Annotated in this window: 87 protein-coding genes, 1 tRNA gene and 1 pseudogene (1 of these 89 running past the window's edge); 26 read left to right on the forward strand and 63 right to left on the reverse strand. The window is 43.4% G+C overall.

Translation table 11 applies throughout. The features are described from left to right. The first annotated feature begins 85 nt into the window (after positions 1-85). Complete coding sequence (locus tag ACMFL8_RS12330) at positions 86-547, forward strand: universal stress protein (protein WP_010201658.1); 462 nt, start codon at positions 86-88, stop codon at positions 545-547. Positions 548-701: 154 nt separating this feature from the next. Here the strand turns inward: ACMFL8_RS12330 and ACMFL8_RS12335 are convergent, their stop codons facing one another. Continuing rightward, complete coding sequence (locus tag ACMFL8_RS12335) at positions 702-1,637, reverse strand: LysR substrate-binding domain-containing protein (RefSeq protein ID WP_413191145.1); 936 nt, start codon at positions 1,635-1,637, stop codon at positions 702-704. 192 nt (positions 1,638-1,829) lie between these two features. Here ACMFL8_RS12335 and ACMFL8_RS12340 point away from each other — a divergent pair, with 192 nt between their 5' ends. Then, on the forward strand, positions 1,830-2,915 hold the full coding sequence (locus tag ACMFL8_RS12340; protein ID WP_413191146.1) for a YeiH family protein: 1,086 nt from the start codon (positions 1,830-1,832) through the stop codon (positions 2,913-2,915). Between the two features lie 293 nt (positions 2,916-3,208). Here ACMFL8_RS12340 and ACMFL8_RS12345 read toward each other — a convergent pair whose 3' ends face one another. The 4 genes from ACMFL8_RS12345 to ACMFL8_RS12360 form a co-directional block, all read right to left on the reverse strand. Next, positions 3,209-3,418: a cold-shock protein gene (locus ACMFL8_RS12345; protein ID WP_010201661.1), complete on the reverse strand. Its 210-nt coding sequence runs from the start codon at positions 3,416-3,418 to the stop codon at positions 3,209-3,211. 244 nt (positions 3,419-3,662) lie between these two features. Further along, positions 3,663-4,085 carry a YbaN family protein gene (locus tag ACMFL8_RS12350; RefSeq protein WP_201591952.1) on the reverse strand — a complete coding sequence of 141 codons (423 nt, stop codon included), beginning with the start codon at positions 4,083-4,085 and terminating at the stop codon, positions 3,663-3,665. Positions 4,086-4,350: 265 nt separating this feature from the next. Continuing rightward, the gene (locus tag ACMFL8_RS12355) at positions 4,351-4,692 is read right to left on the reverse strand and encodes a VWA domain-containing protein (RefSeq protein WP_413191147.1); all 342 of its coding nucleotides are present in this window, start codon (positions 4,690-4,692) and stop codon (positions 4,351-4,353) included. Positions 4,693-4,871: 179 nt separating this feature from the next. Then, positions 4,872-6,689, reverse strand: coding sequence for a hypothetical protein (locus ACMFL8_RS12360; RefSeq protein ID WP_413191148.1), 1,818 nt, complete (start codon positions 6,687-6,689; stop codon positions 4,872-4,874). 299 nt (positions 6,690-6,988) lie between these two features. Between ACMFL8_RS12360 and ACMFL8_RS12365 the strand changes: the two genes are divergently transcribed. Beyond that, on the forward strand, positions 6,989-8,119 hold the full coding sequence (locus ACMFL8_RS12365) for a sterol desaturase family protein (RefSeq protein WP_413191149.1): 1,131 nt from the start codon (positions 6,989-6,991) through the stop codon (positions 8,117-8,119). 255 nt (positions 8,120-8,374) lie between these two features. On the opposite strand, the gene ACMFL8_RS12370 is transcribed toward ACMFL8_RS12365, so the two are convergent. The 3 genes from ACMFL8_RS12370 to ACMFL8_RS12380 form a co-directional block, all read right to left on the reverse strand. Then, positions 8,375-8,551 (reverse strand): hypothetical protein, encoded by a 177-nt coding sequence (locus ACMFL8_RS12370; RefSeq protein WP_413191150.1) that lies wholly within the window; start codon positions 8,549-8,551, stop codon positions 8,375-8,377. Positions 8,552-8,683: 132 nt separating this feature from the next. Further along, positions 8,684-10,645 carry an ATP-binding protein gene (locus tag ACMFL8_RS12375; protein WP_413191151.1) on the reverse strand — a complete coding sequence of 654 codons (1,962 nt, stop codon included), beginning with the start codon at positions 10,643-10,645 and terminating at the stop codon, positions 8,684-8,686. A gap of 294 nt (positions 10,646-10,939) precedes the next feature. Next, a complete protein-coding gene (locus ACMFL8_RS12380) occupies positions 10,940-13,897 on the reverse strand; it encodes a valine--tRNA ligase (protein ID WP_413191152.1) in 2,958 nt (985 codons plus the stop codon). A 356-nt stretch (positions 13,898-14,253) separates the two neighbouring features. Here ACMFL8_RS12380 and ACMFL8_RS12385 point away from each other — a divergent pair, with 356 nt between their 5' ends. After that, positions 14,254-15,381, forward strand: coding sequence for a formate/nitrite transporter family protein (locus ACMFL8_RS12385; RefSeq protein WP_413191153.1), 1,128 nt, complete (start codon positions 14,254-14,256; stop codon positions 15,379-15,381). Between the two features lie 179 nt (positions 15,382-15,560). Here ACMFL8_RS12385 and ACMFL8_RS12390 read toward each other — a convergent pair whose 3' ends face one another. The 6 genes from ACMFL8_RS12390 to ACMFL8_RS12415 form a co-directional block, all read right to left on the reverse strand. Further along, the gene (locus ACMFL8_RS12390; protein ID WP_189585690.1) at positions 15,561-16,484 is read right to left on the reverse strand and encodes a bile acid:sodium symporter family protein; all 924 of its coding nucleotides are present in this window, start codon (positions 16,482-16,484) and stop codon (positions 15,561-15,563) included. Positions 16,485-16,878: 394 nt separating this feature from the next. Then, positions 16,879-17,364 (reverse strand): YbjQ family protein, encoded by a 486-nt coding sequence (locus ACMFL8_RS12395; RefSeq protein ID WP_413191154.1) that lies wholly within the window; start codon positions 17,362-17,364, stop codon positions 16,879-16,881. 49 nt (positions 17,365-17,413) lie between these two features. Next, positions 17,414-17,866: a YbjQ family protein gene (locus tag ACMFL8_RS12400; protein ID WP_413191155.1), complete on the reverse strand. Its 453-nt coding sequence runs from the start codon at positions 17,864-17,866 to the stop codon at positions 17,414-17,416. 154 nt (positions 17,867-18,020) lie between these two features. Continuing rightward, the gene (locus ACMFL8_RS12405; RefSeq protein ID WP_010201673.1) at positions 18,021-18,578 is read right to left on the reverse strand and encodes a YecA family protein; all 558 of its coding nucleotides are present in this window, start codon (positions 18,576-18,578) and stop codon (positions 18,021-18,023) included. Positions 18,579-19,098: 520 nt separating this feature from the next. Beyond that, on the reverse strand, positions 19,099-19,332 hold the full coding sequence (locus ACMFL8_RS12410) for a PA3496 family putative envelope integrity protein (protein WP_010201674.1): 234 nt from the start codon (positions 19,330-19,332) through the stop codon (positions 19,099-19,101). Positions 19,333-19,526: 194 nt separating this feature from the next. Beyond that, positions 19,527-21,092: a hypothetical protein gene (locus ACMFL8_RS12415; protein WP_413191156.1), complete on the reverse strand. Its 1,566-nt coding sequence runs from the start codon at positions 21,090-21,092 to the stop codon at positions 19,527-19,529. 565 nt (positions 21,093-21,657) lie between these two features. Here ACMFL8_RS12415 and serB point away from each other — a divergent pair. The 6 genes from serB to hemJ all read left to right on the forward strand — a co-directional run bounded on the left by serB (position 21,658) and on the right by hemJ (position 27,634). Continuing rightward, on the forward strand, positions 21,658-22,848 hold the full coding sequence (gene serB / locus ACMFL8_RS12420; RefSeq protein WP_413191157.1) for a phosphoserine phosphatase SerB: 1,191 nt from the start codon (positions 21,658-21,660) through the stop codon (positions 22,846-22,848). 492 nt (positions 22,849-23,340) lie between these two features. Beyond that, on the forward strand, positions 23,341-24,330 hold the full coding sequence (locus tag ACMFL8_RS12425; RefSeq protein WP_413191158.1) for a DUF368 domain-containing protein: 990 nt from the start codon (positions 23,341-23,343) through the stop codon (positions 24,328-24,330). 238 nt (positions 24,331-24,568) lie between these two features. Next, positions 24,569-24,970: an AciT family ciprofloxacin tolerance protein gene (gene aciT, locus ACMFL8_RS12430; RefSeq protein ID WP_413191159.1), complete on the forward strand. Its 402-nt coding sequence runs from the start codon at positions 24,569-24,571 to the stop codon at positions 24,968-24,970. A 240-nt stretch (positions 24,971-25,210) separates the two neighbouring features. Continuing rightward, the gene (locus tag ACMFL8_RS12435; RefSeq protein ID WP_413191160.1) at positions 25,211-25,717 is read left to right on the forward strand and encodes an SCP2 sterol-binding domain-containing protein; all 507 of its coding nucleotides are present in this window, start codon (positions 25,211-25,213) and stop codon (positions 25,715-25,717) included. 335 nt (positions 25,718-26,052) lie between these two features. Then, entirely contained in the window at positions 26,053-27,123 is a 1,071-nt protein-coding gene (bioB, locus tag ACMFL8_RS12440; RefSeq protein ID WP_189585824.1) for a biotin synthase BioB, read from the forward strand. Positions 27,124-27,199: 76 nt separating this feature from the next. Continuing rightward, positions 27,200-27,634, forward strand: coding sequence for a protoporphyrinogen oxidase HemJ (hemJ, locus tag ACMFL8_RS12445; protein ID WP_413191161.1), 435 nt, complete (start codon positions 27,200-27,202; stop codon positions 27,632-27,634). A 152-nt stretch (positions 27,635-27,786) separates the two neighbouring features. Here hemJ and ACMFL8_RS12450 read toward each other — a convergent pair whose 3' ends face one another. The 6 genes from ACMFL8_RS12450 to ACMFL8_RS12475 all read right to left on the reverse strand — a co-directional run bounded on the left by ACMFL8_RS12450 (position 27,787) and on the right by ACMFL8_RS12475 (position 36,972). After that, the gene (locus ACMFL8_RS12450; protein WP_413191162.1) at positions 27,787-28,623 is read right to left on the reverse strand and encodes a hypothetical protein; all 837 of its coding nucleotides are present in this window, start codon (positions 28,621-28,623) and stop codon (positions 27,787-27,789) included. A 304-nt stretch (positions 28,624-28,927) separates the two neighbouring features. Continuing rightward, positions 28,928-29,419: a hypothetical protein gene (locus tag ACMFL8_RS12455; protein ID WP_201591880.1), complete on the reverse strand. Its 492-nt coding sequence runs from the start codon at positions 29,417-29,419 to the stop codon at positions 28,928-28,930. Between the two features lie 163 nt (positions 29,420-29,582). Continuing rightward, positions 29,583-30,299: a ribonuclease PH gene (gene rph / locus ACMFL8_RS12460; protein ID WP_025652276.1), complete on the reverse strand. Its 717-nt coding sequence runs from the start codon at positions 30,297-30,299 to the stop codon at positions 29,583-29,585. Between the two features lie 259 nt (positions 30,300-30,558). After that, positions 30,559-32,343: an AMP-binding protein gene (locus ACMFL8_RS12465; protein ID WP_413191163.1), complete on the reverse strand. Its 1,785-nt coding sequence runs from the start codon at positions 32,341-32,343 to the stop codon at positions 30,559-30,561. Between the two features lie 738 nt (positions 32,344-33,081). Further along, complete coding sequence (locus ACMFL8_RS12470) at positions 33,082-34,809, reverse strand: AMP-binding protein (protein ID WP_201591871.1); 1,728 nt, start codon at positions 34,807-34,809, stop codon at positions 33,082-33,084. A 360-nt stretch (positions 34,810-35,169) separates the two neighbouring features. After that, positions 35,170-36,972: a vWA domain-containing protein gene (locus ACMFL8_RS12475; protein WP_413191164.1), complete on the reverse strand. Its 1,803-nt coding sequence runs from the start codon at positions 36,970-36,972 to the stop codon at positions 35,170-35,172. A 350-nt stretch (positions 36,973-37,322) separates the two neighbouring features. Here ACMFL8_RS12475 and parC point away from each other — a divergent pair, with 350 nt between their 5' ends. Both parC and ACMFL8_RS12485 read left to right on the forward strand, forming a co-directional pair. Continuing rightward, complete coding sequence (gene parC / locus ACMFL8_RS12480) at positions 37,323-39,629, forward strand: DNA topoisomerase IV subunit A (protein ID WP_413191165.1); 2,307 nt, start codon at positions 37,323-37,325, stop codon at positions 39,627-39,629. Positions 39,630-39,697: 68 nt separating this feature from the next. After that, a complete protein-coding gene (locus ACMFL8_RS12485; RefSeq protein ID WP_194619526.1) occupies positions 39,698-40,744 on the forward strand; it encodes a TIR domain-containing protein in 1,047 nt (348 codons plus the stop codon). A 98-nt stretch (positions 40,745-40,842) separates the two neighbouring features. Here ACMFL8_RS12485 and ACMFL8_RS12490 read toward each other — a convergent pair whose 3' ends face one another. Beyond that, on the reverse strand, positions 40,843-41,322 hold the full coding sequence (locus ACMFL8_RS12490; protein ID WP_194619528.1) for a BLUF domain-containing protein: 480 nt from the start codon (positions 41,320-41,322) through the stop codon (positions 40,843-40,845). A gap of 293 nt (positions 41,323-41,615) precedes the next feature. Further along, positions 41,616-42,122 (reverse strand): hypothetical protein, encoded by a 507-nt coding sequence (locus tag ACMFL8_RS12495; RefSeq protein WP_413191166.1) that lies wholly within the window; start codon positions 42,120-42,122, stop codon positions 41,616-41,618. Positions 42,123-42,413: 291 nt separating this feature from the next. On the opposite strand from ACMFL8_RS12495, the gene ACMFL8_RS12500 reads away from it, so the two are divergent. Then, complete coding sequence (locus tag ACMFL8_RS12500; protein WP_413191167.1) at positions 42,414-43,244, forward strand: Cof-type HAD-IIB family hydrolase; 831 nt, start codon at positions 42,414-42,416, stop codon at positions 43,242-43,244. Between the two features lie 100 nt (positions 43,245-43,344). On the opposite strand, the gene ACMFL8_RS12505 is transcribed toward ACMFL8_RS12500, so the two are convergent. Together ACMFL8_RS12505 and ACMFL8_RS12510 are read right to left on the reverse strand one after the other, a co-directional pair. Further along, on the reverse strand, positions 43,345-43,605 hold the full coding sequence (locus ACMFL8_RS12505; protein WP_413191168.1) for a hypothetical protein: 261 nt from the start codon (positions 43,603-43,605) through the stop codon (positions 43,345-43,347). A gap of 51 nt (positions 43,606-43,656) precedes the next feature. Next, complete coding sequence (locus ACMFL8_RS12510; RefSeq protein ID WP_210540511.1) at positions 43,657-44,469, reverse strand: 3-oxoacyl-ACP reductase; 813 nt, start codon at positions 44,467-44,469, stop codon at positions 43,657-43,659. A 358-nt stretch (positions 44,470-44,827) separates the two neighbouring features. Between ACMFL8_RS12510 and ACMFL8_RS12515 the strand changes: the two genes are divergently transcribed. Beyond that, complete coding sequence (locus tag ACMFL8_RS12515; protein WP_413191169.1) at positions 44,828-45,961, forward strand: ABC transporter substrate-binding protein; 1,134 nt, start codon at positions 44,828-44,830, stop codon at positions 45,959-45,961. 85 nt (positions 45,962-46,046) lie between these two features. Here the strand turns inward: ACMFL8_RS12515 and ACMFL8_RS12520 are convergent, their stop codons facing one another. From ACMFL8_RS12520 to pilM, 11 genes are all read right to left on the reverse strand, one after another. Continuing rightward, positions 46,047-47,270, reverse strand: a complete 1,224-nt coding sequence (locus ACMFL8_RS12520; protein WP_010201700.1) for an FUSC family protein — start codon at positions 47,268-47,270, stop codon at positions 46,047-46,049. Between the two features lie 205 nt (positions 47,271-47,475). Then, positions 47,476-48,897: an FAD-dependent oxidoreductase gene (locus ACMFL8_RS12525; protein ID WP_413191170.1), complete on the reverse strand. Its 1,422-nt coding sequence runs from the start codon at positions 48,895-48,897 to the stop codon at positions 47,476-47,478. Positions 48,898-49,089: 192 nt separating this feature from the next. After that, positions 49,090-53,553, reverse strand: coding sequence for a glutamate synthase large subunit (gltB, locus tag ACMFL8_RS12530; RefSeq protein WP_413191171.1), 4,464 nt, complete (start codon positions 53,551-53,553; stop codon positions 49,090-49,092). A gap of 898 nt (positions 53,554-54,451) precedes the next feature. Then, positions 54,452-55,558: a hypothetical protein gene (locus ACMFL8_RS12535; RefSeq protein ID WP_413191172.1), complete on the reverse strand. Its 1,107-nt coding sequence runs from the start codon at positions 55,556-55,558 to the stop codon at positions 54,452-54,454. Between the two features lie 83 nt (positions 55,559-55,641). Continuing rightward, entirely contained in the window at positions 55,642-56,751 is a 1,110-nt protein-coding gene (gene aroB, locus ACMFL8_RS12540; RefSeq protein ID WP_189585762.1) for a 3-dehydroquinate synthase, read from the reverse strand. Positions 56,752-56,889: 138 nt separating this feature from the next. Continuing rightward, a complete protein-coding gene (gene aroK, locus ACMFL8_RS12545; protein WP_026037374.1) occupies positions 56,890-57,450 on the reverse strand; it encodes a shikimate kinase AroK in 561 nt (186 codons plus the stop codon). Positions 57,451-57,615: 165 nt separating this feature from the next. Continuing rightward, entirely contained in the window at positions 57,616-59,976 is a 2,361-nt protein-coding gene (gene pilQ / locus ACMFL8_RS12550) for a type IV pilus secretin PilQ (RefSeq protein ID WP_413191173.1), read from the reverse strand. A 27-nt stretch (positions 59,977-60,003) separates the two neighbouring features. Next, the gene (locus ACMFL8_RS12555; protein WP_010201706.1) at positions 60,004-60,537 is read right to left on the reverse strand and encodes a pilus assembly protein PilP; all 534 of its coding nucleotides are present in this window, start codon (positions 60,535-60,537) and stop codon (positions 60,004-60,006) included. Further along, positions 60,537-61,268 (reverse strand): type 4a pilus biogenesis protein PilO, encoded by a 732-nt coding sequence (locus tag ACMFL8_RS12560; protein ID WP_010201707.1) that lies wholly within the window; start codon positions 61,266-61,268, stop codon positions 60,537-60,539. Before ACMFL8_RS12560 ends, ACMFL8_RS12555 begins: the two co-directional genes overlap by 1 nt. Beyond that, positions 61,265-61,924 carry a PilN domain-containing protein gene (locus ACMFL8_RS12565; RefSeq protein ID WP_189585774.1) on the reverse strand — a complete coding sequence of 220 codons (660 nt, stop codon included), beginning with the start codon at positions 61,922-61,924 and terminating at the stop codon, positions 61,265-61,267. Before ACMFL8_RS12565 ends, ACMFL8_RS12560 begins: the two co-directional genes overlap by 4 nt. Continuing rightward, on the reverse strand, positions 61,924-62,979 hold the full coding sequence (gene pilM, locus ACMFL8_RS12570; protein WP_210540517.1) for a type IV pilus assembly protein PilM: 1,056 nt from the start codon (positions 62,977-62,979) through the stop codon (positions 61,924-61,926). The genes ACMFL8_RS12565 and pilM overlap by 1 nt, the downstream gene beginning before the upstream one ends. 193 nt (positions 62,980-63,172) lie before the next feature. Between pilM and ACMFL8_RS12575 the strand changes: the two genes are divergently transcribed. After that, complete coding sequence (locus tag ACMFL8_RS12575) at positions 63,173-65,845, forward strand: penicillin-binding protein 1A (protein ID WP_413191174.1); 2,673 nt, start codon at positions 63,173-63,175, stop codon at positions 65,843-65,845. Positions 65,846-65,972: 127 nt separating this feature from the next. Here ACMFL8_RS12575 and ACMFL8_RS12580 read toward each other — a convergent pair whose 3' ends face one another. The 15 genes from ACMFL8_RS12580 to ACMFL8_RS12650 form a co-directional block, all read right to left on the reverse strand. After that, positions 65,973-66,500 carry a DUF6586 family protein gene (locus tag ACMFL8_RS12580; protein WP_413191175.1) on the reverse strand — a complete coding sequence of 176 codons (528 nt, stop codon included), beginning with the start codon at positions 66,498-66,500 and terminating at the stop codon, positions 65,973-65,975. Positions 66,501-66,715: 215 nt separating this feature from the next. Further along, a complete protein-coding gene (gene rpoC / locus ACMFL8_RS12585; protein ID WP_010201712.1) occupies positions 66,716-70,933 on the reverse strand; it encodes a DNA-directed RNA polymerase subunit beta' in 4,218 nt (1,405 codons plus the stop codon). A gap of 185 nt (positions 70,934-71,118) precedes the next feature. After that, complete coding sequence (gene rpoB / locus ACMFL8_RS12590; protein ID WP_189585786.1) at positions 71,119-75,237, reverse strand: DNA-directed RNA polymerase subunit beta; 4,119 nt, start codon at positions 75,235-75,237, stop codon at positions 71,119-71,121. 830 nt (positions 75,238-76,067) lie between these two features. Next, positions 76,068-76,439, reverse strand: a complete 372-nt coding sequence (gene rplL, locus ACMFL8_RS12595; protein ID WP_010201714.1) for a 50S ribosomal protein L7/L12 — start codon at positions 76,437-76,439, stop codon at positions 76,068-76,070. Between the two features lie 126 nt (positions 76,440-76,565). Continuing rightward, on the reverse strand, positions 76,566-77,093 hold the full coding sequence (gene rplJ / locus ACMFL8_RS12600; RefSeq protein WP_010201715.1) for a 50S ribosomal protein L10: 528 nt from the start codon (positions 77,091-77,093) through the stop codon (positions 76,566-76,568). Positions 77,094-77,525: 432 nt separating this feature from the next. Further along, positions 77,526-78,227 (reverse strand): 50S ribosomal protein L1, encoded by a 702-nt coding sequence (gene rplA / locus ACMFL8_RS12605; protein ID WP_010201716.1) that lies wholly within the window; start codon positions 78,225-78,227, stop codon positions 77,526-77,528. Continuing rightward, positions 78,228-78,659, reverse strand: a complete 432-nt coding sequence (gene rplK / locus ACMFL8_RS12610; protein WP_010201717.1) for a 50S ribosomal protein L11 — start codon at positions 78,657-78,659, stop codon at positions 78,228-78,230. Between the two features lie 89 nt (positions 78,660-78,748). Then, the gene (gene nusG / locus ACMFL8_RS12615) at positions 78,749-79,279 is read right to left on the reverse strand and encodes a transcription termination/antitermination protein NusG (protein ID WP_010201718.1); all 531 of its coding nucleotides are present in this window, start codon (positions 79,277-79,279) and stop codon (positions 78,749-78,751) included. 57 nt (positions 79,280-79,336) lie between these two features. Continuing rightward, positions 79,337-79,825 carry a preprotein translocase subunit SecE gene (gene secE, locus ACMFL8_RS12620; RefSeq protein ID WP_194619557.1) on the reverse strand — a complete coding sequence of 163 codons (489 nt, stop codon included), beginning with the start codon at positions 79,823-79,825 and terminating at the stop codon, positions 79,337-79,339. A gap of 51 nt (positions 79,826-79,876) precedes the next feature. Next, positions 79,877-79,952: transfer RNA gene (locus tag ACMFL8_RS12625), tRNA-Trp, on the reverse strand. 314 nt (positions 79,953-80,266) lie between these two features. Then, on the reverse strand, positions 80,267-81,457 hold the full coding sequence (gene tuf, locus ACMFL8_RS12630) for an elongation factor Tu (protein ID WP_352309428.1): 1,191 nt from the start codon (positions 81,455-81,457) through the stop codon (positions 80,267-80,269). A gap of 223 nt (positions 81,458-81,680) precedes the next feature. Continuing rightward, the gene (gene fusA / locus ACMFL8_RS12635; RefSeq protein WP_010200606.1) at positions 81,681-83,807 is read right to left on the reverse strand and encodes an elongation factor G; all 2,127 of its coding nucleotides are present in this window, start codon (positions 83,805-83,807) and stop codon (positions 81,681-81,683) included. A 363-nt stretch (positions 83,808-84,170) separates the two neighbouring features. Beyond that, a complete protein-coding gene (rpsG, locus tag ACMFL8_RS12640; RefSeq protein WP_010200608.1) occupies positions 84,171-84,644 on the reverse strand; it encodes a 30S ribosomal protein S7 in 474 nt (157 codons plus the stop codon). 210 nt (positions 84,645-84,854) lie between these two features. Beyond that, positions 84,855-85,229 carry a 30S ribosomal protein S12 gene (rpsL, locus tag ACMFL8_RS12645; protein WP_010200611.1) on the reverse strand — a complete coding sequence of 125 codons (375 nt, stop codon included), beginning with the start codon at positions 85,227-85,229 and terminating at the stop codon, positions 84,855-84,857. Positions 85,230-85,639: 410 nt separating this feature from the next. Beyond that, entirely contained in the window at positions 85,640-86,791 is a 1,152-nt protein-coding gene (locus ACMFL8_RS12650; protein WP_413191176.1) for an EcsC family protein, read from the reverse strand. Between the two features lie 594 nt (positions 86,792-87,385). Here ACMFL8_RS12650 and ACMFL8_RS12655 point away from each other — a divergent pair. Continuing rightward, positions 87,386-88,621, forward strand: coding sequence for a beta-ketoacyl-ACP synthase II (locus ACMFL8_RS12655; RefSeq protein WP_210541465.1), 1,236 nt, complete (start codon positions 87,386-87,388; stop codon positions 88,619-88,621). Positions 88,622-88,624: 3 nt separating this feature from the next. Then, positions 88,625-90,286, forward strand: a complete 1,662-nt coding sequence (locus tag ACMFL8_RS12660; RefSeq protein WP_413191177.1) for an anthranilate synthase component I family protein — start codon at positions 88,625-88,627, stop codon at positions 90,284-90,286. Between the two features lie 100 nt (positions 90,287-90,386). On the opposite strand, the gene hisC is transcribed toward ACMFL8_RS12660, so the two are convergent. From hisC to ACMFL8_RS12700, 8 genes are all read right to left on the reverse strand, one after another. Next, positions 90,387-91,520, reverse strand: coding sequence for a histidinol-phosphate transaminase (hisC, locus tag ACMFL8_RS12665; RefSeq protein WP_413191178.1), 1,134 nt, complete (start codon positions 91,518-91,520; stop codon positions 90,387-90,389). 87 nt (positions 91,521-91,607) lie between these two features. Next, on the reverse strand, positions 91,608-92,903 hold the full coding sequence (gene hisD, locus ACMFL8_RS12670; protein ID WP_413191179.1) for a histidinol dehydrogenase: 1,296 nt from the start codon (positions 92,901-92,903) through the stop codon (positions 91,608-91,610). A gap of 285 nt (positions 92,904-93,188) precedes the next feature. Then, complete coding sequence (hisG, locus tag ACMFL8_RS12675) at positions 93,189-93,884, reverse strand: ATP phosphoribosyltransferase (protein ID WP_189586767.1); 696 nt, start codon at positions 93,882-93,884, stop codon at positions 93,189-93,191. Positions 93,885-94,030: 146 nt separating this feature from the next. Next, on the reverse strand, positions 94,031-95,299 hold the full coding sequence (gene murA / locus ACMFL8_RS12680; protein ID WP_201593214.1) for a UDP-N-acetylglucosamine 1-carboxyvinyltransferase: 1,269 nt from the start codon (positions 95,297-95,299) through the stop codon (positions 94,031-94,033). A 117-nt stretch (positions 95,300-95,416) separates the two neighbouring features. After that, positions 95,417-95,668, reverse strand: a complete 252-nt coding sequence (locus ACMFL8_RS12685; RefSeq protein WP_010200621.1) for a BolA family protein — start codon at positions 95,666-95,668, stop codon at positions 95,417-95,419. 176 nt (positions 95,669-95,844) lie between these two features. Next, a complete protein-coding gene (locus ACMFL8_RS12690; RefSeq protein WP_413191180.1) occupies positions 95,845-96,825 on the reverse strand; it encodes an alpha/beta hydrolase in 981 nt (326 codons plus the stop codon). A gap of 243 nt (positions 96,826-97,068) precedes the next feature. Further along, positions 97,069-97,923, reverse strand: coding sequence for a BON domain-containing protein (locus ACMFL8_RS12695; protein WP_413191181.1), 855 nt, complete (start codon positions 97,921-97,923; stop codon positions 97,069-97,071). A 250-nt stretch (positions 97,924-98,173) separates the two neighbouring features. After that, positions 98,174-98,698 carry a YraN family protein gene (locus tag ACMFL8_RS12700; RefSeq protein ID WP_413191182.1) on the reverse strand — a complete coding sequence of 175 codons (525 nt, stop codon included), beginning with the start codon at positions 98,696-98,698 and terminating at the stop codon, positions 98,174-98,176. A 124-nt stretch (positions 98,699-98,822) separates the two neighbouring features. On the opposite strand from ACMFL8_RS12700, the gene rsmI reads away from it, so the two are divergent. Continuing rightward, the gene (rsmI, locus tag ACMFL8_RS12705) at positions 98,823-99,779 is read left to right on the forward strand and encodes a 16S rRNA (cytidine(1402)-2'-O)-methyltransferase (RefSeq protein WP_413191183.1); all 957 of its coding nucleotides are present in this window, start codon (positions 98,823-98,825) and stop codon (positions 99,777-99,779) included. A gap of 52 nt (positions 99,780-99,831) precedes the next feature. Then, the gene (locus ACMFL8_RS12710) at positions 99,832-100,851 is read left to right on the forward strand and encodes an adenosine kinase (protein WP_010200631.1); all 1,020 of its coding nucleotides are present in this window, start codon (positions 99,832-99,834) and stop codon (positions 100,849-100,851) included. A gap of 125 nt (positions 100,852-100,976) precedes the next feature. Here the strand turns inward: ACMFL8_RS12710 and ACMFL8_RS12715 are convergent, their stop codons facing one another. Continuing rightward, positions 100,977-102,251, reverse strand: coding sequence for an O-acetylhomoserine aminocarboxypropyltransferase/cysteine synthase family protein (locus tag ACMFL8_RS12715; RefSeq protein WP_413191401.1), 1,275 nt, complete (start codon positions 102,249-102,251; stop codon positions 100,977-100,979). A 285-nt stretch (positions 102,252-102,536) separates the two neighbouring features. Continuing rightward, the gene (nfuA, locus tag ACMFL8_RS12720; RefSeq protein WP_010200634.1) at positions 102,537-103,217 is read right to left on the reverse strand and encodes a Fe-S biogenesis protein NfuA; all 681 of its coding nucleotides are present in this window, start codon (positions 103,215-103,217) and stop codon (positions 102,537-102,539) included. 471 nt (positions 103,218-103,688) lie between these two features. Here nfuA and ACMFL8_RS12725 point away from each other — a divergent pair, with 471 nt between their 5' ends. The 4 genes from ACMFL8_RS12725 (at position 103,689) to ACMFL8_RS12740 (ending at position 108,405) form a co-directional block, all read left to right on the forward strand. Then, a complete protein-coding gene (locus ACMFL8_RS12725) occupies positions 103,689-104,663 on the forward strand; it encodes an alpha/beta fold hydrolase (RefSeq protein WP_413191184.1) in 975 nt (324 codons plus the stop codon). 112 nt (positions 104,664-104,775) lie between these two features. Then, a complete protein-coding gene (locus ACMFL8_RS12730; RefSeq protein ID WP_010200636.1) occupies positions 104,776-105,843 on the forward strand; it encodes a bifunctional nicotinamide-nucleotide adenylyltransferase/Nudix hydroxylase in 1,068 nt (355 codons plus the stop codon). 299 nt (positions 105,844-106,142) lie between these two features. After that, entirely contained in the window at positions 106,143-107,540 is a 1,398-nt protein-coding gene (locus ACMFL8_RS12735) for a nicotinate phosphoribosyltransferase (protein WP_413191185.1), read from the forward strand. Between the two features lie 4 nt (positions 107,541-107,544). Beyond that, positions 107,545-108,405, forward strand: coding sequence for an SGNH/GDSL hydrolase family protein (locus tag ACMFL8_RS12740; protein ID WP_413191186.1), 861 nt, complete (start codon positions 107,545-107,547; stop codon positions 108,403-108,405). 164 nt (positions 108,406-108,569) lie between these two features. Here ACMFL8_RS12740 and ACMFL8_RS12745 read toward each other — a convergent pair whose 3' ends face one another. Then, entirely contained in the window at positions 108,570-108,911 is a 342-nt protein-coding gene (locus ACMFL8_RS12745) for a type B 50S ribosomal protein L31 (protein ID WP_413191187.1), read from the reverse strand. 859 nt (positions 108,912-109,770) lie between these two features. Here ACMFL8_RS12745 and ACMFL8_RS12750 point away from each other — a divergent pair. Then, positions 109,771-110,307, forward strand: a pseudogene (locus tag ACMFL8_RS12750) (YceI family protein). An 84-nt stretch (positions 110,308-110,391) separates the two neighbouring features. On the opposite strand, the gene ACMFL8_RS12755 reads toward ACMFL8_RS12750, so the two are convergent. Further along, positions 110,392-110,826 carry a hypothetical protein gene (locus ACMFL8_RS12755; protein WP_413191188.1) on the reverse strand — a complete coding sequence of 145 codons (435 nt, stop codon included), beginning with the start codon at positions 110,824-110,826 and terminating at the stop codon, positions 110,392-110,394. A gap of 714 nt (positions 110,827-111,540) precedes the next feature. On the opposite strand from ACMFL8_RS12755, the gene ACMFL8_RS12760 reads away from it, so the two are divergent. After that, the gene (locus tag ACMFL8_RS12760; RefSeq protein ID WP_413191189.1) at positions 111,541-113,208 is read left to right on the forward strand and encodes an FAD-dependent oxidoreductase; all 1,668 of its coding nucleotides are present in this window, start codon (positions 111,541-111,543) and stop codon (positions 113,206-113,208) included. A 156-nt stretch (positions 113,209-113,364) separates the two neighbouring features. Here ACMFL8_RS12760 and ACMFL8_RS12765 read toward each other — a convergent pair whose 3' ends face one another. Continuing rightward, positions 113,365-114,042 (reverse strand): TIGR00730 family Rossman fold protein, encoded by a 678-nt coding sequence (locus ACMFL8_RS12765; RefSeq protein WP_201593202.1) that lies wholly within the window; start codon positions 114,040-114,042, stop codon positions 113,365-113,367. Positions 114,043-114,547: 505 nt separating this feature from the next. On the opposite strand from ACMFL8_RS12765, the gene ACMFL8_RS12770 reads away from it, so the two are divergent. Then, positions 114,548-115,343 carry the 5' portion of an alpha/beta fold hydrolase gene (locus tag ACMFL8_RS12770; RefSeq protein ID WP_413191190.1) on the forward strand. The gene runs 158 nt beyond the window's last position, so the window shows 796 of its 954 coding nt (coding positions 1-796); the start codon lies at positions 114,548-114,550; the stop codon falls past the right edge of the window.

A 115,343-nucleotide genomic window follows, 5' to 3' on the forward strand; every position in this document is an offset into this window, starting at 1 on the left:
TAGTGGTTTAAAAGTATGCCGACATTACTTAACAGCAGTCATTAGTAGTGCTATAGTTAAGACTACTTGCTACGAGGAGCACCTCATGAGTTACCAACATATTTTACTGGTTACCGATTTGTTATCTGATGCTGACACAGTGGCGCAAAAAGCCAAACAAATCGTCGATAACCGTCCGGGTTCTAAGCTGTCTGTACTGCATATTGTCAAAGATACGATGGTTGGTTTTGGCTATGAGCTGGTGCCCGCCTCTAGCTTATATGATCAGATTGACGATGAGCGTTGCCAAGAAGCACGAGCCAAGCTAGCACAATTTTTAGAGCGTAACGGCTTAACCGCCGTCAATGCCGAGGTGACCACCGCCATCTCTAGTAGCGAAGGTATCGTCAATTATTGTCATAAGCATGACGTTGATTTACTGGTTATCGGTCGTCATGAGCGCCATGGTATCGTGGCATGGCTTAGTGGGGCAACAGCAGATAATATTTTGCCAAATGTCCCCTGCGATAGCTTAGTCGTGAGACTGGATAAGCCAGTTAATAAATAAGCGCTCACCTTTCAATAAACAATGCTTAAGTGTAAAGGTGGCTTAGCTTTGATGAGTTGACTTGAGCCGCTTATATTACAAGCTGAACATAACATTTTATAAAACGTCCTATAGTCATGGCTATGGGACGTTTTTTATTATCTGTCTCTAACTATCATTCTGATGTCAAAATATCAATAAAGCTTTGCCAAATTGGGCTTTGATGGCGGGCTTTATGCCACACTAGCCACCAAGTTCGCGACAAATCAATGCCTGCCACTTTTACTTGTACTAACTTACCGCTGGCCAATTCTGCCTCAATCACGTGCTGTGATAGACAACCCAGCCCAATATCGGCACTGACCATATGCTTGATCGCCTCCGATTGCTGAATGGCCATGATAACTTCGGCATCGGGCATATGCTGTAATAATTGCTCGTCGATAATTTGCCGAGTACCCGAACCTGCTTCTCGCACCAATAATGGTAATCGTGCCAGTTGTTCAATACTAAGCTCGTAGCAATTATCCACATCGTTATATGCTGCCATATCTGTCAGCCATTTGCTATCGCGTTTGGCAAAGACTATCAAGGTGTCCGTTCGCCATGCATGCTGCTCAATGACTTTAGTATCCGCAGGTCGCGGCATCCCTTCTACTAGCGCAATATCTATATTTAACTGCTCGACCTCCGCGACTACCTCTTGGGTATTGGCGATATAAGTGTTCACATTTGCATCTGGCAAGGCTTTATATAACTCAGCCAACAGCGGTGGCAATACATAGTTGCCTATGGTCGTACTCGCGCCAATATGAATCTGTCCTGCTTGATGCTTGTGATAATGTTCAAGCGTCAGTGACTGCCCCAAAATTGCTTGCGCTTGCACATAAATAGGATGGGCATTGGAATGCTGATTGAGCCGACGCCCAACGCGCTCAAACAACGGCATTTGCAATCTGGATTCGAGCTCAGTCAGCGCGCTACTGACTGCTGACTGTGATAAATGCAGCGCTTCACTGGCACGGCTGGTGCTGCCTGTCTGATAAATACTCACAAATACCGCCAATTGTTTTAGCGTAATCTTCGGTAGCGTCTGCATCGCTTTTTTCATTAATTAATGACACCTTATGCCCGTCTTTTAGGACTAATCTTTTAATATCAAACGGTCAATACAATCCTATTAACCCAAATTTTCGATAGTTTGTATCTTATTAATCTGTTTTTATTATAAATCAGCTTATCTTATACTGTCTATTCATAAGTTTATGCTTATGTCGATTAGCAATAATAGGATAGGTCTATCATGCATGCTTTTGCCCACTCAGTGAATCGTTACTTTCCAAACAGTCGGCACTTAGCAGGATTGGTCGTGGTGCTGGTCGGTAGCTTATTTTGTTTATGGCTCAATACTGGTCTAGACACTTGGTCGAACGGGCGCATCGTCGGACTGTCCTCTTTAACATTGGCAATTTTGCTCGGTATGGTCTTAGGCAATACGGTATACCCTAATTTCGCCGAGCAGCTAAATGCTGGTGTATGCTTTGCCAAAGGTCAAATCTTGCGTTTAGCGATTATGTTTTATGGGTTTAAGCTAACGATGACCCAAGTTGCTAGCGTGGGTATGCCAGCGATTATGACGGATGCACTGGTACTGACATCGACTTTTTTATTGACCTATTGGCTGGGTACGAGATGGCTAAAAGTCGATAAAAAAACGACTATATTGATTGGCTCAGGCGCTAGTATTTGCGGGGCAGCCGCAGTGATTGCCGCAGAGCCAGTGGTAAAAGGAGAAGCGCATAAAGTTACTATCGCTGTGGCAACCGTCGTCGTCTTTGGCACTATTGCGATGCTACTCTATCCATTCCTATATCATCTTGGTTGGTTGCAGCCTTGGTTAAATGCTCAGCAATATGGCATCTATACTGGCTCGACCATACACGAAGTCGCGCAAGTCGTGGTCGCAGGTAACGCGATCAATCCTGAAGTTGGCAATACAGCCGTCGTGACTAAAATGATACGCGTCATGATGCTCGCCCCTTTTCTACTGATTTTATCCTTTGCTTTGACCAAGGGTGATAATGATGGTCATGGCGAAAAAATATCATTTGTAGACCGTGTTAAACAAGTCAATGTGCCATGGTTTGCCTTTATTTTTATTCTTATCGTCATACTGCACACATGGATACCGATGTCTGACAGCTTTGAGCAAAGTATGGTCATGTTTGATGATGTTTTGCTAACGATGGCGATGTTTGCACTGGGTTTGACGACTCATCTGAGCGCGATTAAGCAAGCTGGCGTGAAGCCACTGATCTTGGGTGCTATTATGTTTGCTTGGTTAATCATTGGTGGCGGTCTGATTAATATTGGTATTAGCTCTATCTAATAGATTCACCACACTCTTTAAAAAAAGGCCTTCAACTATTTATAGTTGAAGGCCTTTTTAATATATAGTCAAAATACCCTAAAAACGCTACGATACTGCCGATATCAATTTTTTGTAGCCTCTGTCTGCACAGGCACAGCAAGCAAGAAAAATTGATATCAGCAGTGCGTGATGGTTCGATATTACTTTTCACTGACTATATTGTTTTATCTAATACTAAATGACAGACGAAAAAAAACGAACCCGAAGGTTCGCTTTTTTTTCATCTTGCTCTAAGTGTCTATAAAGACAGATTAGATAGCAACGATGTTATGGGCTTGTGGGCCTTTTTGACCTTGAGTTACAGTGAACTCAACTTCTTGGCCTTCAGCTAAAGTTTTGAAGCCTGAACCAGTGATTTCGCTGTAATGAGCAAAAACGTCTGCGCCAGTTTCTGGAGCGATAAAACCAAAGCCTTTAGCTTCGTTGAACCACTTAACTGTACCTTTTTGAGTATCTGACATATTGATAATCCTACTTTTTAATTTATTAATGGCCTAGTGACCGGTAACGCTTGCAAATAGCTACTGAACGATAAATATTAAAACGAAGGATTATAACTAATACTACGAGGTAATGATTTGGTGCAGAACTGCTCTTAAGCTTGGGCGTATTATAAGGGGTACATCCTAGTATCGCAAGTCTTATCTGACATTTCGTGTAACAAAGCCGTTTTATTAGTCATTTTTAGTTCAAATTGCAACGATTTTAGGCATTTGGCAAGCGGAACAAATACACCGCAACCCCACTACAAACAGTGGCTACCGCCCATGCCACCCACATCGTATCGGCTGGCAAGCGATAAAATAACATTGCCGTCGATATAGTCATCATTATCGTGGCTAACCACTTGGCATAGAGGGGTACGGCATGATTATTTTCCCAATCACGGACAAATTTCCCAAAGTATTTGTGATTGATCAGCCAAAAATGGAAGCGTCGTGAGCTGCGTGCCCAGCACCCTGCTGCCAGTAGTATAAAAGGCGCAGTTGGCATCACGGGTAACAGCACTCCTATAATACCCAATATAAAAAATACCCAACCCAGTATGACAAACGTCCAACGCACTGCGGGGCTTCTCGATTGATTGGTATTAGGTCTATAGTAAAATGTTTTTTTATGATTGGTCATATAAGTAGTGTCATTCAACGATGCATCAGTTGGGGTAAGTAGCTACTGATTTATAAAATAGCTACCTATATAGGTAGCTAAGCATGCGATATTGCTCAAAACGGTACAAGGCTATTTTTACGAGGTTTTTGCTATCAATAAGTATGTTTGGTTAGTGGTTGGGTAAGTGAGTTCACAACTTTTGACTGAATTTTTAGCAAAAAAACCCGCTCACAGTATAAACTATGAGCGGTTTTTTAGTTTTAGTGACAAGTGTCTGATTGATTTATTTCGTGACGATACCAAGTTGCTTGGCTTCTTTTAGCCACATTGGAAACTCTTCTAACATGTTTTCATACAAGGCTTCTTCACTGATATCATCCAAACCGTCTAATTCAAAAAAGTCGCAATTATCAATCGCGCGCCCTGCCATGTCGTCGAGTTTTTTTAGGATGCCATAACCACGACCACCCAAGCCCACGAACTGCCAAAATATCGGCAGCTTCGCGGCTTTAGTCATAATCTTACTAATGCCACGAGTGTAGCGTACGCCGCCATCACTAATAAACAAAATATAAACGGGTATGTTAAGTCCATCGTTTTTATAAAACTGGGTGACCGCTTCCATCACTCCAGCTTTATATAAGCTGTATGTTGCAAATCTATCTAAGACACCTGCGTTATCTTCGATTTGCGCCTAGTCTGGAATCCGCTTTGATAAGCTAGCAACAATTAGCAGTGCCTATTTGTGAAAGATCAAACACGCCCTATTTATCAGCAGTCTTAATATCTAAACCATTAGATATTCTATTCCATACCTATCAAATCACGCTTACGCACCCACCCTGATTTTAAGCCACCTTTATAGCTTACTTTAACCCAATCTTGATTTTGTCCGTAAAAAATGTCGGGTTGTTGGATGATATCGCCTTTTATAAAATAGCTTTTTGGTTTATTGAGCATAAAATCCTTATCTAGAATTTCTGCTTTATCACTGATTACCTTATAGCGGGTAGGCGGTATGGGACAACTTTTCAATTTGTAGTCATCGTCGACTTCTTTATCTAAATCAAATCGAGCAAAATCCGTCGTGGCATTATATTGCGTTTTACTTTGACAATAATATGCCGCGCCCGTAGCTACTGTACTTTTTAGAACGCCATGGGTCACCCACCATTCAGCGCCAACCTGTTCAAACAGATAGTCTTTGATGTAGTCTTTTTCACTATTTGCCCAGTACGTACTTACAGTAAAGCCCTTATTATTTTCTCTAGGAGTGATCGAAGAAAAAAGGGTAGAAGGATTATCAGCAAAGGTAATCGAAGCCAAATCTAACTCATAATATTTACCTTTTGCTAAATACACATACAACTCATCACCTTGATAACCATTGTCTGTAGATTTATCTTTAGCCACTAGTAAGTCGCGCTTACCATCATTATTGACATCGAAATGAAAACTGGTAAATAAAGGACTGGGGAAAAACTGCTTATAGTTTGCTTGGGTGATCTTAGCCTTAGGTGGGGTTTGTTTGAGACGTTCATTAACAGGAATAATCTTTCCTGTAACCGTGATTTGAAAATACTTATCAACTACTGATATTTCTTGGTAATCCTCTTCAATAGTGAATGTGCTACCTAAAAGAGCAATGGCGATATCGTCGTCTTTAACAGTAATGAGGTAATATTCATGGTCTACAAACATGCCATCAGGATTATCGTCAGTAATATAGTCCGCGCCGCTATCCTCGAATAATCCGTATGCCAAAAATACTTCAATATCACCAATGCTGGGCAATTTAAAAAACCCTTGGTCAGAGGCGCCGCCCAGCACAGGCTTAAGCTTATTAGTCACTTGCTTGGCAAGTACTTGATCGTCCATTATAAACTCGCTAGTGACCAAATTGGTATCGAGTTGAACGGCGTCATCAACATTATAACTGCTAAAAGGCAGTGTAGTGACATTGGTGATACTTCGATCTGCTCGCACTGAGCCATCATCAGTTAACTGATAATGAATGGGTTGGCGGTTAAAATCATAATAAGTGTTAATGATCTGTTGATAGTCTTTTGCTATTACAAAGTTATTCTGAGCCAGCTCAAATATATGAACCGTGTCATTGGCATTTGGCGTAAGCGCTTTTTTAATAGTCACAAGATAGCTGTCTTGGTCTTCAAGTTGGTCAATGGTTAAGCCAGAGGTATCTTCAAGCTCAAGAGACTCACTTTCATAAGCATGAAATATGACAAAGACTTGCATATCCTCTTTATCAGGGAGCTGATAAAATCCTGCCCGCTTCATATAATCACGCGATAGCAGCTCTTGGAGCTGTTTGTTATTCGTCTCTACTGGAAACGCTGATAACGGCCTTTGTTGACCGTTTTGTGACCTCTTTTTAGTAAAGGGAAGCGCTGTAATTTGCTTTAAAGCAGAGTTTGGCTTGTGACTACTCGTATTATTGGTCGCGGCTTGTATGCTTGATTCTGTATCTACCGAGTCCCTGTTATCATCAACAGATGACTCCGAAGAGCAGCCACTGATAGCTAATGCCAGTAAAATGCTCAATGGTAGAGAAGCCAGAACGGTTGCATGATTGCCTATAGAGTGGGGTGTCAAATCAGTCATAAATCGCTATCCAGCAGTATGATTTTAAGAAGAATAAAATTACGCTTATCAGCAGGACTTTTGCTAGCACAATAAAGCGGTAACGGTTTTCTCGCCCTAGGCAAGCTAAGAACTTCCTTTTAAAAGCTTTTGTTTTTAGATGCTTTTGTTTTATGTGCTAAGGGTGAGTTGTGAATCAACTATATCTACCTCAATTATGAAAATCCACAGTATTTGTCTAAAAATGTTGAGTAATCAACATATTCATTTGTGCTAAACAATGCTAAATTAGATTCAAATGGCACTAGCAAATTAAATCTATGAGCAAATTACTCCGAAAGCACTTTGAAGACCGTGAAATAAAAAAAGGCTCAGGACAAGTGTCCGCCTTTATTGCGGTGTCTTTGGGCATACTTGCTACGCTTGCGGCTCTGTGTTTTTTATTCCCCAATCTGCTCACCACACCAGATTTTAGACCCTTATATAATGCCAATATTTTACGAGGTATGTTGTTTGCCAGTGTGGTTATTGGCTTTGTGTCAGGTGTTATTAGCCTACTACGCAATCCGTCTAAGCGCTGGGGAATGGCGGGTATGTTACTCAATGCTTTTGCAGCGCTGCTCGCATCAGGACAGATCGAGCCCAATTACTATGACCGTAGTATGTATGCAGGCTTGGACTATTTTATTTTAACGCTGGTAATTTCCGCGCTGGTGTTCATTCCTATGGAGCGGTTTTATGCCAAATATAAAGAACAAAAACTGTTGCGATCTGGCTGGGTAACCGACATTAAATACTTTATGTTTAGCCATTTAGGTATACAGCTATTGAGCTTTTTTACCATCATTCCTGCGCAGATTTTATTTAACCAATGGCTCAATCCTACATGGCATCAGATGGTCAGTGGTCAGCCTTTAGTGCTGCAATTTATAGAGATTTTGATCATAGTGGACTTTTTTAGTTACTGGATTCATCGCAGTATGCACAAAGTCCCGTCTCTGTGGCGCATACACGCCGTGCATCATTCTTCGCATCACATGGACTGGCTGGCGGCAAGTCGGGTGCATGTGTTTGAGCTGATTGTGAATCGTTTTGTCGGTTATATTCCATTATTGTTTATGGGCTTCTCTCCGGCAGCAACTTATGCTTATTTGGTGTTTATCTCTTTTCACGCCATTTTTATTCATGCCAATGTACGTTTCCGTTTTCCGTATTTTCGCTGGCTGCTTGCAACGCCAGAGTTTCATCATTGGCATCATTCATCAGAAAAAGAGGCATGGGACAAAAACTTTGCCGCCTTTTTACCCATTTATGATGTGATATTTAAAACCGCTCATCTGCCAGACCATTTACCCAAAAAATATGGTACGACAGCCAATACAAAAATACCCGAGGGTTTTGTGGCGCAGTTGGTATATCCGCTGCAAAATAAGCAACGCAAAAAGAATTGATGCTGATCATTTAGGCTCTTGTCTGCTACAGATGCTATAAGTTTCTTACGAATACCACGTCAGCTACCGAGTAGTTGTTGCAATCAATTCTATTGACTCATTGCTGTCTCAAAAATAAAAAAACCGCTACAGCTTAATGCGGTAACGGCTCTTTTGCCCTATGCAAGCTAAAAACTGAATTTCAGATACTAAGGGTGAGTTGCATATCGTAGGTTGGTGTGGAGCTTGCGACACCCAACGGTTTGATTATGATAATCAATTATAAAAGCTCATGTAATCATCGTTGATCAGTTTGCCCGCTGCGTCTAAGGCAAAGCAGCTGATGTCCATCTCTATTGGACTTTGGCGGGTGAACTTAAGCGTGATTGATGCGGTATAGTCAATAGTAAGATTACTTAAAGGCGCGCGTTGTCCGACGGTGAGATGGTTCATGGTGTTCCTTACATGAGAGTTTTATTCTTTTAAAGATAATAGACTAATTACTGACATTAAAAAACCGCTACAGCATTTGCTGTGGCGGTTTTTTAATGTTCTAAATAAGAGCAAAGTTAAACTAATATGTATTCAATTCTGTAGTCTACCTATTAAATTTATCGGCTCTACGTCTGTAAAATCTGGTAATCGAGGTTTTAGTTTTTCCAAAAGATAGTTTTGTGACAGCTCATGCTCATCTAATATTGAAAACCAGTCTCTTATGTATGTTTTTATTTTATCATCTTTATTAACTAACCCTGGTTCTTGATGAATCTTAGATGAATCAAGCTTACTTCTTATGGCGGTATCATTTTTCGATATATTTCTACCTATCAAAACTAATTCAAACCTCATTTTATTGCTAGTACCAAAGGAAGGGTGCTTACTAATTATTTCAGCATAATCTTCTAACTGTCTAAGATGTTTTTTATTTAATGATACACCAGGTCTTTTAATTTCGATTATCAAACATTTAAATATCTTATTGTTGCTCTCATCATAACTCATACGTTTGCTAGCTAGGAATAAATCCACCTGCCTTCTAGCGCCCTCGATACAAACTCCTTCTTCAAGCTCGTCAATCTCCACTTCATCAATATCTTTTACTTTATTCCTAAGCTCCTTGGCTAGCTTATAAAAATCGTCTTCTTCAGCACCGATGAGTGAATATTGTTCACCAAAGAGCCAGCTATTTTTTTCAATCACTTTTTGTAAATCTGGCGTTTCTAATACCTTATGGTATTTATATTCCATAACTTCTCTAAACATCTTTAATACACTTAATCTTTTAGTCACCTCTTCGATTGTGCTTATGATATTTTCCAAACTAGAGTCCGTAATAATCTTAGATAATCTATCAAGTCCACCTTGTTCTAAATCTAAAACACCTTCTAATACGTTCATTAAAGAGTCATTTTCACTAGAAACTATTACCTTATCTAATAATCTTATGAGGATTTTTGCTGGCTTATCTTTTAAGTTATTAAATAATGATGGATCACTTATATATAACTCTTTAACAATAGTCTTTATATTTTTATTACGCCAAATATTATAATCTCTATCTATACCTTTAGACTCTAAAAAGAAGCCTTTTTCATCATAATTTTCTACAATTTTATTGGCTTGATTCTGCAAAAAACTTATATACATTTCTTCTTGTTTAACTAATACTTCAGATTTCAACTGATTCCAGTCGAACAATTCAGAGTTCATTGGCATTAAATCTAAATCACTATCATCAAAAACTTTTGATTTTATTACTGTACTTAGAAAGAAGTTAGGCCGCATATTAAAACCACTAAGCTCTCTTGATTTAACATCACTTTTACTATTGATATAATAATCATAAGATTTTTCAGAAGATGGCTTCTTATGCCAACGGTAAAAATGTGTATCGAAAGATAAACCTTCTAATTCAAATGTATATTTGAAAAAATCTGCTTCTGGTGTTTTAATTTTTCTATCATTAAAAATTATCTCTACACTCTCTTTGATAGCTAGATACCAGCCAAATTCTATAGATAAAAACCTGACAATATCATCATCTAAAGGTAGATTTTCTTTCCCATTGAAACCTAGTAGCCTTACTACTGTTCCAGAGACCAACTTTTGAAGTAATTCTATTTCACTAGATTCAAGTTCAACAGTAGTAAATTCTTCAAGCTTTGTGCTATCAATAGTGGTTTTATATACTGTTTTATCAATTTTGGTATGCCACTCAGCTTTATTACATAATCTATGGAAGCTAAACCTACCTACACCATCTTTACCATGAGTCTGTATAGAGTTTTTCTTTTCAGAGTCATCATACTTGTTAAAACCACACGTCTGACTAGAAAAATCAATACCGCTACCATTGTCAAAAATTAAAATTTCCTCTATGCCCTTTAGTTCATTTCTTCTAATAGATAACTCAACTCTAGTTGCTCCTGCATCAAACCCATTCCACATTAATTCATATATAGACTCTATAGATTTAAAGTTTTTAAACTTCTTTTTTATAGAATGTGTGGTTACTTTTACTGAGTTTTTAAGAGTTTTGGTTGTCATAATACATCCTAGAAAGCATTGAATACTTCTAAACATACAAGCAAATTCAGAATTCGATAGTTTATATGATAGAAAATACTTGGTTAAGAGACTACAAAATCTCTTAAACTCACTAAACTTGGTTAGTAGTATTCATAGAAACCAACCAAGTCTGAAAATTCATACAAATAGTAGCATACAAATATCTAGTCATATGGAAAAACGTATATTAGTTAGAATACTAACCAGTAGACAATAAAAACGCCATCACAATTGTGACAGCGTTTTTTATTACTATAGATACTTACGCTTTATTTACAACGCCTTTAACTGCTCCATCTGCGCTGTCATCGCGGTCAACTGCCCTTCTAGCTCAGCCAATTTCGCTTTCTCAGCATCGACCACTTCCGCAGGTGCTTTACTCACAAAGCCTTCATTACCTAGCTTACGCGCGATACCTTCGGCTTGACCTTTCAACTTATCATATGACTTACCCAAACGAGCCAGCTCAGCCGTTGGATCGATTAGACCTTTCATCGGTACGAGTACCCGTAGCTGACCGACCATACTTGATGACGATAGCGGAATCTTTTGATCAGAGCCGTCACCACTATTTATAATCTCTAAGCTCTCGACTTTGGCAAGCGCTTTGAACTGGTTTTTGATACGTGACAGACGCGCATCTTCGTCAGCAGAGATATTTTGTAGTAGCACTGGCAGACGTACGGCATTACCCAGTTTCATCTCACCACGGATGTTACGGACGCTCGCGATGAGCTCTTGTAGCCACGCCATATCCGCCTCAACCTGCTCACTGATTTGTGCGTCATCCGTTTTTGGATAGTCAGCGACTACGATGCTGTCAGTGTTTTTGCGACCCAGTAGCGGTGCAACCGTCTGCCAGATTTGCTCGGTCAGATACGGCATGATTGGATGGCTAAAGCGTAGCGCCGTCTCTAGCACGTGCAGCAGTACATAGCGGATTTGCGCTTTGCGCTCGTCAGACACTGAGTCATCATTTAGACTGGCTTTGGCCAGCTCAACGTACCAATCACAGTACTCATTCCAGATAAACTCGTAGATATCTTGGCTGACCATATCGAGACGATACTGGGCAAAATGCTGATGGATATCGGCAATGGTAGAGTTCAGACGACTCATGATCCATTTTTCTGGTAATTCCCATACATCAGGATTTGCCGCTTGGTCGATAGGCTTGGCAGCACCTTCGCTATCGACACAGTTCATGAGTACAAAACGGCTGGCGTTCCAGATTTTATTACAGAAGTTACGATAGCCTTCGACACGCTTTAGATCAAAGTTGATATCGCGACCGGTACTGGCTAAGGATGTAAAGGTAAAGCGCAGTGCATCCGTACCAAAGGCTGGGATGCCTTCAGGGAACTCTTTACGCGTTTGCTTCTCAATCTTGGCCGCGTCTTTTGGATTCATCATATTGCTGGTACGTTTTTCTACCAGTGCTTCTAGATCAATACCATCGATTAGGTCAATCGGATCTAAGACGTTACCTTTCGATTTTGACATTTTTTGACCATTGCCATCACGTACCAGACCGTGCACATAGACAGTCTTAAATGGTACTTGCGGCGTGCCGTCTTCGTTTTTCACGAAATGCATGGTCATCATGATCATGCGGGCAACCCAAAAGAAGATAATGTCAAAACCTGTCACGAGCACGCTGGTTGGGTGAAAGGTGTCCATCACGCGTGGATCAGCGTTGACGTCTGCCCAGTCAAGCGTACTGAACGTCCATAGACCAGAGCTGAACCACGTATCGAGCACGTCATTATCTTGGCGTAACACGACATCATCGCTTAGATTGTACTTGCTACGCACTTCGGCTTCGTCACGGGCGACATAGATTTCACCCGTCGCATCGTCATACCATGCAGGGATACGATGTCCCCACCAGAGCTGACGGCTGATACACCAGTCTTGCAGATCGGTCATCCACGACATATACATGTTTTTGTACTGTGCAGGGACGAACTCGATGCTGCCGTCTTCTACCGCGTCAATCGCAGGCTTAGCAAGCTCTTTAACTGCGACATACCACTGATCGGTCAACCACGGCTCAACGATCGTACCACCACGCTCAGCACGTGGGGCTTTAAGTGCATAGTCTTCGATATCTTCTAACCAGCCCTGCTCACCTGCTTGCTCTACGAGGAACTTACGCGCGGCAAAACGCTCAAGTCCTGCATACTCGCTAGGCGTGGTCTCTAACTCTGGCTCACGTGTCTGCAGGTCAGGATAAACTTCCATCGATGCTAAGATATTGGCGCGCTCATCAAGGATATTAATCAATGGCAAGTCATGACGACGACCCAAGTCATAATCGTTAAAATCATGCGCTGGAGTAATTTTGACACAGCCCGTACCGAAGTCTTTTTCGACATAATCATCAGCGACGATAGGCACGATGCGACCAGTGATTGGCAGAGTAATGGTTTTGCCGACCAAATGCGCGTAACGCTCATCGCTAGGATTGACCGCAACAGCCGTATCACCAAGTAGCGTCTCAGGACGTGTGGTGGCGACGACCAGATAGTTTTTACCATCTTGAGTCGTTAAATCTTTATCGGTGAAATGATAGCGGAAATGCCACAAGCTGCCTTTTTCGTCATGATTTTCAACTTCCAAATCAGACAATGCCGTTTGGAACTTAGGATCCCAGTTGACCAAACGCTTGCCACGATAAATAAGTCCATCGTCGAATAGACGAACGAACACTTCTTTTACCGCATTGGACAGGCCATCATCCATGGTAAAACGCTCACGCGACCAGTCCACCGAGCTGCCCAAACGGCGAATTTGGCTAGTGATATTGCCGCCTGACTCTTCTTTCCATTCCCATACTTTATCGATGAAATCTTCACGCGTCATATCACGGCGTTTGATACCTTGTGCTTCTAAGCGACGCTCAACAACCATCTGGGTGGCGATACCTGCATGATCCGTACCTGGCTGCCATAGCGTATTGTCCCCATCCATGCGGTGATAACGCGTGAGCGCATCCATGATCGCGTTGTTAAAACCATGTCCCATATGTAGTGAGCCAGTGACGTTCGGCGGTGGTAGTGCGATAGAAAATGACTCGTCTTTGTCAAAAGTCGGCTGAAAATAGCCACTGTCTTCCCAGCCTTGATACATACCCGCTTCGACTTCCGCAGGATTATAGGCATTCTCTAATTGGCTTAAGGCGGCTTGAATAGATTGGGTTAAATTATTTTTGCTATTAGGGTTACTCATAAGGCTCTCAGACTAAAACGTAAATGGATTAAATAAATAGTAAGCAAAAGTATGGTTATCGCTGAATTCATACAATTAACCAACGCAAGCTGGGTTCAGGCATAGCGCTAACGCTGGATAATAATAGGTGATTCGAGCAAACAAAAAAGTTAGTAGGATGATTTTATCTTATATGGGCAGATTTTGTTAGTATCGAATGCTTTTTCGATACTTGCAGTCGTTATGGCCTTACTGTAACTTATTAAAATAAGCTTTTTTGCATTGCAGCAACATGGCGACGGCTATGACGTTGACACTGGTTTGACCGTTATTTTTATATCCTTCACTCACCGCTCCTCTTATATAAGTTTACTGTCATGCCTAATACTAAAGACAATTCTAATAAAAATAATGATCCGAGTTCGACAGCTAGTATTCACGCGGCGCAGAGTAGTGACAATGCCGATGAGAAGGACAATAACGAGGCGTTAGAAGTGGCTACTGGAACCAATCAGGATGGCGCTCAAAATGAAAGCCAAGATGGCTCTGAAGACGCAAACCAAAATGAAGGTTTGCCCAAAGGTGACGCCATAAAAGATGAAGACTTGCCAAAAGAGATCAGTGACGAAGATAAAGAAACCATCAAAGAAGTGGCCAGCGATGACAACTTAAGCGAGCCAAAAAGTTATGCCAGCATCTTAGTCGAACAAGTCATCGATGCCAAAGAAACCTTTAATCGCTCGCTTGGCTCGTTATTTACCAGTGCCTTTACCGCAGGATTGGAGATTGGTATTAGCCTGTTTATGATTTTGTCCGCCTTCGCCCTATTGACCGATGTAATGCCCAATCAATATGCCATGGTGCTGGCATCATTACTTTATCCGATTGGCTTTATTATCGTCGTCATTGGTCAGTCGCTATTGTTCACTGAGCAAACGTCTCTGCTGAGCCTACCGGTACTCAATGGTATCGAACCATTAAACAAACTCATGCGGCTTTGGGGGATTGTTATCGCTGGTAATATCGTTGGCGGTTGTCTATTTGCAGCGTTGATGATCGGTTTGGGTTTGCATATGCATCTGTTTGACGTCAGCGATATCGATGCCTATTCCGAGCATGTTTTAGGATTTGAATGGTGGGTCATATTTGGTAGCGCGGTACTGGCAGGTTGGATGATGGGCGTGGCTGCGTGGCTTGTCACCTCGGCACGCGACACCCTTAGCCGTATCGTGCTGGTGTCGTTGATCACAGGCAGTATTGGCTTTTTGGGTTTGCATCATAGTATCGTGGGTAATATTGAGGTGTTTTCTGCCCTACTCTATGGCAACACCGTCGGATTTTGGCGTTACTTGATATTTTTGGTGGTGGTAATATTGGGCAATACCGTCGGTGGCGTGGTATTTGTCGCAGTTCTCAAAAACCGTACTTTCTTATTTGATGTCGCCAAAGTTAAGCAGCAAAATAAAGACAATCAAATAGCGAGGATGGATAGACGAGATCGCTAGAGTAATCAAATGACTATCAAATCACTATCAAATCACTATTAAATCACTATCAACTCATAAAGCCTCTGATTCGCACAAGCATATGCCAGCGCAAACTCATTATTTAAGAGTGTGCGCTGGCAATATTTTATGAGTAATTATATTTTATAGGTAATAAGTGCTCAACCCTGATGATACCTTTAGAGCATACGGGCGGCCAAAACACCTTTCTCAATTTCCGTCTTCTTCATCTTATTATACTTTGCGCTAAATATGCGCACCAAAATACCCGCTGTCAAGAACATGACTAACGTATAGATAGCTGGTGTCATCGACATGTCGTAATTAGACAATAGCGTGAGTGCCATAAATATAGATAAGGTGCTGTTTTGCAAGCCGACTTCCATAGTGATGGACGTCCGTTGTGCTAAGTTTAAGCCCAACCATTTACTGCTATAGTAACCAAGCGCCATGGTTGACAGGTTTAGTAGCAACGATACTGGTCCGGTAGCGATAAGGGCCTCAACGATGATATCTCTTTGTACATAACTCAAAAACACCACTAAGAATGTCAAAAACGTCACGCCAAAACGAGAGACTATGACTTGTGAGCTATCAGCAACCCTTGGCGCAAAGCGTTTGATCAGCATACCAATACTAATAGGCAGAATGGTGATGACGAATAAAGAAATCATTGTCTTTATAATCGGCAGTTGAAACTCGCTCCCAGCACCCATAAAGTGAATCAGTGAAAAGCTCAGGACAACAGGAATGCTAAATACCGTGACGACACTAGCAATGGCCGTCATAGTGACTGATAACGCTACATCGCCTTTGGCAAGGAAGGTAAATAAGTTGGAAGTGGTACCACCTGGACAGAGCACGAGTAACATGACCCCTACCGCATACTCAGGTCGCAACGGCATAATATTTGCCAGTGCAAAACCAATAATCGGCAATAAGATAAGCTGATTGAGCAAGCCAATACTGACCGCTTTTGGGTATTTCAAAACACGTTTAAAGTCGTTGGTAATGAGGGTCATACCCATGCCCATCATAATCAAAAATAGGCAAAGGGGAATAACGACTGAGTTTACTAAGGTGACTATTTCAAGATTTTCCATAACTACATCCATGTAGATAAGACCTGTCTATAGGTCGACACACAGCGCTTGTCCTTAATGCACTTGATCAAAGCACTTAATGGCTAGGTTGCTGTAGAATTTATAACGATATTTTTCACGCTAGCGGTATAAGCCAATCCTGCTAATACACGTACACCAGCATATCGAACGATAAAATTAAGTATAGCGTTGTCGCGTGCTCATAACTTACATCATTCAGTTACTCCCCGGTCAATAATGGGCTTTTGTAATGGAATATAGGTTTGAGGTATTTACGCTGATAGATGTAAATATAAATTTTAGGATGGCATGCTTACGATGGCATTGAAGAAACAAGCATTGATGACTGTCCGAAGAGCTATAGAAACTTACAGATAATTAGGGGTTAGCTGAGCTATTTGTGGTGGTCAGTTGCTGTGTCGATATCGACCACTGCTGTGCCATAGGCAATGGCTTCGACCATACTACCCAATTGATTGATACTGGTGACTTCCAGACGTAAACCATAGATATGATTGTAGCCTTTGGCTTGTGCCTGTGTGCGCATACGAACGATAGCCTCGCGCCGTGCGCGATCCAGCAAAGTCTCATAAGTGGTTAAGTTTTTGCCAAATAAACTCAGTACCCGAGCGATAATCATCTTAAAGTAATCTTGGGCAATCACCACGCTGCCCAGCACCAGCTCACCTTTACTATCGGTTGCCAGCTTGGGATAATAAAAGCGCTCGCTTGAGACCACGATGTGACCCAAGGTTTGCTCTGCAATACTGAGCTGTGCTAAGTGTTGGCGCTCATGACGCGATCCAAAGAACCACCCCACCACGAATAATATAATAAGCGGCGCGTAGTTAATGAGGAATTGAGTCATAGAATTATTCATGGCACGTCTCTTATCATAAAAAAGCTTTAGTGTTTTAAAACTTAATTAACTAACCAAAAGGATTGAAACGTGGTAAATCGTCCGCTGGAGTTGGCGTTTGCGGATTTTGAGTAGGTGCATTTTGGATCGGTGGAGTGTGACCAGATGGGTACTGTGGTGGTGGTGCAGGCTGCTGTTGTACAGGTACTGCTTTGACCGCGGTACCATAGACAAACAGCTCAGAAGCACCTTGCGCGATGCTAGAGGTCGAAAATCGCAGACCAACGACGGCATCAGCACCGAGTGCTTCGGCCTTTACAATCATGCGATCTATCGCCTCTTGGCGCGACTCTTCTAGTAGCTCAGTATAGGCAGTCAGCTCGCCGCCAACGATGTTTTTTAGACTGGCGAACAAATCCTTACCGACATGCTTTGAGCGTACCGTACTGCCGTACACCACATCGAGACGCTCGGTGATTTGATAATTGGGTAAGTGCTCAAGATTTGAGAGTTGCACAGTCATAGTACGACCTTATCGGTGACTTATAAAAATCATTCAGCTAGAAATGGTCAGCGTTAATCAACATTGATAAAGAATAATGGCAGACCACATTGCTGCGAACAAACCACATTATTAATGGCAATCAACACTGCCTATAAAAACTGTCTATAAAAAACTAGTCATTGGTATGAAACAATAAAAACAGCTCAGTCAAATTGCCTTCGATGCTATTGGCCATCTGTACCATTTTGTCTTCGTCTTTACGCATCTCAGATAGCTCTGGATCTTCATCATCGATGCCGCTAAGCACAATCATAGGCAAAGTCAGTACTGCCACGTCTTCTGCGGTGTCTTGATCTTCAAACCAATCACTGGCTTCATCGCCATACATGGCATCGACAAAACCAATTGACCAAGCAACGATGTCTGACTCGTCTGAAAAATCGACAGCCACTTCTTCGTCGCCAGCACCTTCACCAAACGGTAGCTCGATAGGCGTCTCATTTTTTAGTTCAGCGATGATAGAGTCGCGCCAGCGCTTAATGCCATCGATGACATTTTCTGGAATCTCACTAGCATGACCTTCAAATAGCGCATCCATCCAATTAGGCAATGGACGACCGATGACTGTCGCTGTCAGAAAACCATGCGCGGCGACACTATCGAGCACAAACTGGCTCTCTTGATTGTCCAAATAATCTAGTAATTCATCAAAACTTAGTTGGTTACTCATGATGTAATAATCCTTGAAAGATGGATTGCGTCAGTCACCACAAACGACCGATTAAATGTCTGATGGTGAATAAGAAGGGGATAGCAGTTGCTTGGATGACACACCTAAAACCAAACAACCTTTATAAAATAAATTTATTGAATATAGCTAGGGCGTGTCATCATTTAGATTGTGAGGCCTAAAATGAGGAAAATTGTAGCCAAACAAGAAAGAAATTGCCGTAAACATGAATCTATTGACAAGATTTCTGACGGCGTTTGGCAAAATTCAACCATTTTAAGACCACTAAATGTATCAATGTGCTAACTGATGACACGCCCTAAGTGGCACAGCAATCATTAAAAACTAAAATCAAGCGTTCAAAACCAAGCATTGAAAACTAAAATATGGTGCACCCAGCTTAGCACAATTCAGTCACAATCAACCTCTAAGGCATTGGCTTAGTTTGGTTTACTGTGCCTACTTTAATCGTCTCGTCTGCTTGGCTGACCTAAAAGGATCGTTAACTTAAGTCTAAAACCTAAAAATCATCATCCCAATCATCGCCATCTTCATCGAAGTTATCTAGATCGTCAAGATCGTCTTTTAACTCTTTAGCCAAACGCTTTTCTTCTAGCAAATTATCGATTAGTCGACGCTTCTCAAGACTACTTAGGCGCGTACGCACACTAGTCTCAGCCTCTTCTACCATCTTTGCATCATCATCGTCGACAAAATCATCATCAAAATCGTCGTCAATATCAGCGTCACTCATGACAAACTCCTATCATTTTTTGGCAAGTGTATTAAAAATACGTGAATATATATATGCCTTATAAAGTCTCTACTGGGCATTGTCAATCCTTTTTATCACTATGCCCTATTTAGCAACAAACACAAGAACAATCGTAAAGGCTATCTCGCAGGCAATTGTAGAGAAAGTGGCAGCATTAATAGTGATGAAGCGTATTACTCATCCGTTTCTTCAATCATCAGAACTGCGTTACGGACATCTGCCAAACGCTGAATCATCGAGTCATTGCCACCATCAAATATCGCGCACTCACGCTCATAGACAGTTGTCGGACGCATGATGCTGTGTACTTGAACATGGTTGCTGATTTGTTTGAGTCCAGCATTAGGCAGCAATATCAACATCTGCTCTTTTTTGCCCACGCTTTGTAACAGTTGGGTCATGGCATCGGCTTGGGCATCATCACTCACGCCAGCTTTGGCTGACAAGGCAAAACGCGACAGTTCAATATGCTTGTCATGAATAATTTTATTGAGCATCAGGTAGAGCTTGCCAAGCATTACGCCTGCTAGCGCGACTTTGGCATGGCTATTATCCGCTTTGAGCACCGCAAAGGCACCGCTTTCGTCAAAGCGTGGTTCATTCATCGCACTCACACCCATCAACAGCGGTTGTTTGAGTAGCTCGGTTATTGCCTGATTGAGTAGCTGCGTACATAGCGCAAGGTAAGGCAAGCGCTGGGAAGGCGCTAGACGCTCAAGCATATTAAATTCGTCATGAAATACGATTTGGACACTGACCGTGTCAACTGCGCGTGTGGCAGATAGCTTAGCGGTAGATAACTGAGAGGCACTGCCATTGACTTTATGAGTGCCATTATCACTGCTGCGCCCATCGTCTTGCGTTGCGTTGGCGGCCTGATCATCTGTACGATATTCAGAGGTATTGTCAGCATTAAGACCAGTATCTTCAGTCGTCGCCTCTTGATTCTGCTGCGCCCTTAGATAGGCATTGACTTCATTATGGACGTCAATTTTGCGGGTATTTGTGTTTTTATCACTGGCTTCACCAGCCCCTTGATTATCATCAAGATTACGACCTTCATTTTTATTGCTACTGTTTCTAGTATTGTCATTCTCGTTATCGGCTGAGCGCTTGTCATTTGAGCCATTCGCACCATCAGCATAGCCACGAGCATTCTCGCGAGCATTCTCACGATAGTCACTGCGTTGATCAACCTGCCGATATTGCTCGCGATATAAATCTTCGACATCACGGCTGAGCGCATTGATTTGCTCTTTAGTAGGACGAGCAAGATAGCCATAAATCAGCCAAAGCAATAAATGCAGCAGCATAGTACCGATGACAAACGGCCATTGCATAGCGATAATCTCGCCTTTGCTAATATCTTTTAGTGTCAACGATACACTGCCAATCACCGCATCGCCATTGGTGGCGATCTGACGAATGGTATCACCTTGCTGCATTGGCGCATTGCCAACAGGCACCAAGATGTCGTCGTTGTTGTCTTTAATCAGTATCCGGGTGACGTCTTGCTCGCTGGTATAGCGATTGGCAATAACGCTCAAGCTGACACGGTCTTTGTTTTCTAAAGACAACCTTGCCTCATCAATCAGCTGGGCGACCATCTGCTCGCCTTTTAACGCACGACTTTTGCTCAGCTGTTGGTCGGTACTGATGACCAATAATAGAGTCTGCAAACAAAAACTAACCAGAAGAATAATGGCAAACAACCCTTGCCGCGGCGCTAAATACGTCATGATATGGTAAACTTTTTTGGAGAAGAGAAATTAAAAAACGAGGCTATTGCTCATTTTTTGGCTAATTTTTAGAAAATTGTGATGCGTGCATATTGATAGAGCGTTACTGAAACCAATCACCATTATTTAAACCACGATAACGTCAAATAGCTCTCGCCCATCGGACTAAACTTAACTCATGATAGTATCGCAATCTGCATCATTAACACCGCTGCTGTCTTTGCCACAACATCGTTATAGTCGATTCAATTTAAAAGTAGTACAAGGCAACCGAGTGTAGATGTATATGTGATACTTCAAGCGAGGTTAACGCTGTAATACTTTTATAGTGGAATGACTATACCAAGTGGTCAGTTTATCTCATCTACTATATCACCATAATAAGCCTTATAGCGTTAGTCGCTTTATAAATTTATCATGATAACTTTATCGCATTTGAGCAGTTTTTGCGCCCTGACAGGCAATTTCAGACACCTGCGATACTTTGCGCGTCATCTATAGGCGCTGCTCAGTAAAACTGTTATTATTCCCAATCTTATATGAGCATACAAGGGACAATTGAGCCATGCCAAAAAATACCTCTTATTCGTTACCAAAAGACAGCAAAGCATGGCAACAAGCCGTCGACTCTATTGCGGCATTATTACCTGATGATACCAATTTGCAAGATTTTGATGCGCTACAGTCGCTGCCTGTTTTTGCACTCATCGTAGTGCTGCCGACTCAAGTGTCAGCAATGGATATTCATCGATATATTCAGTCGTGGGTCGATGAGCAACCAAGCTGGCATTTGGTGACCGTTGCCGAAGACACCGATGCAAACTTTGTTAATATCACGGTTTCTGATACAGAGCCAATGGCAGCAGATGCGCAACGTCTTCCCTTTACACAGGCGCAAGTATTCCGCTATCTACTGGTGCCAGTAACCGACACTCTCATGCACCCTGGCAAGAAGACAGCGGCGGCTCATATCATCGATGATCAATTGACCACGCGCTTGCGTCATGACTTGACCGAGCAATATAAAAACACGCACAGCGCGGATATTGCGGACGACTTAAATGTCGTTGATTGCCATATTTTATCTGTCGGTCATATGCTGCGTACCCACAAGCTTGCCTGCTTTGATATGGACTCAACGTTGATTGAACAAGAAGTCATCGTAGAACTGGCAAAAACAGCGGGAATTGGTGAAGAAGTCGAAGCCATCACTGAGGCGGCCATGCGCGGTGAGATTGATTTTGATGAGTCATTCGCTCAGCGTGTGGCGTTATTAAAAGGCATCTCAACGGATGTGCTCGATGATATATGCAGCCGCTTAACGCTATCTGTAGGCGCTCGCACTACCATCAGCGCACTAAAAGCCTTGGGCTATCATACGGTATTGGTGTCTGGCGGCTTTACTTATTTTGCCCGTTATATCGCTGAGCAATTGGGTATTGATGAAGTCCATGCCAATGCATTAGACATCGACGAAGGTGAAGTCACTGGTCATGTACAATTACCCATCGTTAATGGTGCCAAAAAAGCCGCTATTGTCGAACATACTGCTGAGCGTTTGGGTATCGAGATGTCACAAGTGGTCTGTATCGGTGACGGTGCCAATGATTTGCCGATGATGGCGATTGCTGACTTGGGGGTCGCGTATCATGCTAAGCCTATTGTGCAAGCACGTGCTGATGCAGCAATTAATGTGACTGGTCTAGAAGGCGTGCTCTACGTGCTTGGCTATCCCGCACTTGCTCCTACTGAGTAATGTCTAAATGCTGGACACACTATAAAAAGCTAGGTTAATGTCTTTGTCATTAGGGTCTGTTGAACATTCAAATATTAGGACTGCTGATCGCTAAAATCGTCCCAAACTAGGCGTAAACCGACGATAATGTCGAGACCTTAGCTAGGTTTACAACAACGTTTGGGGTGATTTTAGTATCAGCCTTTCAGGGCAGGGCTATTTTTTGCCAATACATGGAGAAATTGTCTAACCTAGAATAACTAGGCGTCAAAAATTTCACTGCGTATTGTCTAAAAAATAGCCACTGCCAGTTCCACATTTGAATATTCAACAGACCCTAATCTGGCTTTTATAGTTATAGTTTTTATATTTTGTTGCCACTGACTATGGCGCTATTTTAATAAAACCATTTGAACCTTACTGCCTGAGCATGACTTTAGTCTAACTCATGACTTTAATCTAAGTATTGGCACTCACCTTCAACGCTCATCTCAAATCACTCAAGGACTGTCCATGACGGCACCCCAATCACCCAAACCAAGCGAGTCGTCAGTGCCGCAACCATTAGATACCAGTGTGACTACTACTGACAGTCCAAAACAGCTATTAGGCGTTTACTTCAAAGGTATGGCCATGGGCGCGGCTGATATCGTGCCTGGTGTCTCTGGCGGTACTATTGCATTGATTGCAGGTATTTACGAGCGCCTGATTAATGCACTTAGTAGCATTGGCCCCCATCTGTGGCAGATATTCCGCCAAGAAGGTGGCATCAAAGGTCTAGTTGCAGTTTGGCGACAAGTGGATGCCACTTTTTTATTATGTCTGCTACTCGGTATTGCCACCAGTTTTTTGACCTTGGCTGGTATGATCAAGCATCTACTGGACAATGAGCCATTATTGATTTGGTCATTCTTTTTTGGGCTGGTCGTCGCAACCGTATTTATTTTATTAAGCGAAATTAAGCGCTGGAACATAGGGCGAGCAATACTGTTTATCATTGGGATAGTAACAGCTGTTACTATCAGTAGCTTGCCTTTACTGACCACCACTCCAAGCTTACCTTATCTGTTTTTTGCCGGAGCCATTGCTATTTGTGCGATGATTTTACCGGGTATTTCAGGATCGTTTATCTTACTGTTGATGGGAGCGTATGATACGGTATTGGAGGCTGTCCATACTCATGATTTCACCGTCATTTTTACTGTTATGGCGGGTATGGCAACGGGATTGTTATTATTTACTCGTGCGCTTAAATGGTTATTGTCTCGCTATTATCAAGCTACATTAGCCTTGCTCACAGGCTTTATCGCCGGATCTTTGGTTAAAGTCTGGCCGTGGAAAGTCGACGCCTTAGGTTCTCTAAATAGCGAGGCGATCACCAATGTCATGCCATGGCAATATCCTACTGGCGCGCACTGGTTAAGCACAGTCGGACTTATGCTACTCGGTGCTATTTTGGTGTCGCTATTGTCTTGGTGGGGCAACCGTACCAATCGAGCTTAGCCCTGCCTCAAGCTTGTATTAATCTCATCTAGAATTAACAAAACCTTCTCCTCGTTCCCAATAAAAAGCGCCCATTCTTACGGCGCTTTTTCTAGCAACTCCCTACGCTAAATGGTCAAAATCATTCAAAAAACCAAACGTCAACGGTTGTCGCAAAGTCGCATACGCCCTCTTCAGCTTTGTTCAATAACCTTTCATAATAGACTCATTGGAATTCACCTTATGAATAGCGAGATGAATGATGTTACTGACTATTTTTTCTTTTATCGGTGTTGATGCGTGGAGCAGCGCGGCATGGCTTGGTTATGGGGTGCTAGCAGGTGTGGTCGTGACACTTGCTCTCTCATCGCATCGTTGGCTCTTACTATATCTGTTTGGCGGTATGGTCTACTGGCTGAGCGTCGAAGTTATCCAAAATATCTTGTCAGGTCGCCCTACACTATCAGAGCTTTCAGAATGGCACAGCTACGTCATCGCTATTGGAATAAGCTGGCTACCTTTGGCGGTCTGGGTGCTGTATCGAGCATTACGCTACGATGATGTGAGTCAGTCGGTCAGTCAGCAGCGCGAGTTGGAAGCGGCTCGCTATGTCGAGCACACACCTGTCTACGACGACGATTATCAGCCGCGTTTTCATTAGACAGCTAAACAGAAAGCCATCAATCAGAAAGTAGATAATCAAAAATCAAGTAATCAAAAACACAGATTCCAAGCAATCGGTCAACCTTAAACGACCAATGTTACAAGATACTTAACACGCTCTACTTAACTCCTAAAGAATTGATACCACTCAATAGTTTATAATCTAATTATATATTTATCATAAAAACTGGTATAAAGTACGCTTTATTTTTATGCCCCACCCTTTAGGAGTTCCACTATGTTTACTATTCCTGTATTAGATATCAAATCTGACCCATTAGATGCGTTATTGGCCGTGGTTGGTTATCGTTTGTCTATGCTAGCTGATAGCGACAATGAAGACATCAAAGCACTATTTGCTGATCGCAAAGTCACGATTGAATTTGCCAGTACTGAATCTGATATTGCCCGTTCTTTTAGCTTTGATAATGGACAGTTTAGCCAACATAGCGGTCATGCAAAAGAAGCGGATCTAACTATCAATTTCAAAGACTCTATGACTGGCGTTAAGCTTTTGACCCAAGGCAGTCTGCCTGCTTTTATGACAGCAGTACAAGAAGGCAACCTGAGCATCGAGGGTGATTACAGTCTAATGATGTGGTTCAACAAGCTTGCCAAACACATCGTGCCAGCCATTCCAGAAGAGTGTAAGCCTTATCTTGATAAAGCCAAACCTTATGCCTATAAAGCACAGAAATTTGCTGAGCATTGGGTTGGTGTTGCTAAGCATAAATTGGGTAAATAGTCAGACATAAACAGTTAAATAAATGAATAGCCAGCAATGACTATTGATGTGCCTCTAAGATGTTTCTAATGTGCTTAATTGTAGCCATTTTAGATACTATCTAGTCGCGTTCTGACTTTCTAAAAAGGTTGCGGTATACTATATCGCAGCCTTTTTTATTGTTTTAGAACCATTAAATATTTTAAAACAATAAAAGACGCAAATATCCATATTTTTAATACCGTTATAAAAGGACTTATATTATGGCAGGACTGCTTAGTATCTCAGAACCTAACGCCGACAGCCAAACTGACACACTTAACAATCAAGCCGATACAACCAATGACTTATTGGCGATGCTAGCCACAGACGCGATTAAAACAGACCAAAACGTGACCAGCAAACACAGCCGTGAACAAATTTCTCAGCTCTTTGATTTGCCTTTGATGGATTTATTATTACAAGCACAAACCATTCACCGTCAACATTTTAAAGCGAATGAAGTGCAAATCAGCACCTTACTGTCTATTAAAACAGGTAACTGCCCAGAAGACTGTGGCTATTGCTCGCAATCAGGTCATCATCGCGATACCACCAACCTGCAAGCAGAGAAACGCATAGAAGTCGATAAGGTCATTGCCGCTGCTAAACGTGCCAAAGCCAGTGGCTCGTCACGCTTCTGTATGGGTGCGGCGTGGAAACATCCTAGCGCCAAAGACATGCCCTATGTGGTTGAACTGGTCAAAGAAGTAAAAGCGTTAGGTCTTGAGACCTGTATGACGCTTGGTATGCTTGATACCAATCAAGCAACGCAATTGGCGGATGCAGGATTGGATTATTACAATCATAATTTGGATACCTCGCGCCGCTACTATGAGCAAGTTGTCAGTACGCGCAGCTATGACGAGCGCTTAGATACTATCAATAACGTGCGCAACTCAGGTATCAATGTCTGTAGCGGCAACATCGTTGGTATGGGTGAAAGCCGTGACGATCGCATCGACTGGGTACACGAGCTGCTAAAAATGCCCAAAGCGCCAGAGTCGATTCCGGTCAATCTATTAGTGCCCATTAAAGGCACCCCAATTGGCGATAAGGTATTAGCAGAAGGTCAGCTGCCTGTACTTGAGTGGATTCGTACCATTGCCGTGGCGCGTATTTGCTGCCCAACCAGCTATGTGCGCCTGTCGGCTGGTCGCGAAAGCCTATCTGACTCTGAGCAAGCCTTGGCCTTTATGGCGGGTGCTAACTCGTTCTTTTATGGCGACAAGTTATTGACGACCGGAAACGCCAGTCAATCAGGCGATGACAGACTCATGCGTGAGCTTGGCCTAACAAAGCAGTTTGCCGCACCAAGAGCGCCTAGAGTATTGCCTGTGATGGATGCGATGAACGGTCATCAAACACAAGTCGTGATGGCTGATTAAGGCCTGATGAACACATTCCACTTTACCGTATAACCAACTAGCAGTAGACAATCAAAGCTGAGTAAGAGAAACCTAGATGGCAGACTATTTTAACTGGATTAAAGCAGCACACATTATTTCTATGGTGTGCTGGTTTGCGGCGATTTTCTATTTGCCACGCCTGTTCGTTTATCACGCGATGAGCGATGATAGCATTAGCCAAGAGCGCTTTACCATTATGGAGCGCAAGCTCTATCGCGGTATTATGACACCATCGATGATAGCGACATGGGTATTTGGTCTATGGATGTTAGGTCTAGGCTGGGATCTGTATAAAACTCAAGGTTGGCTACACGTTAAGCTCTTGCTGGTCGTACTACTGTCTGGCTATCATGGCGCATGCGGCTTTTATCGTAAAAAACTGATGGATAATCCACATTATAAGTCGCATAAATTTTGGCGCTGGTTTAATGAAGTGCCAGTATTTGCTTTGGTCATTATCGTAATTTTAGTGGTGGTAAAACCTTTCTAAAATTAGCGCCAAAACCAGAAGAATAATTGATACTTACCAATCAAAAGCGTCCGCCACTTTATCAGTGACGGACGCTTTTTTATTATCCTAATATACCAAAGGCATTTGACATAGCCAATCGTATTTTATGACTTGCTGTCAAACATTAGAGCTTAAACACTAGGGCGCATGATTTGATAAACATTGCTCAAATCATAAACCCGATAACGAGCAGGTTCGCGGCGGTTTTCTCCAGCGTAGCTCAATATCAATGCTTGCTTGGCACGCTCATCGACCCAGCCTACAAATAATCCACTGTGCTCGACACCGTTATAGCCATGATTGATATAGTAGAGCCAATCCCCGACTTCAATCTCGCCACTATTGGCGTACGGACCTTGACCATAAGTCCCTTTATGCACCGTATCGCGCGTCACCCCTGCTCGTTTAAATACCGCATCCAGATAATCCCAACAGCCGCCTTGAATAATCGAGCGCTCGTTCAGTGCCATTTTGCGCGCTGTACTCACCACCTCACGCGCTGCCATATTGCTTTGCGTCTCAGCATTGCTGAGCAACGGTAAATACTCACTATCGACGTTGTCATAATTACCGGATAAAAATGCTGGTAGCGCGCTAGGTGTTTGACGTTGTACGTCAGGATAACGATAAGAAGTATTGACAGCTGGCGGATTCGCGTAAGGGTTGTTATTGGAATAAGTGGTGGTTGAATAAGAGGGAGTACTAGTTGGTCGAACATTGACAGGGCTTGATCGATAGCTGCCAGCACGTTGAATCGTAGAGCGTGTACTCACTTTGGCAGCAGGTACCGCAGCATGCGTTGGTGTATAACGGGCACTGTACTCAGGCTGGACGGATTTTTGTGCAATAAGCGCGCTCATACTATCTGCATGGGCTTTACCTACCATACCGACAGTGAGTAATAATAGACTGCACGACATACTACATGACGTTGTGACCGACGACATAGACACTGGCAAACGCGACATGACTAGCTCCTTGTCAATAGCATCGCAATGATAGCATTAACAATAATAGGGGTTGGATTTCCAATCCTATTTATAAACTATTTAAGCGTGCATCTGCAAGCATTATTCCTTTTTCATTGACGATAAAAGGTATAAAAAGACAGACTAATGGTAGTAGAAACAAAGGGGTTTAGACAAGCAATAAAAATGTAAGTACGAATAATACAGGGGTAGGATAGAAATTTTTTAGAAAAGTATAAGCTCACAATTATAAGGCTAGGGCGTGTCCTCATTTTTAAAATGAGGACACGCCCTAGTAAAGACGCTAATCGCTGCTCATCTTGATATTCACATGGCGCTTGCCCAATGCTTGACCTTGCAAAATAGCTTTGGCAGCAGTTGCTTCTTGGGCAGTATCGAAGCCGCTAATATGGTACTTACGTACATTGTCACTATCGCAAATTTGTAGCTGTTCGCCGATAAGCTTGACGTCATCACTATCGGTCAAATGGATGTGCTCACGCTTACCATTATTGTCATGCACCAGCTCGCCAGCTCGCACCCATAAAATGCCGTTATTAATAACGCCACTCATGGCCTTTTTGCGTTGTTGGCGTTGCTTATTAAAAATAAAGCTCCCGATAATAAGCAAGGCAAGCGCACCAATAGCTAAGCGCTCAGAGAGTAAACTCATGGCCATGGCCACTGCAACTGCACCAATAAGCAATGCTGACCCAAACCAAAACAGACCATTATCAGCCGTTTGCGGTTGAGCCTGCAGAGTGATTTTGGCACCATCATCAGTCAGCTTGAGCATGCGTTACTACCTGTTGCAGAACCACTGTTTTTTGAGAGACAATTATCTTTTAAAAGACAACCATATGTTTTGGGAAACAACTATCTGTCAAAAGACACTTAACTATCAAAGATTAACGATAGCATCAAAAAAATATGTAATTATCTTAGACATTAACAGTGAATTACCAGCCTAACGCTGTTTTTTGCATCGCAATAAGCTCTGCAATGCCTTTTTCTGCCAGTATCAACATATCGTCTGCTTGCGCACGGGTGAATGGCTTTTCTTCTGCCGTACCTTGTAGTTCAATGAACTCACCTTTCTGAGTCATCACCACATTCAAGTCCGTATCACAGCTGGCGTCTTCTTCGTAATTTAAATCTAGATACGCTTTGCCATCTTTCATACCAACAGAAACCGCAGCGACCAAGCCAATCAATGGATCGGCTTTCAGCTTTTTGGTTTTTTGGATACTTTCTAACGCATCGATGAGCGCGATAGCTGCGCCAGTCACACTAGCGGTACGAGTACCACCATCTGCTTGCAACACATCACAATCAAGATAAATGGTGTTTTCGCCCAGCTTGCTTAAGTCAATCATGGCACGCAAGCTACGACCGATGAGACGTTGAATTTCTTGCGTGCGACCTGACTGCTTACCACGTGCCGCTTCGCGTTGATTACGGGTATTGGTCGCTCGTGGCAACATACCGTATTCTGCCGTGATCCAGCCCTTACCCTTACCTTTGAGCCAACGCGGTACACCTGATTCAACACTGGCTGTGCAGAGTACTTTGGTATCGCCAAAGCTGACTAATACAGACCCTTCAGCATGCTTAGTATAATGGCGCTCAAAGCTGATCGAGCGAAGTTGGTCAAGCTCACGATTGTCAATACGCATAAAAATTCCTAGTACGATGTTTTAAAAGCAATGTCATAAGATAAGGGGTCTGTCATTATTTGGGTAGTAGCCAGTACTTATTTAGCGAAACACTCAAGTTCCGAAACTCTTGCATTCCAACATATTGAAACTCCGAAATAAAGGATAACTGGATGCCTTAGCAGACCTAAATATTACGACATCCTAACGTGGCGACGGCGCAATAGCAAGATTCACTCAAGCTATTACGCCGTTGTTGCCATTAAATGTGGCGCTTACTTTATTCTAAACCTTCCATCTTACGCAATTCTTTACGGAGGATTTTACCCACGTTTGATTTTGGTAATTCGTCAACGAACTGCACGTGACGCGGACGTTTGTAACCAGTCAACTGCTTTTTGCCAAAATCAAGCAACTCCTGCTCAGTCACATCGCCTTTTTTGACCACAAATATTTTTGGTTCTTCGCCACGATCATCGTTCGGAATACCAATAGCACCGCACTCTACCACACCTGGATGCTCGCTCATGGCTTCTTCGATTTCGTTTGGATAGACGTTAAAGCCAGAGACCAAAATCATGTCTTTTTTGCGATCAACAATTTTTATAAAGCCTTTTTCGTCCATGATACCAATATCACCCGTTTTTAAGTAACCGTTGACAGTAAAACTCTCGGCGGTTTCTTCTGGACGATTTTGATAACCAATCATCACCTGCGGGCCTTTGACACAGATTTCACCACGATCGCCTAAGGCGACTTCATTTTCATCATCATCAATCAGTATCACATCGGTGCTAGAAGCCGGAATACCAATTTTACCCGTAAATTCAGCGATGGTCATCGGGTTAAAAGCAACCACAGGGGATGTCTCAGACAAACCATAACCTTCGACGATAGGTAAACCAGTGATTTTATGCCACTCTTTTGCCACACTTGGCAATACCGACATACCACCGCCAATCGAGGCTTTTAAGTTAGAGAAATCTAGGTCGGCAAAGCTGTCTTTATGTACCAAGCCATTAAACAAGGTATTTACCGCAGGGATAAAAGCAGGTTTGTATTTACCCATCTCTTTGATCAAGCCGTCAAGATCACGTGGATTTGGAATAAGTAAACCAGCACAACCTTGGTACATGCTATACATCCCACAAACCATAAATGAGAACACATGGTATAGCGGTAGCGCCGTCAAAAGAACATCAGTAGCTTCGATATCATCTTCAAAAGCGCTGTCCATGAGCGCACTAATCTGTAGCATATTGGCTATTAAGTTGCCATGAGACAACATCGCGCCTTTAGCAACACCGGTCGTGCCGCCAGTATACTGCAACAACGCCACATCGCTTAGATTCATGTCAGGGCGCTTATACTCGCTAGCTGAGACCGCATTTAGCGCATGCTTAAAGCTGGTGCTCTCTGGCAAACTATAAGACGGAATCATTTTTTTGACATGGCGAGCGACGAGGTTGACCACAGTTCCTTTCACCGTGCCGAGCATATCACCGAGCTTACAGACAATGACGTGCTTGACCTGACCTTTGTCTTCTGCCTCTTCGTAAGTCTTGGCAAAGTTTTCGACGATAAACAATGCTTTGGCACCACTGTCATGCAACTGGTGTGACAATTCGCGGCTGGTATACAACGGATTGACATTGACCAACACCATACCTGCCCGAATGATGCCTAGCATCACAATAGGATATTGCAAAATATTGGGCATCATCGCCCCTACTTCGTCGCCTTTGACCAGTCCTAACGACTGTAAGTAACTGGCTATCTGGCGACTGTATAGGTCTAATTGCTTAAAGCTAATAGAGGCGCCCATACAGATATAGGCAGGTTTTTGTCCATACCGGCTAAAGTTGCGTTCGAACACTTCAAGTAAAGAGGTACTGTCATCTGGCATATCGATAGTCGCATCGATATTGTAGCGCTCGTAAGCATTCAGCCAAGGACGGTCACTAGCTATCGTCGGCATCGTAGGAAAGGTGTTGGTCTCAATTGTTGACTGAGCATCTTTAGCCGCGCTGTCGTTTGTTGTCTCTTTATTGATATTGTCCGTCATAACTTCCCCTAAATATTACCGTTAAAAAGATAGAATAATTTGATGAAAATATCCTGAACGTCAGGATTGTTTATGTATTCCAATAAATGAACAATCCTGACATTCATCACTAAGCCTACTACAAACTAGGCTAAAAAGTTAAACCGCTAATACGTTTTTACGACGATAATCATGCCAGCTCTATAGCGCCAAACTCATACAATTCTATCGCTAAATAAGAAAATATATCGGCAGGCACTATAGCAGTTCTGCTAGGGCGTGTCTTCATTTTAAAAATGGTGATAAAAATGAGATAAATTGCCGTCAAACAAGGAAAATAGCGCAAATGATATCGGGATATTAACCAGCTATTTGACGATTTTTGGCAAGGTTTAGCTATAGTCAAAATACCCCAAAAACACGATGATACTGCTGATATTAATTTTTTGTAGCCTCTCTCTACACAGGCACAGCAAGCAAAACAAATTGATATCAGCAGTGCGTGATGTATCGATATTACTTTTCACAGACTATATATTTAGCCCATTTAAATGACTATCAAGTGAATTGAAGACACGCCCTAACCATTCTCTATGAATACTGGCAAAACACTCTGGTAGAAACAAACAAAAATGATAAGGCAGTATAAAACCGGCCTTATCATTTTTGGTCATCACGAAATTTTATACCACGATAGTTATTATCAGCTCCAATAAAAGGCAGCTGATAACAAACTGTCTAGCATTAACTATTGATTATCTAACCGTGGTTTTTTTCTTCAAGAACTCGTAAATCTTTACGTAGGATTTTACCAACGTTAGATTTTGGTAGCTCATCAATAAATGCAACATGGCGAGGACGTTTGTAACCAGTTAGGTTTTCTTTACCATAAGCGATGACTTCTTCGGCTGTCAGGCTGTTGTCACTACGTACCACGTAAATCTTCGGTACTTCACCGCTCTTCTCATCATCAACACCGATAACACCACATTCCAAAATCTTTGGATGCGTTGACATGGCGTCTTCAACTTCGTTTGGATAGACGTTAAAGCCAGACACCAAAATCATGTCTTTTTTGCGATCGACAATTTTAAAGTAACCTTCTTCATCCATCACACCGATATCACCAGTACGGAAATAACCGTCTGAAGTCATGACTTCCGCCGTCGCATCTTCACGCTTCCAATAACCTTTCATAACCTGCGGGCCGCGAACACAAATCTCGCCACGCTCACCAAGGGCCACTTCATTGCCTTCTTCATCCAAGATAGCCATATCAGTCATAGGCATTGGCAAACCAATGTTACCGGAGAACTCCCCTGTACCATGCGGATTTGCTGAGGCAACAGGAGAGGTTTCTGACAAACCATAGCCTTGTACAATTACATTACCAGTAATCTTCTGCCATTTTTCGGCCGTGTCTTTCAATACTGCCATGCCGCCGCCCATAGACATCTCAAGCTTGCTATGATCTAGCGCTTGGAAAACTTCGCTGTTGGCCAGGGCATTAAACAGGGTATTAACCGCAGGGAAAAATGCTGGTGGATAGTCTTTATAAGCTTTGATCAAGCTAGCACCATCGCGTGGGTTTGGCACGAGCAGACCGATACAACCACGGTATAGGCCAAACATGCCACACACAGTAAATGAGAAAATATGATATAGCGGCAGAGCAGTCATAATGACTGGCTGCTCATTACTACCATCGAACTTATCAAAAGCATCACCTAGATACGTATCGCTTTGAATCAGGTTGGCCACCAAGTTACCATGGGTCAGCATCGCACCTTTTGCCACGCCCGTAGTACCACCCGTGTACTGAAGTACCGCGACGTCGTCGAGACCGATATTATTAGGGCGTTTATAGCTTTTGGCTGGGAAGCGATGTAGGGCTTTTTTGAACTTAACGCTGCCTCTAATATGATAATCAGGCACCATTTTTTTGACATGACGCACAACGGTATTAACGATCAGACCCTTTAATGGGCTCATCAAATCACCCATGGACGCTACGACCACATGATCAACCAAGTCCTTGCCAATATCTTCATAGGTTTTGGCAAAGTTCTCTAAAAGAATCAAAGCTTTGGTATCAGAATCTTCTAACTGATGCTCAAGCTCCTTGGTGGTATAAAGCGGATTAACGTTGACCAAGGTCATGCCAGCGCGAAGTACACCCAATACAGAAACGGGTAACTGCAAAATGTTTGGCATCATGACCGCGACTTTATCGCCTTTTTTTAGCCCAAGTGACTGTAGATAGGCAGCAATTTGTTTGCTATAGCAGTCTAAATCTTCGTAAGAGAGCTTAACATCCATACATACGAACGCAGTTTTGCCTGCGTGGTTGATGAAGTTCTGCTCAAGTACGTCAATTAAAGAGGTGTTGGCAGCTGGCATGTCAATATTGTACTGAATACCAAGTTTTTCGTAAGTTTTGACCCATACCTTGTCATTACGACGAATGAGGTTACCTTGATTTTCCATAATCTTATCTCTCCTAGTAATAATAATGCGTTATCGTCCACCCATACCAATCACAGAGTGATAAACATACGAAACATCGGAGCGCAAGCGAACCCTCTTCAGGGTGGCAAGGCTGACGACGTCGACGTATGGTGATGAGTAAACAATGTAGCAGTAAATAGCCCTTTGTTCTTTAACATACACACTTTGTACAAACTACTCAATACAAAAGATTGCTACCTGAGTTCGTAAAGCACCTTGACGTAGTATATTACTATTTATATCAATAGCCTATCTATAAAATAATAGCCATATCCACCAGTTTTCACTACTAAACAATTATCCGTTTATATCAGTTACTATAGTCTGATATGCGTTTCATTAGCGCTTGCCGTCAAGCGCACTACCAAGCTCGGTCAACGTCACAAAGTTACGGCGCGTGCCATCTGTGTCACTGCTTGGTTTATCTGCGATACTGCTTTTTGCAAGCTTTGTGCTATCACTGTATTGCCAATTATTAATATATTCACTTTGGGTTAAACGTTGACCAAAGCCCGCTACCGCCACGGCAAACTGGGTGTCAATATTGGCTTTATCCAAAGCATGACTGGTGTTGTTAATCGGTTGACTAATCAGTTTAGAGCTACCGCCTGTAGGCGCTTTATAACGGATTTTTAGATAACCAAGCTCATTATTTTTTTGACCTTTTTTGGTATTGGTATTTATCTCTTTAGCACTGTTTTCTCCATAACGTCGGTCGCTATATAACCCTTTTTGACCTTTTGGTGTCACTTCAAACAAGGCGATAACTGCCTTGCCTGCCCCGAGCTCCCCTGCATCAATTTTGTCATTATTGAAGTCTTCTTCAGCCAGTACGCGATTTTCATAACCGATCAAACGCCACTCACTCACCACATCAGGATTAAACTCAACTTGGACTTTTACGTCTTTAGCGACGGTGTTAAATGTCGCGGCTAATTCATCACCAAAAACTTTTTTTGCTTCAGTTAGACTGTCAATATAGCTGTAATTACCATTGCCGTTGTCCGCCATCTGTTCCATCATATGGTCATTGAGATTACCGCGACCAAAGCCAACCGTAGACAAAGAGATACCACGATCGCGATTGGCTTTAACCAAATCCAACATCTCATCGACATCACTGATACCGACATTAAAATCGCCATCTGTTAACATCATAATTCGATTGATGCCGTTCTTTTTTAGCGCCTGCTCAGCTTGTCTGTAAGCCAGTTTAAGTGCATCTTCTCCATTGGTTGAGCCTGCCGCGCTTAAGCTTTCAATCGCAGCCAGTATTTTCGCTTTTTGGTCACCACTGGTCGCAGGCAATGCCACGCTGGTACTGCCCGAATACGTGACGATACTGATGCTATCTTGAGCGCGCATTTGTTCCGTCAATAGTTTAAGCGACGACTGCGCCAATGGCAGCTTATCGCGTGACGACATAGAGCCTGAGACATCTACTAAGAATACGAGATTGGCAGGTGGCATGGACTGCTTATCAGTTTTTTGTGACCAACTACTATCAACAGCTTTGATGCCAACCTTGACAATTTTATTACCTTGATCTGCTCTATCCCACGGCGAATCAACCACTTCCGTTGCGACCACAAATGGTGCGTTGCCAAGGCGTTTGCCATCATCAAATTTATAGTTAAAATAGTTAATCATCTCCTCTACTCGTACAGCATCGACGGGTGGTAACTGTCCTTCATTTAGGTAGCGGCGCACATTGGCGTAGCTGCCCGTATCCGTATCGATAGATAAGGTCGATATCGCCATGTCCGTAGTCCGATGTACAGGATTCGCCTCGTTTTTTTGATAGTTGTCTTTCGTCTCTGGCGTGACTATGATGCTCGGTGACGGACGTATGACACTTGTCTGGGGTGCAGAACGTATCATCATCTGTTGTCCGCTAGCCAAGTTTATGGCAATGGGTGACGCCATGACAGATTCTGACATCACCGCTGCATCTTGTTCCACGGTGCTGCTTGTCTCGGCTGGCACAGATTTACTCATTTGTGAGGAACTACAGGCTGTCAATCCTAGACTGGCTACAACACTAATTAACAGTGCATTTTTAGTGAAATTTTTGCCTATGGGTTTGGTTCTGTTTTCAATAACGGCAGGTGTAAGCATTTTTGACAGATAGTCAGATGACATAGCAGATATTCCTTATTGCAAATAGGTCAATGGCAGCGTGTTCGTATCGACACATTACGCCAATGATAGATGAATGACATAAGATAAACACGCTCGAATATTGGAGCACTTATTAATAATATAGAAAACAAATATTAGATTTACTATACTCAACTTAATCCATAAAAGCTATGTATCAGAACATCATAAGAAGGTTCTATAAAAGCAAAATATAAGCGCGTCACGACCTGTCGTCTATTCTGACTTATGCCTTTTTAATTCTGCCAATTTCCTTTACGATAGCACTATCCTATTTGTACGCTTGCACCAATTATCTATACCTATTAAAACTGATAAGTGAATCCTATTTTATGTCTGATGTTATTGATAATACAATTACCCCAATCATACCCAATGAACCGATGGATACTCGCTCAGTCGCAGAGTTCACTGAGCAAGCCTATCTCAACTATGCCATGTACGTCATCATGGATCGGGCGCTGCCAAACATCGCTGATGGCCTAAAGCCAGTACAGCGCCGCATCGTCTACGCCATGAGCGAGCTGGGGCTAAAATCGACTGCCAAGGCCAAAAAATCGGCGCGTACGGTCGGTGATGTGTTGGGTAAATACCATCCGCATGGTGACAGCGCTTGCTATGAGGCGATGGTACTGATGGCGCAGCCGTTTAGTTATCGCTATCCGCTCATCACGGGTCAAGGTAACTGGGGTAGCCCAGATGATCCAAAATCATTTGCGGCGATGCGTTATACCGAAGCCAAAATGTCTGCTTATGCCAATACTTTGCTCGCAGAGTTAGGTCAAGGCACAGTCGATTGGCAAGACAATTTCGATGGCACGATGCAAGAGCCAACAACCCTACCTGCCCGCCTACCTAACATACTATTGAACGGTACAACAGGTATCGCGGTCGGTATGGCGACGGATATCCCACCGCATAACCTGAATGAAGTGGTACGCGCAGCGATTCGTCTATTAAAAAACCCAGAACTGTCAGTTAAGCAGCTTACCCAGTCGATACCAGCGCCAGATTTGCCAACGCCAGCTGAAATCATTACCAGTAAAAAAGATTTGCAAGCGATGTACGAGACTGGTCGTGGCAGCTATAAGATGCGTGCGACGTTCCATGTCGACCCTAAAGAGAAAAACCTCGTCATCATCGATGCCCTCCCTTACCAAGTATCGGGTAATAAAATCCAAGAGCAAATCGCTAAGCTCATGACCGATAAAAAGCTGCCGTGGATTACTGATATTCATGATGAGTCAGATCACGAAAATGCCTGCCGTATCGTGCTTGAGCTAAAATCAACACGGGTCGATGTCGATCGCGTCATGAGTCATCTGTTTGCCAGTACGGATCTAGAAAGCAATTATCGTGTCAATATGAATATGATTGGCCTAAACGGTAAACCACAGGTCAAAAACCTAAAAGAAATCCTTGATGAGTGGCTAATCTGTCGCCGCTCAGTGGTTACGCGCCGCTTACAATATCGCCTCGATAAAATCGATAAACGCTTACATATTTTGGCAGGCTTGCTGATTGCTTATCTTAATATTGATGAAGTGATTCGCATCATTCGTGAAGAAGACGATCCAAAAGCAACCTTAATGCAGGACTACGATCTAACTGATATTCAAGCAAATGCTATCTTGGATATTCGTCTGCGTCAGCTGGCAAAACTAGAAGAGATTGAGCTGCGCCGTGAGCAAGATGAGCTGGCTGCCGAACGTGCCATTATTCAAGAGTATCTAGACAATCCAGACAGTCTGACCAATCTGATGATCGATGAGCTCACTGCTGATATGAAAGAACACGGCAACGAACGTGTGTCACCATTGGCAGAACGTGAAGAAGCACAAGCATTAAAAGAGTCTGATCTCGTACCGAGTGAACCTGTCACCGCTATCCTATCGAAAGCTGGCTGGATTCGCGCTGCCAAAGGTCATGACGTCGATGCCGCTGGCATGAGTTATCGCTCAGGTGACAGCTATCAAGCGCACGTGCGCGGCAAATCCAATGAGCGAATCTACGTGCTCGACAGCACTGGACGCAGCTACAGTATCGATGCGCACAATCTCGCCTCGGCTCGTGGTCAAGGCGACCCACTGACCAGCGTGTTAAAGCCACCAGCAGGTGCTAGCTTTGAGCAGCTATTAACGGGTGCTGACGATCAACGCATCATCCTTGCCAGCTCCGCAGGTTATGGTTTTATCAATACCGTCGGTAATCTAGATAGCAATCAAAAGGCAGGGAAAAATGTCATTAACCTAGCCACTGATAGCCGATTGCTTCCTGTCGCACGTATTGATGCTCCAGTAGATGCGACTACTAATGCTGACGGTGAGAATAGCAATACACGCGTAGCGCCTGACCATATCGCCGTCGCAACCAATGCAGGATATTTATTGATATTTGCTCTCGATGATTTACCTGAGCAAGCTCGCGGCAAAGGCAACAAACTTATCAAGTTGAAAGATGGCGAAGAGGTGCTTACTATCACGCCACTCAGTCAGCAAGACAGCCTTATTATTACTGCTGGCAAACGTCATGTGACACTCAAGCCAAATGACTTGGCTAATTATACGGGTGTACGTGGTAATCGTGGTGGTCAGTTGCCAAGAGGCTTTCAGAATGTGACGAGTGTTGAGGTTGGGTAGTTTTGGGTTTTAAGTTCGGGTAAGCTAGATTAAAAATTCATGATTTTAGGCAAATTAAGGAATGTTTAATGTATCGTAAAGTTTTCATCAGTCACGCTTCCGAAGATACAGATGATGCTGAATCTATCTATGACTTCCTAAAATCTAATCATTATGAGCCTTGGTTAGATTTCAAAGCATTAAAGGTAGGGATGCAATGGGATTACGAAATTGAGCAAGCCCTTCGAGAGTCAGACTTTGTTGTTATTCTTCTATCGAAAGTAGCGACCAATAAAAGAGGGTATATTCAGAGAGAAATCAAACGTATGGATAGATATTCTGAAGAAAAGCTTTCAGATGATATTTATATATTACCCGTATTAATAGATGAATGTGAGGTCCCAAGAAGCTTATCTAAATACCAGTACATGAAAACTAGCCAAGTAGATTTTAGAAGAAACCTATTGGATTCGTTGAATTTTCAAAGGGAAAAATATCTAACTTTAATTGACAAGTCTGATATTTTATTTGATGACTGCGTGAAAAAAGCAGAAGGTTTTGATCTTAAAATCAGCACACCTTATGACTGCCATATTGACTATTACATATGTAGAGATAATCCATTTTTTGATTCAAACTACATAAACTCATTTATTGAAAGAGAGATTTATGATCTTATTGATACTTTCCGAAATGATGAAAAAAAGTATGGTTTAAACTCATCTCCTCAGATGGAACATGCTTATATTGAAATTGGTAATTCGATAGTTATACATTCACCAGAATTTTTATCAGTATCGACTGGCATAAGTGAATATTCGGGTGGAGCTCATCCAAATCATTACTTAAGTCACAAACATTTTGCTTTAAACCCAGAAAGAACCTTGCGACTAGAAGATTTTATTGAGTTCAAATGTTTAATAGAATGGCTAACAAATAAAATTGATAAATACGCAAAAGAGGACCAAGATTTTCTATTAGATTACATTAACGCGGTTAATGAAAACAATATTGATTTCCACTGGGATAGTGAGAATTTTACAATAAATTTTATGAGCGTCACTCCTCATGCTTTAACAGCAATAAGTTATTTGGAAATACCAAAGGGTGATATAGTTTTCAAGTTGAAAATTTAAAACCTTTGGTTTTTATCAAATCGATCTCTTCCTACTAGAAAAGCCGCCTACACAATGTATAGACGGCTTTTTTACGCTAGTTATAATAGAGAACTCATCTAAAGTTTGTTGGATTTGGTATCTTCAAAAACTGCTGTCAAAAAGCTTTCAATCTGAGTACTTGTCATTAGATAGGGATTATAGTCAGAACCTGCTGAGAAGCTTTTTAGGGCATACTCTTCATCTTCAGCACTTGACGTAAGATGTTTGACTAAAAACCCATTCCATTGACGCGATTCAATTTCCTCTATATTAACAATATTAGGAAAAATGGCTGAATGCTCGTCAAGTATCTTTTCTAAGGCAGTATTGATAGCAGGCCTTGTCCCTTGAAAACTTTGAACGAAATAACCTTCACTAATAACTAAAGCTGAAACGATATCGTTTTCTTCAAAATATCTGCGCCAATACTCAAGTGCACGAGTCAGCTCGATCCCCGAATCTAGGTCGACATTTTTGGCGATATATGTCATTTTGATAAGAATATGCTCGCCACTTCTTTTTTTGCTTTCTGGAGTATGGCTTGTCGTTGTATGCATAAGAAACCTTATTTATAAAATGCTTACCTAAACTAAGATACACTTTATTATAAAATATAATCAATAAAATTTTTGGATTTTGACCGATTTTTTATCAGCTATTATGATTTTTAGCGTTATAGCATAAAAATTTTAACGGGATAGTACGCAGCATTTATCACAGTAAAATAGTACTACAAAAGTTGTCAAAATCAGTGTAATAGTATTATTCTAATCGTTCAAAAGTCTAATCTGTATTTGCCTATCAGCCGCAATTTAAGCCCAAAATATAAACTATCTTGTAACGTAAAGCATCAATAGCGACCCATCTCAACCGTTGTCTCAGCAAGTACACTATCGCCTTGCCATGCCTGCACATCTACCGTATATAGATGGTTTTTGCCACCTGAGCAAGGCGGTTTATATGCACCACCCACCTCGCCTTTACGGCTACGGTATTCTGCGACCATCTCAATCCCTACTGGCACCTCATAAGTATGACCAAATACTCGTGGTACTTCTATGCTCGTAGCACCTTCTGGTAGAGCAAATTCCACAATGCCATGTCCACCATTTTGCATACGTTTATTGCTCACATCGTTGTAAACGAAAACCAAGCTATCTGCGCCTGCCGGAATGTTTGAGATGGTCATGTTTGGCGTGGCTGGACTTTTGCCATCATAGTTTAAACACTGCTGCCCTTCAGGTATTTTTTTACCATCCCAAGCGGCATCACTAAACTTAACATCCATCGCAAAAGCATTGGCAGATAGTGCCAATGTTGCCAAAGCAGTAACCGATTTTAAGGTAAAGAATTTCATACTTGTAGCTGATGCACTAATGAAAACAGTCCATCTCATCTTATAAATTAATTTTGATAATTAAATATAACCTTATAATAAATCAACACTGTTAAGTTAATAATATCGTTTAGGATTTTTGTTAATCCTTCGAATAAGTATTAATCGATCGCACCACCAGCAAAGCAAATACTGCATCAGTAGCCAAATTTTCAGCATCACAGGTTACTCGATAGTTATTTATCTCTTTGGGTGTGTTGTAGTAGTATCTAAATCATTGGTATTGAAACGACTAAAAATAATAGGATCATCATGTTTATCGAAGATAAGATTGCCAAAGAAAGTATGACCACTAAAATCTCGACACCTAAAATCATCTTTTTTGACATCGATGATACTTTGAGCCGCAATGGCATCATTGCCGAACACAACAAAGCGACCCTTGAGCAGCTTGCAGGTACTGGTATTAAGCTGGTGATTTCAACGGGACGCTCCAAAGCGATATTGCCAGCAGATATTTTAGCCTTGCTCGAAGCTGATGTCTTAGATGCCATTATTTGTATGAATGGACAGTATAGCTTTGATAAAGGCGGTCGAATTAGCCACTATCCGTTGTCCGCTGAACAAACAGATAAAATAGTGCGCTTGTGCCAGCAGAGTGATTTGATTCATAAGTTTGACTCGGCAACCCATATCGCATGGTCAGGTGAAAATGACCGTTTGCGCGAGTTCAATGCTGTCACACCCAACTCTATCGTTGACCCTGAGTATTACAAGTTAAACACTGTCTATCAGTGCTCGGTATTTTTTAATAATCAACAAGAAAAAATGCAAGACGTCGATTTTGCGCAGTATGATTTAAAACTGGTGCACTGGCATCAGATTGGTGCAGACATACTCCCAGCCGATGCGTCTAAAGCACGAGGTATCAAAGATGTGTGCAAATATTATGCGGTAGATGCCAGTGAGTGTATGGCGTTCGGCGATGGAATGAATGATTTAGAGATGTTTGACTTGGTCGGCTATGCGGTAGCGATGGGTGATGCAAAGCAAGAATTGATTGCGCGTGCAGACTTTGTCACTGGGACGATTGAAGAGTACGGCATACAAGCGGTGCTTGATCGATTGCATGTAGCATTATAAAAATAGACCGTAGCGTGCGATAACTGTTACACGCTACAACCTTTCATAGGCGATAAGCTGTGGGTGCAAGATCAATTTTAATAGGAAAAGTTAGTGAAATTTATCTTCTTACTATTAAGCCATGAACCCAACCACCAATTTTATAAAATCCGACAATAATCAAAATAAGCACCACAGCCGCCAATACATAAGCCAACCAATTGGGCACACTACTCAACCAACCAATCGTAAACACCAAACTCATATATGTCTCAACTGGCCAATCAATGATAGCGGTCGGTGAGCCAGCATTGAACAGTGCCATAAAAGCGACGATACCAAGCACAGCCGTAATAATCCCAGTACGTTTACGATTATTCATCTCATTCCTCTTCTAAACTCAATCAAATGATACTAGCCAATCAAGGCATTGTTAAGGCATGGTCAAACCACCATCGACAGCGATCGACTGTCCAGTAATAGCCGAACTCAAATCTGATGCCATGAGCAATATAGAATTGGCAAAGTCAGCCACTGAAGTCGCTTGACGCAGCGGCGTGGTGGTCGCGATATAATCGAATACTTCTTCGGTGGTTAGACTGCTTGCATCGGTGGTCTTAAGCAAACCACCTGCCAGCAAGTTTACGCGAATACCATACTGCCCTAGCTCCGCAGCGAGATTGCGTGTCAGCCCAATCAATGCTGATTTAGCAGTGGTATAGTCGTAATAGGTGACTACTGGATTATAAACAAGGTTGGTTGAGATATTGATAATTTTACCCATCTGCTGTGCCTTCATCTGCGGCAATACGGCCTGTACTGTATTGACCGCTCCCTTGACGATACCGTCTATCTGCTGCGAGAAATGCGACCATTTGACGGTCTCAATGCTGGTGTACTCGGCACTGGGATTAAACTGATAATTTGGCAAGGCGTTATTGACCAATACATCGATACGACCATGACGGCTGACGACTTCAGCCGCCATTGCTTGTACTTGCTCAAGCTCGGTGACATCTGCCTGATATGCAAATGCTTGCCCACCCGCCGCTATGATGTCAGCAACCACTCTATTAGCTGCCTCTTCACTATTGAGATAGTTGACACAAACGATTGCGCCTGCTGCTGCCATTTGCTGAGCAATCTGTGCGCCCAGTCCACGACTGGCTCCCGTAACGATAGCGACTTTTTCTGTGAGCAGTGCAGGAATCACTGAGGTGCTGTGAGTCGAGGTAATTTGAGTCATGATGTTGCATCCTTTATTATTGTGGTATGGTTATTTAGTATTATGAGAATTAAGGGCTTAGCGCGTTTTGGCCTGCGTTAATCATAGCATGGTTATATACTGCCTTCTCTCGATTCACTGTTGGCGATTTTCTAAAAGCCCTACCAAACATTGGCTGCCTTTAAGTTAGCTTTAATACTCATTTGATTGGCACGACTCGCTACCTTTATTAGTATTACTAAGTACTGTCTTGAAGATAGCTCTTTAAATTGTGCAAAGCGATAACCATAATAGTTTTATTGGCGACATTAGGCATTTATCATCTTGCCATTTTTATCAATTTTTTTGATTTGCATCATCTTTATTTAGGAGAGATATTTTGACCCATTTATCATCGTCCCATCCAACCATTAATACCTCGGCTCGTATCGGTCGCATAGTGCCAAAAGCATTATTAGCGGCGGCTGTCGGCTTAGTGCTTGCCAGCTGTAGCAACTCTGACAATGCAGCGGATGGCAGCGCAGCGGCGAGTAATGAGACGCTCAATCTGTATAACTGGTCAGAATATATGCCGCAAGAGATTTTAGATGGTTTCGAAGAAGAGACTGGCATCTCGGTCAATTACACCACCTTTGACTCTAACGAAGCGATGTACGCCAAACTCAAACTGCTGGATGATTCTAGCCAATATGATTTAGCAATTCCATCGACTTATTATGTCGAAAAAATGGCCAAAGAAGGACTGTTGCAAGAGCTGGATAAGTCTAAATTGAGCAATTTTAAAAACCTCGATACTTCATTTACCAATACTAAAATCGATCCTGAAAACAAATACTCTATTCCTTATATGTGGGGCAGCACCGGTCTAGCGATTAATGGTGACAGTGTCGACCCTAAAACCGTCAATAGCTGGAATGACCTATGGGATCCTAAGTATAAAGGTCAAGTGATGCTCACCAACGACGTACGCGAAGTCTTTGGTATGGCACTACTGACTCTTGGATACTCAGGCAATAGTAGAAATCCTGACGAAATCAAAGCCGCTTACGATAAGCTCACTACGTTGATGCCGAACGTCAAAACCTTTAACTCTGATGCCACACGTATGCCGTACATCGAAGGTGAAACTTCGCTCGGTATGACGTGGAATGGCGAGGCAGTCATGGCCAATGACGAAGGTCTGACCAGCTTGGTTTATAAATATCCAACGGAAGGCGCTATTTTATGGATGGACAATTTTGTCATTCCAAAAAATGCCAAACAAGTAGATGCAGCACACAAATTTATTGATTACTTATTGCGTCCTGAAAATGCAAAAATCGTGAGTGAAGAGATTGGCTATGCGTCGCCAAATATAGCAGCACGTGAGCTGATGGATGAGAGCGTCCAAAACAATCCAACGATTTACCCTGCCAAAGACGTACTGGCAAAAGCGGAATTTCAAGAAGATGTCGGTGATGAAGCATTGCAAGTGTATCAGCAGTATTGGGATAAGCTAAAAACTGGACGTTAATAGTCTCGATTTAGAGTTTTAAAAATAAAGCATACTTTTAAAAATAAAAACGCTGATCTTAAATGGTCAGCGTTTTTTTTGTGTGTTATAAATGCAGATCTGTCTCGCCGCCCTGCTCTTTCATGCGGCGCTGCTCACGGCGTTGATAGCCCAGACCTGACGCTGCAAACCAGTGCGGCTTGCTGGTTTGTAGCAAGTCGCTCAACTGCTGTAGCTGGGTTTGCAAAGTTTGTGTCAACCAAAAATACCCCTGCCACTCAAACGCCAAGTGCTGTACGCTTGGATACTCTGAGACGGCAATACGAGTAATGGGGCGAAATACTTCATCGCTTGGACTACGTAGCACCGCGGCCATATGATGCATGGCTTGGGTCAGCTCATGCTGATAGTGCATCAATAGGACATGGTTTTCTTCATCGATTTCTATATTCGCCAAGCGCGGCGCGGCACTTAATAGTAAATCAATCGTGCCGATGATATTACGATGAGTACGCTGAATCGTCTCTAGCGTTTCTTTCTCGATCCCTGACTCACTTGCTGTCGCAGCGATATGTGGACGCACGGCTAGCAGGCGTTTGTTAATCTGCTGTAGCGCTGTGACCAATGCTCTATCAACGGGCACTTCCTTAACAGGAAAGGCTACGGGTTTTAACTTTTGCACAGAGTCATCTGTTGTCCCATCTACTCCACCCTCCGTTGCATCAATGTGATGGCCGACGCCAGCGTAGAGACTACTACAAGCGTCAAGGTTACTACTCAATAAAAACCGCCACATCAAGGTCGACTTCAACGGCAAAATCAGCGTCACGGCTACCGCAACGCCAGTACCCAACAAGATATTTAGAGCGCGGTAGATGCCGTCTTGACCGATACTATTGTTACCTAGATCAGAGACAATCATCAACATAGTGATACCCGTCAGTAGCCCTGTATATCCAAGATTTCTAACCGCTAAATAACCAATGATACCGCTTAATAGACCGATGAGCGCATAGTCCACCCATAGCCATGCACCTGCGTTTTGATTAAACCACAAAACCCCAAAGGCAGTGCCAATACCAAATAGCGTACCCAGTATGCGCTCTTTCGCTTTGGTATAAATAGCGCCTTGATACTGTAATAATCCCAAGATGATAAAAACCGTAATGGTCGTCCATTCACCATGTGGGAAGTTAGTGACTTTATTGACTAACAAAGCCAGTATTACAGCGGTACCTAAGCGTATAGCATGCAAAACATCTGCATGTTGGTAGCGGACATAAGGCTCAATAAATGGCGCAGTAACATGCTGATAAAGGGTTGGTTTCACGCAAGGCTACTCTTTTTAGTGGTTAAGCGAGTTTTAGTTGATAAGCGAGATAAATGATAAATCACCTAGGTTACTCACAAACATGCTAGCAGTCGATTCTCTATTTACAAAGCATTAATCAAAAAAAACGTCTCCTGCCTATCAAAAGACAAAAGACGTTCATGTTCAAACGCTACTTATAAATTGCTGAGTTTAATAAATCTAATTAAACTTCTAAGAAGTCTAGTATACCTTCCGCAGCTTCGCGGCCTTCCCAAATAGCCGTAACAACCAAGTCAGAGCCACGTACCATATCGCCACCGGCAAATATTTTAGGATTTTTGGTTTGGAATTTAAAGGTTTGTTTTTCTGCTGCCAACACGCGACCAGAGCTGTCCATCGCCACTTGCTGAGACTCAAACCAATCAGCAGGACTTGGTCTAAAACCAAACGCCATAATGACGGCATCACATGGGATAATCTCTTCAGAATTAGGAATCGGCTCAGGACGCTGGCGACCACGGTTATCTGGCGCACCCAAGTGAGTCGTGACTACTTTTACGCCATTCACTTTACCGTTTAAGCCAATGATTTCAGTAGGCTGACGGTTGAATAAAAACTCAACGCCTTCCTCACGAGCATTGACCACTTCGCGGCGTGAGCCCGGCATATTCTCTTCATCACGGCGATAGGCACAGACCACTTGCTCAGCACCTTGACGAATACTGGTACGGTTACAGTCCATCGCTGTATCGCCGCCACCTAATACCACCACTCTCTTGCCTTTAAAGTCGATGTACTCTTCAGCATCCTTTTCCCAATCATTACAACGGTTCACATTGGCGATTAAGTAATCTAGCGCATCATAGACGCCTGTCAGCTCTTCGCCAGCAAAGCCGCCGCGCATATAGGTGTACGTACCCATACCCATAAAGACTGCATCATATTCAGCTAATAACTCATCAATAGTGACATCTGTGCCAATTTCTGTTTCTAGGCGGAATTCCATACCCATGTCTTCAAAAATCACACGGCGATTGCGCATGACGTCTTTTTCCATTTTGAATTCAGGAATACCAAAAGTCAGTAAGCCTCCGATTTCAGGACGTTTATCAAAGATGACAGGTTTTACACCATTTCTGACCAAGATATCTGCGCAGCCAAGACCTGCTGGTCCTGCACCGATAACCGCGACTTTTTTGTCTGTCCATACCACTTCAGACATATCTGGACGCCAACCGAGTGCAAAAGCAGTGTCGTTGATATATTTTTCAACGTTACCAATCGTCACTGCACCAAAGCCGTCGTTCAACGTGCAAGCACCTTCGCACAGACGGTCTTGTGGACAAACTCGTCCGCATACTTCAGGCAAGGTATTGGTACGGTGGCACAATTCTGCTGCTTGAAATATTTGACCTTCTGTCGCCAGTTTGAGCCAATTTGGGATGTAGTTGTGTACTGGACATTTCCACTCGCAGTACGGGTTGCCGCACTCAAGACAACGATGCGACTGCTGCGCCACTGATTCATTCTCAAACGGTTTGTAAATCTCGACAAACTCTGTTGAGCGCGTCGCGATGTCTTTTTTGGTCGGCTCAAGCCGAGGTACATCTAAAAACTGAAAGCTATTTTCTAAGCGTTTTGCCATGGTGTTATCTCTGTAATATAAGGCTCTTCTATGATGGGTGGTGGCAGGCAACGATACTTAATACATCAGGACTTAAGATATCTATGTCGTTGCTGCCACTTACCTACTCGAAACCTGTGAGTTAAAACGTGTCTTAAAACGGAACGCTGGCGACTCTGATTAAATTAATCGATTGAATCAACTTAATACAAGCTACTGTGGGTCAGCCATCGTGGTTTTAAGGAGACTCGCAATGTTTGCCGCTTTTGGCTTCACCAAGTAAAACTTACGAACATAATGCTCAAAGTCAGCCAAAATAGTCTGACCCCACGCGCTACCAGTTTTCTCTACATGGGTCTCAATCACTTGTTGTAAATGAATGCGATGACCTTCCGTCTGCTCACTTGAGATACGGTTTAAATCAATCAATTCATGATTGCAGCGATCAAAGAAATCCCCTTCCATGTCGAGCACATAAGCAAAGCCACCCGTCATACCAGCACCGAAGTTGAGACCAGTACGCCCAAGAATGGTCATTATACCGCCCGTCATATATTCACAGCAATGATCACCAGTGCTTTCGATGACTGCATGCGCACCAGAGTTACGAACCCCAAAACGCTCACCTGCGGTACCAGCAGCATATAGCTTGCCGCCAGTTGCACCATATAGGCAGGTATTACCGATGATGGCTGTTTCTTGGGCGATAAAGCTTGAGTCTTTTGGTGGGTAAATGACAATCTCACCACCTGCCATGCCTTTTCCAACATAGTCATTGGCATCGCCTTCAAGCTCAATATTCAAGCCGCCAGCATTCCAAACACCCAAGCTCTGCCCTGCTGTACCAGTCAAACGAAGTTTTATCGGCATATCACTCATGCCCAGGTTGCCCCATACTTGTGCAATCTCGCCAGAAATACGAGCACCGATAGATCGGTCACAGTTACCAACAAAATAGCTATAGTCACCGCCATTACCTTGACGAATATTGAGCAGCATATCACTAATCATTTGCTCTGCAAGTAAGCCTTTATCAAATGGCTCATTACGCTCTACCTGACAGGTCTGCGCTTTGCCGCTACTGGCCGGATGGCTAAATAATAGCGGTGATAAATCTAAATGGCGTTGCTTATCAGTATTGCCTTCTAGCACGTCAAGCAAGTCTGTACGTCCGACCAGCTCTTCCATACTACGCACGCCCAATGCCGCTAACCATTCACGTGTCTCCGTAGCGACAAACTTAAAGAAGTTAATCAACATTTCCGCTTCGCCAATGAAATGCTCATCACGCAGTTGGGCTTTTTGCGTGGCAACGCCAGTCGGGCAGTTATTTAAATGGCAAATACGCAAATACTTACAACCAACAGCAATCATCGGCGTCGTACCAAAGCCGAAGCTTTCAGCGCCAAGGATAGCGGCTTTAACCACATCCAGACCAGTTTTTAGACCGCCATCTGTTTGGATACGTACTTTGTCTCGAAGACCATTGACTCGCAATGACTGATGCGTCTCAGCAAGACCCAACTCCCACGGCGAGCCAGCATGATGGATAGACGACAAGGGTGAAGCGGCGGTACCACCATCATAACCTGAGATGGTAATCAAGTCGGCATAGGCTTTTGCCACGCCAGTAGCGATAGTACCAACACCCGGACGTGAGACCAGTTTGACCGAAACCAAGGCATCTGGATTGACTTGTTTTAAGTCAAAAATCAGCTGCGCCAAATCTTCAATAGAATAAATATCATGATGCGGCGGTGGTGAAATCAACGTCACCCCTGGCACTGAATAACGCAGACGGGCAATCAAGGCGTTGACTTTACCACCCGGTAACTGACCACCCTCACCCGGCTTAGCACCCTGTGCCACTTTAATTTGCATCACTTCCGCTGAGCGTAGATACGCTGGAGTTACGCCAAAACGACCCGAGGCAACTTGCTTAATTTTTGAGTTGCGCAAGGTACCATAACGTACTGGGTCTTCACCGCCCTCACCAGAGTTTGAGCGACCACCAATGGTATTCATCGCCATAGCAATGGCTTCATGCGCTTCAGGAGATAGCGCGCCTAACGACATACCAGCCGAGTCAAAACGAGTCAAAATCTTGGAGATATCTTCGACGTCATTGACATCGATAGGATTGTCCGTCTTTAACTGCAATAAGTCACGCAAAGTGGCAACTGGGCGGCTATTTACTAAATTGGCATAATTACGATAATTGTCATAATCGCCCGTGCGCACAGCGGTATGTAGGCTGTTAATCACGTCAGGATTAAAGGCATGGTATTCTTTATTAAAGACGAATTTCAGCAGACCACCTTGATCCAGTGGCGCGCGACGTTTAAAGGCATTCGCTGCTAGCTGCGCTTGATCGGCAGCTAAGTCTGCGAAGGTAGCCCCTTTGATACGACTTTGTACGCCTTTAAAGCATAAATTGACGACTTCTTCTGAGAGGCCGACTGCTTCAAACAACTGCGCACCGCGATAAGAAACAATGGTAGAAATACCCATTTTTGATAAGATTTTTAGCAGTCCTTTATCCAAGCCTTTGCGGAAATTAACCCGCGCTTGAATCGGATCGCCCAATAGCTCACCAGTGGCAACCAAATCATCGATGACGTCATAAGCTAAGTACGGATACACACAGGTCGCGCCAAAGCCAATCAATACCGCTATTTGATGCGAATCGCGCGCTAGACCGGTCTCAATCACCAAGTTGGCATCAGTACGAATACCTTGCCCAATTAAATAGTGATGCACAGCGCCCGTAACCATGATGGCATTGGCTGGTACTTTGTCGGCATCGATATCTTTATCAGACAATACGATCAGCGTGTTACCAGCACGGATGCTAGTCGCTACTTGCTCACAAATAGCCACGATAGCATCAGACAGCTCTACAGTACGGTCATAGTTCAGATCAATGCGCGCCATTTTGAACGCCGAATCATCTAAGGTTTCAAGCTGCTGCATTTTGCTGGCTGACAAGACTGGTGACGATAAAATAATACGGTGTGCGTCTCTAGCTGATGGCGCAAATACGTTGGTTTCCGCACCTAAGCATGTCTGTAACGACATCACAATGGATTCACGTAGTGGATCGATTGGTGGATTGGTTACTTGAGCGAACTGCTGACGGAAGAAGTCACCGACATGGCGAATTTGCTGCGATAGTACCGCCATTGGCGTATCATCACCCATCGAACCAACTGGCTCTTGACCATTTTCAGCGTTCGGACGAATAATTTCTGTACGCTCTTCATTAGTGATGTGATACATTTTCTGTAAGGCTTTTAGCTTATCACCACGGCAAGCTTGCGCTGCCAAGGTTTCTTCTAAGCGCTCATCATCACGGACGCGTGTCGCTTCTTCACGTAGCCATTTACGATATGGATGAGCCGTTTTTAGTAAAGTTGCAATAGCAGTCGTATCTAAGACTTGACCAGTCAACGTATCAATGACCAGCATTTGACCAGGTCCGACTCGACCTTTTGCCAATACATCTTGTGGCGAGTAATCCCAAACGCCAACCTCTGACGCAACGGTAATATAGCCGTTCTTGGTGGTCACCCAACGCGAAGGACGCAGGCCGTTTCTATCGAGCATACAGACCGCATAGCGTCCATCTTGAATCACAAGACCTGCTGGACCATCCCACGCTTCCATATGCTGCGAGTAAAATTCATAAAACGCGCGCAAATCCATATCCATGCTATCAACATTCTGCCACGCAGGTGGTACCAGAATCGACATTGCATGGAACAAATTCATACCACCAGACATCAGTACTTCAAGCATATTATCTAAGCTTGATGAGTCCGAACCTGTGCTATTCACTAATGGCGTCAGTTCATTTAAGTTAGGCAGTTTGTCTGATTTTAATTTTGGCGTACGTGCTTTAGACCAGTTACGATTACCCGTGATGGTATTCAGTTCACCATTATGGGCAAGATAACGGAAGGGCTGTGCCAATGGCCAGCGCGGTAACGTATTGGTTGAAAAACGCTGATGGAACACCACGATATGCGAGGCCAAACGCTCATCTTGTAAATCCAAGAAAAACGCTGGTAGATCGGAAGGCATTACCAAGCCTTTGTAAATAATCGTTTGACAGTTCAGCGAGCACACATAAAACAGCTCATCATCCACCAAACGCTGCTCTGCTTTTTTGCGGGCTACAAACAGCTTACGGTTAAAATCTTCCGCATCTAAAGTGTCAGGTGCGTTGACAAATACTTGCTTAAAGCCTGGCAAGGTCTCACGACCAATCTCACCGACAATACTTAGATCAAGTGGCACGTCGCGCCAGCCAGCAACCTCTAAACCTTCAGCAATAATTTCATCAGCAAGTACCTGCTGACTGTACTGGGCTTTGGACTCGTCGAGATTAACAAACACCATACCCACAGCGAAATTATCTGTGATTACTAACTGTTGCTCGCGAGCAATGTCTTTGAAGAAAGCCGTGGGCGTTGCCAATAGCAAACCACAACCATCGCCTGTCTTACCGTCAGCAGCAACACCACCACGGTGCGTCATACAGCTGAGGCTATGAATAGCCGTTTTTACCAAATCGTGACTGGCTTGTCCCTCAATATGAGCAATCAAACCAAAGCCGCAGTTATCAGAAAAGTCATCCGGCGTGGCCAAATGCGTATGGGAAGAAATCATTGACATAGCTTGTCCTTTTGAGTAAACGGGCAGCTTATATATCCAATGCGGAGTATAAACTGGTGACCGCAGGCAGAACGGGCTGGTAGGTAAATATTCGTATATGCGAATTAATAAATAGTGCGATGCTCAGTAGATAGTTATGCTGTGAGAATAAGATGAAACTCTAACTCTCACAGTGCTTTGGCAACCAATCCTTTGATAATCTAATAACAGACCACTCGTGTAATAACAAAATGCACCAATAAACAGTCAGTAACCGCCCATGGCAACCGGGTAAAATAACACCCTGTATACCAGTTACCCACTCATTAGCACTTTCATTAACGCTTGGTGTTACATCCTACTAGCGTGGCTTAGTAAGCGGCTAGTTGAGCATGCGACAATATGGCATTTTATTAATATTGAATATCAGACACTCTATATACAAGCGCCTTAGTAACCCTAATCGAAGTGACACTAGCAGGGATTGTGCGATTTGTAATAAGCTTACTATAGAGGGCCAATCGCCGCACTTGAAGCGACAACCGTTTAGTAAGCAACTATCTTACCACTAATAATAAGTTACTAAATGACTGCTCGTTAAACCGTTATTTACGATAACTATACAGAGCGTTGCCCATACTCATCTTAGTTAATGCTTAACAAAAAATCTAGTCTTTTCTATCGATTCATCAGCCATAAATTGTAAGACAACTTATTACTATTAGTTATAGGACAATGAAAAACAGGATTGAAAACTTAATACAAAGAGAGAAATTTAAGACTTAACTGCGAAGAGACGTAAAGCCTAGCTGTCTCTAAACCTCACTTTAAAACAGCCAAAACGAGTGCTAATACATCAAAAAACCCACTAACAAAGACAGTTAGTGGGTTTCATTATTAAATTAACACTCAATAAGGGTCAGTTGCTTTTATCTTCTATTAGCGCCTTCATGCTGTCACTATTATTTTTTGAAGGATTGGTATTGGCGACTCGACCAGTAGCGTTCGAATTATTGCTTGCACCATTACTGCTATTGGTATTTGGTGGTTTTGGCGCTACTACCACTGGTGGTTTTTTTATAGGACTATTACCCGTTCCTGATGTCGTAGGCGTTTTATTGTCCTGATTAGACCTATTTGCGTCATTTTCGTTTTTAGCCGGTACTTCAGAGATTGATTGTGATTCATTACCAACAGTACGTTCTTCATTGACTGACAAGGTCGCTGAAGTATCAACCGACTGACGGATACTTTCCTCACTACTACTATTAGTTACTTCTTGACCACCACGATTGGCATTATTGCTGACAGCTTTCTCATTGACACTATCATTAGTTTGCGTTGTCTGACGCACCGGCAATTCACGTTTGGTTGGACGCAAATTAACAGATTGTGTGCGTCTAGCACTCAAGTCTTTGACCGGATCAGGGCGTTCATAATTGTCGATGATACTGACATAGCGATTAATTTCTTCAGGCAAGACACGCACATTGGCCGGTAGCCTAAAATCAATTAATTTGGCAGCACCAACAGCCTCTTGCGGACTGCTCATCAAGCCATAAGTCAGCATATAACGGATCTGATTATTATCATCAAGATAGCGAAAGTAAGAAAACTTCTCACGGTCTTCACGGCCCTCTAAATAACTGACAATCACCTCGTTTTCTGCAACATTCATCACCTGCACGGTCCATTTTCCTTTATTGGCCAGCAGATAACGCTTGTCTTTAAACTCATCAGGATAACTGCGTAAATCACGAACCGTCGCATCAAAACTGATCGGCTGTACATCCGTATCTAGTTCATGTAGCGACTCAATGGCTAATGGCTGCTCAAGTTCGGCACTTAATGTTTGCGGAGCTGATATCGGGGCATTTTCAATCTTGGCACCCATCGCTGGTGTTTGACTAAACATCCAGACCAAAGCCGTAGCAACGCCCAACACTAGGGTCACTAACAACCAAATCAGTGCTTGACGACGATATGACTGACCAGCGGTGCGAGTCGACGAGCTAGATGCTGCCATGAGGAGATCCTTGGTGAAATATAGTTAAACGCTTTAAATCTGTGCTCATACCAATATAGTGACAATCAATAAATTTGACGTTCTCATGAGCTATGTTGTGACAAGACATCAGTGAGAAGCTCGGCATCAAAATCATTGGTCAACACAGCTTCACCTATTGATTTTAGCAAAATAAGGCGGATTTGTCCGTGTTTCACTTTTTTATCATGACCCATCAAGTCTAAAGCCGTTTGTACGTCAATAGTAGGCGGGGTAATAGGCAAATTGGCCAATGTCAAAACGCGCTTAATACGAGCCACGTCCTCATTCGTTAACCAGCCTAGTTTTTGTGACAGCTCAGCCGCTTGTACCATGCCAGCGGCAACGGCCTCACCATGCAGCCAATTACCATAGCCTTCATGGGTTTCGATCACATGACCAAAAGTGTGGCCGAAGTTCAATAACGCACGCACACCCGACTCTCTTTCATCTTGGGCGACGACATCGGCTTTGTACTGACAGCAACGTTTTACCGCCTCGCCAAGTACCGCCAAATCTAAAGCCATCATTGCCGGTAAATTGTGCTCAAGCCACGTCAAAAAATCTGCATCCATGATAAGCGCGTATTTAATGACTTCAGCAAGACCTGCCGAAAGCTCACGCGCTGGTAGGGTTTTTAGCGTACTCATCTCAGCAAGTACTATTTGCGGCTGCCAAAAAGCCCCAATCATATTTTTGCCTTGGGCATGATTGATGCCTGTTTTGCCACCAACGCTTGAATCCACTTGAGACAATAACGTGGTTGGAATTTGGATAAAATTCACTCCGCGCATAAAGCTGGCGGCTGCAAAGCCTGTCATATCACCAACCACGCCGCCACCAAGTGCGATAAGCGTAACATCACGATTGAAATGCTCAGCCATTAGGGCATCATAAATTTGGTCAATACTCGTCTGGTTCTTATATTGCTCACCATCTGGTAACACACAGACCTTTACCGTAAATTGCTGTGCTAGCTCATCTTCTAACGATTTTAAGTATAAAGGTGCCACAATATCATTGGTGACAATCAATACTTGGCGACCGCTAATATAAGGTGCGACTTGCTTCGCCATACTGCTAGCTTCTGTCGCAGATTTTTCAGTAATGATGATTGGATAATCATGGCTTTGCGTGTGTACCGTTAAGCCATCATGAAACAGTGCCGTTGCCATGAAAGTCTCCCTGAGCATTTTTTAGTGAAGTAACATTAGCTGAGTATCGTTATACATCTAGAGCGTGTCCTCAATTTAATCGATAGCGAGCTAAAGGGGTTAAAATGAGGACACGCCATAGTCTATTATTTTTTATCTTCAATCTTCTTTAGAGTCTGGTGTTATAGAAGGCGCGCAACACAAGGATTCGAGCTGCTGTAATAATTGATTGACCATATGGCGAGGATACGTATGACCAGTAGGCATAATGATATGAGCCACTTGCCGGTATAATGGATCGCGCTTACTGTATAAATCTTGCAATATTTTTCTGGGGTTGGGCTGTTGTAATAAAGGTCGCGACTTATCTTTGGCAGTGCGGGCCATTTGCACATCAACTGGTGCATTGAGATAAACCACGATACCACGCTGCTTAAGAAATTCACGATTTTCAGCAGCCATGACAGCACCACCACCCGTTGCCAAGACAATCTGCTTTTGCTGGCTCAGCTCATCAATGGCACGTGTCTCACGTTCACGAAAGCCCGCTTCGCCTTCTTTAGCGAATATCCAAGCAATATCAGCGCCGGTTTGCGACTCGATATACCAATCGCTATCTACGAATGTCCGCCCTAACTGCTTGGCAAGCAGTCGGCCAATTGTGGTCTTCCCCGCTCCCATCGGCCCCACTAAAAATACCGACGGTAATTCCTCCACCATAACACTCACTCAGCTAAATTAGGTATGATACAACGTCATTGATATTCTGGCTAGTAATGAGCAGTGATTATTATGAGTAAAATCCACGCATGCACAAAAACTTACCCATAAAAAAAGCAAGCACTAGGGCTTGCTTTTTTTGATTCATAACCTATAACACGATTATTAATTTAAACGGCTCACACCATCGTTGATCAGTTTTGGTGTAACAAATATCAGTAGCTCTTCTTTAGAGTTACTACGGACATCACGACGGAATGCACGACCGACGTAAGGCAAGTCCCCTAAGAAAGGCACTTTAGATACCTCATTAGTGGTACGGTTTTTAAAGACCCCGCCTAGTACGATGGTTTGACCATCTTCAACGATGACATTGGTCGAGATTGAATCTTCGGCAATTGCTACCTGATTATTGATAATCGTTGGCGTGCCATTGGTAATAACAAGTTGCAAGCCAATTTTACCATCTGGTGTAATGTTTGGCGTCGCTTCTAAGCTGAGTGCCGCTTCTTTAAAGCTGGTCGTGGTTGCTCCACTGGCAGACGCTTCTTGATAAGGAATCTGCGTACCCGATGATACTTTGGCTGTTTGTTTGTCCGCTGTCAAAATCTTCGGCGTTGAAATAACTTCACCGCGATTGTCGGCTTGCAGTGCTGACAATTCAAGATCCAGCATCACATCAGACATACTTAACAAGCCAAAAGCGATACTACCCGCTGGATTGGCAACGCCTAAATCAACGTTTAAGTTATCGGGACGGCTGATATCATAAGAAGGATAAGAAACCGTTTGACCATTGACAGTCGTCGTTTCAATATCAAAATCCTTAAGATCTGCCAAAGTCTGATTACTACCGCCGACCAATAGGCTACGGTTATTCGCTGCGCCATTCGATAGGATACCCCAACGAACGCCAATCTCTTTACTAAAGCTATCAGTCGCACTAACGATACGCGCTTCAATCATCACTTGACGAACCGGAATATCAATTTTGCTGATTAGATTGTGGATATTTTCGATACTATCCGCGACATCTTTGATAATCAGAGTATTGGTACGCTCATCAACCGTAACCGTTCCACGATTAGACAATAAAGTATTGTTGTCATTAGTATTTGAATTGCCAGTGTTGCTGCCACCAGATGAACCACTACCTTGCGAAATAAGCGTCAATACATCTTGCGCTTTTGCATAGCTTAAGCGAATGTATTCGGTACGCAGTGGCGCATAAGATTCAACCGCTTGCTGCGCTTCAAGCTCACGCGCTTCTTGTTCAGCAAGTTCTGTAGATGGCGCGACTAAAATCACATTGCCATTCTCGCGTTTGCCCAGATTTTTACTTTTTAGAATAATATCAAGCGCTTGATCCCAAGGCACATTGATCAGGCGCAAGGTGATGTTACCCGCCACCGAATCACTAGCGACGATATTCATATCGGTAAACTGCGCTAAGATATCTAAGACGCTACGGATTTCAACATCTTGGAATTCCATAGATAGCGCTTCGCCACTGTACTCTCTCTCTTCCAGTGTTGGCTCTCGTAGCAGCTCAGGTTTACTGATACTGACATTTAGCTGGTTACCCGACTGATACGCTTGATACTCATAATCTTCAGTCATATTAATGGTGATAACCCCATTTTGACCTTGGTTTTTGGTATCAATACTACTAACGAGACCACTATTAATATTCAAGCGACGCAATAAGTTTCTCGGTACCGTGCTGCCAGTTAGTCGTACGACCAATTTATTGCCTTGGCGCTGTACATCAACCGGAATCGCTTCGTTGGCAAGCGCAACACTAACGTTGCCACCGCCGTTACTCCCTGCCGAAAAATTAACCGCCGTTAAGCCATCATAGCTATACTGCTTACTGACTTGAGAGGCAGCAAGCTGTGGATTTAGTAGCGGATTGACTCGCACTACCATTGTATCCGTCGGCACTTGGTTATTCACCACGGTCGTGCTAGTTGCGACTGTTCTCACTGAAGTGACAGGCACGCTACTGGTTTCTACAATAGGTGTGACCACTGCCGTCGTGGTAATGCCATTATTGTCATTGAGTACGTCTTGAATCGGGTCATTGGTGATGACTGGGCGACTGGGATCGGTAAGGGTCAACAGCAGATCATTGCCATCAATCGCTGTCGTATAGTTGCCCGCTTGTTTAAGCCCAACAATCAGACGCGTGGTACTGTCACTGCTTAGCGTCGTAACATCATTTACCATACCAATATTGTATTCGTTAAAGCGACTGGCAAGTCCGTTTTGCACCTGTTCAAAATCCAACACCAGACGGCTAGGATCATCGAGCTGATAAGCGGCAGGTAATACTGGCAAGCCTACAAAGCCTAAACGCATTTGTGTCACTGCTGGTGCAGTCTGTACCACAGAGACATTATTAATGCGCTGGGCGGCATGGGCGCTGCTACTAACTGCTACCATGCTGATTGCCAATGCAGAAATGGCAAAAGCAGAAGAGACGCGGTTGCTCATCATCATTACCTTGTTATTGCGTACTGTCATTATTTATTCCTCAAAAAATCTGCCGACTTAACTTATAGGGGAGACCAGCGACTGGGGTTTTTCAATAAACCCGGCGCGACTGTCTGGCACAATTTCAATCAAATTAATCTGGGTCGGCGTGATTTCAACAATACGGCCGTCATTTAATCCAAGATAATCACCTACTCTCACACTAGCAACCGAACCATCAGGACGCTGTACAAGTGCATACTGCTGACCTTCTGGCGAAATTACGACGCCACGAAAAGTCAGCTGTGAGAGCTCATATTGCTCAAGCGGTTCTTTTACTCTGGTGATATCAGGGCGTACGCCATCGATAGAGGTGCTAGGACCTTGTACATTGACTAAGCTTGGCGGCAGAAACGGGCTGCGCTGCGTACTGGCACTATAGACAAAATCTTCTACCAGCTCAGCTTTTGGCGGTGGCTCGATAGGCTGAGCAGGCTGATTGCGAATATCGGTCATCGCCTTTTCTGCCATACCAATACGATCACTACAACCTGTGATTGATAAAGCAGCGGCGCTCAAAATCAGTAGCATGGGCAGTTTTTTGATATTCATTAGTTGCCTCCTGCAGCATCGGTCGTAGCGGCATCAGTAGCAACAGCCTCTTCACCTTCAGGCGCCGCTTCTTTTGAGCGATACGTTTTGGTTTGTAATACCAAATTCAGCTCCGGCAACACATCTAAAGTAGGCTGTGGATTACTGACTTCAAAATCGTGCATCGTAATAATGCGTGGTAAAGCAGCAAGACCACTGATAAAGCTACCAAACTGATGATATTCCCCTAACGCTGCAATGCGAATAGGCTGCTCGATAAAGAATTCATTTTCAATCTCAGGCTCTACAGAAATATCTTGGAAACGTATATTACTGCCAACACCTGTCATGTTAATACCCTCTACCAGCTCTGACACGCGGGTGTCTTTTGGCAGTTGGTCAAGTAAGGTGTTGAATTCCGTCTCCATTTGGACAACCTGTGCCTGATAAGTTTTTAAGTGACGTGCACGTGACTCTTTTTCACGGTAACTATCAAGTAAGGTTTGCTGCTGACTTTCTGCCGCAGTAATCTCATCAATCTTGCTGCTGATCGGTAGCGCCCACGATAGCGCCGCTATCAGTGCAATGATAAATCCAATGACCGTTATCTTTACCGGAACTGGCCAGCTGCCGTAGTTTTCAGAATCCAAAGACTCAAAACTGCGGCGAAACTCATTCAAGTCAAACTGTTTTTTAGGATTGACAGCGCTCTTTTTAGTCTTGATTAGGCTTTTTTTACGGCTCAGCTTCATAACTCACCTCCCAGCCCAGTACTACCATCAGCATCAACGGCTACAGCAGTCTCTGATTGCACCTTGGTCGTTACGACAAACTGTACGTAACTGTCCTCAGGATAAACGGGACGTGGCTGTCCATCAGTTGTTACCGGCTCATTAAGCGCAGGCGCTGGTGTATACGCGCTAATATTTTGCTGAATATTGCTGACCGCTGAGTTGCCCATCCATTTGCTACTATCAAGGTTACGAATCAAACTTGATACGACATTTGGATTGTCCGCAAGACCCGTCAAAGTAAGGATATCACCTTCGCGCTTTAGGTTATTTAGATAAAGCGCAGGCGGAATGGCTTTGGCCAAATCATCCCATAGACGTACAGGCACAGGTCGTCGACCTTGCAAGTCTTGAATCACCTGCATGCGAGAGATAATATCTTCACGGCGTTGCTCTAGGCTATCAATTTCGATCAATGCTTTGTCTAAACGAGCGTTCTCTTGCTCAATCAGTACATTCGCATTGCGTTGTTCATCAAGCTCATTATTAAAATAGCTCCATGAAGCGAACGCTGCTAGTAAGGCAAATAAAGTTACCGCCACTACTAAAGTAAGAAATTCTTTATTGCGACGCGCGCGTTCTTCTTGCCGCCAGGGCAGTAGGTTAATACGAGCCATTAGTCGAAGCTCCTTAACGCAAGACCGCACGCGGCCATTAAACTCGGGGCATCAATGACCAGCTGCTCATTATCAATGTGCGGCGCAATGGTCATGTTGGTGAAAGGATTGGCAATACTAACCGTCACACCCAGTTTTTGTTGCGCCATACCGGCCAGACCTGCAATAGAGCTACTACCACCTGCCAGTACGATATGATCGATACTACTGTATTGGCTCGAGGAAAAATAAAACTGTAGAGAGCGCGTGACTTGTTGGATAGTATTTTCTATAAAGGGGGTCAATACATCTGGATAGTAATCATCAGGCAAAGTACCTGCACGTTTACTAATATTTGCTTCTTCAGCTGATAGTCCATAGCGATTTTGTATCGCCTCTGTGAGCTGAGAGCCACCAAATAACTGTTCACGGCTATATATAAACTCGCCATTTTTGGCGATATATAATGTGGTTTGGTTGTGTCCGATATCGATCAAGGCGACAATCTCTGGCATATTTGGCAAGTTGTCTGCCATCAAACCGAACGCACGCTCAATAGCATGTGTTTCAATATCCATGACCTTGGTTTGCAAGCCACCAAAGGTTAAAGCATCAACTCTTTGGTCGACATTTTCCGAGCGTGAGGCAGCAAGCAACACTTGTACCATCTCGTCATTTACTAAAGAAGGGCCCAATACTTCAAAATCCAGATTGACATCTTCTAAGGGATAAGGCACATATTGATCAGCATCCAGACGGATTTGCGCTTCGCGCTCAATATCGCTTAGCACCATATCCATATCAATGATTTTGGTGATCACTGCTGAGCCTGAGACGGCGGCAGCGGCATCGCTGCCCGCTACCTGACAGCGTCGCGCCAAGCCAGCTATAATATTACCCACTGCCTCAGTATCTACAAGAAGTTTGTCAACGACTACGCCTTCCGGTAGTCTTTCAATACCATAGGATTTTAGATGAAACATCCCTTGTTGGCGCTGTATGTCAACCAATTTGACCGAAGTAGCACAGATATCTATGCCAATCAAATGTCGACTCTTGGAAGTAAATAGCCTCACAAACTCTATACCTTATATTAAGTGTACAATCTGATAGTGATTTGTAATATTTTAGTACAATACTTTACTTACCAGATAGATTCAAGCATTTAAATAAGTTATTAAGGTCAACTTACACATTTATCATGACCTCCCTATTTTGTTCAAGGTATAATGCCTTATTTGTTGCAAATTTTAATTGATAAGTCTCATTATGGCTAAAAAAAATGCTACCGTTCGTCTCATTCGCTTTTTGGTGGGGCTTTTCATTGCCTGTCTGGCGCTCGCCGTTATCTTAGCGCTTGCTGTGCCTATTGGTTTCTATGGGATGGCGATGTATCTATCACCCACCTTGCCTAGTACCCAAGAAATCAAAACTGCCAATTTAGAGATGCCATTACAGATCTATAGCCGAGATGATAAATTAATCGGTCAGTATGGCAATCGTCTCTCCCTACCTGTTACTTTTGATGACATTCCTGAAGATCTCACGCATGCTTTTTTAGCTGCAGAAGACGCGGCCTTTTTCCAGCATAGTGGTATCAGTATTAAAGGTCTTGGTCGTGCAGTGACTGAAGTGGTGACTGACGATGACAGCCAAACTGGTGGCTCTACCATCACCATGCAGGTTGCCAAAAATTACTTTTTAAGCCCAGAACGTACCTTAAATCGTAAATTGACGGAATTGTTTTTGGCTCGTAAGATTGAAGACGAACTCAGTAAAAATGATATTTTGACTCTCTATGTCAATAAAATTTACCTCGGTGAAGGCGCTTATGGCATTCGTGCCGCCGCCAAAAAATATTATAGTAAATCGTTAGAAAACCTGAATATTGCTGAGATGGCAATGTTAGCAGGTCTGCCAAAAGCCCCTTCTAAATACAACCCTGTTGCCAACCCTAGCCGCGCCCTTACTCGCCGTAACTGGATCATTGGTCGTATGCTTGAGCTGGGCTATATCAATAAAGCGCAACACGACGAAGCGGTAAATTCTCCGGTAGCCATCAATTTATACCAAGAAAAGCTAGACGTTAATATGCCTTATTTGGCAGAAATGACTCGCTCTACCTTAGTTGATCGCTATGGTGAGCAAGTGATGCATAGTGGATGGCGGGTACGCCTTACGGTTGATAGCAAAGCACAAACAGATGCGGAAGCGGCGATACTGACAGGTTTGGTGGCTTACGAACATCGTCATGGTTGGCGCGGGGCTGAAGCAAATGATGAACCGCTAGAAAATTTCCGTCGTTATAGTAATATGACTCCTGCCAAAGTCACCAAAGTGAATGCTCGCAGTTTTGAGGCGACAATGCCCTCTGGTGAGAATGTGACTGTTGGTTGGTCTGGGATGAGCTGGGCACGCAAGTATATTTCTGCCAATCGTATCGGTTACTTTCCTGACAATGCTCGCCAAATTGTTAATAAAAACGATATCATTCGTTTGATACCGACCGCGAATGGTAATTGGCAGTTGGGACAAATTCCTAAAATACAAGGAAGTCTGGTCTCCTTGAATCCAGAAACTGGAGCGGTTAATGCATTGGTCGGTGGCTTTGACTTTAACCACAGTAAGTTTAACCGTGCCTTGCAAGGATGGCGTCAGCCAGGCTCAACGATTAAGCCACTGGTTTACACCACTGCGCTAGAAAAAGGTTATCGCCCAGATAGTATTGTCTCGGATCGCCCGATTCAAGTAGGTGACTGGAAACCGAAAAATTCCGATCAACGTTTCTTAGGTGATATCACTTTACGTCGTGGCTTGTATTTATCACGTAACTTAGTCTCTATTCGCTTATTACAGGCTATTGGTATCTCTGATGCCCGCAATCTATTGGACGAATTCGGTCTTGATAAAGAAAAGCTACCAACGACTTTATCGTTGGCATTAGGCGCAGGGCAAGCAACGCCATTACAAATGGCAACGGCTTACTCTACGTTCGCCAATGGTGGTCACCGTGTTCAGCCTTACTTTATAGAACAGATCTACAACTACGACAACAAATTGTTGTTCCAAGCCAATCCGCAGCAAGCTTGTGCTGTATGCTTTAACGAACAACTTGAAAACCTCAATAAAAAGCTTATCGTAGATTATGAGGCAAAAATAGAAAAAGAGAATGCAGCGCTTGCTGCTAAAAAAGAGGAAAAAGTCAACGCTAAAGACAAAGCAACAGAAAATAAATCAGCTGCTGACCTCAATGCAGAAAATAGCGACAATACGGCAAAAGATAACGAGGCGCTTGATTTAAATATTTATGATGGGAGTCCAGCCTCAGATCGTTTGAAAGCACCTGTCGTGCAGTACATTACTGCCATGCAAGCACCGCGTATTTTGAAGCCAAGAGTGGCTTATGATATGGCTGATATCTTGCGTGATGTCGTGCAGCGTGGTACAGCTGTACGAGCAAAAGCGTTGGGACGTAATGATATTGGTGGTAAAACTGGTACAACCAACGATGCGAAAGACGCATGGTTTGCAGGGTTTCATCCTACTAACACTACTGTCGTATGGATGGGTTTTGATCAACCATCAACCATGGGTCGCCGTGAGTATGGTGGCGTGGCGGCGCTGCCTGTATGGATGGACTTTATGAGAGCGCAGCTTAAAGATGTGCCTAATCAATGGGTGTCTGTTAACAACCGTGCCAAATCTAAGAAACAGATGCAACAAATCCTAGAAATGACAGATGATGGCATTGTTGACAGCGAAGATGATGATGCCGATACTAGCACGTCAGCCAAACCCGTCAAGACCAAAGCACAGCAACGTAAGCCATCAGAACCTGAGCATTCGCCCGTGTCACAGCCAAGCAATAATAACGCTGATAGCGTGCCACAAAACCCTTTAACGGTCACCCCTGTCGAACGTATGCCACCCATGCCAGAGTAAATACTTTACGAGGGTAACGGCTATTTAGCATTAAAGGGCTGGTTCAGTAATCACTGAACCAGCCCTTTTTTATTTTGAAACTATAATCTTAAAGATCTGCTTATAAAATCAGTTAAGTCCTGCCCTACTAAAACTCAACCATGCCCGCACGCAACTGCTCAATCAGCTCTAAAAGCTGCTGCCGCCACTCACGTATGGTCGCCTCATCTGGCAACCATTGATTCGATAAAGTGACAACGTTCACGATAAGATCTTTTGGCTCTATCTCAACCATATTAGCATTTTCAGCCGCCGAATTATCTGGCAGTACCGCATACAGGCAACGTTGATAAGCGCGCTCTACATTGGCTAGAAAGCCTTGTCCTTGTAACTGCTGCAAGCGTTGAATTTCAGGTGACACTTGAGTACGTTCACTTAGTGCTTGCTCGATATCTGACAAAGTGGGTGCCGTCATGTTTAAGCTATAAAAATGACCAAGCTCTTGGATAAAAGCTAAGAAACTGCCATACAAATGGAAAATAGCAGTTTCACAGTGTGCTTGATATAACTGCTTATCGTTGGTACTTCCAGCCGCTTGGCAAGATAGACGACAAAAATACAGCTTTTGGTTGGTTCGATCTGCTTGATATTTAGCAACGCGCGTTTTACCTGCCATGCTTTAATCATCCTTATATTGGGAGTTCAGTATTCATAAAAAATAAGCTACTTTTCAGTTTACTATTTTTTGAAACAGATTTCTAAGAGAATTGTCTTTCATTGTATGTACTTTCAATCATTCATTTTTATCTGTTTTTCCAGCGCATAAAAAAGCCAGCAACGTAGGCTGGCTTTTTTATTAAGTTAACAATGAATCAAAGATGTCTAATACTATTAGTTATCTTGGTTCAGCTCTTGTGCAAAAGCTTCATCAAAGCTAGCAAAGTCTTTACTATCAGTGCTAGCAGTCATATCAAACGCTGCATTGAGATCTTTGTCTTGTAGCTTTTGATCCGCTTTCTCTTTACGGGCTTTATGATAAGCAAGACCAGTACCAGCTGGAATCAAGCGACCAACAACCACGTTTTCTTTCAGACCACGTAGTTCATCGACTTTACCAGTAACGGCAGCAGCAGTTAGCACACGAGTCGTTTCCTGGAACGACGCTGCTGAGATAAAGCTTTCCGTTGCCAAGCTGGCTTTGGTGATACCTAACAATTGACGCTCAAACTGTACTGGGAATTTATCTTCCGCTTCTAGCTTCGCATTCAATGCTTTGATGTCTGCATACTCTACCTGATCACCTTTGAAGTGACTTGAATCGCCGCCATCGGTAATTTCAACTTTGCGCAGCATCTGACGAATAATAACTTCGATGTGCTTATCGTTGATTTTTACACCCTGCAGACGATAAACGTCCTGTACTTCGTTAACGATATAATCAGCAAGTGCCGTTTGACCTTTTAGGCGCAAGATATCGTGTGGGTTTTGTGGACCATCAGCGATCACTTCACCACGGGCAACTGTCTCGTTTTCAAAGACGTTGATTTGACGCCATTTCGGGATCAGCTCTTCATGTACTTCACCATCTTCATTGGTGATAATAAAGCGGTTTTTACCTTTGGTCTCTTTACCAAAGCTCACCACACCTGACATTTCTGCCATGATGGCGTGATCTTTCGGGCGACGTGCTTCAAACAAATCAGCAACACGTGGTAGACCACCAGTAATATCTTTGGTACCTGAAGATGCTTGTGGTACACGGCCTAGGATCGAACCGGCTGCTACTTTTTCACCATCGCTCACACGAATGATGGTTTCAGCTGGTAAGAAGTAAACCACTTCTTTGCCTTCGTCTGTGTTCAAGATAATCGCAGGACGTAAATCTTTTGCTGAGCTTGAACGGTCACGAGTGGCTAGAATCTCAAACGAGCTCATACCAGTCGCATCATCAACCTTCACAGTCGCTGTTAGACCATCAGTAATATCACTGAAACGTGCTGTACCAGCAAATTCTGTGATGATAGGATGCGTGTGCGGATCCCATTTAGCGATGGTCTGGCCGCCTTCGACCTGATCTTCATCTTTCACAAGTACGCTAGAACCGTAAGGAACTTTATAGCGTTCACGCTCACGACCAAGCTCATCAGTCAACGCGATTTCAGCAGAACGCGATACGATGACTAAGTGACCATCGGTATGTTGAACCGTTTTCATGTTTTCGAAATGCGCTTGACCAGCATTACGTACAGAGATGCTGTTGTCTACAGAGGCTGAGCTTGCTGCCCCGCCCACGTGGAACGTACGCATGGTTAACTGAGTACCCGGCTCACCGATAGACTGTGCCGCCATAACACCGACTGATTCGCCGATATTCACTTTATGACCACGAGCAAGATCACGACCATAACACTGTGAACAAACGCCATGCTCAACATTACAAGTAATAACTGAACGTACCCAGATATCATCGATCGCGTTTTCATCAAGTACATTGACCCAATGCTCATCGATCAACGTACCCGCTGGAATCAATATCTTATCAGCGTCATCATTGTAAGTGACATCACGCGCGGTCACACGACCAAGTACTAGCTCACCCAATTTCTCAATGATTTCGCCACCTTGAATATGTGGTTTCATGAGCAAGCCTTGCTCGGTACCACAGTCATCACTGGTGATAACCAAATCTTGTGCAACATCAACCAAACGACGAGTCAAATAACCCGAGTTGGCCGTTTTCAATGCCGTATCTGCTAGACCTTTACGTGCACCATGCGTAGAGATAAAGTACTGTAGTACCGTCAAACCTTCGCGGAAGTTGGCTTTAATCGGTGTCTCAATGATTGAGCCATCCGGCTTAGCCATCAGGCCACGCATACCAGCCAACTGACGAATCTGTGCCGCACTACCACGAGCACCAGAATCTGACATGATAAAGATAGAGTTAAATGACTTCTGCTCTTCTTCTTCACCTTGCGCGTTGATGACTTTATCGGTCGCCAAGTTATCCATCATCGCTTTCGCGACTTTGTCATTGGTACGTGACCAAATGTCGACCACTTTGTTATAACGCTCACCAGCCGTCACAAAACCTTGCTCAAACTGATCTTCGATCTCGCGCACTTCGCCTTCAGCAACTTCGATAATTTGCTTTTTGCTTGGTGGAATAACCATGTCATCCAAACCAATAGACACACCAGACAGCGTTGCTTGTGCAAAACCTAGATACATCAATTGGTCAGCAAACATAACACTGTCTTTAACGCCTACTTTACGATAGCAAGAGTTGATCAAGCGTGAGATGTTTTTCTTCGTCATCTCTTGGTTACACTCATCAAACGTCATACCTTTAGGCATGATGTTCCAGATAAGTAAACGACCAGCAACCGTATCTTTGATACTGATTTCTTTGGTCTCGTTGCCTTCTTCATCGAAATGCGTTTCAGTCACACGAACTTTAATTTTCGCGTTTACATGCAAATCGTTTGAGCCAATCGCGCGTAATGCTTCATTGACAGTGGCAAAGATCATGCCTTCGCCTTTAGCATTTACTGATGAGCGGCTAATGTAGTACAAACCCAATACCACATCCTGTGACGGTACGATGATTGGATCACCGTTCGCAGGTGACAAGATGTTGTTGGTCGACATCATCAAAGCACGTGACTCAAGCTGAGCTTCTAGCGTCAATGGCACGTGAACGGCCATTTGGTCACCATCAAAATCGGCGTTGAATGCAGTACATACGAGCGGGTGCAATTGAATTGCTTTACCTTCGATTAGTACTGGCTCGAACGCTTGTAGACCCAAACGGTGAAGCGTTGGTGCACGGTTAAGAAGCACTGGATGCTCACGGATAACCATGGCCAGCATGTCCCACACTTGCGGCTCTTCACGCTCAACCATCTTTTTGGCAGCTTTAATTGTAGTCGCCAAACCATGAGATAATAGTTTGTTATAAGTAAATGGCTTGAATAACTCAAGTGCCATTTTCTTCGGTAGACCACACTGATGTAGGCGTAGTGTTGGACCTACAACGATTACCGAACGACCAGAATAATCGACACGCTTACCAAGTAAGTTTTGACGGAAACGACCTTGCTTACCTTTGATCATATCTGCCAAAGATTTCAATGGACGCTTATTACTACCTGTAATTGCACGACCGCGACGACCGTTATCTAGCAACGCATCGACTGACTCTTGCAACATACGTTTTTCGTTACGTACGATGATATCAGGGGCGCTCAGCTCAAGCAGGCGCTTAAGACGGTTATTACGGTTGATAACGCGGCGATACAAATCGTTTAGATCTGAAGTCGCAAAACGACCACCTTCTAGTGGTACTAAAGGACGTAAATCTGGTGGTAATACTGGCAAGATGGTCATAACCATCCATTCAGGTTTGTTATTAGAATCACGGAATGCTTCTAATAGTTTAAGACGCTTAGACATCTTTTTAAGCTTAGTTTCAGAACCCGTTTGCGGAATCGCTTCACGCAGCTCATCGATTTCTAAATCTAAGTCGATATCTTTTAATAGGTCTTGTACCGCTTCTGCACCCATCTTGGCAGTGAATTCGTCGCCAAACTCTTCAAGCGCTCGGTAGTAATCTTCATCGTCAAGCAATTGGTACTTCTCTAGAGAAGTTAAACCCGGCTCAGTGACGATATAGCTTTCAAAATATAGAACGCGCTCAATATCACGTAGCGTCATGTCTAGCAAGAGACCGATGCGGCTTGGTAATGATTTTAAGAACCAAATGTGCGCCACAGGACTGGCTAGGTCGATATGACCCATGCGATCGCGACGGACTTTAGCAGTAGTGACTTCAACGCCACATTTTTCACAGATAACGCCTTGGAATTTACGGCGTTTGTACTTACCACATAGACATTCAAAATCTTTTACTGGGCCAAAAATTTTGGCACAAAAAAGACCATCACGCTCAGGCTTAAACGTACGATAGTTAATGGTTTCAGGTTTTTTTACTTCACCATGCGACCATGACTTGATTACGTCAGGTGAGGCTAAGGTAATTTGGATGCTATCAAACTCTTGATTACCGTTGCCGGTAGGGCTTTGCATGATATCGAGTAAATCTTTCAAGTTGCTTCTCCGTTATCTTTATAATCATCTGACAGCGTACTATTAACGCGGATAAGATGAATGAAGGCAATGAATAGGGTTGAGATAAATGGCTAAAAGCAGCAGCAATTTAGCATACTGCTTTTAGCTAACCACTAAGGTTAATAACTGACTGTAATAATCTTAATTCAGTCAGCCAGCCATTCTTAATGGGTTTGTTTTAACTCAATGTTAATACCCAATGATTTGATTTCTTTGGTCAAGACGTTAAACGATTCAGGCATACCTGGATCCATATATTGCTCACCATCGACGATGTTTTTATACATACGGGTACGGCCTTCGACATCATCCGATTTCACTGTCAACATCTCTTGCAGCGTGTAAGTCGCGCCGTAAGCTTCTAGTGCCCATACTTCCATCTCACCGAAGCGCTGACCACCAAACTGTGCTTTACCACCAAGTGGCTGCTGCGTCACTAGTGAATAAGAACCGGTTGAACGTGCATGCATTTTGTCATCAACCAAATGGTTAAGCTTGAGCATATACATGTAGCCGACGGTTACTTGACGATCAAACTTCTGACCCGTACGACCATCATATAACGTCTGCTGACCGTTTCTGGCTAGACCAGCAAGCTCTAGCAAGTCTTTGACTTGATGCTCATGCGCACCATCAAATACTGCCGTGCCCATCGGTACACCGCCACGCAAGTTGTCTGATAACGCCATGATGTCGTCATCACTCAAGCTATCTAGATCAACTTGTTCACCGCCTACTTTGTTATAGATTTGGTCTAAGAAATCACGTAAGTCTTTGATCGCGGCTTGAGCTTTGAGCATACCATCAATTTTCTCGCCCAAACCTTTTGCTGCCATACCCAAATGCGTCTCTAGCACCTGACCGATGTTCATACGAGATGGAACACCTAGTGGGTTCAGTACGATGTCAACGGTATTACCATTTTCGTCATAAGGCATGTCTTCAACCGGCATAATGCGCGATACAACACCTTTGTTACCATGACGGCCAGCCATCTTATCACCAGGCTGAATACGACGCTTAACCGCTAGATATACCTTAACGATTTTTTGTACGCCATGTTGCAAGTCATCACCGGCAGTCAATTTGCGTTTTTTCTCAGCAAACTTCACATCGATGTCTTTTTGCTTATCAACTAAGTAATCAGCAATTTGCGTTAGACGCTCAGAGATTTCTTCTTCAACTGGCTGAATATCAAGCAAAGTCTCAAGGCTCATATCTTTCATATCAGCCAATGCCATCACTGTACCGGCTTTTAGACCTGAACCACCACTGACTTTTTGACCATCTAACAGATTGCCAATACGACCACGAGCGGCTTCTTCAAAGATACGTAGCTCTTCTTTTAAATCTTTACGGTAGCTATCAAGCTGTGATTTTTCAATCGCTCTTGCACGCGCATCTTTTTCGACGCCATCACGGGTAAAGACTTGAACGTCAATAACCGTACCTTTGCTTGATGTTGGAACACGCAAAGACGTGTCTTTAACATCAGCCGCTTTTTCACCAAAGATAGCCCGGAGGAGTTTCTCTTCTGGCGTTAGTTGTGTTTCACCTTTTGGCGTCACTTTACCAACTAAGATATCACCAGCATCAACTTCAGCACCGATATAAACGATACCCGCTTCATCAAGGCTTGATAGCGCCGCTTCACCAACGTTTGGAATATCAGCTGTGATCTCTTCTGTACCTAGCTTGGTATCACGAGCCACACAAGTCAATTCTTGAATATGAATAGTGGTGAAACGATCTTCTTTTACCACTTTTTCAGATAACAAGATTGAATCTTCGAAGTTGTAACCATTCCACGGCATAAATGCGATGCGGATGTTCTGACCTAGTGCAAGCTCACCAAGATCCGTTGACGGACCATCAGCCAAGATATCACCTACAGCAATAGCATCGCCTTGGTTCACGATAATACGTTGGTTGATACAAGTGTTTTGGTTAGAACGCGTGTATTTAACCAAGTTATAGATATCAATACCGGCTTCACCAGCAATCATCTCATCTTCATTTACACGAACCACAACACGTGAGGCATCAACGTCTTCGATCACACCGCCACGCTTAGCGATGACACAAACACCAGAGTCACGAGCAACGTGACGCTCCATACCCGTACCGACTAACGGCTTATCAGCACGTAGCGTAGGCACAGCCTGACGCTGCATGTTCGAACCCATCAAGGCACGGTTAGCATCATCATGCTCTAGGAATGGAATCAAACCTGCTGCGACCGATACGACCTGACTCGGTGACACATCCATATGCGTCACTTTTTCTGGCGGCATGCGAACGAATTCACCATAGCTACGCACACTGACCATTTCATCAGATAACGCGCCTTCTGCGGTTACTGGTGAATCAGCCTGTGCAATGACTGTACCTACTTCTTCAATCGCTGATAGATATTCAATAACATCTGTGACTTTACCATCAACCACACGGCGATAAGGCGTTTCTAAGAAGCCAAAGCTGTTGGTTTTTGCAAATGTTGCCAATGAGTTGATAAGACCAATGTTTGGACCTTCAGGAGTCTCAATTGGGCATACACGACCATAATGGGTATCATGTACGTCACGTACTTCAAAGCCTGCACGTTCACGAGTCAGACCACCGGGTCCTAATGCTGATACACGGCGCTTATGGGTAACTTCAGACAACGGGTTGTTCTGATCCATAAACTGTGACAACTGGCTTGAACCAAAAAATTCTTTAACCGCAGCCGCAACAGGCTTTGAGTTAATCAAATCTTGTGGTGACAAGTTATCAGATTCCGCTGAGCTTAAACGCTCTTTAACTGCACGCTCAACACGCACTAGACCAACACGGAATTGGTTTTCTGCCATTTCACCAACCGAACGAATACGACGGTTGCCTAGATGGTCAATATCATCGACTTCGCCGCGACCGTTACGAATTTCGATCAGCTCTTTTAGCACGTTAACGATATCGGCATTGGTCAATACGCTACGTTCGCGCTGGATATCTGGATCATCCGTGTTATCAAATTCTAAACCAAGACGACGGTTGAATTTCATACGACCAACATTTGATAGGTCATAACGATCAGCGTTAAAGAACATGCTATCAAATAGTTTTTCAGCAGTTTCGACCGTTGGTGGCTCACCTGGACGCATGACTTTATAGATTTCAATCAAGGCTTCTTCACGGCTTGAAGTACTGTCAGCACGTAACGTATCGGCAATATAACTGCCTTGATCGATATCGTTGGTGAACAGAATGCTGAACTCTTTGATAGAGTCACTGGCTTCAAATGCGCTTAATTTAACCAATAATTCATGGTCAATTAATGTATTGGCTTTAGCGATGACTTCATCGTTGACGACGATGTCTTCGGCCAAAATACGCTCATATAAGTATTCATCAGGGATAGAGATTTTAGTCATACCCGCTTCTTCAAGCTGACGGATACGACGGGCATTGATACGTTTGCCCTGCTCTACGATAACGTCACCTTCAGGTGATACGATATCGAACTGAGCCATCTCGCCGCGCAGACGATCTGCAACCAGATCAATCTCAAACTGCTCTTCACCTTTATAAACCGCTACTTTATCAAAGAAAAGATCTAAGATTTCAGCAGTGCTCAAGCCTAGGGCACGAAGGATAATAGATGCCAGTAATTTACGACGACGGTCAATACGAGCAAAGACTAAGTCTTTTGCATCAAATTCAAAATCAAGCCATGAACCACGGTAAGGGATGATACGTGCGTTATAAAGCACTTTACCACTTGAATGTGATTTGCCTTTATCATGATCAAAGAACACGCCAGGTGAGCGATGTAATTGCGATACGATAACACGCTCAGTACCATTGATAATAAAGGTACCGTTTTGGGTCATCAATGGGATTTCACCCATATAGACACTTTGCTCACGGATATCTTTGATTGCCGCTTTACTGTCTTTGTCTTTGCTGTCTTTATCTTTGATAATTAAGCGGATCTTGACACGCATTGGTGCTGCAAACGTTGAGCCACGTAAGATACACTCACGCTCATCAAACTCAGGATCGCCCAAATAATATTCAACAAATTGTAACTCAGCATTACCAGAGTGACTCTCAATTGGGAAAATAGAGGAATACGCAGCTTGCAGGCCACTATTCTCACGAGCTTTTGGCTTTTTATGCTCTTGCAAAAATTGCTCGTAGGAATCTACTTGAATAGACAGTAAATAGGGAATGTCCATCACAGTGGGCAATTCAGCAAAACTTTTGCGAATACGCTTTTTTTCAGTATAAGAATATGCCATCGAGAGTCCTTACAGTAAACGTGGAAACAAATTGAAAGCGTGGCCAGCATGCATCAATACTATTTGATATTAATATTATGCAAACTTGGCAACGTAAACGATAATATAAAACGGGTGTTAATACTCAGCTAGTGACTGTTTATCCATTCGTACAGGTGATACATTGGTATGTGCTTCATCAGTGCGCCACTATGACACTATTATTTAATGTTACAACTGCATTTAATGTTGCAACTGCATTTAATCTTACAAATCAATCTAGTCTTATCATCGGTATCTAAGCCACTCTATATGATGGTTTAAACCGACAGTTTCAATATAAGTCAATCTATAATAAATTGATTTATAGGTTAATACTTACCAATACTCTTGAGAATAAACAACTTCTATTAGGGTTATCCTAATCTACTTACCATCAAAACCAATGTCGTCGCTGATATATACCGTCTACGAGCCTACCTACTGACAGTAAAACCATGCTAAATGGATAACCTAAGATTAACAGCTTTTCAGAATTAATAATAATTGGGGTAACTATAACTTTTAGAATCAGTATAAACTATAGTGTTAATGGGAAAGCATGCAGACACAAAAAAATGCCAAACATCTATGGACGTTTAGCTGATATTAACTGATTTCAAAAACTGGTATGTGTGCTTGCACTGTGTTTATTTGCATAGCTATCGTCTGTCCTTTTGATGGGTATCCACCGTGTTGTTGCATACGTATGTTGGCAGACACAAAAGGTCAAGCTACGAATTATAATAAAAAAAAGCTGGCAATGCAAGGCATTACCAGCTTTTTTTGTACAACACTAAGATAAGCTCAGCTTATTTTAGTTCAACAGTTGCACCAGCTTCTTCAAGTTTCTTTTTCAACTCTTCAGCTTCAGCTTTGTTAACGCCTTCTTTGATTGGAGCTGGAGCGCTTTCAACCAAATCTTTCGCTTCTTTCAAGCCAAGACCAGTAGCTTCACGTACGGCTTTAATTACGCCAACTTTCTTCTCGCCAAAGCTGGCAAGAACTACGTCAAACTCGTCTTTTTCTTCAGCAGCAGCAGCAGCAGGGCCAGCAGCAGCAGGTGCAGCAGCAACAGCAGCTGTTACGCCGAATTTTTCTTCCATGTCGCTGATTAACTCAACGATATCCATTACTGACATTTCAGCGATTGCGTTTAACACATCATCTTTAGATAGTGCCATGAGAACTCTCCGTTATCTGATAAAATTTAATTGATTTTAATATCGCTTTGATTGTTTGCCAAATGTTCAAATAGTGTTAGCAATAAAGTACAATCAGCGATGTCAAAGTTACGTTAAAACAAGCAATTAAGCAGCTTCTTTTGCGTCTTTGATTGCCGCTACAGTGCGAACGAACTTGCCAGGAACAGCGTTCATAGTCTGGACAAGCTTGGTCACTGGTGCATTCATAGTAGCCATCAAGATAGAGATTGCTTCGTCGCGAGTTGGTAGCTTCGATACGCGCTCTAGCTCTTCTGGGCCATAAACAACACCACCGACTGATACTAATTTGGTCTCTAAAGCTTTGTTATCTTTGCTAAAGTCGAAAACGACTCGAGCGGCAGATCCCAAATCTTCCATAGAGAAAGCCAAAAGTAGTGGACCAGTCATACGGTCTGACATGCTCTCAAACTTAGTGCCTTCAAACGCGCGTTTTGCTAGGGTATTTTTTACCACTTTCAAAATCACGCCTTTCTCACGGGCTTGTTCGCGCAGCTTAGTAAGCTTTGCAACACCAATACCGTGATATTCGGCAGCTACTGCTGAGTAAGCATTAGCAGCAACTTCAGACACTTCAGCCACAACTTGTTGTTTTTGCTCTAGCGTTAATGCCATAAGTTGACTCCTTTAATCTTATCAGTCTGCTCAGTACTTCAATACTTAAAAACCGAAATTTTCAATTATTAAACAACTGAATTAGACTGACTTGATACGACACGTTATTCATAAATTCTATAAAAATAAAACCTACTCGTAACGACTGATTACGGCACCGTTATCAGAATGACATCAAGTGATAGATTGAACTATCGGCTCTTATCAACAACTGGGTGGATCACCGTCTGCGTAGGACAACTAAGATTTTCATCTGTGGTCGATTAAAAAAAGCAGCTTGTTATCATATTTAACCATTCGAAAATTGCTATCTATGACACTAAACCACTCTCTACCTACGGTCTTAGACAGCGTAGCATATGCTACGCTGACCTAATTTTTTAGAATTGGTTTGTACTCATTATTCAAAATATTTGAAGAGTGAATACTTAATTATTTAGCAGTGCGATAAGGAACAGCATCAATAGTGATACCTGGACCCATAGTGCTAGACAAGGTAATTTTCTTAATGAAAGTACCTTTAGACGTAGCAGGTTTAGCACGTTTTAGATCTGTGATTAGTGCTTCAGCATTTTGAATAACTTGCTCAGCAGTGAAACCAACTTGACCAATAGTAGTATGAATGATACCCGCTTTGTCTACACGATACTGTGCTTGACCAGCTTTAGCATTTTTCACAGCTTCAGCAACGTTAGGCGTTACTGTACCAACTTTTGGGTTAGGCATTAGGCCACGTGGACCTAGGATAGTACCTAACTGACCAACAACACGCATTGCATCAGGAGCAGCAATAACGATATCAAAGTCCATGTTGCCAGCTTTGATTTGTTCTGCTAGGTCTTCAAAACCAACGATGTCAGCACCAGCTTCTTTGGCGGCTTCAGCAGCAGCACCTTGAGCAAATACAGCAACGCGTTTGGTTTTACCAGTACCAGCAGGTAGGTTGGTAGCGCCACGAACGACTTGATCAGATTTACGTGGGTCAACGCCCAAGTTTACTGCAATGTCGATAGACTCTTTAAATTTTAGTGCTGGCAAATCGTTTAAGATTTGAACCGCTTCTTCAATCGTGTATAACTTTTCGTTTTCTACACGCTCAGCGATTAACTTTTGACGCTTAGTAAGTTTACTCATTTACACACCCTCCACGGTAATACCCATTGAACGTGCAGTACCAGCGATGGTACGAACAGCAGCATCAAGATCAGCAGCAGTCAAATCTGCATCTTTAGTCTTAACGATATCTTCTAATTGTGCACGGTCAACTTTACCGACTTTAGCGGTGTTTGGCGTACCAGAACCTTTAGCGATACCAGCAGCCTTACGTAGTAAGTACGCAGCTGGTGGTGACTTCATGATAAAGGTAAAAGACTTATCGCTATATACAGTGATCTCAGTAGGAATCGGTAGACCCGGCTCTTGGTTTGAGGTTGCAGCGTTAAATTCTTTACAGAATGCCATGATGTTCACGCCTTTTTGACCCAATGCTGGACCAATCGGTGGTGAAGGATTTGCTTTGCCTGCAGGCACTTGCAGTTTGATGTAACCATCAATCTTCTTAGCCATGATACTCTCCTAAATGGGTAATAGCGCCAAATCAACGTGGTATAAACCTTATTGACTAACAGCTCCCCGGTTGATGAATTTTTACGGGTTTAGTCTAGCTTCTCAACTTTACTAAACTCAAGCTCGACCTGAGTCGGTCGATTAAATACGTTTACCGTTAAATGTAGTTTAGACTTTTCATAATCCACTTTTTCAACCAACCCTTTAAAGTCAGTAAATGGACCATCGATAACCAACAACTCTTCGCCCGGCTCAAATAGAGTCTTAGGACGTGGGTCAGTTTCAGTCTGATTCAAACGGTTTAGAATACGATCTGCTTCTACTTGGGTAATTGGCGCTGGTGTTTCAGGTGTACCACCGATGAAACCCATAATACGTGGACAGTCTTTGACGATGTGCCAAGTGTTGTCATTCATTTCCATCTGGATCAATACATAGCCTGGAAAGAATTTACGCTCGCTTTTACGCTTTTTGCCGTCTTTCATTTCGACGACTTCTTCAGTAGGAACCAATACGTCACCGAATGATTCAGCGAAGTCACTACGATTAATACGATCAGTTAATGAACGCTGTACTTGCTTTTCATATCCTGAAAACGCTTGGACAATATACCAACGCATGTCACGCTCCTGATCATTATAAGTAAATTTTGGGTTAATATGCACTAATACGTGCTATTAACCAATAAAGAGGCCAACGAACCAGTTGAAAAAGTTATCTAATAACCAAACTAGAAACCCAACAATGGCAATCATCACAAGAACTTGCCAAGTATACTGAAAAGTCTCGTCTTTGCCTGGCCATGTCACGCGGCGTAATTCAACGGCAGCATCTTTTAACAATATTTTAAAAGCGCGACCCTGATGCGTTAATGCTAAACAGACTAAAGCAAATACAATAAGGGCAACGATAATACCAATACGTACCCAGACATCATTGGCAGGCTGCCAATAGCCAGGTAAATATTGATTAACTAACGTCGCCCCAATTAAAACTGCTGCGGCAAGTAGCCACAGAATCACATCTTTCATTGAGCCAGTTTTAGCCACTTCAACAGCCGTCGTTTGATTGCCTGCTGAGATGTGCTGACCTTTAGACAGCATTCCACCAGCACCCGCCTTGGCATCAGATAACTTATTCTCGAGGTTATCTTGATTATTGCTCATAAAGAACTCGCTTCGGAGATGGTGAGGTGTAACAAAGATGTGATAAGAAGATGGCAGGCGATGTAGGACTCGAACCTACAACCCTCGGTTTTGGAGACCGATGCTCTACCAATTGAGCCAATCGCCTATGGGTGTAAAGGACAGCATTATACAATATTGAACATAGAATGCAAGCCTTTAGCATTAAAATTGTATATTTTAGCTAATTCTTCTAATCAACAAACGCTCTTTTCATAAAAAATGCTTCGTAAGAAGCAGCATTAATATAACAAGCCAAGCACTATATTACAATAGGGGACATAGCAGATATGGCATTCAATTTAAATCTCTCTAAAAATTCTAAAACAACCTTCTACCATCCAAAAAAAGCCACCCTCAATAAAGAGAGCGGCTTTTCACGAACTGCTTAACGACTATCAGATTACTCTGACAGGTTAATGCTTAGTTCAATACGTTAGCAACAACACCAGCGCCTACCGTACGGCCGCCTTCACGAATAGCGAAGCGAAGACCTTTGTCCATAGCGATTGGGTGGATAAGCTCTACGCCCATCTCAACGTTATCACCAGGCATAACCATTTCAGTACCGTCTTGTAATTGGATTGCGCCAGTTACGTCAGTAGTACGGAAGTAGAACTGTGGACGATAGCCGTTTAGGAATGGTGTGTGACGACCACCCTCTTCTTTGCTCAACACATATACTTCAGCGTCAAACTTGGTGTGAGGAGTGATTGAACCTGGCTTAGCAAGTACTTGGCCACGTTGTACGTCTTCACGCTTAGTACCACGTAGTAGTACGCCACAGTTTTCGCCTGCACGACCTTCGTCAAGCAGTTTACGGAACATCTCTACACCAGTACAGGTGGTTTTTTGAGTGTCACGGATACCAACGATTTCGATTTCGTCACCAACGCGTACGATACCAGATTCAACACGGCCAGTTACAACAGTACCACGACCTGAGATTGAGAATACGTCTTCGATTGGCATTAGGAATGCTTTGTCAACGTCACGCTCTGGCTCTGGGATGTAGGTGTCAAGAACGTTTAGTAGTTCTACGATAGCTGGTTGGCCATATTTTTCTTGTGAGCCTTTTAGGGCTTCAGTAGCTGAACCATGGATGATTGGGGTGTCATCACCTGGGAAGTCATAGTCGCTTAGTAATTCACGAACTTCCATTTCTACTAGTTCAAGCAATTCTTCGTCATCAACAACGTCGCACTTGTTCATGAATACGACGATGTACGGTACGCCAACCTGACGTGAAAGCAGGATGTGCTCACGTGTTTGTGGCATAGGGCCGTCAGTAGCTGATACAACTAGGATTGCGCCGTCCATCTGGGCTGCACCGGTGATCATGTTTTTAACATAATCGGCGTGACCTGGGCAATCTACGTGAGCGTAGTGACGTGATGGAGTGTCATATTCTACGTGTGAGGTGTTGATGGTGATGCCACGTGCTTTTTCTTCTGGGGCTGAGTCAATAGACGCGTAGTCTTTGGCTTCGCCACCTGAAGTGATTGCAGCAACAGTCGCGATAGCAGCTGTTAGGGTTGTTTTACCGTGATCAACGTGTCCAATAGTACCAACGTTGACGTGTGGCTTTGTGCGTTCAAACTTGGCCTTTGCCATGGGTATTTCCTCTTTTTTTGGTGGCAGTGCTCAACGAGTATAAATACAATAATTGAGACAATCCTGACCACATTAAGATAATTGTTAAAAGGTCGCGCATACTAATGTGCAGATATTATAAGAAAATCACGGCCAATAACAAGTCTTTTAACCAATTATTGACGTATTATTCAATGACAATATAGAGACCTGCCCTATATTGTCACCATTAAATAGACTTTACTTACTCGTCGCCATCTTTAGAGTTGAACTTAGAGATGATGTCAGCGGCTACTGATTTTGGAATCTCAGCGTACTTTTGGAATTCCATTGAGTACGTTGCACGGCCTTGAGACATTGAGCGCATTTGGGTAGCATAGCCAAACATTTCAGCTAATGGTACTTCTGCACGGATTTGCTTAGTGCCACCAGGCAGATCTTCCATACCTTGAACCATACCACGACGACGGTTTAAATCGCCCATGATGTCGCCCATGTAATCTTCAGGTGTCTCAACTTCAACTTTCATGACTGGCTCAAGTAGTGCAGGGTTTGCTGCCATGAAGCCTTTTTTGAAAGCGATAGAACCAGCCATTTTGAATGATAGCTCATCCGAGTCAACGTCATGGTAAGAACCGTCATACAATGTCGCTTTTACGCCAACGATTGGATAGCCAGCAAGTACGCCATTTTTCATGCGCTCTTGAATACCTTTATCAACCGCACCGTGGAACTCTTTTGGTACCGTACCACCAACAACTTCTTCAGAGAATTCATAAAGAACGTCGCCAGCTGGATCCATAGGCTCAAGACGTAACCAAACGTGACCAAACTTACCACGACCACCCGTTTGACGTACGAATTTGCCTTCTTGTTCAACCGTCTCACGAATCGTCTCACGATAAGCAACCTGCGGCGCACCGATGTTGGCTTCAACGTTAAACTCGCGCTTCATACGATCTACAAGAATCTCTAGATGCAGCTCACCCATACCACTGATGATAGTCTGACCAGATTCTTCGTCAGTGTGTACACGGAACGATGGATCTTCTTTAGCCAAACGACCTAAAGCGATTGACATTCTTTCTTGGTCAGCTTTGGTCTTAGGTTCAACCGCTAGGCTGATAACTGGATCTGGGAATTCCATGCGCTCAAGCGTGATAACATTGCTTTCGTCACATAGCGTATCACCAGTCGTTACATCTTTCATGCCAACCAATGCAGCGATATCACCAGTGCGGATTTCTTCAAGCTCTTCTTGCGTGTTTGCCATCATCTGTACGATACGGCCAACGCGCTCACGCTTCATTTTAACTGGGTTATAAACGCTGCCGCCCTGCTTGATAACACCTGAATAAACACGAACGAAGGTTAAATTACCGACGAACTTATCATTCATGATTTTGAAAGCAAGTGCTGAGAATGGTGCGTCGTCTGATGCTTCACGAGTACCTTCGCTTTCTTCTTTGTCATCAAGAATACCGCGAATAGCTGGTACATCTATTGGAGCAGGCAGATACTGAATAACCGCATCCAACATCTTCTGTACACCTTTGTTTTTAAAGGCAGTACCACAAAGTAGTGGAATGATTTCGTTATCGATAGTCAACTGACGGATAGCAGCGTTGATTTGATCTACTGTCAATTCGCCATTCTCAAGATACTCATTCATGAGTTCTTCAGAAGCTTCAGCAGCGTTTTCTACCAAATACTCACGATATTCTTCTGCTTTTTCTTGAAGTTCTGTTGGGATTTCGCGCTCGTCATATTCCATACCTTGAGACGCTTCATCCCAATAGATGGCTTTCATAGTCACAAGATCCACTACGCCTTCAAAGGCATCTTCTTTACCAATTGGAATAACCAATGGTACTGGCTTGCCGCCTAAACGAGTTTTGATTTGATCGATAACACGATAAAAATCAGCACCAACGCGATCCATTTTGTTTACGAATGCAAGACGTGGAACTTTATATTTGTTAGCCTGACGCCATACGGTCTCAGACTGTGGCTGAACGCCGCCTACTGCACAGTAAACCATGCAAGCGCCATCAAGTACACGCATAGAACGTTCAACTTCAATCGTGAAATCAACGTGACCTGGGGTGTCAATAATGTTGATACGATGTTCGTCAAACTGCTTAGCCATACCTGACCAGAAGCAAGTAGTCGCCGCTGAAGTAATAGTAATACCGCGCTCTTGTTCTTGCTCCATCCAATCCATGGTGGCTGCGCCATCATGAACTTCACCAATTTTATGACTAACACCGGTATAGAATAAGACACGCTCTGTCGTGGTCGTCTTACCAGCATCAATGTGCGCAGAAATGCCGATATTGCGATAGCGTTTTAGGGGAGTTTTACGAGCCATAGTGTTTTCCTAGGGAAATTCGTGTATATATTAATGTGTTGTATCTCTACCTCATACTCTATGACAAAGCAGTCAGCTTCGTAATATTACTTACTGATTATTGGGCCTAATACGGACAAAAAAAGAGCAAATACTTAGAATATAGCGGCATCAAATTGGGGATGCTGTCTATGAAGAACAGTATCCTTTTCAGGACAGCATCTTGACAGATGTCCGCCATCCAGATTATGTGAGTATTTTATTATCTTACGATGAAAAAATATCAATAACCTGATGAGGATGGCGGCAATCAATAGAATAAATAATTAACTAGCATAAACTATTGCTTTAAAACCACTCTTAACAAGTAGTCTAAAAAATAGTCTAGAAACGGTAATGAGAGAACGCTTTGTTAGCATCTGCCATACGGTGAACTTCGTCACGCTTCTTCATAGCGTTGCCTTTGCCGTCAGCGGCATCATTCAATTCGCCAGCCAAACGCAAAGCCATTGATTTTTCAGAACGCTTAGCAGCAGCTTCAGCTAACCAACGCATAGCCAAGGCAGTACGACGGGAGGGGCGTACTTCCATTGGTACTTGATAGGTAGCACCACCAACACGGCGAGCTTTTACTTCTACCATTGGGCGTACATTCTCTAAAACTTCTTCAAAGAAAGATACTGGATCTTCGATTTTACGTTTTTCACTGACTGTCTCAAGGGCACCGTAAACGATACGCTCAGCAGTAGATTTTTTACCATGACTCATTACATGGTTGATGAATTTTGCAACAGTTTGGCTACCAAACTTAGGATCCGGTAGGATCTCACGGGTAGCAACGACGCGACGTCTTGGCATAATAAATTTCCTTGTCTTCAGGAGTGTCCAACATTCACAACATCATACTCGTCATCATAGGACATAGTAATGAGTTGTCAGTTAGCCTTACTGCATGGTGGTATGTTTAGGTGTAGCTAGCCAATATAAAGTAATTTATATTAACCAATACTACTGTTGACACCAAACCCATGCACAGTTATTGGGTGATGCAAATAAGCTAAGCTAATATTAAGCTTTAGGCTTCTTGGCACCATACTTAGAACGACCTTGTCTACGGTCTTTAACGCCTGCGCAATCTAGTGCACCGCGAACAGTGTGATAACGTACACCTGGTAGATCTTTTACACGACCACCGCGGATAAGAACAACACTGTGCTCTTGTAGGTTATGACCTTCGCCGCCGATGTAGCTTGATACTTCATAGCCTGAAGTCAAACGTACACGACATACTTTACGCATGGCTGAGTTAGGTTTTTTGGGCGTGGTAGTATATACACGAGTACATACACCGCGACGTTGTGGGCACGCTTGCAACGCAGGAACTTTTGACTTTTCCTTGATGGTTTTGCGACCCTTGCGAATCAATTGGTTAGTTGTTGCCATAAGGCATCCTTCTCCCGTTTGGTATAAAACAAAAAAATGGGGAAATGCACCATCGATCTGACGCAATTCGCAGATTTCGGCACACCCATTTTTAGGACAGTATATTATAAAGAGTTGTTGCTGCTAATTCAACCACTTATGAGTTGTTTTACTTTACAACATTCGATATATATGCATTAAGCCTACCACTATAACACTTTATCTGTTCTGCACTGAAAAATAGCTGAAAAACAAGACGTTAAATACGGTGGTGTTGGCAGACTTACATACTATGAACACAAGCATTATCAATAAAAGATATTTAGAGGTAAATGCCTGGCAGTTCGTGACAACTAAATGGCGATATTATCTTACTTTTCAAGACAGCTAAGACAATATCGCTACATTTAAATATGGACGGTTGTTTCAATTTACTTATTTTGCTTATCTGCTGCTTTGTTTATGCTCTTTGATTTGCTGTCTGACGATTTGTTTGAGTTGTCGTTTTTGCTCTCTTTGTCTTCTGGGTCTTTGCGCTCATCGTTGCTTTTATCATCAGAATTTTTGCTATCAGTACTTTTATCAGCACCTTTCTCATCATTGCTGGCGGTTTTGCTCACCTCTTCCTCGCTACCGCTATCATCGGTAATCGCACGATTGGCAAGTTTGGCTTCTGGGGCAAAAGTCGCTTGCGCCACACCGATCACTTCGTCAATGAGTTGGCTGTTATAACGCATGCCTACCACTACCGCAGTGCCTGGTAAAAAACGACGTATCCATGATAAATTAATTTGATCAAGATCGATACCTACCTGACTGGCAATATTGTCTACTTGTTCAGCATAGAAATTCACATTTTTGTTTTTAAGGCCTAGGTTTTTAAGCTCACTATGCAGACCATTGCTTTGCGCGTTGTCCAGCAAGCCTTTACCGATACCAATACCAGCAAGCAGCGCTTGTTTTTCTTGCATCTTACTTAGGTCAGCATTGGCAAGCAGCTCATATGCCATCTTGACGCCTTGCTTACCTGTTAACGGCTTATTATAAACCGCAGCCAATTGATAGACAGTACGCAAAGACACCAGCAATAACCATAAAGTATCAGCCAGCAAACCTGGTAATCCAGCCAAGCCCGTTAAGCCACCAATCGTAGCAAGCGCACGGTTTTGATTGGCAATATCGGTCGCCAGGGCATAACGCTCTTCATCGTCTAAACTTGCAACGCTAGCAAAACGATGCTCATTGGGCAGGTCAATTTGACTCCAAGTAGCGGCGAGCTTAGCAATTTGCGCAAAAGCGCCATCAACTGTCGATTGAAACAGGCTATTCGGCACTACTTTTTTGGCATACTTACCATAGGTAGCAAAACGAGTGCCTAATAATTGCTGAGTCGCCTTTAGGGTTTGTTCACGAAATAAATCTTGCTGATAGTCTTCATCACCTAAATCTACCGCTTTATAGTGACTCGGTTTACCCGTTTTTGCATTCATGCTATCAATCGCTGCACCCATACGTTCTAGGTTGTTGCGAGCAAAATAGCCAATAGTATTGATACCCTTAGAGAGAGTGCTACGCTTTGCCATCGTTATGTCCTTAATATGATGATTGGTCATTTTTTATAGTAGTAATGAATGGGTCATTTTAGCCAATGAGGCAAACAGCTGTCAGTGCGAACAATGTTATCGCGCTCACAAATTTTGTATCTAAAAGTACAGCTTATTCGTAGTTATCGACCTTTTCCTGCGTCTCTGCCCTACTTTTATCTGTATAAAAATAGCGGTATCTTAACGGCTAAAACCACGATTATCATATCGCAAAAAAGTCTGTCATGGCTACTTTTAACCGCAATCAATGTTTTGTGGTTATTTTGCACTTATCCAAAGATTTTGAACCCTTGATACGTTATCATATGACATAGGCTAAGGCATTAGCTGGCAATCATGTATTTGGTTCTATGATGATAAAAACAATCACTTTAGAGAAACCTTTAGAAGTTAAGTAGCCTTTAAAAGTTAAAAAACTTTTTAGAGTTAACATTTATTTAATTGTCTAGATTACCTTTAACCAGCTGCTGCTATCATAAAACAGCCATGCCAACCGCTACATAATAGAATGATGGACTCAAAAGCGATTATTAAAAGTAATTATCAAAAATCGTTATTAATAAGGAATAGAATATGCGCCGCGTTGTTATCACTGGAGCAGGGATTGTCTCTTGTATCGGACATGACTTAGCCACGGTTACTGCCGCTCTTAAGCAAGGGCAGTCTGGCATTACATTTAATGACTCTTATGCTGAACATGAATTTAAATCACACATTAGTGGCAGTATCGATAAAGCAGAACTCGACACCTCCGCTATAGATCGTAAGTTAAAGCGCTTCTTTAGTGATGCCAGCCTTTATGCATATGTCAGCGCCCTAAATGCGATTGAGCACGCTGGCTTATCGCTTGAGACTATCAATAGCAATCCACGTGTGGGCGTCGTAGCCAGCTCGGGCGGCGCATCGACAGAAAATATCGTCAATGCGATAGATGCGATGCGTGAAAAAGGTCTGCGCGGTGTCGGTGCGATGGCAGTACCAAAAACCATGGGCAGCTCGGTATCCGCCGCATTAGCCACTGGTCTAAAAATTCAAGGAGTGTCCTACTCTCTTGCTTCTGCTTGCGCAACCTCAACCCACTGTATTGGCCATGCCGCTGAGCTTATTCAGTTAGGCAAAGCCGATATCGTCCTCGCTGGTGGCAGTGAAGCTGAACACTGGACGCAGTCTTGTATGTTTGATGCGATGGGCGCAGTGAGTACTCAGTATAATGATACGCCAAAACTTGCCTCAAGAGCTTATGACAAAGACCGTGATGGTTTTGTGATTGCTGCTGGTGGCGCGATGGTTGTTGTAGAAAGCCTAGAACATGCTCAAGCACGCGGTGCCAATATATTGGCTGAAATCGTCGGCTACGGTGCCAGCTCTGATGGTGCAGAAATGGTCGCACCAAGCGGTGAAGGCGCTGTACGCTGTATGCAGCAAGCACTAGCCGAAGCTGGTCTAGAAAGCGTCGATTATATCAACAGCCACGGTACGAGTACGCCACTAGGTGATATCACTGAGCTTAAAGCGATTGCTAAAGTATTTGATAATGATCTCAGCAAAGTACCGCCTATCAGCTCAACCAAATCGATGACCGGTCACAGCTTAGGTGCCGTCGGTGCTCAAGAATTAATCTATTGCCTATTGATGCTACAAGAAGGCTTTATCGCGCCAAGTATTAATGTTGAAAACTTAGACCCTGCGGCTGAAGGCTTTGATATCGTCACCGAAAAACGTGATGCCAATCTCGAAACCTTGATGAGTAATAGCTTTGGCTTTGGTGGTACGAATGCTACCTTAATTATCAAAAAGTTTGACGCGTAAATTATGCCCGCAGAAAATCATAAGAATACTGAGCAGACAGTTTCTGCCCTATCGCCAGCTACTCAACCTAGCTGGCGTTTTGGTGAGCTAACGGCTGCCGAATTAATACCACAACTGCAAAGTCATCTAATAGCAAAAGATACTGAAGCCAACTGGCAATTGGTTTGGTTAAGTAATGATGACCGACCAGTGATTGGTTTGCTCCCTAAAGTAAGCTGGTCCGTCCACTATGATGCTGCCAATAATAAGCCAACTGACGATCCGTCAGGCGCTTATAAAGTTATTAAAAATTGTCGTGGTTCTTGTCTTGATGATAGCCCTACGTCAACAACGACATATATGAGCTATGCTAAATGGCAGGATGAATTAATTGCTTATAGCCAAGCTTGTGAGGATGCTAATAAAGACTCAAAGCCAGCAAGCGATGTAAATGAGAAGCCAAGTTATCATCATGGTCTGATAGGCTTTATCGGTTATGATATTGCTGCTCATGAGCTCAGCCCAGCTGCAAATATCGAGCTGGCAGCGCAGCCTTGTGCGGTACTAGGTCATTATGATATCTACCTAACTCCGTCTGATAAAGAAAATGGCTGGAGACTAAATACACTAGGTTTAAATACTGATAGCGAGGCAACAGACGCAACACTATCAGCGCTTATATCGTATTTAGACATGCTAGACCATGAATTATCCAATAGAAAAAAACCCTCTAATGACAGTGTATCATCGTTAGCGCCCTTAATATTGAACGAGCGCTGGCATAAAAATGATTATCAAAGGGCTTTTGCAAAAACCCAAGATTATCTACAGCAGGGTGACTGCTATCAAATCAATCTGACCCAAGAGTGGAAAGGCTGTCTTGCCCATAACGATAAGTTATCGAAACTCGTTGATTATTTACCTGCCCTACATCGGAATACAAAAGCTCCCTTTGCAGGGTACTTAGTCGCTAATCACTTTAACCATGACATCAAAGACCCTACGTCACTGCATCCGTTCGAATTATTAAGCTGCTCACCTGAGTTATTTTTTACTTTTACAAAAGATACTAACACCGGCAAACATCATATTCGCACCAAACCCATCAAAGGAACGATGCCGCGCGGATTGAATACTGCACAAGATAATATTTATAAACAGCAGCTTATCGATAGTGAAAAAGATCGTGCCGAAAACGTCATGATCGTTGATTTACTACGCAATGATTTGGGCAAGTATGCCAAAACTGGTAGCGTCAAAGTGCCACAGTTATTTGCGATTGAGACCTTTAGCAATGTGCATCATATGGTTAGTACCATCACCGCTGAGTTAAAGCCAGATAGTCATCCATTAGCCGTGTTATTTGGCAGCTTGCCTGCTGGCTCTATTACCGGCACACCAAAAAAGCGGGCGGTTGAGATTATATCTGAACTGGAAACTGCACCGCGTGGTGCTTATTGCGGCACCATGGGTTATATGAACTTTGATGGTAGTGGTCAATGGAATGTACTCATTCGTACCCTGCAAACAAATGAATCGTTGAGCGGCGCTAGAGAAGTCAGTTTATGGGCAGGCGGTGGTATTACTGTCGCTTCTGATTGTTATGCAGAATATCAAGAATGTTTAGATAAGGTAGGTAATCTGCTAAGTGTCTTAAGTCAAGAACATCTCTATAAATACACTTAAGCATCATTCGAAAAGACGACTAAAAAAATCCTGCTAACGTCATGTTGAGCAGGATTTTTTATTACTACAATTTCAAACCATCAAAACCGCGAACGAGATATTAATCAGCAACGATTTCAGCCTTTTTCTGCAATGCTTGCAAAGCCTCGATTAAACGGTTGTTTTGCTCAGCTGTACCAACGGTAATACGCAAGTATTCATTGATACGCGGTTTGTCAAAATGACGAACGATAATGCCTTGCTCTCGTAACGCATTCGCTACCGCACTCGCATTACCCTCTTTTGGACGCACAAATACAAAGTTAGCATGTGACGGCAGCACTTGATAATCCAATGCCACTAAGTCCGCTGTTAGTGACTCACGCAGATCAATAACCTGCTGACGCGTTTGCTCAAAATATTCAGTATCTAAGACACTGGCCGTCGCCCCAGCTTGCGCCAGTTTATCGAGTGGATAGCTATTAAAGCTATTCTTCATGCGTGTCAGTGCTTCGATTAATGAGATATTTCCAAAGGCCATACCGACGCGCAAACCCGCGAGTGAGCGTGATTTCGAAAAGGTTTGTGTCACAAGAATGTTGTCAAACTCATTGATTAAGCTCACTGCTGAAATTTCTGAATCTGAGCTGCCATCAGCTGCCCCAGCAAAATCAATATACGCCTCATCAATCACAATCACTGCATTAGTGTGTTCGCCCGCCAGCTTACGAATGTCATCAAGCGATAATAATAAACCGGTTGGCGCATTAGGATTGGCAATGATGATACCACTGCAAGGCTGACGATATGCATCAGGGTCGATACTAAAATCCTCTTCTAGCGCAATTTGTATCAAATCGATACCAAAAGTCTGCGCATATACAGGGTAAAAACTATAGCTGATATCAGGGGCTAAAACGGGGCGCTCTTTTAGGAAAAAACTGGCAAAAACGAGTGCCAACACTTCGTCTGAGCCGTTACCGACAAAGACTTGGTTTGCTTCAATACTATAAAGCTGTGCCAATGCGGCACGCAAATCATCAGATTCGGGCGCAGGATACAAGCGTAAATCATCTGCTTGCTGCTCTAAGACTTTTGCGATTGCCTCCCCTACTTTCGGGGAAGGTGGGAATGGGTTTTCATTGGTATTTAATTTACATAAATTGTCGTGTTGCGGCTGCTCACCAGGGACATAAGGTGACAAGTTACGCGCTTTAGATGACCAAAGTCTGGTATCTACCTTTGACTCACTCATAAATTATCCTAAAATTAGCCATGAAGACTATTAAAAGTAAATGTCTAAAAAAATGTCAAAAACAACTCTTCAACCATCCAAGCTATCTTACTGATAACGATAACGAGCTGAACGTGCATGGGCTTCTAAGTCCTCACGCTGCGCTAAAATATCTGCTGTCTCAGCCAATGGCTTGCTGCCTGCTTCACTACAATAAATAATCGAAGACTTCTTTTGGAAATCATAAACGCCGAGTGGCGAAGAAAAACGTGCGGTACCAGATGTTGGCAACACATGATTGGGCCCTGCGCAATAGTCACCAATCGCTTCAGGCGTGTGACGTCCCATAAAGATAGCCCCAGCATGACGAATGTCACTTAATAGCGCATCAGGATTATCAACAGACAATTCCAAATGCTCAGGGGCAATACGATTAATGAGCGCCAACCCTTCAGCTCTATCTTTTACTAGTATCAACGCACCACGGTTTTTTAGCGAATCACGAGCGATATCAGCTTTTGGTAATTCTGCCAGTGCTTTTTCAATTTCAGCGGCCACTTCTGCGAGCTGCTGTTCACTGGTCGTGACAAAGATGGCTTGGGCGATACGGTCATGCTCAGCTTGTGACAATAAATCCATGGCTAGCCAATCAGCGCGATCTTGCGCCTCACCTTCTGCATAGACCAATACTTCAGAAGGGCCAGCAATCATATCGATACCGACTTGCCCAAATACCGCACGCTTCGCCGCTGCCACGTACTTGTTACCAGGTCCGGTGATTTTATCTACCGCTGGAATCGTTTCTGTACCGTAAGCCAATGCCGCCACTGCTTGCGCACCGCCGATGGTAAAGACACGGTCAACTTGTGCCAAATGCGCCGCTGCCAATACCAATGGATTGAGTGTACCTTTAGGCGCAGGTACCACCATGATCACTTCATTGACGCCAGCTACTTTGGCAGGAATAGCATTCATCAATACAGAGGATGGGTAAGACGCCAGACCACCGGGTACATAGATACCGACGCGATCTAGCGCAGTCACCTTTTGACCTAAACGATTGCCCAGCTCATCTTCATATTGCCAAGTTTCTTGTACTTGGCGCTCATGGAAGGTCTGTACCCGTGTCGCTGCCGTCATCAATGCTGTTTTTACTTTTTCATCAAGGTTAGCAAACGCCTCAGCAAGTGATTCTTTAGAGAGCTCCAGCTCTTGCATTGTCGTCGCTGGATGCTGGTCAAACTGCTGGGTTAACGCCAATACGACGCTATCGCCATCGTGGCGCACTCGGGCGATGATATCATCAACGGTTTTTAGTAAATCGGCATCATTGACCGTTTCAAAAGCAAGCAACTGTGTCAATTCACTATCAAAACTGGCATCTTGGGTACTTAACTGGCGCATGACCTCATCCTATGTCTGGGCATAAAATACTGCTAAAAAATAAACGATGGAAAAATAAAGCCAATGGTATAAATGTGGCAAAAGCTTTCGTCAGCTTATCTATAATGATTTTATTCAGATTACACTGAACACTTACTATTTGACAAGCCAACACAATAAAACCAGTTTAGCATGCTATGTCTATCATAGAGCGCTAAACTGGTTTAAAAATCTGCATGACCATGCTTTATATTATCAATACATACTTCATATTATCGATGATAGGCATCTTTATGCATTTCTGTTTTATGAGTTGCTAGCAACGCTGTCTTTAAAGCTATCCAAGATCGGCTCAAGTAGTGCAAATTTGCGCTTGTAGCTGACCTGATTGACAATCAAACGTGATGACACATCACAAATATGATCGAGAGCTTCTAGACCATTGGCGCGCAACGTATTACCAGTATCGACCACATCGACAATCAAATCACCCAAACCGACCAATGGGGCAAGCTCCATCGAACCGTATAGCTTAATGACATCGACTTGCTGACCTTGACTGGCAAAGTAAGCACGGGCAACATTGACATACTTGGTGGCAATACGTAGGCGACGATTGGGCAGTGGCGCATCTTTTACACCAGCGGTCATCAGCTTACATTGAGCAATTTTCAAATCAAGCAACTCATAGACATGATTGGCACCATGCTCTAGCAACACATCCTTGCCCGCTACCCCAAAGTCAGCAGCGCCGTGTTCAACGTAGGTTGGTACATCGCTGGCACGCAGAATCAAAACGCGCACATTAGGATTTGAGGTCGGGAAAATAAGTTTGCGTGAGGCTTCAGGATCTTCTAAAAGCTCAACACCAGCTGCGCGTAGCAATGGCATGGTTTCTTCTAGAATACGGCCTTTTGATAAGGCAAGTGTTAAGCCTGAGAACTCATCATTTACTTCGTTTAATAAACCATTACTCGGTAGATTGTTGCTTGCTTCAGTCATAATGACATCGTGTCCATGTACAGTGAGTATCCCCACTAAAGAGGATTTTTTAAATTTATAACGCCAAACGTTCAATTTTATAACGCCAATCCTAACAATAGTTGGCGCTCCAAAATCTCATCAGCCAATCAAGCTTAATCGCTGGTTTAATCGTTGGTATTGATACGTTCGATATTAACCCCAAGCGCACGCAGTTTTTCTTCAACATGCTCATAGCCACGATCGATATGATAAATACGGTCGATTAAGCTTTCACCTTCAGCAGTCGCCGCCGCCATCACCAATGACATAGACGCACGTAAATCAGTCGCCATGACAGGGGCAGCCGTGAAGTTTTCGACGCCTTTAACCACAGCCGTATGACCATCTACTTGAATAGATGCGCCTAAACGATTGAGCTCAGGCACATGCATATAGCGGTTTTCAAAGATATTTTCGATGAAAGTACTGGTGCCATTCGCCAAGCAGGCAATCGCCATGACTTGCGCTTGCATGTCGGTGGGAAAGCCAGGGTGTGGCTGGGTACGAATATCAACAGGCAGTGGACGACCTTTCATTTGGGCGCGAATCCAATCATCGCCACTGGTAATCACCGCCCCCATGTCTTCGAATTTCTCTAGCACAGGCGTTAATAATAGCGCAGACGTGTTTTTGGTCAACACATCACCGCGAGTCATCAACGCGCCAGCAAGGTAAGAGCCCGTTTCGATACGATCCGGCACCACTGAATATTCACAACCGTGTAAGCGCTCAACGCCTTCGATGGTCATGATCGAGGTACCAATACCGCTTATTTTGGCACCCATCGCGACCAACATATTGGCCAAATCAACCACTTCTGGCTCAAGCGCACAGTTACCCAAAACAGTCGTGCCCTTGGCTAAAGCCGCTGCCATAATGACGTTTTCAGTACCGCCAACGGTCACCATGTCAAAAGAGTAGTTACAGCCAATCAGCTTGCCACCTTTTGGCGCTTGTGCTTTTACATAGCCATTCTCGACACTAATCTCAGCACCCATCGCCTCAAAGGCTTTTAGGTGTTGGTCGACAGGACGTGACCCAATCGCACAGCCGCCGGGCAATGAGACTTCTGCCTCGCCAAAACGTGCCAGCAATGGCCCAAGGACTAAAATCGAGGCACGCATGGTCTTTACCAAATCATACGGTGCATAAAAATTATCAATAGTCTTGGTATCGCAAGTGACAGTATCGTCCTGCTTTTGGATTTTGATACCCATGCCACCGATCAATTCAATCAACGTCCGCACATCTTGTAATGAGGGCACATTGTGCAATGTCGTTGGGGTCTCGGCCAATATCATAGCTGCCAGTAATGGCAAAGCAGCATTTTTGGCGCCTGAGATAGTAACTTCCCCTGCGATACGACTACTACCAGTGATTAAAAATTGATCCATAGAAGTGACAACCTAGCGATGAGTATTAAAAATAGTGAAAATCAGACTTATCGAACCAATCATTGTAATAATCGTTAAAACAATCCGTTCTGTGCAAGCCAATCGTATATAAAAAATTTAACCTTTTGACTGAACATCCCATTCAGCAGGCGTCAGCGCTTGAATATTGAGCGCATGAATATCACCACTGGCAATCTTGTCATTGACTAGCGCATAGATCGCTTGCTGACGTTGCACGGCGCGTTTGCCCTCAAAACTGGCATCAACCACGCGTACATCAAACTTATTACCTTGATTGGCAGCTTGAATAAAAGCGTCTGGGAAGTGAGTCTGTAAAAATGCAATCAAATCGTCAGCGTTCATGCTCATAAAATATTCTGCCTTAAAGTTTCAGATAGGGTATAGAGGTAAAGTGACGACATTATAACAAGAGTTGAAGCATCTTACAGTACTGTCTTACGCAACTGCGCCTAAGCAATCCAGCCAGCACTAACAACACAGTTAAATGCCAAATATTTAAATAGGCGCAGTATGAGCAGACCTGACTATTTAAGCTTTTTATCCAAGTACGTTAATACTTGCGCACGCACATCATTGACCCACCGTAGCGGCGGTGCCATGGCACCGATACTGGTGGCATGGCTAGCCCCTTTGATTTCACCGTTTTCCACAGTAACACCCGCCTCTTGCAGCGCTTTGGTCATTTTAATCGTATTGGTTGCATACACCACTTTGTCTTTTTCGGCAGTCAGCAATAAATATGGCGGCTGCTCACCTTTGATTTGACGATCTGGCATTACCTTGTCTGGCGTGGCATCAGCAGCAAAGGCTGTTGCGCTGTCAAATTTACGAAAGTCATAACTATAAGGTCCAGCAATACCAACAACCGCTTTAATGTCTTTTGGCTTAACACCATAAGGCGCTAAAAAATCCTCATTGGCAACAGCAGCAACCGCATTGAATGCACCAGCAGAATGTCCGACCACCGCCAAGCGCTTTGGATCGGCATGCAGACTGGTTGCATTGTCGATGCTCCAAGCAATCGCTTGTGCCGCATCTTCGACATAATCAGGATACACATGTTCAGGTGCTTTGCGATAATTAATCACGGCGGTGACATAGCCTGCCTGCGCCAAGCTTTGACCGACAAAGGCGTACTGTTCTTTATTACCACTCTCCCACGACCCACCATGGACAAAAACCACCATTGGATAACTGTCGTTGATAGCGCTTTGGGCTTTCATCGCTTGTGCCAATGGCTTGGGATAATAAATATCTAAGTCTTGCGATGGCTCATCACCATATAGAATGTTTTTACTGACCCCAACGCCGCCACTTGACGTAATACCATTGACCACAGCAAGTGGTGACAAAGCTTGCGCATTTTGGGCAGCGAGTGCAATGCCGCCTATCGCCAATGCAGCAGTAACGCCTGCCCCTGAGAGTTTGAGCGTGCGGGTTTTAATATTTGGTTGTTCGGTATTGCGTAAATCAATAGCTGGAGAGCGTGTGTTTGAATCCTTCATAGCCAGTATTCCTATTATATTTATTTTCAATCAACAATGGATTGCCTTATAACAGCCGTATGGGTTCTGTACTTCATTTATCATAAAACATAACGACGTTTTGTGATGAATGAGCCTCACGCTGTCACAGTTGTTTTTTACTTTTTATATCTTACTGGCTGGCTGAAGCATTATCGTGCTTTTACTGTTGCCACTGTTTAGGATTATTGTGATTACTTAACAGTGCGCTTATTGATTAAATACTTATTGACCCTGATAAAGGTCAATGTAAGGGCTGGATGACGGCTGATTAACCGACTCGCCTTCCTCTGTTATAACGATAGGTGTCGCAGTACTAGTAGTATTAGGCGTCACAGCGTTGTTTACATTAGGGTTAACGTTAGAAGCTACATTAGAGTCAATAGCAGGCACCATCGTAGGATTGGCCAAATTATTTTCATACATAATATCGTCTTCAGCCAACTTCACCCCTCTATCATCGACGACGGTGGTCAGCAATACCAGCTCTGTAATACCGATTGTGTCGTTAGCGATATCAATCAGATGGCTTTGTTGGGTAGGCGTCATGCGCCCCATAATATAGACCACACCATTATCAGTCACCGCTTTGATTTGTGAGGCTTTGACGCCGTCATTCGCTGCGACTTTTGCCAATAGCTTTGAGGTGATATAACCATCGTGAACGGTTGAGCTATAACCCTTCGAGGCACTAACATTCAGCTCGTTGTAGACACGGCGCACATCTGGCATGGAGCTGACAACTTTTTCGACTTCTGCTTTGATTGCCTCAGTTGGCACTTCGCCTGTCAATAACACTTCACTGTTAAAACTATCAATACCCATACGGCTGATTTGCTGAAGGTCTTCTTTGAGCCCATAAACATTAATTTTGACCGTATGCTCAATACTACGATCGAGCAAACGCTGTGGAATCGTGCGCTCGGTCATCGGCACGCCATAGGTACCCTCGGTACTATTGGTCAGATAATTGGTGCTGCAACCTGTACTGACGAGAACGAAACCAGTTATTAGCATAACGCCTATCGCTGTGCGACGTGATGAACCAAAAATAGCAGTGCGCAAATGCATCCGTGTCATTATTTACCTCTTAAAGCATGATGGTGACGATTGTATGAGATCAATTGGTTTAGCCGTTTTAACTGAGTAACTATCAAATATCAAAATAAGAATTATCGACTGAGTAATCGCTAACGTCGTTGTTTCTACGACTAGCCATTTTCTTTCAATCACTTTACTTAATTTTTACGGTGGGCGGTTAGGTTTTTGGTAACGATAACATGGGGTCGTACTTTCTTTGCCTGTTTGCTAACACAGTCAAAACGCACTATTACCATGCGCTGGCTATAAAAGCGCCTTTTAGCCATTCTGTCTGACTCTTCAATTTATTCGTAAAATCCCTGTTATTTTTATCCGTATTATTTACAGCAATGCTGTGAGTATTAACCTTATTCGTATCATAAGCAATCACATCAAAGCGGCACTCATAATGACTATACTCAGGGTGCACTTGTAAAAAATAACGAGCCGTCTTTATAATTTTACGTTGTTTGCTTGCCGTGACGCTAAGCGCGGCGTCACCAAAACCTGAATGCTGACGCTGACGTACTTCAATAAATACCAGCGTCGACCACGCCTGCCCCGTCTCTAGCATTATTAAATCTAACTCACCAACTTTAGGCTGCTGCCAGTTTTGTGCAATCAGCTGTAATCCTTGCGCTTGTAAAAACTCACACGCTCGTTGTTCAAAGCGGCTGCCTTGGCGCTGTTTTGGTGAAGTAAGGGTCAAAGGTTTATGATCTGCCATAGCGTCCATGGGTCTGGCCAACATTTCATAATTATCATAGCACAACATGCTAAACTAACCACTTTTGCGCCCTTTTGTCATTATTGATTGTTCACTATTTACCTGAACGATATATGATAAATGTCAGCGCCATCTTATTTTTTAATTCCAGTTTTTAATACTTCGAGGTTTTATGTCTACCCCTACTGCGATGCCAGCTTGCCTATATATCGTTGCCACGCCGATTGGCAATCTTACCGATATGACACCGCATGCGGTTGATATCTTAAAGCAAGTCGCTATCATTGCCTGCGAAGACACCCGCACATCAGGTAAGCTGTTGTCGCATTTTGGCATCGACACTAAAGATAAAAAAAGCAGTAAAACGGACGATACCAAAGCGCCAGCCACTCATAATAACTTGGATGATTCTGAGGCTGTAGGCAAGCAAAAAGGACACAATAAGCTTTGGGCATACCATGAGCACAATAGCGCCATTCAAACGCCTAAAATTATTGAGATGATTCAGCAAGGTCATTCGGTCGCCTTAATCAGTGATGCCGGTACGCCGCTGGTCAGTGACCCTGGTTATCAATTGGTGCAAGCTGCCCATGCTGCTGGGGTTACTGTGTCGCCTATCGTTGGCGCTTCTGCGGCGATTGCTGCATTGTCTGTAGCGGGATTACCGTCAGACCGTTTTAGCTTTATTGGTTTTTTACCAGCGAAAACCCATGGTCGCCAAAAACAACTGAGTGCCCTCACCTCGCGTACCGAAACATTGATATTTTATGAAGCACCGCATCGTATTATTACCAGCTTAGAAGATATGGCGACGATATTTGGCGCAGATCGCGACGTGGCTTTTTGCCGCGAATTGACCAAAACCTTTGAGACCGTCCGTAAGAGTACGCTAGGCGACTTGGTTGAGTTTGTCAAAGCAGATGATAATCAGCAGCGTGGCGAAATAGTCGTGGTGGTCGCTGGCGTTGATGCGGCACAAGATACTGACGATATCAGCATCCATGACAAATTATTGCAAAGATTGTTAGAGGATTTATCGGTCAAAAAAGCCGCTGCATTGGCGTCCGATATTACGGGTGTCAAAAAGAATGCCCTCTATCAGCGTTTGCTTGATCTACAAGCTGAATGACTTTCGAATATAAAAGATAAGCGTTTATAATTTAATTGAGGAGAAGTGAGCAATGTACGATGTAATGGCGATAGGGAATGCCTTGGTTGACCACGAATATGTGCTATCTGATGCAGCGTTGGAAGAGACAGAGCTGACCAAAGGCAATATGACCTTGGCAGGTATCGAAGAGCAGCAGCAACTGTTGGCCTACTTCCAACTTGCACAAATTGCGCCATCAAAACAAGCGGGTGGCGGCTCAGCAGCCAATACCATGTACGCCTTTGCCAGCTTAGGTGGCAAGCCGTTTTATGCTTGCCGTGTGGGCGATGATGATCAAGGCGCCTTTTACCTCAGGGACTTGCACGAAGCAGGCGTCGCTACCTCAGACAAATCTATCCATGAAGGCGGTGTAACTGGATCTTGTGTGGTTGCCGTTACAGAAGACGGTGAACGCACCATGCAGACTTATCTAGGCACCTCAAGCGATATTGTCGCTGATAACGTCGATTTTGATGCGCTAACGCAAGCAGATTGGTTATATCTAGAAGGCTATTTAGCCATGTCCGAGGGCATCCAGCCAGCCATGACTCAGTTACGTCAGCAAGCTGGCATTCATAATGCAAAGATTGCGGTGAGCTTCGCTGATCCAGCGGTGGTTAAATTTGCCAAAGACGGTTTGCTCAATATGCTGGGCAACAAAGTGGCAGTGATATTTTGTAATAGTGAAGAAGCCAAGCTCTTTACGGATAAAAAACAAGTCAAAGCAGCCGCGCGTGCCTTACTTGAACATTGCCAAATTGCGGTAGTGACGGATGGCGAAAAAGGCGCTGTTATCGCTCATAAACCTGATGCCGAGTCAGAGATTGTGGTGCATGATATTGCTACGCCAGTCGTTGCCAATGTCATCGATACCAATGGGGCTGGCGACAACTATGCGGGGGCGTTCTTATACGCTTTATCGCAGCAGTACACCTTACCAGAATGTGGTCATCTTGCCAGCGAAGTGTCAGCACAAGTTATTCAACAATTTGGCCCACGACTCATGCCGCAGGATTATAAAGAGATTGCCAAACGGGTACTGTCTGCTTAATCTCTGAACATATTTTAGGACGTCACAGCCCTAATAAAAAAGCCCATATCAAATCGACATGGGCTTTTTCTTTTGCAAATTATTTTATTGTTAAGAAAATTATTAAGAAATAAGAAACTTGCAGATTAAGCCGAGGCTAATGCCTGTTCTAAATCGGCTTTGATATCGTCGATATGTTCAATACCAATCGACAATCGCACCATATCAGTACTCACACCAGCATTCTCTAACTCTTGCTCGTTCAACTGACGATGTGTGGTCGTCGCTGGATGACACGCCAATGATTTGGCATCACCAATGTTGACTAAACGCGTAATCAGCTGCAACGCATCAATAAAGCGCGCCCCAGCTTCAAGGCCACCTTTTACCCCAAAGGTCAAAATAGCTGAGGGCGTACCCTTCATGTATTTCTTTGCAAGCTCGTGCTCAGGATGATCTGGCAGACCCGCATACTTTACCCAAGCAACTTTATCATGGTCACGAAGGTATTCAGCCACTGCTTGGGCGTTCTGTACATGACGCTCCATACGCAAGCTCAGCGTCTCCATACCTTGCAAAATACCAAAAGCATTTAATGGACTAAGTGCCGCGCCAGTATTACGCAGCGGTGCCACGCGAGCACGAGCGATAAAGGCCGCTGCACCAACGTCCTTGACGAAGTTCACACCGTGATAACTGTGATCTGGCGTGTTCAGCAATGGGAAACGCTCAGGGTAATCGCCCCAAGGGAAAGTCCCACTATCGACAATCGCGCCACCAATCGAGGTGCCCGTACCACTCATATATTTGGTCAATGAATGAATGACAATATCCGCGCCAAACTCAAACGGACGGCAAATCGCTGGCGTGGCAACCGTACTATCAATCACCACCGGCACACCATATTCGTGCGCGATGTCACTGAGTGCTTGAATATCAATAATATTACCCAGTGGATTACCGATACTTTCAGCAAAGACCATCTTGGTTTTATCATCAATTAAATCACGAATCGCCTCAGGGTTTTTGTGGTCAAAGAAGCGGACTTCGATACCTTGACGCGGCAAAGCATGGGCAAATAAATTGTAAGTACCGCCATACAAGGTCGATACAGCAACGATGTTGTCACCCGCTTCACAGATGGTTTGAATCGCATAAGTGATGGCAGCCATACCAGATGCTACGGCAAGCGCGCCGATACCGCCTTCAAGCGCCGCAACACGCTCTTCTAAAACCGCATTGGTTGGGTTCATAATGCGCGTATAAATATTACCCGCGACTTTTAAATCAAACAAATCTGCGCCATGCTGGGTATTATCAAACGCATACGAGCTGGTGTGATAAATAGGCACAGCGACGGCTTTGGTCGTTGGCTCAACACTATAACCCGCATGAATCGCTAAGGTCTCTAAGCGCTGCATTGGTTTTGTGCCGTTCTCTGAATTGGTCTCTGGTTGTCCATCACTCATAACAAACTCCTTGGTAGTCACTAAAAAAAGCATCAATCAAAATAGATCATTTAAAGGTATCAATTGACCAATAATCTCTAAAAAAGCCATCTTATAAATGATAGCCATAAAAAAAAGCTGAGTTAATCATAACCCAGCTTCTTTATGAAAAGAATAGCCAATGTTGGGTTTATTAATAACCACCCAGCATAAGTAACCCTATTTCAATCTACTTCTGATTGTATTGATACTTACCACTTATTTGTAATAAGCATTTTCAGTACGAGTATGATCCGTCTCATCGATGACTTGTGTCAGCTCTGGTATTTGCTGCTTTAGCTGTACTTCAACGCCTTGACGCAAGGTCATATCAACGGCTGAACAGCCTTGGCAACCACCACCGAATTTCAATACAGCAGTGAGACCAACGCCTTCTTCATCAATCAACTCAAGCAACTGTACGTCACCACCATGCGCCGCTAAGCCTGGGTTAATCTCAGACTGTAATACGTAGTTGATACGCTCTTCTACGCTGGCATCAGCACCCACTTTTGGCATTTTAGAGTTTGGCGCGCGGAAAGTTAGCTGACCACCGAAACGATCTTTATTGTAGTCAATGACCGCATCTTCTAAATAAGGGACTGACGACGCTTCAATAAAAGCAGAGAAATCATCGTAGGTAAAACGTAGATCAGCACTGTCTTCTTCGCCCGGTTGGTTATAAGCCATACAGCATTCGGCACGCGGCGTACCAGGATGCTCGACGAAGATACGCACACCGATACCGTCGGTATCTTGCTTGGACAGTAAATCGGCCAAATAACCTTGGGCTGACTCGGTAATGGTAATATTACTTTTCGTTTCTGCTTGCTCAGTATCTAGCGCTGATTCATAGTCTGCAGATTGATCTGATTGGCTGGCTTGATTGTGCTCACTCATAATTTTTCCTATGCGTTATGACACAAACGCGACTGCTGTCATAGCTGCTGTGTCGTGAATTTGGGCAATTTGGTTTAACAGTTATCAAGCATAACGGTTGATATTATAGTGCTCTAACGGCAATCTTGATAAAGGTTTGATGATTTTATAACCACTATTATAGCGCATTCAGTCGATAATTCCGACTGCGCTACTGCGAATTAAAGCGTGACCGTTATAAATAGTCACTATTGGTTTTTTTAATGGTGACATAAAAGATATAAAGAGGTGATGCTAAAAATGCGACGCAAAATTATTTAACTACCCACACCGCGTCTGCTATTGTTTATATTAAGGCTGCTTGATTGATTATCAAGGATGAAAGTGTATTAGGGATTGCCGAGTAGACATATCGTGCTACTCAGTATTAACCATACAATAAATGATGTCATAAACGATGCCATAACAAAACAATCTAGACGAGACCGCTTTATGATGACAGAAACCCTAAAACTGGTAAGCACCAAAGACGGCGAAAAAATAGCAATTTGGAAGATTGTGGATACTGCAAAAGATGAAAAGAAGACTGATATTCTTACCACCAATGCGCCTAGGGTAAAAGCACAAAATATTCTGTTGACCCACGGTACCTTTTCGGACAAACAGACTTGTTTAAGAATCGCCCACTATCTGGCGCAGCTTGGTCATCATTGCTACATTATGGAATGGCGCGGTCATGGTGCGAGCTCGATACCAACAGACAAATTCAACTTCGAAACCGTCGCAACTTATGATTTTGAGGCCACCTTTCGTTACTTATTTGCTGAGTTAAAACTGGATAATCTACACTGCGTCACCCACAGTGGCGGCGGTGCCTGCCTAACCATGTTTTTAATCCAAAACCCCCAGTATATTGACCACATCAACAGCATCAGTATGTTTGCCTGTCAAGTTTATGGCGCAGTATCGAACCCGATTAGCTACACTAAAATTCTCGCAGCCAAAGTATTTACGAGACTACTAGGCTTTATCCCAGCTAAGAAGCTTAAAATGGGTCCTTTTAACGAAAGCTATTATACGATGAACCAGTGGTACGACTGGAACCTGAACAAAGACTTTAAAAGCAGTTTCATCAAACAAAATGAATTTGAAACAACGACGATTGATGAAAATACTGTATCTAATACTGTATCTAATAACAGCCACTTCGATTATCGACAACACATGTCAATGATTACCACGCCTATCTATGCGATCAGTGCCAAAGGTGACCATTTTATTTCGCCAACCCGTGGCTGTCAGTTGTTTTTTGATAAGTTTGCTAACCCAAAAAACGTCTTTCGAGAATATTCCCTTGACCATGGAGACTTGGATGATTATACCCATAGCCGCATTATGATAAGCCGTAATGCTGCTACAGAGATTTGGCCAACGGTGACCGCATGGATAGAGAAGCATGCAAGGTAACGATGACACACCCCTACACATCTTTATACTTGTCAGAAAGTCATAGGCTGTGTCAGTATTAGCGTCATCAATTTTTAACCAATAAAAAATAAGTCGTAGGAAAGTGGCGTCTATGAGTGGATTATCAGAGCAAAATCTAGATACACAAAACCCAGATAAACAGGACAAAAAACACTATCGTTATTTGGTGTTTATTGGGCGCTTTCAGCCGTTTCATTGCGGGCATAAAGCGGTCGTGGATGAAGCATTGAAGCGTGCCGACAATGTCATCATGCTGATCGGCTCCGCAAACTTACCACGTAGCTTACGCAACCCCTTTAGCGTGGCTGAGCGCGCTGCGATGATTAAAGACGCGTATTCAACAGCAGATGCCGCGCGTATTCACTGCGTTGGACTCGATGATGCGCTTTACAATGACACACGCTGGCTGCAATACGTGCAAGCAGGTGTCAAATCTGTCACTGGCGACTTGCAGACCGATATTGGTCTCATTGGTCATTCAAAAGACAGCTCATCGTATTATTTATCGCTATTCCCCAACTGGGCGTCGGTCTCTGTACCCAATTATCACAATCTATCGGCGACCCCTATTCGGGACAGCTATCTCATGGGTGCCACACCAACGCCTGAGCGCACCCCTGAGTCGACCCGCAACGTCCTAAATGACTTCAAAAAAACCGAGGATTATCAGCAGCTGCACGAAGAAGCTGACTTCGTTGATAAGTATAAAAGACAGTGGGAGTCTGCGCCTTATCCACCTACCTTTATGACCGCTGATGCCTTGGTCGTCCAGTCAGGTCATATTCTGTTAGTAGAACGTCGCAGCATGCCAGGGCGCGGACTATGGGCACTGCCCGGTGGTTTCTTGAATCCAAAAGAGACGCTCTTTGATGCCTGTATCCGTGAGCTACGCGAAGAGACGCGCCTTAAAGTCCCAGAGCCAGTATTACGCGGCTCTTGTCATAGTCAACATACCTTTGACGACCCTTACCGCTCAGCGCGTGGTCGCACGATTACCCAAGCCTTTTACTTTCAGCTAAAAAACGATCCAAAAGGTCTGCCCAAAGTAAAAGGCGGTGATGACGCGGCCAAAGCGTTTTGGTTACCGCTTGCCGAATTGGATGCCACCATGATGTTCGAAGATCACTATGCGATTATCACTAAAATGGTTGGCTTGTAAGACGTTGTGTCATTGACTGTTTAGTGCATTAATGACTCATTTTCAATCAATGACACTCTATATAATTTACCTTATAAGTTTGGTTTTATCAGTGCCACTTATATTTTCACCGCCCAAGCCGATAGACGGCAAGGGTTACTAATCAGCATTTAGTTATCCTTACTAGATGCTGTCAATGGATGAGCCGTTAGACTGTTGAACAATAAATTGATGCTAATGTACATAAAATACTTTTAGTCCATTTAAGGCTCAACAATGATGCGAGTCGTCCATTTCACTCAAAGCAGAGGAGTTCTGTGATGTATACCAGTAATTTAAATAATTTAATCTTAAATAGCGACAGCTATAAAACCTCACATTGGGTGCAATATCCAAAAGGTAGTGAGTATCTATCCAGCTATATTGAAGCGCGTAAAGGCGATTACGATGTGGTGTTCTTTGGTCTGCAAGCCTTTATTAAAGAATACCTGAGTACCCCTATTACCCACCAAGATATTGATGAAGCCGAAATACTGATTCAAGCGCATGGCTTGACCTTTAATCGTGCAGGTTGGGAACGCTTAGTTGATAAACATGGCGGCTATTTGCCACTACGTATCGAAGCCATACCTGAAGGCAGCATCGTTCCAGTATCCAATGTGGTCTGTCAGATTATCAATACCGACCCAGAATTCTATTGGCTACCAAGCTATATCGAAACGGCATTACTCCGTGCTATCTGGTATCCGTCGACCGTTGCTAGTGTCTCGCACTATTGCAAAGGCATCATTCGTCAAGCGCTAGAAAAATCAGCGGATAATACTGAGTCATTAACCTTTCGCTTGCATGACTTTGGTTCGCGCGGTGCGTCTAGTCAGGAGTCCGTGGCACTTGGTAGTCTTGCTCATTTGGTAAATTTTGCCGGTACAGATTCCATGACCGCTTTGGTGGCTGCCAGTCGCTGGTATCAAATGGATAAAGACATGCCTGCCTTTTCTATCCCTGCCGCTGAGCATAGCACCATGACTGCATGGGGTCGTGATAGCGAAACTGCTGCTTTTGCCAATATGATTGAGCAGTTTGGTGGGGCGGGTAAGAGCTTTTCAGTGGTCTCTGATAGCTATGACTTATGGAACGCCATTGACAATATTTGGGGTGGCAGTTTGAAGGACGACGTAAAAAACATGGGCGGTACTTTAGTCATCAGACCTGATAGTGGTGAGCCTGCTAAAGTAGTCCGCGAGGCACTGGAGCGCTTGGCAGTGAAGTTTGGCACGACGGTTAATAGCAAAGGCTACAAAGTTTTGCCAGATTATGTACGTGTCATCCAAGGGGATGGTATTAGTCCGCAAAGCTTGAGCAAAATTATCGACGTGGTCATGAAGGCAGGATTTAGCGCCGAAAACGTGACCTTTGGTATGGGTGGTGGATTACTGCAACAAGTCAATCGCGATACCATGAGCTGGGCGATGAAAGCCAGTGCCATCTCTATCGATGGCGCATGGAAAGACATTTATAAAGACCCTATCACTAGCCGCTCAAAACGCTCAAAAAAAGGTCGCTTGGCGTTGGTCGAAGACAGTAACGGACAGCCAACAACCATCAAAGCGGATGATCTACCCGCTGGTGCAGATAACCTGTTACGTGACGTGTATGTCGATGGCAAATTACTGGTAGAAGACAGCCTCACTACAATTCGGGAGCGTGCAGGATGGTAGCAATATGATAAATAGTAATAAAATGGCGTCGGTTGCACGCGACGTCTTACTCGCCCCTGTTTATCTTTATCAAGGCCGCAAAATCAAGCGTGATACGGTGCGCTTGCCTGAGCCAAACGGAGAGCGACACGGACATATTCAATTAGGCAAACCGACTGATACCATTGCTAATACTGAAAATAAGACCAAGCACACGCTAAATCTCATGATCGTTGGCGATTCAGCAGCAGCGGGTGTTGGTAGTCAGACACAGCATGAGGCACTCGTTGGTAATTTGATGCCAATCTTAGCGCAGCAATCCGTGATTAATACTCAGTTTGCTAACTTGGTCTGGTCGTTGCAAGCGACCACCGGACATACCAGCTTTGATATCTTGCGCAGGCTTTATGTGCTGCCCGCGCCTAACCACCCCATCGATGTAATGGTGCTAAGTGTTGGCGTCAATGACACCACCTCGAACGTCTCTGTGGGTAAATGGCAGCAGCAAATCGAAGATATTGTTGCGATCGCTCAGCGTAAATTTGGCGTACGGCAATTGATTTTTTTGAGTCTGCCGCCTATGGCGCAAATGCCTGCGATACCTGCCCCTTTGAATAACTTCGTCGGTGCTAAAGCTTCAATGCTTGATGCAACATTACAACAAGTATGTGCAAGTAATGAGGGTGTCACTTATATGGCCACTGATTTTCCAAGGATGATAGAAGAGCACTCTAAGGGCATGCCAATTGATATCAAAGTGATGTTTGCCAGTGATGGCTTCCACCCTAGTAGTTTAATGTATGGCTACTGGGCGCAGCAGTTGGCAGAGCTCATTGTCAAGTTGCTTAATTCATCAGCTGCCGAACTGAGCAGCCCTGCTTTCTAAAAGCTAGTATCTCAAAGCTGATATCTCAAAAATGACAGCTTGAAAAATGACAGCTCAAGATTTAATAACATAAAACTTACCGTTGAATTTTAAACAAAAAAAACCGCTGAATAATCAGCGGTTTTTTATGGCTTAGCAAAATAAATTGACGCGATAAGCGTAACTTATTCAGCAGAATCAGCAGCTTGTTCAGTAGAATCAGCAGCTTGTTCAGTAGAATCAGCAGCTTGTTCAGTAGAATCAGCAGCTTTCTTGTTACGGCCACCAAACGCACCAAAGCGTTTGTTAAAGCTAGCAACACGACCTTCGGTAGAAGTTTTACGTTGCTCACCAGTATAGAATGGATGCGACGCACTTGAGATATCAAGTGGGTAGTATGGGTATTCTTTACCTTCGTATTCACGAGTGGCTTTGGTTTTAGCCGTTGAACGAGTCAAAAAGAACACGTCAGCGTTAGTGTCGTGGAACAAAACTTCTTGGTAATCAGGATGGATATCTTTACGCATAATAAACTCTCTATGTCCGATGTATTTACAGTTTTATTGACAATGTGTCGAAGCCTTTATAAAGAAACTCTTATAAAAAAGTTCTTATAAAGAAGCTCTCATAAAAAAGCACTTATAAAACTGAGCATACGTAACTGAGGCACTAAGGACGTTTGCAAGGCTGGCAGCTGCGTCACTGGCTTATTCCAGCACCCAACACCATACCTCTGCTTACCTAGCCTTCCCCAGCGGGAAAATTAAACCGCGATTTTAACGGTTTTTGGCGTTTGATGCAAGCAGCAGTTGCGATCATCATAGAGGATAAAGCACCAGCAAACTGACAATGTTATTGAGATAAGTATTCTATGCTATTATAATATTTGATTAGATAAACCACTTAATAACGACAAAATTTGTAGATTATTTAAATAATACCTGCTTTTTAGGGCGTGTCCTCATTTTAAAAATGGTGATAAAAATGAGATAAATTGCAGTCAAACGAGGAAAATAGCGCAGATAATATCAGGATATTAACCAGCTATTTAACGATGCTTGGCAAAATTTAGCCATTTTTAGCCCGTTTAGATATGATCAATTGAATTGAGGACACGCCCTAGTATTGAGTTTTTAGTATTAAGATTCATAAAATATTAGCCGTGTTGCCCATAGCCTGCTTTTATAAATACTTACTGCTATTATGACAAACGTCACCTCAGTGACCATTTAATACTCGTAAATTAATCATCGTTAAATTAACGGTTATTAAATGAAGTACTCCTCATTAACAGTCACTAAATAAGGATAATAAACAATGATAAATACTGCCCTAAAAACTACCACGAAAGCCCTACTCATCAGCTCAGCACTTGCGGTCACCACCATGGCAAGCGCGGCATTACCTAGCCAATGGCAATTAGATGACTCACATACCCGTGTTGGTTTTTCTGTCAATCACTTAGGGTTTTCAACGACCATGGGTCGCTTTAATGATGTGCAAGGTGTGGTCAATTACGATATCAAAGCCCCTAGCAAAACCAATATGAGCTTTACAATTGCAACCGATAGTATCGATACCAATTGGGATGCCCGTGATAAGCATCTAAGAACGGATGAATTTTTTAATGTGGCTAAATACCCAGCGATGACTTTTAAATCTACCTAAGTCACTTTTAGTAACCCACAACAAGCCAAAGTAACGGGTGATTTCACCATGCTTGGCCAAACCAAGCCCCTCACACTAGATGTAACGTTAAATAAAATCGCCAACAGCCCTCTTACGAAAGAGCCAGTCATCGGTTTTCGTGCTACTGGTATCATTGATCGCGCAGCCTATGGTATGACGGCATTTGCTGCCGGCATTACTACCGCTGTTCCCATTCAAATCGATGGTGAATTGGTACAGAAAACAACAAAATAGCGCTGAAATACTTTTTAAAAAACCTTTACCTAAAAAAGCAGCCACTATGATGGCTGCTTTTTTTCAACTTGAAACCTACTTGTTTTATTTAGTTTTAACAATGTGCCAAACGCCAAGCTTGTTATCGCCGTCGGTATCGCCAACTTTTGTATCATTGGCATAAAAGTATAAAGGCTTACCATTGACAGCCCATTGATATTTACCGTCTTCCCGTTGGAAAGCGGCAAACTCACCAGAAGCTTGGGCATTGCTAGGAGCCATAAAAGCTGGCCAAGCTAATAGACATGCTGAGCCACACTCTGATTTGTTCATGGAGTCTTTGTCAAAGGTATATAGCGTCATTTTGTTGGTGGCATCCACTAACATCCCATTCATACTGGCAACTGGCGCTTTATTGCTCATGGTAGCTTGTACGTCATGCATGCCTGAGTCGTCATTGCCAAACACATTGTTTAGCGTCGAACAACCCGTTACGGTCAACACACTGGCTAGAGCAGATAACATCAGAATACGTTTCATAATCACTTCCTTGTATTTAAAAGTATTTAAAAAAAACATCTCATTAATCTAAATTTTTATTGAACTAAATTTTTATTGAACATGGTGTTCATTAATTATCAATATTGCAATCTGCTGATTTGTGCGATAGTTAAGTCATACGCTCAGACAGTTGCTTTACTTTCATAGGCTTTACTTTCATACGCTTTACTCTCACAGAGGATTTCAAGTCGTTTTACTATAGCATATGCTCTAAAACGGTCGTTTTTTCCAGAATATAAACTTACAAAAACCTGCGAATATTACAAATTAGTAAACCATGACGTGAATCTTATGAGTGAAGGTATTTCATGTTGATGGACGTTCAAAATAGTGATGATACTTGAATGATGCTAGGCATCTCATTTCTATTTTTGTTTTTCATGGTCAGGACAGTCCATCGCAATTTGTTGACAAAACTAATGCATCTACTTACGTATTTGCCATCATATGCACAATAGGTTTTCGTAAAATAGCGCTATAAATGATAAGCAGTATATGAGAAGAGCCATATAATCGAAAGTATGACTATAGCGGTCTCATATGAATGTTGAACTTGACTGTATCCGCACGCATATCAATAGCTACAACAAGATTCAAGATACTGACATGATCAGAAACTTATATGCCCAAACAATTATATGAATAAGCAGAGCATGTCCCGACGCTGATGCTATCAAGGATATAACAACGACAATGACCGATAATTTTAGCAAAAACGCCTCTCAAGCCATCCTGCACGATACTGAATCGCAGAATACTGATGCTCAAGATATTGATCTCAAAGATATCGAATTTTCAGAGACTAAACTTGATACAGCAGCGGCTGCCACAAAGGACGAGCTATCTAAAAAACGCGTCGGCATTCTAGGCGGCGGTACTGCAGGGGCAACGATTGCTATTCGCCTCGCTGCATTAGGGCTTGAGACCTACGTCTTTGAAAAGAAAAAGTCGCTTATCGATGGTCCACCAATGTGCCATTTGCACGCGGGTGGTAATCTATACCGTGAAATCCCTGACGAAGATTGCGTTGCTTTGCTTAAGCAGTGTATTGATATTCTGCGCCTTTATCCTTATACCATCGATGTACGTCCAACCGTATTTGCTGTCCCAACGCGCGACGAAGGCTTGCCCGAAGACTTGCTCCCGCGTCTCGATATCTTGACGAATGCTTATCGCGAGCTCATCGCACAAGACAGCAATAACAAAGTACTGGGCGAACCGGAAAACTACTATCAGCTCTATAGTCATGAGCAACTGATTGCTCTGTCTGAACGTGAGCAAGTTGCGATACCGAGCACGGTTGACGAATGGGTGATACCAGTTGCCAAATATCTGGACTTGAACAAAGTGAAGTTTCCGCTCATTGTCGTGCAAGAGTATGGCTGGAATATTTTTCGTTTAGCCGCTTCTGCTCAACTCGCCTTAGAAGGCTATGAGCATGCGCATGTCTTTACCAATACGGAAATTAAGCAAGTCATGCCTGTGGATTGTGAGAACTGTACCAATGCTGATCACCATGTCACAAAATGGCGCGTCGATTACAAACAAGCGAGCCGGTCTCAACCTGAGTCTATCGAAGTCGATTACTTGGTCAATGCTTGTGGCTTTCGCACTGGTGTTATCGACGATATGGTCGGTGTCAAAGTCGAGCGTATGGTTGAGTTCAAATCTTCTTATATCACGCACTGGGGTGACGCTGGTGGACAAATACCCGAGATTATCGTGTATGGCAGTCGCGGCACGCCAGAGGGTATGGCGCAGCTAACGCCTTATCCAGGCGGTTACTTTCAAATCCACGGTATGAGTAAAGCCATCACTTTATTTACTGACGGCTTGGTCGCTTCTGATAAAGCCAGTGCACAACCTCAATTACCGCCTCAGTATGTACATTATATCGAAGATGGCTGGGACAAAGCACCGCTACAAGCCCGTAGCCAGCAAGCGATTGAGTACGTAGCAGAGTTTGTGCCTACCTTTAACAGTGCGCGCACCGTCGGTAATGCCTTATACGGCGGGCAGCAAATTCCGGGGCAGGACGATACCTTGCGGGTAGCAGATGTGAGTTTGTACTCTAATATACGCTACGCCCGCGCGGAGAATGTAAAAGCGTCGTCCACCTTAATTGCTGCTGATCAAATCGTTAATGAATTGACGACTCTTGGCTTAATAGACAATGACACAGCAGAAAATCGTAGTCGCCATGCGCATGAATGGTCATACTTGGCCCATAATGACCGCTTAACGATTGATAAAGTGGCACGCGTCTTGGCCGAAGATCGTGGTTTCCCAGCGGCGATGGCTGATGTCAATCATAGCATTCGCGAAATGGCGTTAGAGAATTTAACACCAGCTCAGCCTTAGGCGTTTGCCGTCTGTTAATACGTTCGATAAATCTGGTAGAAACCAACGCTAAAGAGTATAGAAAAAAGGAGGTCGTCGCTAGTGATTAGCGACGACCTCCTTTTTTCTTATATACAATGAGACCATTTAACAGCTTATATTCTGATCTACCTATATTTAATTGCCCGCCATTTTTTCAGTATCGATCGCATCATCTATCGTCACGATTGTCCGTAACAAATCAATCGCTTCAGCGATGGTATTACAAACTACCAAACGCTCAAGATCTTGCTGCTTCATAAAGCCTTGTTCCGTGGTATATTTTAAGTGCTCAATCATGCGATCATAAAAGCCATTAATATTCAGAATAATCATCGGCTTTTCATGTTGGTACAGCTGACGCCATGTGGCGATTTCCATAATCTCTTCGAGTGTACCAAGACCACCGGGTAAAGTAATAAAAGCATCGGCGTACTCTGCCATGACCGTCTTACGCGTGTGCATGGTATCGGTCAGATGCAGACGAGTCAGACCCTCATGGGCGATTTCGTGTTTGAGCATAAAGGTAGGAATCACACCAACAGCTTGCGCGCCGCCTTTGATAACGTCGTCAGCCACTGCACCCATTAGACCAATACTGGCACCGCCATAAACCAAACCCAACCCATTTTCTGCTAGAGCACGACCAAGCTCACGGGCTGCTTGCTCATAAACCTCACTATTACCCAGTCGTGACCCACAATAAACAGCCACCAGCGGCATCGCTAATGTTGATTTATCCACGGCTTTTTCGATATGAGTGATATCTTGGCTGGTAATAACTTCATAATTTTCATTATTAATTTTCATTTGCATATAACGCTCCTAAGTTTGCTTAGATTATTGTATTGAATGGTTCGGTAAAGGGGTTTATCGTTTGTTAGAATGACACAATATGACGTTTATCACTAACGTTAACTCGCTGTATTCTGTAGTGCTGCCACCTTTTACTCTTTCTGCGCTTTGCTGATAAGAGCTTATGATGAGGCGTTCTGATAAGGTCTAAAGTATTGTCAGCAGTCTATTAATTACGCATAATAAGCATCCGTTAAACTCACACCTATTTGTGATTTTTATATTTTTTTTTATAAGTGGTCAGTAAAAATAGCATAAATCTGGTTGCTGACAGAGAAAATCAAATAACGCTCATCATCCTGCTATTTGCTAGCGTTTATCTTAACATAAGCCGTGCTATCACGCGGTAGCAACGATTTATCGCTACGCAATGACTACATTTTTTAGCACTGACTTGCTATAAAACGTTGTAGATCCACATTCATCAATCTTCAATAAAAACGACAAAAATTATCAAGGTATTTTTATGCATAATAATCATGCGCCATCTTCTAGAACGCAACAAGGTGACACAATCGACGCTAATAATGACCATGAAAGCAACGACGATAACGGCAGCTACTCACTAAGTATCATGACTGAGCGTAATCAAGCGTTGGCAGCAACGGTTTATCGCCCTACAGAAACGGTCAAAGCCGCTGTCATGATAGCGCCTGCCACTGGTATCAAGCGTCAGTTTTATCATAATTTTGCGAGCCATCTAGCAGCGCAGGGCTTTGGTGTCCTGACCTTTGACAACGAAGGTATCGGCGAGTCACTAGCAACCGATTTGGCCAAATGTGATTCCTCACTGATAAGTTGGGGTCGTCATGACATGCCAGCCGTCCTCGATGCGTTGCAAGATGAATTTCCTGATGCTTCTTACCATCTCATCGGTCACAGCGCAGGCGGTCAGCTGATTGGTCTGATGCGCAATTATAACGCTATCGCCTCGGTGTTCAATGTCGCTTGCTCGTCAGGTTGTATCAAGAACATGGACATGCCGTATAAAATTAAAGCGATGGGTTTTATGGATGCGTTCATTCCTGTCACGAATTTCGCATTAGGTTACACCCCATCAGATAAAATCGGCATGGGTGAGCCGCTACCACGCGGCGTGGCTCGTCAGTGGCGCGAATGGTGCAATGGCTCAGGTTATATAAAGACTGCCTTTGGCAAAAGTATTCACACGCATTTTTATGATGACATTCGCATGCCAGCACTGTGGTTAGGCTTTAGCGATGACGAAATTGCGAATAGCAAAAACATCGACGACATGATTC

The sequence above is a fragment of the Psychrobacter sp. AT9 genome (genome assembly GCF_047272965.1).
Taxonomy (GTDB): domain Bacteria; phylum Pseudomonadota; class Gammaproteobacteria; order Pseudomonadales; family Moraxellaceae; genus Psychrobacter; species Psychrobacter glaciei.

Bases quoted from the DNA above. Each gene is read 5' to 3' on its own strand.
- ACMFL8_RS12560 (WP_010201707.1), bottom strand. From the start codon at position 61,268: ATGAAGCTGAGCCGTAAAAAAAGCCTAATCAAGACTAAAAAGAGCGCT.
- ACMFL8_RS12755 (WP_413191188.1), bottom strand. From the start codon at position 110,826: ATGAAACGTATTCTGATGTTATCTGCTCTAGCCAGTGTGTTGACCGTA.
- ACMFL8_RS12330 (WP_010201658.1), top strand. From the start codon at position 86: ATGAGTTACCAACATATTTTACTGGTTACCGATTTGTTATCTGATGCT.
- hisG (WP_189586767.1), bottom strand. From the start codon at position 93,884: ATGACTGAAGCAAGCAACAATCTACCGAGTAATGGTTTATTAAACGAA.
- ACMFL8_RS12390 (WP_189585690.1), bottom strand. From the start codon at position 16,484: ATGGAAAATCTTGAAATAGTCACCTTAGTAAACTCAGTCGTTATTCCC.
- ACMFL8_RS12745 (WP_413191187.1), bottom strand. From the start codon at position 108,911: ATGCGTAAAGATATCCATCCTGATTACCAAGAAGTTTTGTTCCACGAC.
- parC (WP_413191165.1), top strand. From the start codon at position 37,323: ATGTCTGATGTTATTGATAATACAATTACCCCAATCATACCCAATGAA.
- ACMFL8_RS12355 (WP_413191147.1), bottom strand. From the start codon at position 4,692: ATGGAAGCGGTCACCCAGTTTTATAAAAACGATGGACTTAACATACCC.
- murA (WP_201593214.1), bottom strand. From the start codon at position 95,299: ATGGATCAATTTTTAATCACTGGTAGTAGTCGTATCGCAGGGGAAGTT.
- rpoB (WP_189585786.1), bottom strand. From the start codon at position 75,237: ATGGCATATTCTTATACTGAAAAAAAGCGTATTCGCAAAAGTTTTGCT.
- ACMFL8_RS12685 (WP_010200621.1), bottom strand. From the start codon at position 95,668: ATGAGCATGAACGCTGACGATTTGATTGCATTTTTACAGACTCACTTC.
- ACMFL8_RS12425 (WP_413191158.1), top strand. From the start codon at position 23,341: ATGACGGCACCCCAATCACCCAAACCAAGCGAGTCGTCAGTGCCGCAA.
- ACMFL8_RS12490 (WP_194619528.1), bottom strand. From the start codon at position 41,322: ATGCATACAACGACAAGCCATACTCCAGAAAGCAAAAAAAGAAGTGGC.
- gltB (WP_413191171.1), bottom strand. From the start codon at position 53,553: ATGTCAATGATTTCTTCCCATACGCATTTGGCCACGCCGGATGACTTT.
- ACMFL8_RS12365 (WP_413191149.1), top strand. From the start codon at position 6,989: ATGAGCAAATTACTCCGAAAGCACTTTGAAGACCGTGAAATAAAAAAA.
- ACMFL8_RS12350 (WP_201591952.1), bottom strand. From the start codon at position 4,085: ATGACCAATCATAAAAAAACATTTTACTATAGACCTAATACCAATCAA.
- ACMFL8_RS12345 (WP_010201661.1), bottom strand. From the start codon at position 3,418: ATGTCAGATACTCAAAAAGGTACAGTTAAGTGGTTCAACGAAGCTAAA.
- ACMFL8_RS12370 (WP_413191150.1), bottom strand. From the start codon at position 8,551: ATGAACCATCTCACCGTCGGACAACGCGCGCCTTTAAGTAATCTTACT.
- rplK (WP_010201717.1), bottom strand. From the start codon at position 78,659: ATGGCTAAGAAGATTGATGGTTACATCAAACTGCAAGTGCCTGCAGGC.
- ACMFL8_RS12385 (WP_413191153.1), top strand. From the start codon at position 14,254: ATGCCTAATACTAAAGACAATTCTAATAAAAATAATGATCCGAGTTCG.
- ACMFL8_RS12525 (WP_413191170.1), bottom strand. From the start codon at position 48,897: ATGGCAAAACGCTTAGAAAATAGCTTTCAGTTTTTAGATGTACCTCGG.
- ACMFL8_RS12730 (WP_010200636.1), top strand. From the start codon at position 104,776: ATGAGTGGATTATCAGAGCAAAATCTAGATACACAAAACCCAGATAAA.
- nusG (WP_010201718.1), bottom strand. From the start codon at position 79,279: ATGCGTTGGTATATTGTCCAAGCGTTTTCAGGATATGAAAAGCAAGTA.
- ACMFL8_RS12380 (WP_413191152.1), bottom strand. From the start codon at position 13,897: ATGAGTAACCCTAATAGCAAAAATAATTTAACCCAATCTATTCAAGCC.
- serB (WP_413191157.1), top strand. From the start codon at position 21,658: ATGCCAAAAAATACCTCTTATTCGTTACCAAAAGACAGCAAAGCATGG.
- ACMFL8_RS12400 (WP_413191155.1), bottom strand. From the start codon at position 17,866: ATGACTGTGCAACTCTCAAATCTTGAGCACTTACCCAATTATCAAATC.
- aroB (WP_189585762.1), bottom strand. From the start codon at position 56,751: ATGGCAACGGCACTGTTTCATGATGGCTTAACGGTACACACGCAAAGC.
- ACMFL8_RS12655 (WP_210541465.1), top strand. From the start codon at position 87,386: ATGCGCCGCGTTGTTATCACTGGAGCAGGGATTGTCTCTTGTATCGGA.
- tuf (WP_352309428.1), bottom strand. From the start codon at position 81,457: ATGGCAAAGGCCAAGTTTGAACGCACAAAGCCACACGTCAACGTTGGT.
- hemJ (WP_413191161.1), top strand. From the start codon at position 27,200: ATGGCAGACTATTTTAACTGGATTAAAGCAGCACACATTATTTCTATG.
- ACMFL8_RS12415 (WP_413191156.1), bottom strand. From the start codon at position 21,092: ATGACGTATTTAGCGCCGCGGCAAGGGTTGTTTGCCATTATTCTTCTG.
- fusA (WP_010200606.1), bottom strand. From the start codon at position 83,807: ATGGCTCGTAAAACTCCCCTAAAACGCTATCGCAATATCGGCATTTCT.
- ACMFL8_RS12510 (WP_210540511.1), bottom strand. From the start codon at position 44,469: ATGACTCAAATTACCTCGACTCACAGCACCTCAGTGATTCCTGCACTG.
- ACMFL8_RS12475 (WP_413191164.1), bottom strand. From the start codon at position 36,972: ATGTCATCTGACTATCTGTCAAAAATGCTTACACCTGCCGTTATTGAA.
- ACMFL8_RS12715 (WP_413191401.1), bottom strand. From the start codon at position 102,251: ATGCAGCGCTTAGAGACCTTAGCGATTCATGCGGGTTATAGTGTTGAG.
- rpsG (WP_010200608.1), bottom strand. From the start codon at position 84,644: ATGCCAAGACGTCGCGTCGTTGCTACCCGTGAGATCCTACCGGATCCT.
- ACMFL8_RS12650 (WP_413191176.1), bottom strand. From the start codon at position 86,791: ATGGCAAAGCGTAGCACTCTCTCTAAGGGTATCAATACTATTGGCTAT.
- ACMFL8_RS12760 (WP_413191189.1), top strand. From the start codon at position 111,541: ATGACCGATAATTTTAGCAAAAACGCCTCTCAAGCCATCCTGCACGAT.
- ACMFL8_RS12765 (WP_201593202.1), bottom strand. From the start codon at position 114,042: ATGCAAATGAAAATTAATAATGAAAATTATGAAGTTATTACCAGCCAA.
- ACMFL8_RS12470 (WP_201591871.1), bottom strand. From the start codon at position 34,809: ATGGAAAATCAAGGTAACCTCATTCGTCGTAATGACAAGGTATGGGTC.
- ACMFL8_RS12690 (WP_413191180.1), bottom strand. From the start codon at position 96,825: ATGAAGGATTCAAACACACGCTCTCCAGCTATTGATTTACGCAATACC.
- ACMFL8_RS12485 (WP_194619526.1), top strand. From the start codon at position 39,698: ATGTATCGTAAAGTTTTCATCAGTCACGCTTCCGAAGATACAGATGAT.
- ACMFL8_RS12740 (WP_413191186.1), top strand. From the start codon at position 107,545: ATGATAAATAGTAATAAAATGGCGTCGGTTGCACGCGACGTCTTACTC.
- ACMFL8_RS12455 (WP_201591880.1), bottom strand. From the start codon at position 29,419: ATGCTCAAGCTGACTGATGATGGTGCCAAAATCACTCTGCAGGCTCAA.
- rplJ (WP_010201715.1), bottom strand. From the start codon at position 77,093: ATGGCATTAACGCTAGAGCAAAAACAACAAGTTGTGGCTGAAGTGTCT.
- ACMFL8_RS12465 (WP_413191163.1), bottom strand. From the start codon at position 32,343: ATGACGGACAATATCAATAAAGAGACAACAAACGACAGCGCGGCTAAA.
- nfuA (WP_010200634.1), bottom strand. From the start codon at position 103,217: ATGAGTGAGCACAATCAAGCCAGCCAATCAGATCAATCTGCAGACTAT.
- ACMFL8_RS12450 (WP_413191162.1), bottom strand. From the start codon at position 28,623: ATGTCGCGTTTGCCAGTGTCTATGTCGTCGGTCACAACGTCATGTAGT.
- ACMFL8_RS12505 (WP_413191168.1), bottom strand. From the start codon at position 43,605: ATGAATAATCGTAAACGTACTGGGATTATTACGGCTGTGCTTGGTATC.
- ACMFL8_RS12695 (WP_413191181.1), bottom strand. From the start codon at position 97,923: ATGACACGGATGCATTTGCGCACTGCTATTTTTGGTTCATCACGTCGC.
- ACMFL8_RS12410 (WP_010201674.1), bottom strand. From the start codon at position 19,332: ATGAGTGACGCTGATATTGACGACGATTTTGATGATGATTTTGTCGAC.
- secE (WP_194619557.1), bottom strand. From the start codon at position 79,825: ATGAGCAATAATCAAGATAACCTCGAGAATAAGTTATCTGATGCCAAG.
- ACMFL8_RS12405 (WP_010201673.1), bottom strand. From the start codon at position 18,578: ATGAGTAACCAACTAAGTTTTGATGAATTACTAGATTATTTGGACAAT.
- rplL (WP_010201714.1), bottom strand. From the start codon at position 76,439: ATGGCACTATCTAAAGATGATGTGTTAAACGCAATCGCTGAAATGTCA.
- ACMFL8_RS12535 (WP_413191172.1), bottom strand. From the start codon at position 55,558: ATGGCAGCATCTAGCTCGTCGACTCGCACCGCTGGTCAGTCATATCGT.
- ACMFL8_RS12335 (WP_413191145.1), bottom strand. From the start codon at position 1,637: ATGAAAAAAGCGATGCAGACGCTACCGAAGATTACGCTAAAACAATTG.
- pilQ (WP_413191173.1), bottom strand. From the start codon at position 59,976: ATGACAGTACGCAATAACAAGGTAATGATGATGAGCAACCGCGTCTCT.
- ACMFL8_RS12575 (WP_413191174.1), top strand. From the start codon at position 63,173: ATGGCTAAAAAAAATGCTACCGTTCGTCTCATTCGCTTTTTGGTGGGG.
- hisD (WP_413191179.1), bottom strand. From the start codon at position 92,903: ATGCGCCAGTTAAGTACCCAAGATGCCAGTTTTGATAGTGAATTGACA.
- ACMFL8_RS12710 (WP_010200631.1), top strand. From the start codon at position 99,832: ATGTACGATGTAATGGCGATAGGGAATGCCTTGGTTGACCACGAATAT.
- bioB (WP_189585824.1), top strand. From the start codon at position 26,053: ATGCTAGCCACAGACGCGATTAAAACAGACCAAAACGTGACCAGCAAA.
- ACMFL8_RS12360 (WP_413191148.1), bottom strand. From the start codon at position 6,689: ATGACTGATTTGACACCCCACTCTATAGGCAATCATGCAACCGTTCTG.
- aciT (WP_413191159.1), top strand. From the start codon at position 24,569: ATGATGTTACTGACTATTTTTTCTTTTATCGGTGTTGATGCGTGGAGC.
- aroK (WP_026037374.1), bottom strand. From the start codon at position 57,450: ATGGTGGAGGAATTACCGTCGGTATTTTTAGTGGGGCCGATGGGAGCG.
- ACMFL8_RS12340 (WP_413191146.1), top strand. From the start codon at position 1,830: ATGCATGCTTTTGCCCACTCAGTGAATCGTTACTTTCCAAACAGTCGG.
- ACMFL8_RS12660 (WP_413191177.1), top strand. From the start codon at position 88,625: ATGCCCGCAGAAAATCATAAGAATACTGAGCAGACAGTTTCTGCCCTA.
- ACMFL8_RS12500 (WP_413191167.1), top strand. From the start codon at position 42,414: ATGTTTATCGAAGATAAGATTGCCAAAGAAAGTATGACCACTAAAATC.
- rplA (WP_010201716.1), bottom strand. From the start codon at position 78,227: ATGAGTAAACTTACTAAGCGTCAAAAGTTAATCGCTGAGCGTGTAGAA.
- rpsL (WP_010200611.1), bottom strand. From the start codon at position 85,229: ATGGCAACAACTAACCAATTGATTCGCAAGGGTCGCAAAACCATCAAG.
- ACMFL8_RS12735 (WP_413191185.1), top strand. From the start codon at position 106,143: ATGTATACCAGTAATTTAAATAATTTAATCTTAAATAGCGACAGCTAT.
- ACMFL8_RS12580 (WP_413191175.1), bottom strand. From the start codon at position 66,500: ATGGCAGGTAAAACGCGCGTTGCTAAATATCAAGCAGATCGAACCAAC.
- ACMFL8_RS12495 (WP_413191166.1), bottom strand. From the start codon at position 42,122: ATGAAATTCTTTACCTTAAAATCGGTTACTGCTTTGGCAACATTGGCA.
- hisC (WP_413191178.1), bottom strand. From the start codon at position 91,520: ATGAGTGAGTCAAAGGTAGATACCAGACTTTGGTCATCTAAAGCGCGT.
- ACMFL8_RS12395 (WP_413191154.1), bottom strand. From the start codon at position 17,364: ATGAATAATTCTATGACTCAATTCCTCATTAACTACGCGCCGCTTATT.
- ACMFL8_RS12375 (WP_413191151.1), bottom strand. From the start codon at position 10,645: ATGACAACCAAAACTCTTAAAAACTCAGTAAAAGTAACCACACATTCT.
- ACMFL8_RS12700 (WP_413191182.1), bottom strand. From the start codon at position 98,698: ATGTTGTGCTATGATAATTATGAAATGTTGGCCAGACCCATGGACGCT.
- rsmI (WP_413191183.1), top strand. From the start codon at position 98,823: ATGTCTACCCCTACTGCGATGCCAGCTTGCCTATATATCGTTGCCACG.
- ACMFL8_RS12565 (WP_189585774.1), bottom strand. From the start codon at position 61,924: ATGGCTCGTATTAACCTACTGCCCTGGCGGCAAGAAGAACGCGCGCGT.
- ACMFL8_RS12435 (WP_413191160.1), top strand. From the start codon at position 25,211: ATGTTTACTATTCCTGTATTAGATATCAAATCTGACCCATTAGATGCG.
- ACMFL8_RS12555 (WP_010201706.1), bottom strand. From the start codon at position 60,537: ATGAATATCAAAAAACTGCCCATGCTACTGATTTTGAGCGCCGCTGCT.
- rph (WP_025652276.1), bottom strand. From the start codon at position 30,299: ATGCGTATTGACAATCGTGAGCTTGACCAACTTCGCTCGATCAGCTTT.
- ACMFL8_RS12725 (WP_413191184.1), top strand. From the start codon at position 103,689: ATGATGACAGAAACCCTAAAACTGGTAAGCACCAAAGACGGCGAAAAA.